Origin of the sequence: Mycobacterium sp. 050272, assembly GCF_039023525.1 — a bacterium.
Classification (GTDB): domain Bacteria; phylum Actinomycetota; class Actinomycetes; order Mycobacteriales; family Mycobacteriaceae; genus Mycobacterium.
On record NZ_JBCHKV010000002.1, the window covers coordinates 227,286 to 342,628 of the forward strand.

The following is a 115,343-nucleotide window of genomic DNA, read 5'->3' on the forward strand; positions in this document are numbered from 1 at the left end:
CAAGGCGGCCCTCCCCAAGGCGGCCCACCGCCGGGCGGCCCTCCCCCGTACCCGCCTGGCGGCCCTTACTCGGGGCCGCAGAGCGGTGCGTATCCCTACCCGCCGACCGGTCCGTTCACCAATCCCCAAGGCGGGATGGATCCTTCGTATCCGGGTCAGCCCTACGGTCAGCCCGGGGCACAGCAGTATCCCCCCGGCTGGCCGCCCGGCTCCTACCCACCGGGACCGCCGCCGAACGGGCCTCGGTCGAACATGCCGTGGCTGATCGTCGCCGGCATCGCGGTGCTGGGCGTCATCGCGCTGGTGGTGATCCTCGTCGTCAGCCTGAACAACGAGCCCAAAGGACCCAAAACCAATCCGTCGACGACGACCGCCGCGCCGACGTCGCAGCAGCCGGGTGGTTCCGGTCAGACCGCGAGCGATTGCACGCCCAATGTGTCCGGTGGCGATAAGCCCGCGGGCGGCGCGCCGATCAAGGCGGGTAAGTTGTCGTTTCCGGCCACCGCGGCACCCGGATGGATGCCGTTCTCGGATGACCAGACCCCGAATCTCATTGGCGCAGTGGGGCTAGCGCAGGAGGTGCCCGGCGCCAGCCAGTGGGTGATGCAGGCCGAGGTCGCGATCACCAACTTCGTTCCCAGCATGGACGTCAGCACGCAGGCCGCGAAGTTGATGAATTGCGTGGCCGAAGGCCCCGGCTATTCGAACGCCTCACCGACGCTGGGTCCGATCAAGAAGTCGTCGATCACGGTTGAGGGGATCAAGGCAGCCCGGGTGGACGCCGATGTCACGATCGCCGACCCCGCCCGCAAGGTGAAGGGCGACTCCGTGGTCATCATCGCGGTCGACACCAAGCCGGTCACCATCTTCCTGGGCGCAACGCCGATCGGTGATTCCGCCTCGGCCGGGCTGCTCAGCCAGGTGATCGGATCGCTGAAGGTCTCCAAGTAAGGCGGTTTCAGGCGGGCGCCGACACATGGGTGGCTTCGGAGCGGCCGCGCAGCACGGTGGAATAGCACTGGACCCAGTGACCCCGTTCGGCCTCGACGGCCCGGTCGATGGCCGCCGCCGAGCACAGGATGCGCCGATCCGAAGTCTTGGCCAGATCAGCCAGGCGTGCGGCTTCGTTGACCGCATCTCCGATTACCGTGTATTCATACCGGTTCTCGGCGCCGATGTTGCCAGCGAAGACCCGGCCCGCCGACACCCCGATACCGAAATCCACGGGGAGGCGCCGCAGTTGGGTCCCCAGCGTGCGCGCCGTGGCCAGTGCCGCCGATGACGGCTCGCCGGTGTGCAGCGGTACCCCGAAGATCGCCAGCGCGGCGTCGCCCGCGAATTTGTTGATCAGGCCGCCGTGCTCGTCGACGGCGTCGACCACGATGCGGAAAAAGTCGTTGAGCACGTCGGCAACCTCTTGGGGCGGACGGCTTTCCGCGAGCTGAGTCGAACCCACCAGATCGATGAACAGCACCGCCGCCTCGGCCACATCGCCCGACAGCGACGCACCCTCCTCGATCGCGCGCTGGGCGACGTCGGCCCCCACGTGACGACCGAACAGGTCGCGTAGCCGGTCACGCTCGGCGAGACCGGCCACCATGCGGTTGAATCCCGTTTGTAGGCGTCCGATTTGGGATCGCTCGTACGCACCGACGGTGGTGTCGATGTTGCCGCGCTCGACCTGAGCCATCGCGTCGACGACTTCGCCGATCGGGTCCGAAATCGATCGCGACGTCAGGATCATCGTGGGCAGCCCGAGCAGCAGCGCGGCCAGTGACACCACCAGGATCGGCACCTCCAGCGATGCGGATTTTTGAATCAGCCAACCGTAGGTGCGCAGCACCACCAGCGTTGCGATGACGCCGACCGGAAGTGCGCTCACCAGAAACCAGAGCATGACCAGTCGTGCGAACACGCCGGGCACCGCCAACCGGGGCTCGAGCCCCCGGGTCGCCGCGCCCATGATGGGGCGCAGGGTCCGTTGCGCGAGCAGCATCCCGGTGCCCGCGGCGGCGGGCGCGCCGAGCGCCACCCCGAGCGCCATTGGAAGCAACAGGGCGGGGCCGCCGCCGAGGTTGAGTAACACGAAGATGCCCCCGGCTGCACCCCAGGCCGCCACCAGGATGGCCGTCTGCCGTCCGGCCAGCCGCATCGCGACTTCCCGTTGCGCGGTGGTGGGTTCCTGGCCGGCGGCATACCAGCGCGCTGTGGGAAGGAGGCTGAACACCGCGGCCACCGCGACGCCGACGATGCCCAGGACCACTAGCGTCACCACGATCGCGGTGTCTTTCTGCGCAAAGACGACGCTGGTGGCCGCGGACGTGTGTCCCCGCAGTGGAATCAGGATGGCGGCGACGTCGATGACGGCGATGAGGTAGGACAGGGAAAGGTCGACCGCGTACTCGATCAACAGTCTGCGGGCCGACTTGCGCTGCGGCGCCTCGGATATCGCCGCGGGCTCGCGCGATTCTCGCGCCTGCCGCCCGTCCGCTGTGCTCACCCTCTAAAGGTAGCCGCGCGGAGCTCACGCACCGTTGTTCGGCCCACCCGAGTTCTGGCCCGGGATGTCGGTGATCGGGAAGTTCGGCATCGGCTTGGGTGACGGGGTGTTGGGCAGCGTCGGAATGTCGGCGGGCGGGATGTCGTGCAGCTCGTTGACCGGCGGCCCGTTCTCCCGGCTGCCGTAGCTGCTGCCGGGCGCCCGCGGCCCTAACAGTTCGCTGACCGTGACCAGGTGATAGCCGTTGGCTTTGAGCACCGGGATGAACTGGTACACCAGGTCAACGGTGCTCGAGTAGGTGTCGTGGAACAGCACCACCGAGCCGGGCTTGATGTAGGTCATCAGCATGTACCGAGTCGCGGCGGTGTTCGAATCGTTTGCCCAATCGAAAGGGATGACATCCCAAAGGATTTCGGCTAGCCCATAGCGGGCGGCGGTCTGGCGCACGTCGGGGGTGGACAGCCCGCCGGCCGGACGATACAGCGTCGGGGTTCGCCCGGTCGCGGCGTTGATCGCGTCGTTGGCCTTGGCGAACTGGGCGGCGACGTCTTCGGGCGGGATGGTCGTCATGTTGGGGTGTTCCCAGGTGTGGTTGCCGATTTCCATGCCCGCGTCGGCGACGCGCTTGGCACCGGCCGGATTGGCGGCCACCTTGTTGCCGATCTCGAAGAAGGTGGCCTTGGCGTCGGCGTCCTTCAGGACTTGCAGCAGGCGCTCGTCGAACGGGCTCGGCCCGTCGTCGAACGTGAGCGCGACACACTTGACCACCGTGCAGCTCAGATTGTCGGCGCGCGTCACGTGGCCGGTCAGGCCGCCGATCACCAGCACCGCACCGGCGGCCACGACTCCGAACACGGTCCGCCAGTAGCGCCAGGCCTGGTTGTCGGGTCGTTTGCGCACTGTAAAAGCTTACTCACCCTCGACTGTGCAACCTGGGCGTCGAGTGTGCATCCAGGGCGCCCTGGATGCACACTCGAGTCGGAAAAGTCCGCGTCAGTGCGGCCCGGCGATCTCCTCGAGCATCTCGGTGACCAGCGCGGCGATCGGCGACCGCTCGCTGCGCAGCAAGGTGATGTGCGCGAACAGCGGGTGCCCCTTGAGCTTCTCGATCACGGCCGCGACACCGTCATGGCGGCCCACCCGCAGGTTGTCGCGCTGGGCGATGTCGTGGGTGAGCACCACGCGTGACCCGGTGCCCAGCCTGGACAGCACGGTCAGCAAGACGTTGCGTTCCAGCGACTGCGCCTCGTCGACGATCACGAACGAGTCGTGCAGCGAGCGTCCGCGAATGTGGGTCAGCGGCAGCACCTCGAGCATGCCGCGCGACAGCACCTCCTCGAGGACGGCCGGACTGGCCAGGCCTTCCAGGGTGTCGAAGACCGCCTGCGCCCAGGGGCCCATCTTCTCGCTCTCGCTGCCGGGCAGGTAGCCCAGCTCCTGGCCGCCCACGGCGTACAGCGGACGGAAGACCACGACTTTGCGCTGGGTCCGCCGTTCCAGCACCGCCTCGAGGCCGGCACACAGGGCCAACGCCGACTTGCCGGTTCCGGCCTTGCCGCCCAGCGACACGATGCCCACCGACTCGTCGAGCAGCAGGTCGAGCGCGACGCGCTGCTCGGCGGAGCGCCCGCGCAGCCCGAACACCTCGCGGTCACCGCGAACCAGCTGCACGCGTTTGGCCGCCGTCACCCGCCCCAGCGCGTGCGAGCTGCCGCCCAGCAGTCGAATTCCGGTGTGGCACGGGAGGTCTCGCGCTTCGACCAGATCGATCTCGCCGTCGGCGAAGAGCGCGTCGATGTCCTCGGCCGCGGTCTCGATCTCCTGCATCCCCGACCAGCCGGAGGCCACCACGTCTTGTGCGTGGTACTCGTCGGCGGCCAGGCCCACCGCGGCGGCCTTGACGCGCAGTGGAATGTCCTTGCTGACCAGCGTCACCCGCTTGCCTTCGGCGGCGAGGTTGGCCGCGCAGCTCAGGATTCGGGAGTCGTTACTCTCGGTCCGGAAACCGGCCGGCAGCACGCTCGGATCGGTGTGGTTGAGCTCGACGTGCAGCGTACCGCCTTGTGTCCCAACTGGAATGGGCTGATCCAGCCGCCCGTGCTCCAGGCGCAGATCGTCGAACAGTCGTAGCGACTGTCGAGCAAACCATCCCAACTCATGGTGGTGGCGTTTAGCCTCCAGTTCGCTGATCACCACCAGCGGAACCACCACCTCGTGTTCGGCGAACCGACTACATGCCCACGGGTCGGACAGCAGCACGGAAGTGTCGATCACGTAGGTCCGGATTTCGGTCACGTAACGCTCCTCGAGCGGGATAAGCCCGCGCGGACCCGCACAGGCATGTCGGCGGGAACTGCGACACCAGGACCGGGGCCGGTCCTTCCCGTTGTGGTGACGGAGGTGCCGCCCTGGCAGCTGAGCAAGACGCTGACCATCGAGAATGACGCTACTCTCGTCGCCGCTTCGCAGCAGCGCAGGCGCGCCGACGCCGAGATGTGATGAGGACCGCGAGCCGTGTGGACCCTCGTGACGGCCGGCTTAGCCGGCGACGAACTGCCGCAGTCTGGGCTCGTCAGCGACGCCCCAGTCGGTGATGCGGTCGGCGATCGCCTGGCGCAGATCGGCGGGCCCGAAAATTCCGGCCGCCTCGACGTTGCGCACCTTGTCCTGGTAGGCGCGGATGTCGGCACCCACGACCTGCAGTTCGGCCGCGCGCTTGGCGATCGCGTCGATCGTCTCGTCGCGGGTGTACGTCAGGCAGTGCGCGACGAGGTTGGAGAAGAACAGCTCGTGGCGCACCTCGTCGCGGTAGATCCGGTCGACGAGCCCGGCCAGAATCGGCTCCTCGAGCTTGGCGGCCAGATTGCGGCAGTAGACGGCGTGGGTGCGCTCGGTCAACGCCATGTACACCAGGGTCTCCACCTGGGTGTAGTGGTCGGCACGATAACCCTGCATCAGGTACTCGACGCGGGCCTCTTCGTTGGCGGTGGGATCGACCTCACGGGTCACCACCAGGTATTCGCGCAGCGCGATGGCGTGCAGATGCTCCTCGGCGGTCCAACGGCCCAGCCAGCGGCCCCACCAGTCCTCGAGAATGAAGTGCTCGACGAGCTCACGGTGGTGAGCGGCCAGGTCATCCTTGAGCAGCAGCAGGATCTCGCAGGCGTCGGTGAATTCCCGGGGCAGCGTCATGCTGGACGGGTCCCAGTCGCGTCCGCCGAGGAAGGCGAAGTTCTCGCCCCGGTCGAACGGTACGTAGTCGTGGGCGAACCAGATGTCGTCGGTGGACAGGTGACGGTCCATTTCGGCCTCGACGACCGGCTCGAGTTCCTGGGTCAGCGCATTAGCGACAGGTTTCTGTGCCATGCGGTTACTGTAACCGATCGACACAGGTTAAATAAAGCGGCCGCGCCGTGTCGCGGCCCACGAGCGGAATCTAGACCGTAAGACCCGGGTACAGCGGATTGGCGGCCAGCAATTCGGCGGCGGCAGCGTTGACCCGTTCGGCAGTGCCATCGGCCACCGAGTATTTGGCCTTGGAGCTGCCTTGCGGCGCCGTATTGGCCAGCACCTCGATCATCAGCTCGGCCACCCGGTCGAATTCGTCCGGACCGAAGCCGCGGGTGGTCAGCGCCGGGCTGCCGAGCCGGATCCCGCTGGTGTACCAGGCGCCGTTCGGGTCGGCCGGAATGGCGTTGCGGTTAGTCACCACGCCGGCGTCGAGCAGGGCCGACTCGGCCTGGCGCCCGGTCAGGCCGAACGAGGTGACGTCGAGCAGCACGACGTGGTTGTCGGTGCCCCCGGTGACCAGCCGGGCATCGCGCTTGAGGAAGCCGTCGGCCAGCGCCTGGGCGTTGTCGGCGACCCGCTGCGCGTAGGCCTGGAACGCGGGCTGCCGCGCCTCGGCCAGCGCGACGGCCTTGGCCGCCATCACATGCGACAGCGGCCCGCCCAGCACCATCGGGCAGCCCTTGTCGACGGCGTCGGCGTATTCGGGCTGGCAGAGGATGAGGCCGCCGCGGGGACCGCGCAATGACTTGTGGGTCGTCGTCGTGGTGACATGGGCGTGCGGCACCGGATCCTCGTCGCCGGTGAACACCTTGCCCGCGACCAGACCGGCGAAATGCGCCATGTCCACCATCAGGGTGGCGCCGACCTCGTCGGCGATCTCACGCATCGTCGCGAAATTGATCCGGCGCGGGTAGGCCGAGTAGCCCGCCACCAGGATCAGCGGCTTGAACTCCCGCGCGGCGGCCGCGACGGCGCCGTAGTCGATGAACCCGGTGTCGGGGTCGGTGCCGTAACTGCGCTGGTGAAACATCTTGCCGGAGATGTTGGGCCGGAAGCCGTGCGTGAGATGCCCGCCCGCATCCAGCGACATGCCCAGCAGCCGCTGGTTGCCCAACTTGGCGCGCAGCTTCTCCCAGTCCGCCTCCGACAAGTCGTTGACGTGCTTGACGCCGGCGTCGGCCAGACCCGGCGCCTCGACCCGGGTAGCCAGGATCGCCCAGTACGCAACGAGGTTGGCGTCGATGCCCGAGTGTGGCTGCACGTAGGCATGTGGCGCACCGAACAGCTCACGGGCGTGCTCGGCGGCGACGCTTTCCACGGTGTCGACGTTCTGACAACCCGCGTAGAACCGGTGCCCGATGGTGCCCTCGGCGTACTTGTCCGACAGCCAGGTCCCCATGGTCAGCAGCACCGCGGGCGACGCGTAGTTCTCGCTGGCGATCAGCTTCAGCGAATCACGTTGGTCAGCGAGCTCTTTGCGCGTCGCCGCGGCGATGCGAGGCTCGACGGACTCGACCACCTGCAGTGCGGCTCGGTAGGCGGCGGTCGCGGTGTCGGCGTATTCGGCGCCCGGTGACGTGGTGGAGATGGCGGTGTGGGTCGAGTCGGCTGACATGCGAACGAGACTAGTCGGCCGGTAACCCCTGCGTGGCCGGCGGTTGGCCCAGTACCCGTACGATCGGCGATCCACGCCGTTTACCAGCCCAGCCGTCTGGCGCGGGATCGTCCCTGCCACACTGGCACTATGCCCCGGCTGAGCGAGCCGAGCCCATATGTGGAGTTCGACCGAAAGCAGTGGCGTGCGTTGCGTATGTCGACGCCGCTGGCCCTCACTGAAGAGGAGCTTGTCGGTCTGCGTGGTCTCGGCGAGCAGATCGACCTCCTCGAGGTCGAAGAGGTGTATCTGCCGCTGGCCCGGCTCATCCACCTTCAGGTCGCGGCGCGGCAGCGATTGTTCGCTGCCACTGCGGAATTCCTCGGTGAGCCGCAGCAGAACCCGGACCGGCCGGTGCCGTTTATCATCGGCGTGGCCGGCAGCGTGGCGGTCGGGAAGTCGACGACCGCGCGTGTGCTGCAGGCGCTGCTGGCGCGCTGGGATCACCACCCGCGCGTCGACCTGGTGACCACCGACGGCTTCCTCTACCCAAATGCCGAGCTGGACCGGCGAAACCTGATGCACCGCAAGGGCTTTCCAGAAAGCTACAACCGCAGGGCGCTGATGCGGTTCGTCACCTCGGTCAAATCAGGCTCCGACTACGCGTGTGCGCCGGTGTACTCACACCTGCGCTACGACATCATCGCGGGGGCCAAACACGTGGTCCGCCATCCCGACATCCTGATCCTGGAGGGCCTCAACGTCTTGCAAACAGGTCCGACCCTGATGGTGTCGGACCTGTTCGACTTCTCGCTCTACGTGGACGCCCGGATCGAAGACATCGAACAGTGGTACGTCTCCCGGTTCTTGGCGATGCGCAGCACCGCCTTCGCCGATCCGGCATCGCACTTCCACCACTACTCGGCCCTCAACGACACCAAGGCGGTCGCCGCCGCCCGCGAGATCTGGCGCTCGATCAACCGGCCCAATCTGGTCGAGAACATTCTGCCTACCCGTCCCCGCGCAACCCTGGTGCTGCGCAAGGACGCCGACCATTCCATCAACCGGTTACGGCTGCGCAAGCTCTGACGCCTCCGAGAGTCCGCAAAGGAGCCGAAGCGGGGCGCTCGCCGGGGCCCTAGAAAAGCCCCGGGGCGCCCCGCATCGGCGGGACGGGGGTGCCTACGCGGGCAATCGACGCACCCCCAGGTATTGCAGCCAGGCAAAGGCCGCGGCGTAGACGCCGATGGCCAGCGTCGCGGCGACCCCGGTCGCGGTCATCGGCACCGCTTCGACGGCCACGACGCAGCCGAGAGCGACCACGATGTTCGCGACGACGACGCCGACGCCAGCTCCACGCAGGTCGGCCAGGCCGGTCAGGCCATACACCACCAGGGCGTACAGCACGAACAGGGCGCCGATGCCGTATTCCAGGTGGGAGCTCAGGTCTGCGATGAAGGCGATTGCCAGACCGCACAGTCCCGTCAAAGTGGCATCCGCACGCATCGCGAAACGCAATAACGAGTCGGTCGCGTCGTACAGGGGTCTGGTCGGCATACCGGTGATAGCGGACATTGACTTACTCCTCGCGGTGACGGTTGTGTCGAACTGGTTTGAGCGTCCCGCCGGAGCACTGCCATATCGACGCGTGGCACTGCCAACTCCTGCCACGGAAGAAATGACCAGGGATTACCGCCAGGTATTCCCGTGTTCGGCGGCGAATGTGGGGTCACACGGCGACCGCCTCGACGATGCTCAGCGGCGAGGCTGTCGCGACCACCCGCGTCAGCCGAAAGCCGACGCGGCTCAGCAGCCGACCGTATTGGGCGGCCGTGCGCTCGCGAGCGCCCGCCGCGATGTGCATCTCCAGATCCAGCCAGTTGCCCGGGAATTCACGGCCGTGCCGCGGAATCACGAATTCGAGGATCAAGACTTGCTTCCCAACCCCGGCGGCTTTGCGGATGTTGCTGAGAATCTGCACAGCCTCGTCATCGGGCCAGTCGTGGATGATGTGCTTGAGCAGGTAAGCGTCGCCACCGTCGGCAACGGCTTCGAAGAAGGAGCCTTCGACCAGCTTGACCCGGTCCGCGACACCGTGCGCCTCGAGTAAGGCCGGGGCGCCCGAAACCACGTGCGGCTGGTCGAACAGGATGCCCCGGGCTTGTGGTGTGGCGTTCAGGATCGCGGCGAGCAGCCGGCCATGTCCGCCGGCGACATCGACGATCGTCCCGAAACGACTGAAGTCGTAGCCCGCGACCACGGGCGGGATTTCAAGCTCGGAGAGATCGGTCATGGCGTCGTTGAAGATCGCGTCGAGTTCGGGCTCCCCCACGATGAATTCGAAGGCGGGCTTGCCGCGCAGTTCCGGGATGACTGCCCGGCCGGTGCGAATCGAGTCCGTGATGTGGCTCCAATGTTCGCGTTGCTGGGGCGATCCCACGAAGCGCGCGAATGCGCGCAGCGACCCGTCACTGTCGGTGCGCAGTGTGGCCGCAAGCGGGGTGAGGTCGTAGCGTCCATCACGGCGACGACGGAAAATGCCGCGTGAGATCAACGCCCGCAGCAGACGACTGACGGTGTCGGCATCCGCATTGACTGCTTCGGCCAACTCGTCGACGTTCAACGGCCGCTTGGCCAGCGCGTCGGCGATACCGAGCTCGGCCGCGGCGGTAATCGCTTGCGCGGCGCGGCCCAGGCATTCGTGATCATTTCCATCATCGCGGCCTGCGGCGGGACCATGCGCTGGTAGAGCTGACCGACATGATGCCGGACGAATTCAAGACCCCGCGCGAATTGCACGGGCGGAAGGGTTGGCGAAAGCATAAGTCCCCCTGGCAGACTCGGGATAAACGTGCGTGCCGGTCGGTCGCACACACCTCATTCGTTGCCAGTCCATCTGAAGATGGGGCACGTCGCCATTACAATCGGCGTTGTCATCCAGGAAACGCCGGCGGCTGTACAGATAGAGCGTCGAGCTAATCGCTGGGGACGGCGACCCGCCCGCGCAGATCAGCGGCGATGAGCCGGGCCGCGGCGTTTTGCCAATTGTGCAGCGAACGCTGCGGGACCTCGGTGACGAACCACTGCCAGGCCTGTCGCGCGGTCGGATCCAGGCCCGAGGCGGTGGCGTTCTGCGCGTAGGCGCGCACCCCGACGACGTACGGGAAATACAGCGAGTTGTAGTACCGCCACTCTTCGGTGGTCCCGAAATCGCCGCCGTCGCGCGGCTTCAACCGCGAAATGCCATCGGCCAGCACGGCCTTGAGCTCGTTGGCGCGCTCGACCGGATGATCGGGTGCGCCGCGGGCGGCCAGCCGCTCATCGATCACCGGCAGCGCCGTCAGCGGGCTCGCGACCAGCTTGCTCAAATCGCCGTAGTGCCCCAGGGCGCGGCGGGTGAGCCTGACGAACGTGACGTCGTCGACGTCTGCGAGCGGATGCTCCTGGCGCAGCGGCAGCGCCGCTCCGGTATGCCGCAGCGCGGCCCGATCTGCCCGCAGCGCAGGCGATTTCGAGAACGCCAGCCGGTCGAGCACCCCGGCCAGCGGGTCGGCGAGCACTTGCACGGTGATCGCCACCGCCACGCTGGTGAACAGCAGCACCGTCAGGGCGGTCTGCGCGGCGGGGTCGTCGCGGGTCACCGCCAGCCCGATCAGCGCCTGGCCGCCGAACAGCGCCGCCACCGCCACCGAACCGGCGAACGAGCGGAGCATGTCGGCACGCAATGCCTGGCCCTCGTCGAACGCGTCCCACAGGGCGACGGCGATCCCGAGCCCAAGGACGTCGCAGCTCGTCGACGCCAGCGCAACCCAGCTGGGCACCAGGCCCAGCGGAATGATCAGAATGGCGTTGCCCAGCGCGAAGAACAGCGTCGCGGTGATGGCGAGCCCGACGGCCGGCCGCGGCCGTCGGGGCCGGCGCAGCGCGACAACCATCGCGCCCAGGGTCGACACCGAGATCACCGCGAACATCAGCCAGTGCCCCGGCCGCAGCGGCCCGTCGACGCTGCCGGCCAGCATCGCCCCGCACAGGGTCAGCGCGGCGACCCCGGCCACCAGCAGCAGCTCGCGGGTGCGAGCCCGCCAGCCGTCGCTGGGCCGGGACAGCTCGACGAGCACCGCGAACCACGCCACGCCGGGCACGGTCGCCAGGTAGATCTCGACGCGGCTGAGCAGCTGTGCGTACGCGGGGCTGGCGGTCCGCACCGCGTCCAGCGCCACGACGAGCGCGAACCCGCAAAGCCCGATCGCTGCCAATGCCAGGACGGGTTTGCGCGGATCACGGGCCGCCAGATACAGGCCCAGCCAGGCGCTCAGCGTGAACACCACCGCCGACAGCGCAGCCATCTCCCCAGTGTGGCATGCCGGCGACCTGCGGCTTAAGACCTACTTGCCGTACCGGCGATTGCGCAGACTGTAATCGCGCAGCGCACGCAGGAAGTCGACCCGACGAAACGCCGGCCAGTGCGTTTCGCAGAACCACATCTCCGAATAGGCGCTCTGCCATAGCAGAAATCCGGACAGCCGTTGCTCGCCCGAGGTGCGGATCACCAGATCGGGGTCGGGCTGCCCGGAGGTGTAGAGGTTTTCGGAGATGGCGTCGACCGTCACCGCCTCGACGAGCTCCTCGGCCGTGGCGCCATTGGCGAGTTTCTTGCTCAACAACGCGCGCACCGCGCCGACGATCTCCTGCCGACCGCCGTAGCCGACGGCCACATTGACGTGGAACGGCGCGACGCTGGGCGTCGACTCGACCGCGTCGCGCAACCGGCGGGCCGGCTCGTCGCCAAGCAGTTCCAGGTCGCCGACCGTGCGCACGCTCCACCGGTTGGCCGGCGCGCAGATCTCCTCGACGACGTCGGTGATGACTTCGATCAGCCCGGCCAGCTCATCGGGATCGCGTTGCAGGTTTTCGGTGGACAGCAGATAGACCGTGGTCATCTCGACGCCGGCTTCCTGGCACCATCGCAGCATCTCGGCGATCTTGGCCGCGCCCATCCGGTAGCCGTAGCTGACGTCGTCGTATCCCGCGTCGCGCGCCCATCGGCGGTTGCCGTCGCACAGCACGGCGATGTGCCGCGGTAGCTCGGATTTCGAGCCGGCCAGTTCCTGCTTCAGCCGCAGCTCGTACACCCGATACAACGGCTCTTTGAGCCGCGGCGGAATGATCTCCACGAGGATCCACCCTACTGTGAGCGGCAACCGATTCCGGAGCGGAATTTCCGGCGATCTCGGCGCAAGTCACAGATCGCCTTCCCGCCGCGAACGCTAACGTTGACCGGTATGAGGACCGAGACCAGCACGGCCACCCAGCCGGAGCCCGAATCGCAGGGACTCGCGGCCAACGCCGCGCAGCAGCTCGTCGACGGCGTCACCCGAGCACTGACCAAGCCACGGTTCCGCGGCTGGATCCACGTCTATTCCGCGGGCACCGCCGTCTTCGCGGGCGCATCGCTGGTCGCGGTGTCCTGGGCGGTGGGCTCCACCCGGGCCGGCCTGGCGACCCTGCTCTATACCTTCGCCACCATCATCATGTTCACCGTCAGCGCGACCTATCACCGCGTGCACTGGAAGTCGGCCACCGCCACGAAGTGGATGAAACGGGCCGACCATTCGATGATCTTCGTGTTCATCGCCGGTAGCTATACGCCGTTCGCGTTGCTGGCGCTCTCGCCGCACGACGGGCACGTGGTGCTCTGGATCGTGTGGGGCGGCGCGGCCGCCGGGATCCTGCTGAAGATGCTGTGGCCGTCGGCGCCCCGCTGGGTCGGGGTGCCGCTCTACATCCTGCTCGGCTGGGTGGCGGTCTGGTACACCGGCGAGATCCTGCATAACGCCGGGGTGGCCGCGATGGTGCTGCTGTTCGTCGGCGGCGCCTTGTACAGCATCGGCGGCATTCTCTACGCGCTGCGCTGGCCCGACCCGTGGCCGTCGACGTTCGGATACCACGAGTTCTTCCACGCCTGCACCGCGGTAGCGGCGATCTGCCACTACATCGCGATGTGGTTCGTGGTGTTCTGAGCCATCCAGCGAGACTGCAACTAGCGACGGCCATCCAGGGCGGCGGCCAGGTCGGCCGACCGGGTCACCGGCAGATCGCAGAGCCGGCCGCGGCACACGTAGGCGGCGTCGGCGCCGCGCACCCGGTCCCGGCCGACCAACAGCGCCGACGAGTCCATCTTTCCGCCCATCACGATCGCCCCGCCGGGTGCGAGCCGGCGGGCGTCGGTCAGCAGGGGTGACCGCGGCGAGTGGCACGCGATCGCGATCTGCAGCGGGCCCCGGACCGCGGCTTCGGCCACCGAAATCCAATGCCCGGCCGACCGCGGGGCCTTGGCCAGCAGTACCGAGTGCGCGGCCAGCGCCTCGGTCGCCGCTCGCAGGTAGCGCGGCGCGTCGACACTGCCGACCAGATGTGCCGCGGTCAGCAGCGCCTCGGTGATCGCCGAGGCGCCCGACGGGGTTGCTCCGTCCAGCGGGTCGGCCGGGCGCAGCATCAGCTGCTCGGCGTCGTCGGCGGTGTCATACCAGCGGCCGGGGCGCTGCGGATCGGCGAAATGCGCCAGCGCCGTGTCGAGCAACTCGCACGCCGCCGTCAGCCAGACGTCCTCGACGGTCAGCTGATACAGCGCCAGCAGCCCGGTGGCCAGCATCGCGTGGTCCTCCAAGATGGCCGCGCTCTCGCCGACGGCCCCGCCGAGGCTGGCCCGTCGCAGCCGGCCGCCGACCACATGCAGATCCAGCAACGCCGTCGCGCACCGCCGCGCCGCCCGGACCAACTCGGGTTCGCCCAGGGCCACGCTGGCCTCGGCCAGCGCGGTGATCGCCAGGCCGTTCCACGACGTGACGACCTTATCGTCGCGACCGGGCTGGGGTCGGGTGCGCCGGGCGGCCAGCAGCGCGGCCCGCACACGTTCGGCGCGCTGTGGATCGTCGGGATCACCGGGCAACTGCAGCACCGACGTGCCGTGTTCGAAAGTCCCGGACTCGGTGACCGCGAAAACCTCAGCGGCCCAAGGGCCGTCGTCGGGACCGAGCACCTCGATCAACTGCTGCGGCGTCCAGACGTAGGTGGACCCCTCGCGGCCGTCGGCGTCGGCGTCCAGCGAGGAGGTGAACATGTCGCCGTCGGCCAATTCGTCGAGCATGAATCGCGCGGTCTGCGCGGTGACCCTGCGGGCCAACGGATCGCCGGTGCGCCGGGCCCAGTGCGCGTAGGCGCGCAACAACAGCGCATTGTCGTACAGCATCTTCTCGAAATGCGGTACCACCCAAGCGTTGTCGACGCTGTAGCGGGCAAATCCCCCGGCCAATTGGTCGTAGATGCCGCCGCGCGCCATCGCATTGCCGGTGCGTTCGACGGCTTCGGCCGCCGACGACGATCCGGTGCGCTCGTAATTGCGCAGCAGCGCTTCCAGAACCGCCGACGGCGGGAACTTCGGCGCGCCGCCGAACCCGCCGTGCGCCGTGTCCTGCTCGCCCAGCACCGCCGCGACCGCGCGATCACACAGTGCCGGGTCGACGTCCGGGCCTTCAGAGGGCAACCCGGACGACATTCTGCGTAACTCACCGGCGATGTGGTCGGATGCCTCCTCGACCTCGCCGCGGCGTTGCCGCCAGGTCTCGGTGACGGCCGAAAGAAGTTGAAGAAAACCGTCTTTCGGGTAGTAGGTGCCGCAGAAGAAGGGCCGTCCGTCCGGGGTCAGGAAACACGTCATCGGCCAGCCGCCGTGCCCGGTGAGCGCGACGGTCGCGTTCATGTAGACCGCATCGATGTCCGGCCGTTCCTCGCGGTCGACCTTGACGCACACGAAGTCCGCGTTCATCGCCGCCGCCACCTGGTCGTCCTCGAACGATTCGTGGGCCATCACATGACACCAGTGACACGCGGCGTAGCCGATCGACAGCAGGATCGGCACATCGCGTTGCGCGGCGTTTTCCATCGCCTCGGCAGTCCACTGCTGCCAGTGCACCGGGTTGTCGGCGTGTTGACGCAAATACGGGCTGGTAGCCAGCCCGAGAGTATTGGTGGACGACGGTTCAGCCGGGCTCATCGCCGGGTCCTGACACCGACCCGTTCGCCGGCCCGGTGGCCTCGTCACGGGGTGGCTCGACCGTGTCGGTGCCCTCGTCGGCCGCCTGATCGGGCTCGGGATGCCTGGGGTCGAACGACTCGGGCACCTTCTTGAGTTGCTTGTTCATCGAACGCAACAGAAACAAGGTGGCGATCAACAGCAGCACGACGACCAGCAACCCGATCGGGCTGGCCTTGCCGAAGTCGGGCCCGGTGTGCTGGGGTGTCCCGTCAGCGATCACCGTGAGCAAAAGGTGTCTCACGAGTGATGCTCGATTCCGCTGAACAGATCGTCCTCAGGCAAACGGATGGGCACCCGCGAGCGCGCCAACTCGAATTCCTCCGTCGGCCACAGGCGCTGCTGCCAGGCGATCGGGGCGGCGAAGAAGTCTGCCTTCGGGTCGATCTGGGTGGCATGCGCGCGCAGCGCGTCGTCGCGCTGGCTGAAATATTCCGAGCATTGCACCCGTGTGGTCACCCGGGACTCGAACGGATCGTGCTCGGGTTTCCAGTGCTCGAGCCACTTCTGGAACGGGGGTTCGTGACCGTGCTTGATCGCCTCGTCGTGCAGCAGCTGCATCCGCTGTCGCACGAAGCCGTGGACGTAGTAGAGCTTGGACACCGCCCAGGGCTCACCGGCGTCCGGGAACCGGGCATGATCGCCGGCCGCTTCGTAGGCGCCGACCGAAACCTGATGGCAGGCAATGTGATCCGGATGCGGGTAGCCGCCGTTTTCGTCGTACGTGGTGATTACGTGTGGACGGAACTCGCGGACGACGCGCACCAGCGCCTCGACGGACTCCTCCAACGGCACCAGCGCGAAGCAGCCGTCGGGCAGCGGCGGCGGCGGATCACCCTTGGGCAGACCGGAGTCGACGAAGCCGAGCCAGGTGTGCTCGACGCCGAGGATCTCGGCGGCCTTGGCCATCTCGTCGCGGCGAATCTCGGCGATGTGCTCCTGCACGTCGGGCAGGTCCATCGCCGGGTTGAGGATCTCGCCGCGCTCGCCACCGGTCAACGTCACAACCAGCACGCGATGACCCTGGTCGGCATACCGGGCGAGTGTGGCCGCACCCTTGCTGGATTCGTCGTCGGGGTGTGCGTGCACCGCCATCAACCGCAGTTCGCTCACGTGTCCCCTTGTCGGTCCGCTGGTCTCCCCTCGAGCCTATAAGGACCCTATGATTCCAGTTTCCCGATGTTGCATGCTGTCGGCCGTCCTCCGGCAGCACATAAGCCCACCCATGAAACAGCCATGACCCAGACTTCCATTCCGCGCCCCGAGGCCCGCTACGGGCGCGCGCGCCTGTCTGCGGTCTCGCGGCGCCGGGTGGCGATCGCGCTGGGTGTGCTGGTTCTCGCGGCCGGCATCGGCATCGCGGTCGTCGGCTACCAACGGCTTGCAACCAGCGATGTCTCGGGTTCGCTGGCCGGTTACCAGGTGGTCGACCACGAAACGGCGTCGGTCACGATCAGCGTGACGCGATCTGATCCGTCGCGGCCAGTGGACTGCATCGTGCGGGTCCGTGCGAAAGACGGCAGCGAGACGGGCCGGCGCGAGGTACTGGTCGGGCCATCCGCGCAGACCACCGTGCAAGTCACGACGACGGTGAAATCCTCACAACCACCAGCGATGGCGGACATTTACGGATGCGGCACCGACGTGCCGGGCTACCTGCGCGCAGCCTGACCGGACACAAAGGCGAAGCTCAAATGACGTCATCGGCTGTTTCCACGGTGGTAACATGGATGAATGCACGGTTCCTCCCGGGACCGTGTATTGCTGCATTAGCGGCCGTGAGCACAACGGCACGGCAGCACGGGGCGGGAAACAGACACTCCGTTTACCGGAGTTCAGAAGCTCACGCGGTTACGCGGAGAAATACGACGAGGAGCACGACACGATGACGGACACTCAGGTGACCTGGCTGACCCAGGAATCACATGACCGGCTGAAGGCTGAGCTCGATCAGCTGATCGCGAATCGTCCCGTCATCGCCGCGGAAATCAACGACCGCCGCGAGGAAGGCGATCTGCGGGAGAACGGCGGCTACCACGCTGCCCGCGAAGAGCAGGGTCAGCAGGAGGCGCGCATTCGCCAGCTCCAGGACCTGCTCAACAACGCCAAGGTCGGCGAGGCGCCCAAGCAGTCCGGTATCGCGCTGCCGGGTTCGGTGGTCAAGGTCTACTACGACGGCGACAAGTCCGACACCGAGACCTTCCTGATCGCCACCCGCCAGGAGGGCGTCAAGGACGGCAAGCTCGAGGTGTACTCACCCAAGTCGCCCTTGGGTGAGGCCCTGATCGATGCCAAGGTCGGCGAGACGCGCAGCTACACCGTGCCCAACGGCAACACCGTCAAGGTCACGCTGGTGAGCGCCGAGCCGTACCACGACTGATTCCGCTGCGAACTAGCCGAGGGCTTGTTCGAGGTCGGCCAGCAGGTCGCTGACATCTTCGATTCCCACCGACAGCCGAACCAGGTCATCGGGAACTTCCAATTGCGAGCCGGCCGTCGAGGCGTGCGTCATCGCGCTCGGGTGCTCGATCAGCGACTCGACCCCACCCAATGACTCGGCCAGGATGAACACTTCGGTGGCGGCACAGAGCTTTTCGGCCGCCGCCCGGCCGCCGCGCATGCGCACCGACACCATGCCGCCGAAACATGACATCTGCCGCGCGGCGACGTCGTGCCCGGGATGGGTGGGCAGGCCCGGATAGAGCACCGCGCTCACCGACGGCTGCCCGGCGAGGAATTCCGCTACGGCCAAAGCGTTTTCGCTATGCCGCTGCATCCGCAGCACCAACGTCTTGAGGCCGCGCATCGTCAGGTAGGCGTCGAACGGGCCCGGCACCGCGCCGGCCCCGTTCTGCAGAAAGCCGAAGGCGTCGTCGAGCGTTTTATCGTTGGTGACCAATGCGCCACCCACCACATCGGAGTGGCCCCCGATGTACTTGGTCGTCGAGTGCAGCACAACATCGGCGCCCAGCGCCAACGCCTGCTGCAACGCCGGCGATGCAAAAGTGCTGTCCACCAACACTTTTGCCGAATTCTGCTTGCCGATGTCGACAATGGCCGCGATGTCAGCGATGGACAGCAGCGGATTCGTCGGTGTCTCCACCCAGATCAGCCGGGTCTGCGGCGTGATCGCGGCCGCCACGGCGTCGAGGTCGGACAGCGCCGCCGGCGTGTACCCGACGTTCCACTGCGTGAAGACCTTGTCGATCAAGCGGAATGTGCCGCCGTAGGCGTCATTTGGGATGACCAGATGATCGCCGGGCCGTAGCATGGCGCGCAGGGCACAGTCAGTGGCGGCCATGCCGGAGCTGAACGCCCGTCCGAAGGCGCCGCCTTCGACGGCCGCCAGCGAGGCTTCCAGCGCGGCCCGGGTCGGGTTGCCGGTGCGCGCGTATTCGAACCCGCCGCGCAGCCCGCCGACGCCGTCCTGGGCGAACGTGCTGCTGGCGTAGATCGGAGCGTTCACTGCCCCGGTCGCGGGATCCGGGCGGTAGCCGGCGTGGATGGCCTTGGTGGCCAGTCCCTTGATTGCGTGGTGTCCGTTCGGGTTTTCGCTCATCGCCGTTCAGCCTAATGAGCGCCACGGGTTGCGCCGAGTGCGGTGATGCGAATCTGGTGCCGGGTAGTCGGCGTTCATTGCACTGCGCCAACCGCTCGGAGAGTAACCGCCGACGGTCGACACCTGGCAGCTGGTGATCAACACCGTCACGACGATCATCACGCTCCTGCTGGTGGCGTTGCTGCAGAACACCCAGTCACGCAGCGATCGCGCGTTGCAGCACCAGCTCAACGCGATGGCCGACGCGCTGTGGGATCTGATGGGCGAATTGGGCGAAGAGCATCCCCGCCTGCGGCGTCACCGCGACGAGTTGGCCGATGCGGTCGGCCTGGAACCGCGGATGGGCTCGGCCTGAACCGTCAGATTGGCAGCACCACGGTCGTCAGGATCTTGTCGGCGATGGTCTGCCGCTTGGCGTCCCAGAGCGGAAACAGGAATCCGATGAAGCAGATGACAGCGTCGACGAAGTGGGCGAGGTCACGCACGACGGACATCCCGAAGCCGATCGGCGCTCCGGTCGTCTCGCTGACCACTTTGATCTTCATCACGGTCTTGCCCAGACTCGAGCCGGTGGTGCCCTGGCGGTAGCCGCGGTTCCAGAGCCAGTACGCCAGGCCCGCCAGCGTCGCCAACCATTGCGCCAGCTGGCCGATCGTCGAGGGCTGGCTTACGCAGTACTGGCTGACGTCGTACTGGGTGATGTCGGTGACGCAGGACGACTGCTGGGTGGCGTACATGATCCCGGTGCCGATGCCCTGCACGATCGCGTACGGCAGGTAGTCGATCAGCAGCGCCAGCACCCGGGTGATCCACGGTGTGTACGAGTCCGTCGGCAACGCCCGGATCGCCGGTCCGGGCGGCGGCGGGGCGTATCCACCGCCAGACGGCGCAGGGGGTGGCGGGTAACCGCCGCCGGGCGGCGGTGGCGGTGGCGGAAAGGAACCACCCTGAGCGGAAGGAGCGGGCTCGTACCCGCCAGAGGCCGGTTCATAGCCACCGGGTGGTTCAGGCGGCGAAGAGGGCGGCGGCTGATCGGTCATGGTGCAACCTTCCACTGCGGGTTAGCTGAACTAGCCGCATTACAGTACCTGAGAAGCCACCTGTCGCGGAGGCTGCGGACACGTGCCGTTAACGCCGCCCTGCCGGTACCCGGGGTCCGTCCGACAGAAAGCCCAACAGGTCGTATCGGGTGATGACTCCGACGGGTTTGCCCTCCTCGACGACCATCAGCGCATCCCAGTCGCGCAGCGCCTTTCCGGCGGCGCTGACCAGCTCGCCGGCACCGATGATCGGCAACGGCGGGCTCATGTGCTGGGAGACGGCGTCGGCCAATTTGGCGCGGCCCTCGAAGACGGCCGAAAGCAGCTCGCGCTCCGAGACACTGCCGGCGACCTCACCGGCCATCACCGGGGGCTCGGCGCCGACCACGGGCATCTGGGACACCCCGTACTCGCGCAGAATGCCGATGGCGTCACGCACCGTCTCGGTCGGGTGGGTGTGGACCAGGTCCGGCAGCGCACCCGACTTTCCGCGCAGCACGTCGCCGACGGTTGGCTGTTCCGTCGAGCCGTCGAGGCGGGTGCGCAGGAAGCCGTACGACGACATCCACGCGTCGTTGAAGATCTTCGACATGTAGCCTCGGCCGCCGTCCGGAAGCAACACGACGACGAGTGCATCGGGCCCGGCTTCCTCGGCCACCTTCGCCGCGGCCACCACGGCCATCCCGCACGAGCCGCCGACCAGCATCGCTTCTTCCCGGGCCAGCCGCCTGGTCATGTCGAACGAGTCGGAGTCGGATACGGCGATGATCTGGTCGGGCACCGTCGGGTCATACGCGGCGGGCCAGAAATCCTCTCCGACGCCTTCCACCAGATAGGGCCGGCCGGTGCCGCCCGAATACACCGATCCTTCGGGGTCCGCGCCGATGATGCGCACCGCGCCGCCCGACACCTCCTTGAGGTAGCGGCCCGCGCCGGTGATCGTCCCGCCGGTGCCGATGCCGGCGACGAAGTGGGTGACCTTTCCGTCGGTGTCGGCCCACACCTCGGGACCGGTGGTCGCGTAGTGGCTGGCGGGGCCCTGCGGGTTGGCGTATTGGTCGGGCTTCCAGGCGCCGTCGATCTCGCGGACCAGCCGGTCGGAGACGCTGTAGTAGCTGTCCGGGTGCTCCGGCGGCACCGCCGTCGGGCACACCACGACCTCCGCGCCATACGCGATCAGCACGTTGCGCTTGTCCTCGCTGACCTTGTCGGGGCAGACGAACACGCACTTGTAGCCGCGGTGCTGGGCCACCAGCGCCAGCCCGACACCGGTGTTGCCCGAGGTGGGTTCGACGATTGTGCCGCCCGGCTTGAGCAGACCGGCGGACTCGGCGGCGTCGATCATCTTCACCGCGATGCGGTCCTTGGAGCTACCGCCGGGGTTGAGGTACTCGACCTTTGCCGCAACCGTGCCAGCACCGGCGGGGATGACGGAGTTCAGGCGAACCAGTGGCGTACCGCCGATGATGTCACTGATGTGCTGCGCAATTCGCATGCGCTTATCGTCTCAGGCGATTTCTGGCCGCGCACACCCGCTCTCGGTGCGATAGGTGTCCGGGCCGGCCGTGCGGATCCGAACGGCTAGCCGGTGGCTTCGCGGATGTACTCCCCGATTTGGCGCAGCGAACGAACGGCCTCGGGCACCAGCGGGGCCGCCAGCTGGAAATCGTGAACCTGGCCGGGCCAGACCCGTACCTCGGCCGGTACCCCGGCGGCCGCAAGCCGGCTCGCCGCTAACCGCGCGTCGTGCAGCAGCACCTCGGACCCCGACACGTGGATCAGCGTGCGCGGAAGGCCGGGCTTGATGTGGTCGAGGGGTTCGTAGATCGCCTCGGCCTTGCCGTCGACGATGTTCTTCCTCGCCGCGCTAGCAACCAATTCGACGAGCGCGTCGAATGCCTTGGCGCCGAACATCGCATCGGTCTTGATATTGGGATGCGTTTGCTTGTATTCCTTTGCCAATTGCAGCAGTGGCGAGATCGCTACCAGCGCCGCCGGCTCCTCGCCTTCCTCCTGCAGCCGTTGCGCCAGCGTCAGCGCGAGGTAGCCGCCAGCGGAGTCGCCAGCGAGAACGATCTGATCGGGCTGGAAGCCGCGCCGCCGCAACCAGCGGTAGCCATCGTGACAGTCCCGCACCGCCATACCGATCGAATGCTTGGGCAACAGGCGGTAGTTGACCACCAGAACGGGCGAGTCAGCAAACTTCGAGATCGCTTCGACCACCCGACCATGAGAGTTTGCTCCACAGGTCAAGAACGCGCCACCGTGGAAGTAGAGCACCACCCGCCGGGTGCCGTCCGCGGGCAGCACTCCTGGAGCGCGGACCAATTGTGCCGACGCATTTGGCAACTTCACGGTGTTTCGCACGGTGGCCGACACCGGCAGCAACGCCCGGGCCGCAAGGTCGATCAGACCCCAGGGCCAAGGCAGGGTGGGAGCGTAGCTGCCGGCCGCCAGGATCGGCCGAATCGTCACGCGTGAGGCCAGCGTGGCTACCCGGCCCTGGACGCTGGGGCCGGATTCCAGAACTTCTACCGGTGCGCCGTCGCTGATAGCGAATTTGCGCGCCTCGGCCCGGCGCGACTTCAGCAGGTCACGAAGATGGGCGGCGTTCCGGGGTGCACCGGAAACCTTGCTGGGTGCGGTCATGCTCGACACTCCTACGCCGTTGTAGTGCGATACAGCATGTGACGAGCAAGCCGAGCGCCCGGTTCAAATCGTGCGCTGGGTCGTTCAGCCAACCCGTTAAACTTAGCTTCGCAGGCATTTCTTAAAGGAACGTTTGAAGAGTCTGATTTGATACCACATCTGATTCACAACGTGACCGCTTTGTTTGTCGGCCGTCCGCGCAAACACGACAGCCGATCTAAAATGATCCCGTGACCGTGAGGGTGCCACGTCTTTCGACAATCGCCCTGGCCACGGCGGGCGCAGTCGCCTCGACAGGTACGGCCTATCTGGGCGCGCGAAACCTGCTGGTCGGCCAGGCGACGCACGCGCGCACGGTGATCCCCCGGGCCTGGGACATCCCACCGCGCGCCGACGGCGTGTACAGCCCGGGCGGCGGGCCGGTGGAACGGTGGCAGCGTGGCATGTCAGCGGACATGCACCTGATGATCTTCGGCGACTCGACCGCCACCGGATACGGTTGCGCGAGCGCCGAAGAAGTGCCGGGTGTGCTGATCGCACGCGGCCTCGCCGAGCAGACCGGTAAGCGTATTCGGTTGAGCACCAAGGCCATTGTCGGTGCGACCTCGAAGGGCGTCAGCGGGCAGGTCGACGCGATGTTCGTCGCCGGGTCACCGCCGGACGCGGCCGTGATGATGATCGGCGCCAACGACGTCACCGCCCTGAACGGGATCAGCCAGTCCGCGCGACGGCTGGGCCGGACCGTGCGCAAGCTGAGTTCGCGTGGCGCGGTGGTGGTAGTCGGCACCTGCCCGGATCTTGGCGTGATCTCCGCGATCCCCCAGCCGCTGCGATCGCTGGCGCACGCGCGAACCCGACAGCTCGCCCGCGCACAGACCGCGTCGGTGCGATCCGCCGGCGGGGTGCCGGTGCCGCTGGCTCACCTGCTGGCTCCCCAATTCCGGGCTACTCCCGAACTGATGTTCTCCGCCGACGGCTTCCACCCCTCGCCGACCGCGTACGCCCTGGCCGCCGCGCAGTTGCTGGTCGCGCTCTGCGATGCGCTGGGCCAGGAGATCGAGGGCCCGGTGCTCAACTTGGCGGCACGCGCCGAGACACCCATGGTCAGCGGCGGCCACACTCCGCTGAGCGCGATGTCGCGGCTGTGGCGGCGCCCGTCGCCCAGCGAGGCCGCCCCGTCGTCGAACTGACGAATCGGCACCGACTAGATTTGCCTTAGCCCGTCGGGTTGGGTGTGCCAACCGTTTTCACGCGAGCGAAGCATCTTGGAGGGAACTGTCATGCCCGAAGCCGTCATCGTCTCCGCCGTTCGCTCGCCGATCGGGCGGGCCATGAAGGGATCGCTGGTCAACATGCGGCCCGACGACCTGGCCGCCCAGATGGTGCGTGCCGCCCTCGACAAGGTCCCCGCGCTCAACCCGCATCAGATCGACGACCTGATCCTGGGCTGCGGCCAGCCCGGCGGTGAGTCCGGATTCAACCTGGCGCGCGTGGTTGCCGTCGAACTGGGCTACGACTTCCTGCCCGGCACCACCGTCAACCGGTATTGCTCGTCGTCCTTGCAGACCAGCCGGATGGCGTTCCACGCGATCAAGGCCGGCGAGGGCGACGTGTTCATCTCCGCGGGCGTGGAGACAGTGTCCCGCTTCGCCAAGGGCAGCGCCGACTCGTGGCCGGACACCAAGAACGCGCTGTTCAGCGAGGCGCAAGAGCGTTCCGCGGCCGCCGCCAACGGCGCCGACGAGTGGCACGACCCACGCGCCGATGACAACCTGCCCGACGTCTACATCGCGATGGGGCAGACGGCGGAAAACGTCGCACTGCTGACCGGCGTGAGCCGCGAGGACCAGGACCACTGGGGCGTGCGCAGCCAGAACCGCGCCGAGGAGGCGATCAAGAGCGGGTTCTTCGAGCGGGAGATCTCGCCGGTGACTCTGCCCGACGGCACCACGGTGAGCACCGACGATGGTCCGCGGCCGGGCACCACCTACGAGAAGATCAGCGAGCTCAAGCCGGTGTTCCGGCCCAACGGCACGGTGACGGCGGGCAACGCTTGTCCGCTGAACGACGGCGCGGCGGCGCTGGTGATCATGAGCGACACCAAAGCCAAGGAGCTGGGCCTGACCCCGCTGGCCCGCATCGTGTCGACCGGCGTCAGCGGTCTGTCGCCGGAAATCATGGGGCTGGGCCCCATCGAGGCGTCCAAGAAGGCGCTGGCTCGGGCCGGCATGTCGATCAACGACATCGACCTCTACGAGATCAACGAGGCCTTCGCGGTGCAGGTGCTGGGCTCGGCCCGGGAGCTGGGTATGGACGAGGACAAACTGAATGTCTCCGGCGGCGCGATCGCGCTCGGCCATCCTTTCGGCATGACCGGCGCCCGGATCGCCGCCACGCTGATCAACAACCTGCAGACCTACGACAAGACGTTCGGCCTGGAGACCATGTGCGTTGGCGGTGGCCAGGGCATGGCGATGATCATCGAGCGGCTCAGCTAGCTCGTTGCCGACTGTCGAGTGTGCGTCCTGGGCGTTGAGTGTGCGCCCAGGGCGGCGAGTGTGCGTCCTGGGGCGGCGACACGCCGGGCAAGCCGCCGCCAGCGCACACTCAACGCCATAGCCGCACATTGAGGGCGGCGAGCAGTGGGCCCGAGCGCGGCGAGCAGTGGGTCCAGCGCAGCAAAAAGCCGGCCCGCCCGAAGGCAAGCCGGCTTTCTGCGCGCGAGAAGCTAATCGTTCTGCAGATAACTGAGCAGGCGCAGGATCTCCAGGTACAGCCAGACCAGCGTCACGGTCAGGCCGAGCGCGATGCCCCACGCCGCCTTCTCGGGAGCTCCGGCGCGGATCATCTGGTCGGCCGCGTCGAAGTCGATCAGGAAGCTGAACGCGGCGATGCCGATCACGACCAGCGAGAACAGGATCGCTAGCGGTCCACCGCTGCGCAGACCCAGACCCGCTCCGCCACCAACACCGAACATGCCGAGCACCAGGTTGCCGATCATCAGGGCCAGCGCACCGAACATCGCGCCGACCACCCAGCGGGTGAATTTCGGAGTCACCCGGATGGCGCCGGTCTTGTAAACGACGAGCATGCCGAAGAACACCCCGAAGGTGCCCAGGACCGCCTCACCGATCAGCGCGCCCGCGTTGACGTGCGACACCTGGAAATTGGCGAAGACGAACGAGACAGCACCGAGGAACAGGCCCTCGAGGACGGCGTAGCTGAGCACGATCCCCGGGTTGTCCTGCTTGCGGCCGAACGTCGCGATCATCACGAGCACGAAACCGCCCAGCGCGCCGATCAAGGTCAGCGGCATCGCCAGGGCGAGGTTGTTGGCCACCAGGAAGTAGGAGACGATCGCCGAGACGGTCAGCACGCCGAGCGTGATGCCGGTCTTGGTGACGACGTCGTCGATGGTCACCGGCCGGGTGGCCTTGGCCTCCTGGTACGGGGCCGTGTAGGGGTCGGCTTGGTAGTACCCCTGCTGCATCTGGGCCGCGCCAGTGCCGAATTGCGCATATCCGCCGCTCTGCTTGGGCAGCGAACGAAATACCGGGTTGCTGGTCTCCCGCACCGTCGGATCCTCTCTTAAGACTGTGGCTTCGCGTCGTGCGAACACTTGCTCAACGATCAGTCGCCGTCCCAGGTTCCCAGCGGAACTGGTGTTTTTAGGGTATATCCGGGCTCGGTGCCTGTCGCCAAGCTCAAACATAATCCTTACCCGCGGGCATCGCGTCGCTTGTCACGATCTAGATTGCTGGTCAAGGCCCGGTAGTCATCGCGGCGACACCCTGGGCACAGATTGCGACCCGGAAACGTAACTGAGAGGCTGCCCAGTGACCGAAGGCGCGACCGAGCAATCCGACGAGATTCTGGCCCGCGTCGACAATGGCGTCGGCCTGATCACGCTCAACCGCCCCAAGGCAATCAACTCGCTCAATCAGACGATGGTCGACGTGTTGAGCCCCCTGCTGACGCGCTGGGAAAACGACGATGCGGTGCGCGCGGTGGTCCTGTCCGGTGCCGGCGAACGCGGGCTGTGCGCCGGCGGCGACGTCGTCGCGGTCTACCACAGCGCCCGCAAGGACGGCGTCGAGGTGCGGAAATTCTGGCGCGACGAGTATCTGCTGAACGGTCAGATCGGCCGGTTCGCCAAGCCATACGTGTCGTTGATGGACGGCATCGTGATGGGCGGCGGGGTCGGCGTCAGCGCCCACGGCAGCGTTCGCGTGGTCACCGAAACCTCAAAGGTGGCAATGCCGGAGGTAGGCATCGGGTTCATCCCCGACGTCGGCGGGGCGTTTCTGCTGTCCCGGGCGCCCGGGGCCCTCGGCCTGTACGCCGCGCTGACCGGCGCCCCGTTTTCCGGAGCCGACGCGATCGCACTGGGCTTCGCCGATCACTACGTCCCGCACGACCAACTCGAGGCGTTTCGCCAGGCGATCGTCGACGACAGCATCGAGAGTGCACTGGCCGCTCACGCCATCGAGCCGCCACCGAGTGAGCTTGTCGCGCAACGTCATTGGATCGACGAATGTTTTGCCGGCGATACCGTGGCGGACATCCTCGCGGCGCTGCGCCGTCATGACGGCGAGCCGGCGCAAGACGCCGCGAAGCTGATCGGCACCCGGTCCCCCATCGCGGTGTCGGTGACACTGGAGGCGGTGCGCCGGGCGGCGAAAATGGAAACGCTGGAAGATGTTCTGATCCAGGACTATCGAGTGTCGTCGGCCTCGGCACACTCACACGATCTGGTGGAAGGCATTCGGGCGCAGATCATCGACAAGGATCGCAATCCGAAGTGGTCGCCGCCGGACTTCGCCGCGGTCTGCGCGGCCGACATCGAAGCGTATTTCGCGCCGGTCGATGACGACTTGACTTTCTAGAAAGGCGATTTGGATGAGCGAGACAACGTACGAATCCATCATGGTCGAGCGTGACGAGCGGGTCGGGACCATCACGCTGAACCGGCCGAAGGCGCTCAACGCGCTCAACAGCCAGGTGATGAACGAAGTCACCAGCGCGGCAACAGCATTCGACAACGATCCGGGCATCGGCGCGATCATCATCACCGGCGCGGGCGGCAAGGCCTTCGCGGCGGGTGCCGACATCAAGGAAATGGCGGGACTGAGCTTCGCCGACGCGTTCGGCTCGGACTTCTTCGCCACCTGGGGCAAGCTGTCTGCCGTGCGCACGCCGACGATCGCCGCGGTGGCCGGATACGCGCTCGGCGGCGGCTGCGAGCTGGCGATGATGTGCGATCTGCTGATCGCGGCCGATAACGCGAAATTCGGTCAGCCCGAGATCAAACTGGGTGTGCTGCCGGGCATGGGTGGTTCGCAGCGTCTCACCCGCGCGATCGGCAAGGCCAAGGCGATGGACCTGATCCTGACCGGTCGCACCATCGGCGCCGAAGAAGCCGAACGCGGCGGTCTGGTGTCGCGGGTGGTGCCGGCCGACGACCTGATGAACGAGGCCAAGGCCGTCGCCACCACGATTTCGCAGATGTCGCTGTCGGCGTCACGGATGGCCAAGGAAGCCGTCAACCGTGCCTTCGAGTCCACCCTGGCGGAGGGACTTCTCTACGAACGCAGGCTGTTCCACTCCACCTTCGCGACCCACGACCAGTCCGAGGGCATGGCGGCATTCGTCGAGAAGCGGGATCCCAACTTCACGCATCGCTAAGATGCTCTCGTGAGCGAGTCAGGTTCTGCGACCGCAGCCGACGACGGATCGACGGCCGGCGCAGACAAACTGGCGGTCCCGCGAGACGCCGCGGCGACGAGCGTCGCCACCGAACCCGAACCCGAACCCGAACCCGAACCCGCAGCCGAGCCGGAAAGCACCGACGAGCTGGCGGACATCGCGACCAAGCCGTTTTGGGTGCGCCACTACACCTTTACCGGCACCGCGGTCGGTCTTATCTTCATCTGGTTCTCGCTGACACCGTCGCTGCTGCCCCGCGGCGCTATTTTTCAGGCGTTGGTCAGCGGCTTCTCCGGCGCCATCGGTTATGGACTGGGCGTCTTTTCGGTCTGGCTGGTGCGCTACATGCGCACCAAGAACTACAGCCCGCCGGCACCGCGCTGGGCATGGAAGGTGTTGATCCCGGTCGCGGTGGTGGGCCAGGTGCTGATGGCGATCCGGTTCCACGTATGGCAGGACGACGTGCGCGATCTGATGGGTGTTGCGCACCTGCATTGGTACGACTACCCGGTCGCCGCGGTCCTGTCCATCATCGTGCTGTTCACCGTCGTCGAAATCGGCCAGGCCATCCGCGTGCTGGTCAGTTTCCTTGTGGGACAACTGGACCGGATCGCACCGTTTCGCCTCTCGGTGACCATTGTGGTGGCCTTGCTCGTGACGTTGACGATCACCCTGCTCAACGGCGTCGTGCTCAAGTCCGCGATGCGCACCATGAACAACACGTTCGCCACGACCAACAATGAGATGAGTCCCGAGACCGCGGCGCCGAAAAGTCCGCTGCGATCGGGCGGGCCGCAATCGCTGGTGTCGTGGGAGTCGTTGGGCCGCGAGGGCCGCATCTTCGTCGAGGGCGGTCCCAAACTCGACGAACTGACCAGCTTCAACGGCGCCCCGGCCACCGAACCGATCCGCGCCTACGCCGGTCTGAATTCCGCCGATGGCATCACCGCGACCGCTGAGCTGGCGGCACGTGAACTGCAACGTGAAGGCGGCTTACAGCGCGAGATCGTCGCGGTCGCAACGACTACCGGCACCGGCTGGATCAACGAAGCCGAAGCCTCGGCACTGGAGTACATGTACAACGGCAACTCCGCGATCGTCAGCATGCAGTACTCGTTCTTGCCGAGCTGGCTGTCGTTTCTGGTGGACAAGGAGAATGCCCGGCACGCCGGCCAGGCATTGTTCGAGGCCGTAGACAGACTGATCCGGCAGCTGCCCGAGGGACACCGCCCCAAGCTCGTGGTCTTCGGTGAAAGCCTGGGCTCGTTCGGCGGTGAGGCGCCGTTCATGAGCCTCAACAACGTCCTGGCCCGCACCGACGGCGCGCTGTTCAGCGGCCCGACGTTCAACAACACCATCTGGACAGACCTGACCGCCACCCGTGACGCCGGCTCGCCGCAGTGGCTGCCCATTTACAACGACGGCCACAACGTCCGATTCGTCGCTCGCCCAGGCAATCTGGACCGTCCCAAGGATCCGTGGGACGCACCGCGGGTGGTGTATTTGCAGCATGCGTCCGACCCGATCGCGTGGTGGACTCCGGATCTGTTGTTCAGCGAACCGGATTGGCTACGCGAAGGGCGCGGCTATGACGTGCTGCCGCAGACACGGTGGATCCCGGTGGTGACTTTCCTGCAAGTGTCGGCGGATATGGCCGTCGCCGTGGACGTGCCCGACGGCCACGGCCACCGCTACGTCGCCGACGTCGCCAACGGCTGGGCAGCGGTGTTGTCACCGCCCGGGTGGACGCCGGAGAAGACCGAGCGGCTGCGACCGCTGTTGCACGCCAACGATTAGAGCCAGCGGCGAGCGGGCGCCCCGGCGTTCGCCAGCACTTCGGGACTGACCGGATCGCCGGCCAATTCGGCGAGCACACCGGCGCCGGCCAGCGCGTGATAGCCACCGACGACGTCGGTGGCCCGGTGCAGGCCGATGTCGAGCAGCGCGGCCACCGCCAGGCTGGAGGTGTAGCCCTCCGAACACAGGATCACCCACTCGACGTCGTCGCCGACGGCCTCGGGCAGGCGGGCGTCACTGGTCGGGTCGCAACGCCATTCCAGGACATTGCGTTCGATCACCAGCGCGCCGGGAACCTCACCCTCGCGGAATCGCTGCGCCTGCGGCCGGATGTCGACGAGCACCGCCCCGCGCCGCAGTGCATCGGGCACCTCGGCGGCCCCCAGCCGCCGAAAACGGCGTCGGGCGGATCTCAAGACCACGTCGATACGGCTCATTGCGTCCCCTCCGGTTGGTCGGTCAGTTCGGTGCGCTGGCGGCGCAACCTGCTGTTCTTGGTGACCTCGTAGTACGACATCGCGCTCAGCGGCGGCGAGTACGCGTGCACGCTCAGCGTCGGTGCCACCGGTCGCTGGATTCCGGTGCCGGCCGCCGACAGCGGGCGCGCGACCGGCCTGGGCGCCCACACCACGTCGTGCACCCAGCCCAGTGGAAAGCCGGCCTGATCACCGGCATCGAGCCGGCGTCGCCGTAAATTCGTTCCGTCCCAACGGAATTCGTTGAGCGACCCGGACACGACAGTCAGCGCTCCCAGTGACCCACCGTGATCGTGCAGTTCGGTGGGGTGGCCGGGAACCCAGCTGATCAGCCAGACGTCGAGTTCGTCGTCGCCGTGGATGCGGGTGAACCAGCGCCGCGAGTCCGGTACGCCGCCGTCGGGCAGCAGGTGATCGCAACGGCCGCTGAGCACATCGTCGGCGGCTCGATCGGTGGCATGCAGCAGGTCGGGAACCCGCAACCGCGTCGGCCCGGCGGAGGGCGACGCGACGGCCGGTGGGCGCAACGCAACAGAACTGGCGACAGACACAGACATTGGAGAACTCCACAAGGGATCGGATTGGGCAAGGGCGGCGCGTTAAGGCCGACAACACTCGCAAAATCCGAAGCGCTCCATCACGGCCGCCAGTGTTGCATAGATTGGGGCGGTGTGGTCGTGCAGTCACCGCCCCCGGCGATGGGGCGCACTCGTCGTCGCGACCGGTTTGATCGGCGTGCTTTCGGTCACCGGGTGCTCGTCGGGCGGTGCCCCCGCGGGCAGGGTCACGTCGTCGGCTCCGCCGTCGTCGGCCGGCCCACCGGGCCCGACTTCGGCGCCACCGGGGGTGGTCGGCCTGTCCCCCGCCGGGGTGACCACCAAGGTCGATGTCCCCGCGGAGTCGACCGAAGAGGAGTACTACCAGGCCTGTCATGCCGCAAAAGTGTGGATGGACGCGCGGCCCAAGACCGGGGAATCTCAGTTCGAGCCCTATCTGGCGATGCTTCAGAGCGCCCCGGCAGCCACCGCGGGCAGCTGGAACACCAGGTGGGTGGACTTGACGCCGGCCCGGCAGGCCGCGGTGATCACCGCCGCGCGGGCGGCTGCCGCCGACGAATGCGGCTAGCGGCCCGGCGCGCCGGCTCGAACTCCTGCGCAATTGCGATCACGGATGAAAAAAGTGCCGCCCCGACCCGGCGAGGGTCGGTTCCGGCACGCAAAATGTAGGGGTGTCTGGCGAAGCCGTTGCGCGTCGATCCTCACGTACCCGGGTCGCCGTGGCACTCGGGAGCGGTGGTGCCCGGGGTTATGCCCACATTGGGGTGATCGAGGCGCTGCACGACCGCGGCTTCGAGATCGTGGGGATCACCGGCTCGTCGATGGGTGCGATGATCGGCGGTCTGCAGGCCGCCGGGCGACTCGACGATTTCGCCGACTGGGCGAAGTCGCTGACGCAACGCACCATCTTGCGACTGCTTGACCCGTCGATCAGCGCGGCGGGAGTGATGCGGGCGGAGAAGATCCTGGAGGCGGTTCGCGACATCCTGGGCCCGGTCGGGATCGAGGAACTGCCGATCCCCTACACAGCGGTGGCGACCGACCTGCTGGCCGGCAAGTCGGTGTGGTTTCAGCACGGTCCGCTCGACGAGGCGATCCGGGCATCCATCGCGATTCCGGGTGTGATCCCTCCGCACGAAGTCGGCGGCCGCCTGCTCGCCGACGGCGGCATCTTGGATCCGCTGCCGATGGCGCCGCTCGCGGTGGTCAATGCCGACCTGACGATCGCCGTGAGTGTCAGCGGCAGCGAGGCGATCGCGAAACGAGAACCCGAGCCCGGTGCCACCGTCGAGTTACTGAATCGCATGGTGCGCAGCACGACTGCGCTGCTCGACACCTCGGCGGTGCGCTCGCTGCTCGACCGGCCCACCGCGCGAGCAGTGCTGAGCCGGTTCGGTGCGGACACCTGGACGGAGGACGCCGGCGAGGACGACGCCGCCGAAATCGTGGGAGTGCCCGGGGTTCCGAAGCTGGGCAGCTTCGAGGTGATGTACCGGGCCTTCGACATCGCCCAGTCCGCGCTCACCCGGCACATGCTGTCGGCCTACCCGCCCGATCTGTTGATCGAGGTGCCGCGTTCGACGTGCCGCAGCCTGGATTTCCACCGGGCCGCCGAAGTAATCGATGTCGGGCGGCTGCTGGCTGACCAGGCGCTGGACTCACTCGAACGCGCTTCCGAGGATCCCATCGAGGACTGATCGTCTCGAGAGCCGTTCAGACACCGAGGAATTCGGCGACGGCTTGGGCTTCGCGGCGGCCTTGTTCACGTCCGGCCACCGCCGAGCTGATGCGACAGCGCGGGTCTAAGAGGTTGGGCCCGAACGCTTTCAGCGATTCGGCGTCGGCGAATACTCCGAATGCGTTGCCGCCGAACGCCGCGACCTCGGTGGCCGGTCCGCCGCCGAACGGCGATGGCGCATCGGCCGCGGCGGGCACCAGCACCACGGCCGTGTCGCAGTCGTGGGCGACGTCGAGGTTCACCGAGCTGGCCACCCCGCCGTCCATGTATCGCCGGCCGTCGACCGTCACCGGCGGCCACGCCCCCGGTACGGCACAACTGGCCGCGACCGCATCGACGAGCTCCACGTGAGATTCGGAGTCGAAGACCACCAATTCGCCGGTGGCGGTGTCGATGGCGGTAATGCGCAGCGCACGGTCCGGCCAGTCGTGCGACGGCAGCCGTTGCGCAATCACCTGGCGGCGCACCGACTCCGGCACGGTCTTGGTGCTCAGGGCCACTGCGCCGATCCGCTGCATCTGCTGACGCGTCCTGCCCAGCGAGTCGTCATACGGCTCACCAAGGGCGGCCAGGAAAAGCCCGGTGATGGTCTCGACGTCGACGCCGGAATCGATTTCGCCTGACGTCTCGGCGACTTGCCGTTCGTACAGTCTCTCCAGCGGGCTGCCGCTGGCGATCTGGGCGGCGACCGTCGAACCCGCCGACGTTCCCACCAGCACATCCGAATCCAGCAGCAGCCGCGCCGCAGCCGGTGATTCGTCGGCAATGCCGCGTAAAATCCCTGTCTCCCAAGCAATTCCGGCTATTCCCCCGCCGGCCAACACCAGCGCGCGTCTGGTCGTCACGTCACAACTTGCGGGTGTTGGGCAGCGCGTGCTGCGCAACTTCGACCGGCACGCTCAGATCCTCCCGGCGCAGCAGATGCTTCGGCGGATCCGGCAGGATCATCGTGCGGTGGATCTGCAGGGAGCCGTCGACGTGCAGCAGCTCTCCGGGCTGCAGCAGACGCCAGCGGGGGTCGCTGTCCATCGGTTCGGTGGCCAGTACGACCGACGGCCGCGTGCACAGCAGGTCGGACTGCGCGTGAATTCGCATGGTACGCAAGTCGAATTGCGAGTCGGCGGTAGCGGCGAACTCGTGGCGCCGGTCCAGCAGACAGAGCTGGTGAGTTGCCGGGTAGCGCATTGCCCACATGTCGGTGGCCGTGCACAGCAGCACGTTGACCGCATAGATCGGCACGTTGTCCGCAAGCCAGGTCATCGCCTCGGCGATGCCGGCGCAGACATCGCCGCCCGCCGCGCGGATCGATGCGGTTATCAACGCGAACACCCGCTCCGAGTCGGTTTGCCCCAGCACAAAGTCTTGCGCACCGACCTCGCGCAGCCGCTCGTCGAGGATCTCCAATCCCTCGAGCACGCCGTTGTGCGCGAAGATCCGGCCGTCCTGCAAAAAGGGGTGGGTGTTGCGGACATCGAGCGATCCGGTCGTCGCGTAACGCACGTGGGCGATGAACGTCGTACCGGTCAAGCTGTGAGCCTCGGTGGCGAAGTCGCGGTCCTGCCACGCCGCTATCGGCTCCTTGTACAGCCGCGGTTCGCCGTTGGATTCGAAGACACCCAGGCCGGTCCCGTCCGGATTCCGCCTGCTCTGCTCGGACAGACTGTCCGGCGCGTCGAGCAGCCAGAAGGTTGCGGTGCAAGCATGCGTCCCGGCGTGCAGGCCAAAGAGTCGACACATGGCTCGACCGTACCGAATACGGTTGCGGGGTCAGCGCGTCAGCATCCCCGACAGGTCGCGCAGGGCTTGTCGCGCATAGCCCTGCCACATCCTGCCGAACACCGGCAGCGCCAACGCGGCCAGCGTTGAGCGCGGGTGAATGTCCCAGCGCCAGGTGACTTCGGTACCGCCGGTGGTCGGGGTGAAGGTCCACTCGCCCAGCACATGGTCGACCAGCAGCGCCATCGGGCCGGTGACGTCGCCGAGCCGATAAGCGAATGCTCGCGGCGGGTCGACGCTGGTGAGCTCCTCGCGCGTGCTGCCCCCACCCGCCATCACCACGGTGCGAGTCTGGCCCGCGGCATCCCACCCACCGGTCTGGTCGCGGACCTCTTTGATCGGCGGGAAGAGCCCGTGCCGGCGGCTGAAGATCTCGGTGAGCGGGACCGGCAGCGTGCGGTGAAAGGCCTGCTCGACCGGGACCGGTATGACCAGCGATTCGGAGAAGACACGCGAATGTGCCATGGAATCAACCTCTTTCAGCTATCGCTCGCGAGCACGGCGCCGGAGTTCAGTCGTGCGCCTCGGTGACCTCGTATCCACTGTCGGCGTGCCGGGCCCGGATGGCCTTCTTGTCGTATTTGCCCACGCTGGTGCGCGGGATCTCGTCGGTGAACGCCCACCGCTCGGGTAGCCACCAACGAACGACCTTGTCCGAGAGGAACGTTCGCAATTCGGCGGCGCTGACCGATGCGCCCGCATTGCGGACGACGACGGCAAGCGGTCGTTCCTGCCAGCGTTCGTCGGGAACTCCGACGACGGCGGCCTCGTGTACGTCGGGGTGACCGATCAGGCAGTTCTCCAACTCGACCGAGGAGATCCACTCCCCGCCGGACTTGATCACGTCCTTGGCGCGGTCGGTGAGGGTGACGAAGCCTTCCTCGTCGATGCGGCCGACGTCGCCGGTGCGCAACCAGCCGGAGTCGAATTTGGACGCGTCGCGCTCAAGGTAGTAGGAGCCGGTGATCCACGGGCCACGGACCTCGACCTCACCCACGGCCTGGCCGTCGTTGGGCAGCACCGCGCCGTCGTCGGAAACGATGCGCATCTCCACGCCGCAGATCGGTCGGCCCTGGGTCGCGCGGATGGCCCAGTGCCGTTCCTGCGGCGTGTCGACCGGCGGCCAGGCCAGGGTGGCCAGCGGCGACGTTTCGGTCATGCCCCACAACTGCCGGATCTGGACGTTGTACTTGTCTTCGAAAGTGCGCATCATCGACACCGGAACGGCCGAGCCGCCGCAGGCCACCAGCCGCAGCGAGGAGATGTCGTGGTCGGGGTCCTTCTCGAGGTGATGCATCACGTCGTTCCAGATGGTCGGCACCGCCCCGGCCAGGGTGGGCCGCAGCTTCTCGATCATGTCGATCACCGACGGGGCGTGCAGATGCCGATCGGGCATCACCAAGTCGGCCCCGGCCATCAGGGCCGCGTACGGCAGCCCCCACGCGTTGGCGTGGAACATCGGCACAATGGGCAGCACCCGGTCGCAGGCCCCCACCCCGATACCGTTGGTGCTACACGCGCCCATTGTGTGCAGAAAGCTCGAACGATGGCTGTACACAACACCTTTGGGGTTGCCGGTAGTGCCACTCGTGTAGCACATCGCGGCCGCCGACTTCTCGTCGATGTCCGGCCAGTCGAAGTCGGTCGGCTGGCCCTCGATCAACTCCGCATACCGCAGCACCGTCTTGCCCGACTCCTGCAGCTGCGCGATGTCGCCGTCGCCGACCGCGATCACGGTGTGCACGGTCTCGAGCTCGGGCAGTATCGGGGCGAGCAGTTTGACCAGTGACATGTCCACCAGCACGACCCGGTCTTCGGCCTCGTTGGCGACGTAGGAAATCTGCTCGGGGAACAGCCGGATGTTCAGGGTGTGCAGCACGGCGCCCATCGACGGGGCCGCGAGGTAGGCGGTGAGGTGCTCGGCGTTGTTCCACATAAACGTCGCGACGCGCTGGTCTCCGGTCACGCCCAGGCCGCGCAACCCGTGTGCCAGTTGGGCGGCCTGGCGACCCAGTTCGCGGTAGGTGGTGTGCCGGTAGCCGCCGTCACCCGTGGCCGTGGTGACCGTCCGGGACCCATGGACACCGCAGCCGTGCCGCATGATCGCGGTGATCGTCAGCGGAAAGTCCTGCATCGTGCTGTCCATCGAGCTACCGCCTTACCGTCTCGGCGCCGCACCGCCTCATGGTCGGTGGGCCGAATGGTATCGCCGCGCTACGCGACGGGAAACCGCATTCCCTGACAAAGCGTGTTGCACCGCGGCGGGACCGGGCAGAAACTCAGGCGAGCACGGGTTCGTGCGGTATGACGTCGGGCACCAGCCAACCGGTCGTCGACAGCTCGCCCATCGCCGCGGCACTCTCGAGGGCCATCGGCGTGGCCGACGCGATAGGCGTGACGCTCACCGCGCCGGAGTAGCCGGCGATGTAGAGACGCTTGCCGTCCGGGCTTTCGACCGCGCAGGACGGTTGCATCCCCGCTCCGAGTGTCGCGATCACGTCGTGGGTCAGCGTGCACAGCACGGTGACATTGTCGTCGCTGACCAGGTAGATGCGGTCGCCGTCGGCGGACAGCGTCATCCCGGTGAGAATGCCGCCGATATCGCCGACCTTGCGCGTGTTGGTGATCTTGTTGGTCCGCGTGTCGACGACGTCGACGACGACGCCCACCTCGGGCGCACAACTCGCCACGTAGGCGAGCGATCCATTGGGGCTCAGCGCGACGTCACGGACGGGCAGACCGATCTCGACGGCGCCGATCACCTGCAGCCGGGTCCGTTCGCCGGTGCTGCGCGTCTCGCGCCAGCTGGTGCGGGCCGCGGCCTGCTCGGGCTGCGCTTTGGTGCCGATCACGACGAGCCGGCCGCCGGCGGGTCCGTTGACGCCCACGTACGCCCGTGATCCGTCGGCGCTGACACGCACGCATTCCGTGGTGGCCGAATCCGCGACGGTGATCGACCGGATCTTGCCGGTCTCGGTGTCCAGAGCGGCCAGGTTGGCAACACCGTTGGCGTTGCGGCTGGCGTACACCTGGTGCCCGGCGGCATCGACGGCCAGATCGCTGACGCTCAGCGCCAGCGGATGCGTCGCGACCACCTCGTTGGTGGACACGTCAATGACGTGGATCGAGTCATAGGCCGTCGACACCGTGCTGACGTACGCCCGACCCGTTCCCGAGCCGCCCACCGCGATGGCAAACGGTTCGCCGACGCCGTCGATCATGTCCACGACACGAAAAGTCTCGGTGTCGATGACCGAGACGCTGTCGGATGCATAGTGGGTCGCCACCAACCGGCTGCCATCGCGGCTCATCGCGATGCCGCTGATCGGGCCGTTGCCGACGGCAATCTCGACGGCCACTGGGGCCATCGGCGTCGGGTCCATCTCGACGATCTCGCGGGCGGCCTCCCGGCCGTTGATCTCGCTCACGTTCGCACCGCCTTCGCTGTTGATATCGGCCATCTGCGCGCTCGCCCGGTATGAGCCGGGCGACACGCGTGGCCGCGAACTAAACCACATACAGCCGCAAAAATTGCGGGCCGTTCGAACAAATTTTACCGCCTGAATCTTGGCCGTTAAGCATGAATTCAGGACTGTTAGACACCTCACTTTGCAGCAAGCTAATTCTGCCTGAAGGGAAGTTGCCGAGTAGTCGCTCAGCAAACGCTTTCATAGCCTTTGAACCTGTAATACTCATTTTTAGCTAACTAATATGCGCGGGTCGCGAGCAGATAAAAAGTAAGAATTTCTTATCTTTTCCAGGCAAATAGAGGGAAATATCACAATATCCAAATTCCGCTTTGGTGGCGAATCATTCAAACCCTCCATTCGTTGACCAGCGGGTGCGCCGGTGCGTTGGCAGTCACGTTTGCCGGACACCTGTTCGATCGGTTACCGCGGTGCGTCCGGGGGCTACCAAGTGGTCGGTGAAATCGACGATGGTGTGTCCGTACAGGTCGGGGTGGGTGAAGCGGAACATGTGGCCGGTCGCCGGAAGAATCACCTCGCGAGCGTCGGGGATACCGGCAAGCAATTCCTTGGCAGCGCGAGTGCCGACCAGCTTGTCGTCCTCCGGCGTGATCAGCAGGGTCGGGACCTGCACGCGCGCCAGCCGGTCGCGGATGTCGAAGTCGATGACGGAGGTAACCCGCGCGGTATAGCTGCGCCGGGGGGTGTTATCGATGAACAGCTGCCGATAGTCGTCCTGGGTGTGCGGGACTTGTGCGGTGGCATCAAACTTCGAAGCCAACTGCAACGCATGGAACCGCAGGGTCCCTTGTCGGTAGAGAAAGCCCACGGCCAAGCGCGATGCGCGAGAGGCGATTCCTTTCCAGCGAGGCAGCGGGTTGGCGGCAAAGCCGCCCGACAGCACGAGACCGACGAGACCCGGGGGTTGGCGGGTTGCCAGCGTGAGTGCAATCACGGCACCGAAAGAATCACCGACCAGAACGTATGACTCGAGTCCCCGCACCTGCTCGGCGACGAAGTCGGCGTAGGACTCGACGTCGGTCAGGCCCTCGGGAAGCCGCATCGTGATGATGTCGCGCCCCGCGAACGGCGCCAACTGTCGACCCTCCCATGGCGCTCCGGAGAAGCACGGGATCAGCACGAGCGTGAGTGCGCTGGTCGACATCGTCGCTTTCCTGTCTAGGCGTGCCAATACGGCTGTCGGACGCGTCGGCGAACACGCCGGCCCTTGGTAATACTTGCCGCCGAGGCGGGGCGTCTGTAGGGCACAAATACCGCAGATCTGATGACCAACGTCGGTGCCCAACATGATTTGGCAAATGAGGATGGTCGGCCGCGAGCCAACAGCCATCGCCGCGAGCCACCAAGGCTAGCTGAAGTGCGTCTTCGGCCTATCCAAACTGACGCCGTCGACGGCGATGTCCAGCTTCTCGTTGTAGAACGCCACCAGCCCCGCGATCTGGCTGATCGCCGGCAGCGGGAAGTGATACGTCCAGGCGAGGTCAGCATGCACGGTGTCACCGACGCGCACCGACCAGTAGCCCGACGTCACGCCCTTGTACGGGCACTGCGTCTGCGTCGCGCTGGGTTCCAGATGCGCGAAGTCAACGTCGGTGGGGTCGATGTAATACCTTGTCGGCAAACCAGTTTCGAAGAGCAATACCGGCGATCGGGTGTCGGCCAGCACGATGCCGTCCAGCTCGACCCGGATGTGGCGGTGCGAGCGCAGCGCGTCGACCCGCGAGTACGGATTGCGCGGGTGGACGTAGATGGGTTCGTCTTCTTCGAACCAGCGCAACGCATCCCATTCGAAGCGCACGGTGCCCGCGACGGGACTGTCAGCCTCGGCGTCGAACACCCGCGCCGCCGACGGATGCGTCTGACCGGCCCCAACCACAGCGTGCAGCCGCGACGGCCCGAACTGCACCTTTTGCGCGTGGTTCTCGTCGCGCAGGAACCCGGCGCGCACATCGGCCAGTGGCACGTAATAGGCCGGGTAGTAAGGGATTTCCCACACATAGCGGGCCGCGGTCGTGTCGAAGACCAGCTCGTCGCCCAGGAAACCCCGGATCCGCCGCGGCACCGGCTCGATGCGTCCCCGGGCGGCGGCCGTCTGCGGGTAGTCAGGCTCGTTCGTCATGGGTCACCTACTGGTCCTTGGAAGCGAGACCGACCGGGGCATTCGAAATCGCTTTGCGGATGGCGTCGGCCAACGCCAGCGCACTTTCCTCGGTGAGTTCCAGCGCGACCCGTGCCGACGGGCCGAGCTGCGGGTTGATCACGTCGATGTTGACCGTGTGCGTGTAGGGCGCGTGCACGGCGTGATCGACATAGACCGTAGCGCGGTCAGCGCCGAACCACCCCTGCGCGCCTTTGCCACTGCCATCGATCTCGACATGTTCGGTCAGATGTGTGCACATAGCTTGGCGGACCTAGCCTTTCAGGTAAGTAGCGAAGAATTCGTCGATGTGACGCCAGCCGTCCACCGCCGCTTCCGGGCGGTAAGCGGGCCGGTCGACGGAGAAGAAGGCGTGGCCCGCGCCGTCATACGAGTGGAACTCGTGCGGCTTGTCCAGCTTGGTCAGCTCGGCGTCCAGCGTGGCCACCGCAGCGGGCGTCGGGAACACGTCGTCGGCCCCAAACAGGCCCAGCAACGGACAACTCAGGTTCGGCGCCAGGTGCAGGATCGGCGTCATGGCCTTGGGCATTCCCTCCCGGGCATCCTCGACGACGCGGCCGCCGTAGCAGTCGACGGCCGCGTCCAACTGCAGCGAGCAGGCCGCCAGGTAGGCGTGCCGCCCGCCCGAGCAGTGCCCGATCACGCCGAACTTCCCGTTCGCGCCGGGCAGCGACCGCAGGTGTTCGATAGCACCCGCGACATCGCCGACCAGCCGGTCGTCGGGGACCCCGCCGGCCGCGCGTACCGCTGCGGCCGCGTCGTCGGGAGCCGCACCCGGCGCCTCGCGGGAGTACAGGTTCGGCGCCACCGTGTGGTAGCCGCTGACGGCCAGCCGGCGAACGAATTCCTTGGTTTCCCGGTCGTATCCGGGCATGTGATGGATCCAGACGACGCCGCCGCGCGATCCTTCGGCGAGCGGCATCGCGCGATAAGCCTCGATCTGATCGCCACCGTGGCCGGTAATGGTGATCGTCTCCGCGCGAATGGCATCTGGGCTGACCGAGTTCATCGAGATGCTCCTTGCTGGGCCGCCATCGATTGCGGAGCGCGTGCGGCTCGTCCGGGTGCTGGTGGTGCGCCCGCCGGAAACCAACGTATCCGAACTTCAGCGAGAAGGGCTCAGCCCACCTTGATGGGCACCGTCTCCGCCTCCATCGTGGGCGGCAATTTCCTCATGTCGACGGTCAGAATCTCGCCGCTGTCCTGCGCGCCGTTGGGCAAGATCTTGGGCTTGAGCGCAAACGGCGGGTTAGTGGAAATCACGCCGTCCAACCCGAAATCGCTGTCGTTGGCCACCATTAACGTCTTTCCGCCGTCGGGGGTGATGATGCCTTCGATCTTGGCGTGTCCGAAGAAGTTTCCGGCGGCCGACAACGAGCGCAGCAGATCCGTGAGATCGAGCTTGAGCTTCTTGCCTGCCACCGAGATTCCAGCGGCGGCGAGTTTGTCGGTGGCCGCCTCGACCCCGCCGATCCCGACAAAGGTCTCGATCGCAACGTTGTTGATCAACAACCCGCCACGGTCGGCCTGATAGGTCGCACCGGGCACCGTCTCCCGGGGGCCGACATCGGTGGCTCCGGAGATGTCGGCCAGATAGATCTTCTTGTTGCCGTTGGGCTGTGGCTCGCCGTCGAGCTCGTCGACGAGGAACGTGGTGTTGCTGACCGCGGTGATTTCCGAGACCGCCACCTTGGTCTGCTGCGGGTTGGCCAACGGGTAGAGATACTCGTGCACGTCGCTGTGGTTGGCGAGTTTGACCGTCACGATGCGCGTCATCGGGACCGACGCCGCCGGGCCGACCAGTCCCGGGGTCTGCAGGCCCGACTGCATGATGCCGACCAGCGTCGTGCCGTCGGGGGTCAGCGTCAGGCCCTCTAGGCCCTGGTTCGGGCTGCGCAGCGACAGCTCCTTGGGCAGCGTTGCGTCGATCGGCGAAAGACGTTCCAGCTCTTTACCATTGGCGTCGAAATGGACGATGAACGGGCCGTATTCGTCGGAAACCCAGAACGTGCCGTCGGACAATGCGACCAAGCCTTCGCCGTCCAGACCGTGATCCGAGGGCGGCAACGGCGCGCCATTGAGGTCGACCACCGACTCGCCGGCGGCGGTGGCCTGCGGGTAGGGCAGCCCCACCAGGGGCGCCCCGTCCTTGCCTGAGAGCGTGATGATCTTCTCGACCGATGCCACACCGTCGGCGAGCTTGAGCTTGGCGATCTGCGGGTGGAAATCAGGTATGGGAAACACGATTTCGTTCGGCGTACGCCCGGGAACATTGGGGCCGCGGTCGGTCAGGCCGTAGATCTCGTTGGAGCTACCCGGCACCGGGGCGATTGCCGAACCATGCGCATTGGCCTGGACGGCGACGCCGCCGATGGTGGCCAGCGGCGGCAGATTCTCGGCATAGAGCTTGACGCTGGGCGTGGAGGTGAGGTGGAGCTGGTCGGTGCCGGTGAACCCGGCGTCCGGGGTGTAGATCATCGCGCCGTTGGGGCCGTAGGTGATGGTGCCGTGTTCGGGCTTGGCATACGCGACCGGCGTATCCCCCTCCGTCGCGGCCAGCATCTGCTCCGGGGTGATGGTCAGCGCCTTACCGGCGGGCGTGCTCAAGTCCGGCTTAGCGCCCGACCCGGAATGGCCTGACGAGCAGGCCGCCGCCGTAAGGAGCACGGTGACGGCAGCGACGGGCCAGATCCTCTTGGATGCCATGCAATCGACCTAACAAGTGGAAGTTGTCTCGCTGATGAATGTCGCGCGAGCAGACGTTGCGCGCCCTACCCCTTCTTATCGCGCACCTTGTAAGACGACGGCCACGACTTGCGTGACTCGTCGCCGGTCAGCGGAGTTCCCATCCCCCCGACCTTCACGTTGTACGCCTCCTTGCCCGGGCCCACCTCGCGATTCGCGTGTTCCTGGGCAAGGTAATACAGCTCATCGATCGTCGCTTCGTCGTACGCGACGAACGACGTTTCCCGGGCGAGGTCGTCGACCCCGACCAGCATCCGCTCCGGGACATACCGTGACGCGAGCGCCGCCGCCCCCAGCAACGAATACGGAATCACCCAGTAGCAGATGAACAGCAGTGGGGTCTTCGTGTCCAGGATCGTGGCCGCTTGCCCCCCGAACTGCTCGAGCACCGGCGGAATCGCGGATGACACCGTCATACCGGCGAACGCGGCGATCCAGATCCAGGACAAGACATCGGTGATGCGGCCGAACAGCTCGGTCTTGACCACGTCAGGGGGCTGCTCGGCGGCGGCGAACTCGCGCACGAACGACCTGCCGACCAGCTGCCCGATCAGGGCCACCAGGAAGATCCCGCCGCTACTGAGCGGCTGAATCCATCGATGCATGAACGTCTCGCTGAGCGTGAAGGTCAGAACCGTCAGCACGGCGAACGTGGCTACCGCCCCGATCTCCAGGATCCCGCTCGACTTCCCGAGGGCGCGCCCGATCGCAAATGCGGCGATCGCAATCACCAGCGCGACCACCACCGCGGTCTTGAACGGGACGTTGCCGACCAACACCCAGTAGATAAGCCACGGCGCAAATCCGAAGAGCATGCCCACGGTGGGCCAGTGTATGAGTTAGCCCCTCCTGCACCGGCGGGCACCGCCGCATCGGCGCCGCCGGGCATCCTGCGGCGACCGGGCAAACCCATTACATTGCGTCTGTAGTGAACGACGATCCGCGCAACGACGTGGTCTCCCGGCAATACGATCGGTGGCAGTACCCGCCACCCATTGACGACCTCGAGGCCTACTCGAAGAACAATTGGGAGTGGTTCGACCCGATGCGGGCGCACCGGGTGTTGTGGCCGGACCGCGGCTATCGACCCGACCTCGACATTCTGATCGCGGGGTGCGGAGCTAACCAGGCGTCGGTTTTCGCCTTCACCAACCGTGCGGCCAAGGTGGTGGCGATCGACGTCAGCCAGTCGGCGCTGGACCATCAGCGCTACCTCAAGGACAAGCACGGCCTGGACAACCTGGAATTGCACCTGCTGCCGATCGAAGAGGTGTCGGCGCTGGGCCGCGACTTCGACCTGATCGTGTCCACCGGCGTTCTGCATCACCTGGCCGATCCGCTGGCCGGCATGGCGGCGCTGGGGGGTTGCCTGCGACGCGAGGGCGCGATGGGGATCATGCTCTACGCCAAATACGGACGGATCGGGGTCGAACTGCTCGAGTCGGTCTTTAGCGACATGGGCCTTTCCCAGGACGACGCGTCGGTTCAGGCGGTCAAGGACGCCATCGCGACGCTGCCCGCGGGCCACCCCGTCCGCAGTTACCTGGCGGTGGCGCGCGATCTGGTAACCGACGGCGCGCTTGTCGATACGTTCCTGCACGGTCGCCAGCGCAGCTACACCGTCGACGAGTGTCGCGAACTGGTCGCCGCGGCCGGGCTCACCTTTCAGGGGTGGTTCCACAAGTCGCCGTATTACCCACACGAAATGTTCACTCCGGCAAGCAAATTCGTGGATCACCTGGCCAAATTGCCGGAGACCGAACTGTGGTCGGTGATGGAGCGGCTGCAGACGGCCAACGCGACACATTTCTTCATGGCCTGTCGCCCGGACCGTCCCGAAGAGCAGTACACGATCGATTTCACGGCGGATGCGGCGCTGGATTACGTCCCGATGTCGCGTACCGCGTGCGTGCTGTCGGAAGCCGACCTGCTGGGACCCGGCTATCGGCTGCGCCTCGGCCCGGCTCAACTGCCCTTCGCGCAACTCGTCGACGGCCACCGCAGCATCCGGGCGATCGCCGCCGGGGTTGCGCAGCGCGGTGGCGGCGGCATCGGCGAAGCGGAGCACTTCGCGCGCAAGCTTTTTCAGGAGCTCTGGCGGCTGGACTTCCTGTCGATGGCCATCGGCGCGGGTGAGCACGACGCGTAATAAGTTGTGCGCGGCAGTATCTCGCGCCCAGGGCTGGCGCGCACAGCCGCGAGATCCGTTGTCGAGACATAATGTCAAGACGAAGTTAGGATTCTGGTCCTGCATGGTTCACGTCAAGGGGGTCGACATATATGAAGAACACGGCATGGTTGGCGGGCCCGATCGCCGCCGTCGCGACCGGCCTTGTCGCCATCGCCGCTGCCCCGATCGCGAGTGCCGACGGGGCGGATGACACCTTCCTGCACACGCTGCAGCAGCGTGGCCTCTCCTGGCCCGGCGGCCAGGACCAGATGATGATCAACGCCGGTCACGCGGTGTGTCAGGACTTCGACGCCGGGGACACGATGGCCCAGACCGTCGACGATGTGAAGAAGGCGCTGGGAGTGAGCAACATGGGTGCCGGCAGCATCGTCGGCGCGGCGGTTGCGGCCTACTGCCCGCAGAACCGCAGCAAAATGTAGAGCTGACCTCGGGCTCCGGAGGCAATTTCGCTTCCCGCGGATGGCCGCGAGCTAAGGTTGATCGGTGCTTGCCCTGGACACGATGGTCCGCGAAAACCTCTTCATCTGTCCGCGCTGCGCCGCCACGGTACGCTCCGACGCCGGTTCGTTGCGATGCAGCAATACTTCTTGCAGATACGCCGAAGTGCCGTTCCCGACCGTCTCCGGGGTACCGGCCCTCGTCGACTTCGAGCACAGCGTGGTCGACGCCGATCGTTTGCAGGCTTCCCAGGGCGCCTCCGATATCGCCCGATCCGGGCTCAACCGCACACTGCGTGCGCTGGTACACCCCGCCAACACCGTTGCCGCGGCCAGCGTGGACCGGATGCTCGAGTTACTCCGGGCCGACGCTGTCGCGACCGGGCGGCGACCGCGGGTTCTCGTGATCGGGGGTGGCTCCCAGGGCGACGGCTTGGCCAAGCTCTACGCCGACCCGGATATCGATCTGATCTCCTTCGATATCTACGCCAGCCCGATAGTCCAATTCGTCGCCGACGGTCACGCGATCCCGCTGTCCGACGCCTCCGTCGATGGCGTGGTCGTCCAGGCGGTGCTTCAGTATGTGCTCGAGCCGACGGTAGTCGCGAAGGAGATCCACCGGGTGCTGCATAGCCGGGGAATCGTGTACGCCGACTCGCCGTTCATCCAGCAGGTCTCCGAGGGGCCTTACGATTTGACCCGCTTTACCGATAGCGGGCACCGCTATTTGTTCCGCAGATTCGAACGCATTGACTCCGGATGTGTGGCCGGCCCCGGCACCGCTTTGCGTTGGTCGATCGACTATTTCGTCCGGGCTCTCACCCGCTCCCGCCGGCTCGGCAGGCTCGCAGTGCTCTGCTTTTTCTGGCTCAGCTGGATCGACCGCATCCTCGACCCGAGACACGCGATCGACGGGGCCAGCAGCGTATTCTTCCTCGGCCGCAAAAGCGACGTCTCGATCAGCGAGGCCGACATCATCGATTACTACCAGGGTGCGATGTCTGAGATCGCCATCCGCGGTTGAACCTGACGAACGAAACGGTCAGGCCCCAAGTTGGGTCATTGGTCCCTCGCGAGTCGCACCAGAGGGCCCCACACTTACCCTGTGATGGTACGACGCGTGGCCGTGGCGGCGGCCGCCGGAACAGCAGCAGTCATCTACGGAGCATTTGTGCGGCCCCGGCTTATGCATTGGGGCGCAACGGATGTGGAGATAACTGGACCTTTCCCCGGGGCTGGGCTGGTACCCGACGGCAAGCGTGGGGCGACGATGGCCGTCACGATTAAGGCTGCGCCGCAACGGGTTTGGCCGTGGCTGGTCCAGCTGGGTGGCGATCGTGGGGGTTGGTACTCCTGGGACCGCCTCGACAACGGTGGCCGCCCGAGTGCTCGCAAAGTTCATCCGGAATGGCAAGATCTCGCCGTCGGAGATTACGTCAAGTATTGGACTCGCCGCGGCGCAGTGAATGCATGGCGGGTTGAACGGCTAGAACCGAATCGTTTCTTAGGTCTGCACGGGCTCAGCGATCTGCGGGGCCATCAGCTGGACCTCAATCGCCCGCGGCCGTGCGCATACGCCGAAGGGTTGTGGGGCTTCCAATTGAAGGAGCTACCTGGCGGCCACACACGCCTCGTCATCAGCGGTTACGAAGCCTTCCGCCCGCGATGGTTTGAACGTCTCGTGGTTCCCTGTTTCTTTCCCCTTACCGTCTGGATCATGCAGGCACGCATGTTGGCGGTACTCAAACGAAACGTCGAACACCAAGTCGGCAGGTAGCGGGCTTCGCACGGCACGATTTCGTTCACCCGAGTCGACTGTGCCGCGCAGCGATCAGCGGCCTACTGCCACGGAGCACCCAGAACCACGCTCTAATTCCGTGCCCCCAGTCGGACTCGAACCGACACTGGGCGGATTTTAAGTCCGCTGCCTCTGCCAATTGGGCTATGGGGGCCCCGGCGGCGAATCTAGCGCGCGCGACCCGATCGCGGGACACCGCGCCCCCCGAATGTGGCCGAATTCAGGACGTGCGCGTGGGTCACGGTTCGCGTAAGATCCGCGCGCCGCGCGACGTCCAGCTACCCAACGCTTCGTAACAGATGTCACCGCCATGTCGGCCGACAGGACCCTGTTAAAACTGCCGGCACCAGCGTTAAAACGCCGTAAACGCCCGTCACCCGCGCCCTTTCGATCGGGAAGTTGGTGACTGGGGGAAATAGCCTTACGCCAGTACACAGGGGCTTGTACACCACCACTCAGGGTTGACCCAGTTCTTTGGGTCGACATGGTTCGAACATTAGAGGAGCAATGGATGTCATTCCTGACAACAGTGACTGAAGAGTTGCTTGCCGCGCAGGGGCAGCTGGAAGCGATCAATGCCAATCTGGCGGCGCAGAATGCCGGCGCCGCGGCAGCGACGACGGTTGTCGCTCCGGCCGGCGCCGATGCGGTGTCGCTGCAGCAGGCGGCGCTTTTCTCCGCGTTCGGCACCACCTACCAGACGACCGCCGGGGAAGCTCAGACCCAGCTGGAAACGTATACGACCAACCTGGGCACCAGCTCCAACAGCTACAGCGACACCGAGGCCAACAACGCGGCGTCGGCCCTGCTTCAGTCGGCCGACCCCTCGCAGATGAGCCTCCTGTCGGATCCGGTCTCGCAAGTCCAGGCGGCCGGGCCCGGCACCACCGGCCTCGACTGGCTGCAATACCTGCTCGGCGGCACCGGCAACTACACCAACTCTGCGATGCTCGGCGGCATGTTCGGTCTGTCCAGTAACAGTGCCAACATCCTCAACATCGGTGCGGGCAACTGGGCTTCGGCCGCATCGAACCTCGTCGGTATGGCCGGTGGTGGTCTGCTTCCCGCCGGTAGCGACACGATCGGCGACGCCGCCGCGGCAGCGGGCGCCGCGGACCTGGCCGCCTCGACCACCCCGATGCCGGCGGGCATGGGCGGTGCCGTGACGCCGGTGGTCGCCGGCATCGGCCAGGGCACCCTGGTCGGCAATCTGGCGGTGCCGCCGAGTTGGGTTGGCGGTCAAGTCACTCCGGTGGTCGGCACCACCGCCACCCCGCTGCACACCGTGGGCTGGACCGGCGCGGCGCCACAGGCCAGCGCTGGTGCGCCGATGGCCGGCATGCCCGGCATGGTCACGGGCGCGGGACGCACCTCCAGCGGCTTCGGCGCGCCGCGCTATGGCGTCAAGCCGATCGTCATGCCGAAACTGACTGCCGTCTAACAACTTTCACGGTTAACCACCAAGCGAATTCTTCGAACAGGAGCGGATACCCAAAATGGTTATGGACTTTGCAGCACTACCCCCGGAGATCACCTCGACGCTGGTGTGGAGCGGGCCGGGCTCGGCGCCGCTGATGGCTGCCGCAACCGCGTACGCCAACCTGGCCGCCGAGGTGAGCACCACGGCGACCTCGTGGGAGTCGATCATCTCGTTGCTGACCACCGAGGCGTGGACAGGCGGCGGGTCGGCAGCGGCCGCGACCGCGGCGCAGCCGATCTTGACCTACTTGACCGACACGGCAACCGCACTCGAGCAGGCGGGCTCCGCTGCGGCATCGTCGGCGGCGGCTTTTGAGGCCGCTCACGCTGGGGTGGTCAACCCGGCGCTGGTCTTCACCAACCGCGCGGAATTCACCGCCGCACTCGCCGGGCTCCCCTTCACCCTCCCGCAGGTGACGGAATTGGAGATGGAGTACTCGGAGATGTGGGTGCAAGACGCCACCGCGATGAGCGCGTATCAGGCGGCCAGTGACGCGGCCGCCGGGATGCTGCAGCCGGTGACACCACTGACCTCAACCGTGGACCCCGCCGTTCAAGCCGCCGACGCCCCGGTCCAGGCGGCGGACCTCGCGCCCCAGGCGTTGCAAGCACTCGACTTGAATTCGCTGCTCGACTCGCTAGGGATCACCAACCCTGTCGCGAGCAACAACATTCTGCAGTCGATCGACGGCTTCCTCGGTACGCCTTCGGTGCTGAACGCCATCAACGGTGCGGTCAACACCGCGGCCTGGTTCAGCATGATCACCATCCCGACCGCGGTTTCACTGGGCCACGTGCTGGCCGGCGCCGCGGTGCCGGCGGCCGCGGTCAGCGACGTGGTGCCGGCCGGTGCGGGCGGCATCATCGAGGGCTCCGTGGTCAGCTCGGTGACACCGGCGGGCGGCTTGGGCAGCGCAGCAACGGCGAGCATGGGCGGGGCGCAGACCGTGAGCCGTCTGTCGGTGCCGGCCAGCTGGGCGGCCAACGCTGCACCCCAGACGGAGTTGGCGGCAGCGACCGCTCCGATCGAGGGTTCGGGCTGGACCGCGGCCACCGAGGAAGCCTCGGTCATGGGCGCGCCCGGCATGCCCGGCATGGTGGCCGGAGCCAAGGGCGCCGGCGCCTTCGGCTCGGGTCCGCGGTATGGCTTCAAGCCGATCGTCATGCCCAAGCAGGTTGTGGTGTGACCGCCGAAATCAAGGGTCACATGTCACTCGCTCGAGGCCGGCAGTTAACCGCTAGGCCGTAATCTATCCGCTGCGCGGCTACCACCGCGCCAAGACTTCCACCTATCGAAGGCATCACCCGAAAAAAGGAGAAAGGCAACATGGCAACACGTTTTATGACCGACCCGCACGCGATGCGTGCGATGGCGGGCCGTTTTGAGATGCACGCGCAGACGGTGTCGGATGAGGCTCGCAAGATGTGGGCGTCGTCGATGAACATCGCCGGTGCGGGCTGGAGCGGTCAGGCCCAGGCCACGTCGTACGACACGATGGGTCAGATGAACCAGGCGTTCAACAACATTGTCAACATGCTCCACGGCGTGCGTGACGGACTGATCCGTGACGCCAACAACTACGAGACGCAAGAGCAGGCCTCGCAGCAGGCCCTCGGCCACTAGCCGCGAAAACCACTGGATCCCAGAACTTTTCACTCAGGAGGATAGACAATGTCGATCAATTACCAGTTCGGAGATGTGGACGCGCACGGTGCGTTGATCCGCGCGCAGGCCGCTTCGTTGGAGGCCGAGCACCAGGCCATCGTTCGCGATGTGCTGGCTGCCGGTGACTTCTGGGGTGGCGCCGGTTCGGTGGCGTGCCAGGAGTTCATCACCCAGTTGGGTCGCAACTTCCAGGTGATCTACGAGCAGGCCAACCAGCACGGGCAGAAGGTGCAGACCGCGGGCAACAACATGGCCAGCACCGACAGCGCCGTCGGGTCCAGCTGGGCCTGACACCCTTCGCTTCAACCGGGGCCGCACACCAATCGGTGTGCGGCCCCGTTCATGTGCGCCGGCGCCGTATTGCCCGGCCCGGGTGCACACGTCAGTGAAATTCGTTGGCCCACAACGTCGTTTGCGACGATATTCACGCCGCACGCGATCCGGCACTTCTCAAGATTTGAGAAGTCTATGAACTCCGTGACAAGCGCTTATGTGCTTTGCGAGAATTCAAGGACATGACCGCCGTAACGTCCGGATACGCGGGTAGCCAGCGCCCACGTCAAGCCATCCTGGGACAGCTGCCAAGGATCTATCGTGCCGACGGTTCACCCATCCGGGTTTTGCTGGTGGACGACGAGCCGGCTCTCACCAACCTCGTCAAAATGGCCCTGCACTACGAGGGCTGGGTGGTGGAGATCGCCCACAACGGACGCGAAGCACTCGCCAAGTTTGACCGGGTCACGCCGGATGTCCTCGTTCTCGACATCATGCTTCCGGACATGGATGGACTGCGTATTCTGCAGCGGATCCGCGAATCCGACGTCTACACCCCCACGCTGTTCTTGACCGCACGCGATTCGGTCATGGACCGGGTCACCGGCCTCACCGCGGGCGCCGATGACTACATGACCAAGCCGTTCAGCCTCGAGGAACTGGTCGCACGTCTGCGCGGGTTGCTGCGCCGGTCCAGCCAGCTGTCCCCGCCGGCCGCCGAAGCGCTCAAGGTCGGCGATCTTCGGCTGGACACCGCCAGCCGCGAAGTCACCCGCGACGGCACACCGATATCGCTGTCGTCTACCGAGTTCGAATTGCTGCGTTTCCTGATGCGCAACCCGCGCCGCGCGCTGAGCCGTACCGAAATCCTGGACCGCGTCTGGAACTATGACTTCGCCGGGCGCACCAGCATCGTCGACCTCTACATCTCCTATCTGCGAAAGAAAATCGACTCTGGCCGTGAGCCGATGATCCACACCGTGCGAGGTGTCGGATACATGCTGCGACCCCTGGAATGACGCGCCAGCGCAATACCCCTTTCTGGTTGCCCCGGTCGCTGCGCCGCCAATTACTGATAGGCGTATTAGCCGTTGTCACAGTGGTTTTGGTGTCTGTCGGGGTGGTCTCGGTGCTCAGCCTGCGCGGCTACGTCACCGCGATCAGCGACGCCGATGTCGCCGAGTCGCTCGATGCGCTGAGCAACTCCTACACCCGATACCGAAACGGCGAGCACACCTCGGCGCACCGCCGCACTCCGCCGGTGGACCAGGCGATGCTGGAATTCACCGGCCAAACACCGGGCAACCTGATCGCCGTGGTGCACAACGGCACCGTGATCGGCTCCGCGGTGTTTTCCGAGGACGAACCAAAACCCGCCCCGCCCGACGTGATTCACGCGATCGAGTCGCTGTCCTGGGCCGACGCACCACCCAGGACCGTACGGCTGGGCAGCCTGGGCGCCTACCGCGTCGACAGCCGGCGCGAGGGATCCGATCTACTGATCGTCGGGATGTCGGTGAAGCTGGCCGACCAGATCATGGCCCGCAAATACATCACCACCAGCCTGCTGATCGCGGCCGCCCTGGTGATCACCGCCGGGCTCACCGTCTGGGTGGTCGGCTACACACTTCGCCCGCTGCGCCGGGTCGCGGCGACCGCCGCGGAAGTCGCCGCCATGCCGCTTACCGGCGACGACCACCGAATCAGCGTCCGGGTCCGGCAGGAAGACACCGATCCGGACAACGAGGTCGGCATCGTCGGACACACACTGAACCGGTTGCTGGACAACGTGGATAGCGCGCTGGCGCATCGCGTCGACTCCGACATGCGCATGCGGCAGTTCCTCACCGACGCCAGCCACGAGCTGAGAACACCGCTGGCGGCGATTCAGGGCTACGCGGAGCTGACCCGCCAGGACAGTTCGGCGCTGCCACCGACCACCGAGTACGCGCTGGCGCGCATCGAGTCCGAGGCACAGCGGATGTCTTTGCTCGTCGAGGAGCTGCTGCTGCTCTCCCGCCTGGGCGAGGGTGAGGACCTGCAGAACGAAGACGTGGACCTGGCCGAACTGGTCATCAACGCGGTGAACGACGCCGCGGCCGCGGCGCCGACACACATTTGGCTCAAGGACCTGCCCGAAGGCCCGGTCTGGGTGCGTGGCGACCATGCCCGGCTGCATCAAGCCGTCAGCAATCTGCACAGCAACGCCCGCCTGCACACGCCGCCCGGCGTCACAGTCACCACCGCAATCACCTGCCAGCGCGCTGATTCCGGCGCTGCGCACGCCGAGCTGAGTGTTGCCGATAACGGTCCCGGCATCGACGCGGATCTGCTGCCCCGGCTGTTCGAGCGATTCGTCCGCGCGAACACCTCCCGATCCGACGGGTCGGGCATCGGACTGGGCCTGGCCATCGTCAGTTCGATCGTCAAGGCCCATCACGGCTCGGTCAGTGCCGAATCCGCCCACGGCCGAACGGTCTTCAAGGTGCGGCTGCCGATGATCGACGCCCCGGGCGGGTAACCCGCAGGCTCGGTGAGACGCGCGCCGGCGGACCCGGAAATCCGCTACAGCACATCAGATTTGAATCGCGCCGAGACGCTCGTAGGCTTCCTGCCAAATCGCCTCATGCTCGTCCGATGAGATCGCACCCGCCCGAAGCAATCGGTCGGCGCGGGTCAGCATGGCGACCAAGCTGAGACCTTCGACGTACCTGTTAATTTCGCAAGCGTCGACGTGGGGCATCAGGGCGATCGACACAGACCTAACCTTCACGCGACTGGGTCCGGCCGTCAGGAAAAGCAGCGCGCCGATGGCTATGTAGCAGCCGACGGCGAAAGCCAGCACTGTGTCAGGCGAGGCGGCCACCTCGCCGAGCAGCACCATCGCAATCAACCCGAGCGCAGCGCCACTTATCGGCCATCCCCGCCATAGCCGCGCCAGTTGCCGATCGACGAGGCTGCTGCCGGGCGGATAGATGACCAGCTGAAATTGCTGAACTCCGTATCGCCCGACCGTGGCATCAAACGATCCCCACGGATGGGCGCCGTCGAGCAGCCGCGACCACCGTCCCCATGCTGAAGGTTCCGCGTGTGTCGTCCGGGCCATGTCGGGTCGGGCAACTCGCTCGCGCGTGTCGTGCATGAAGCCAGATGTACGCCGCTCGCCGGACGCGCGCCCTGGTCCAAACAGCATCCATACGGGCGTTGCGCCAACATTTACGGAACTTTTTCATCCGATGCACCCGAGCTGGCGTTTGCCGGCCGGAGCTTGCGCTAGTCGGGGCTGCTCAGTTAGATATCGGCCGTGGTAGTGAACGCTACGGTGTGTGTTCGCCGGCAGCCGCGCTGATCTGATGCTTAGCCCGCGTCTGGTGTGGCCGGAGTGGCGGCGAGAAGAACTGCGCACCAATTTGTGGTTGGTTCCGGCGATGGTGATACTCGCGGCGCTCGGCCTTTTCGCCTTGACGTTGTGCTTGGACCGGGCGGCGTACCAGGGTGAGCTCCAGCCTCCGGGGTGGGTGATCAGCGGCACCGCCGATGCCGCCCGCCAGATTCTGACCTCTATTGCGGCTTCGGTGATCACCGTCGTCGGCATCGTCTTTTCCATCACGATCGTGACCCTGACGCTCGCGTCGACGCAGTTCGGTCCGCGGATGCTGCGAAACTTCATCCGCGACCGCGGTACTCAGCTCACGCTGGGAGCGTTCGTGGCGACGTTCGTGTATTGCATTGTGACGCTGGTGTCGATCGGCCCCGGAAATCGCGGCGACTTCGTGCCCCACATTTCGATCACGACCGCTTTCGGCCTGGTTCTCATCGATGTCATGGTCCTGATCTACTTCATTCACCACATCGCCACCCAAATCCAGCTACCCCAGGTGATTGCCGGCATTGCCAAAGATCTGGGCCGTGCCGTGGCGATACAGAGCGAGGACCAACCGAAATTCGCGACGCGCAAACCTGCGCAAGGTCCGTCGCTCGACGAGCTGCTCGCCAGGATTGAAACCGCGGGCAGCGTCATACCCACGCCCAAAAGCGGTTACCTGCAATTCATCCGGCATCAGGCGCTGGTCCGCGTCGCCGCTCAAGCCGACGCGGTGATCCGGCTGCCGTACCGCCCGGGACACTTCCTGGTTGAAGGCCGTGAACTGGCCAGCGTGTGGCCTTCCACCGCTGCCGAGCGGGTGGCCGACTACCTGGCGCGGGCTCAGGCAACGGGACCCCATCGCACTCTGACCCAGGATGTCGCTTTCGGTGTCGATCAGCTCGTCGAAATCGCTATCCGGGCACTCTCCCCCGCCGTCAACGACACCTTTACCGCGCTGACATGCATCGATTGGCTCGGCGACTGCCTGTGCAAGATTGCGCCGATATGGGCGCCGACTCAAGTTCACCGCGACCGTCGCGGGATCATCCGGGTCATCTCTGATCAAGTCAGCTATGAGCGGCTGGTACAGCGAGCGTTTGAAAAAATCCGCCAAGCCGGCCGGGGGATGCCGGCGGTAATGATCCGTCAGCTCGACGCGTTGACGACGATCATGGAACAAACGACCGATCCGCGGCGCGCACAAGTCCTGATGGAGCAGGCGGCCATGATTCAGCGCGCGAATGTGGAGTCGGTTTCCGAGCACTCTGACCGCGCCGACGTCGAGCGCCGTTACGTCGCTTTAGCCGACCTCCACGAAAAGCTCTGTCGCGACTCGTAATTGGCCACGACGAACCGCGCGCCTGGGTCCGTCGTGACGGCGGCCGAGCAGGAACAGCCGCAGGGCTCGCCGGCGAGGTGAACGCACGCCTGAACAGCGCCATCGGGTTCGAACATAGTGGCGTAAAGAAACCGCAAAGGTGCACTGCGGCGCCGTTAGGAAAGTATCAACCAACGGCCCTATCGGACTGGCCCCGATTAATTTCAAGCTGACCTTGCCTCCGAGGACTGCGGTGTGGCTGACTCGATGAGGTCCTTTCGTATGCACGCGTTCGGCGCGGAACGGAGACAAGATGGGCGTGTTGGTATTCGTCGTGCTCACAGTGGCGGTGTTCGCCGTGCTGGGCCTGGTGCAGAAGTTGGTCGAGCGGCTGTGAGCTACGAAAACATCGTCGGATTGGCGCTATCCGTCGTTCTCGCACTGTTTCTCGGGTGCGCCCTGCTGTTCCCGGAGAGGTTCTAGTGAGCACAACATCGGCGGGAATCGTCTTCCTGATCGTGCTCGTCGTGGCGCTCGCCGCGGTGCATATTCCGTTGGGCGACTACATGTATCGGGTGTACACATCGGAGAAGGACTCCCCTGTCGAGCGGGTGATCTACCGGCTGATCGGTGTCGATTCGCGATCCGAGCAAACGTGGGGCGCCTATGCCCGAAGCGTGTTGGCATTCTCGTCGATCAGCATCCTCTTTTTGTTCGTATTCCAGCTCGTGCAAGGCAAATTGCCGTTGCATCTGCATGATCCGGCCACGAAGATGACGCCGGCGCTGGCCTGGAACACCGCCGTCAGCTTCGTCACCAACACCAACTGGCAGGCCTACTCCGGTGAATCGACGCAGGGCCACCTGGTGCAGATGGCCGGGCTGGCGGTGCAGAACTTCGTCTCGGCCGCCGTGGGCATGGCAGTGGCGGTTGCGCTGGTGCGCGGGTTCGCCCGCCGGCGCACCGGCGATCTGGGGAACTTCTGGGTCGACCTGGTGCGCGGCACATTGCGCATCCTGCTGCCGATCGCGGTCATCGGGGCGATCGTGTTGATCGCGGGTGGGGCGATTCAGAACTTCCACCTCAACGACCAGGTGGTCAACACGCTTGCCGGTACCCAACAGACCATCACCGGCGGCCCGGTGGCCAGCCAGGAAGCCATCAAAGAGCTTGGCACCAACGGCGGCGGCTTCTACAACGCCAACTCCGCACACCCCTTCGAGAACCCGAACCCGTGGACGAACTGGCTGGAGATTTTCCTGCTGCTGGTGATCAGCTTTTCGCTGCCCCGCACCTTCGGGCGCATGGTGGGCAGCACCAAGCAGGGCTACGCCATTGCCTCGGTCATGGCGTCGCTGTATCTCGTCAGCGTGTCGCTCATGCTGTGGTTCCAGTTGCAGCATCACGGCACGGTGCCGACCGCGATTGGTGCTGCTACGGAAGGCGTCGAACAGCGCTTCGGCGTGGCAGATTCGGCGGTGTTCGCCGACTCCACAACGCTGACCTCCACCGGTGCCGTCGACTCGTTCCACGACTCCTACACCAGCCTCGGCGGAATGATCACGATGTTCAACATGCAGCTCGGTGAGGTCGCCCCCGGTGGCACCGGCTCGGGCCTCTACGGCATGCTGATCCTGGCGGTGATCACCGTTTTCATCGCAGGCCTGATGGTTGGCCGCACCCCGGAATACCTCGGCAAGAAGATCAACCCGCGCGAAATCAAGTTGGCGGCAAGCTATTTCCTTGTCACACCCCTGATCGTGCTGACCGGAACCGCGATAGCGATGGCGCTGCCGGGCGAACGCGCCGGCATGCTGAATACCGGCCCGCATGGACTCTCGGAAGTGTTGTACGCGTTCACCTCCGCCGCCAACAACAATGGATCGGCATTCGCTGGAATCAGCGTCAATACCGACTGGTACAACACCGCCCTCGGACTGGCGATGGTCTTCGGCAGATTCCTGCCTATCGTGCTGGTGCTGGCCTTGGCCGGATCGCTGGCCAAGCAGGGTGCCACGCCCGAATCGGCGGGAACCCTGCCCACCCATAGGCCGCAATTCGTCGGAATGGTCGCCGGCGTCACGCTGATTCTCGTTGCCCTTACTTTCCTGCCCATGCTCGCGCTTGGGCCTCTCGCTGAAGGAATTCACTGATGACCGCGACCGTCGATTCGGCTGCGCAGTCGCAGTCCGCGACCCCCGACACCACGAAACGGGTACAGGGCGGTCTGCTCGACCCGAAGATGCTGTGGAAGTCGACGCCGGATGCGCTGCGCAAACTCGATCCCCGCACGCTGTGGCGCAACCCGGTCATGTTCATCGTCGAGATCGGCGCCGCATGGAGCACCGTGTTGGCGATCATCAACCCGACCTGGTTCGCGTGGCTGACCGTGGTCTGGCTCTGGCTGACCGTAGTGTTCGCCAATGTCGCCGAGGCGGTGGCCGAGGGCCGCGGCAAGGCCCAGGCCGAAACCCTGCGCAAAGCGAAAACCTCCACCATGGCGCGGCGCCTCAAGGGCTGGGCGCCCGGCGCCTCCGGCGTGGAAGAGGAAGTCGCCGCGCCGCTGCTGCAACAAGGCGATGTCGTCGTGGTCGAAGCCGGGCAGGTGATACCGGGTGACGGCGACGTCGTGGAAGGCATTGCGTCAGTGGACGAATCGGCGATCACCGGGGAGTCGGCACCAGTGATCCGGGAATCCGGCGGCGACCGCTCGGCGGTCACCGGCGGTACCACCGTGCTCAGCGACCGCATCGTCGTGCAGATCACCCAAAAACCCGGGGAAAGCTTCATCGACCGGATGATCGCACTGGTCGAGGGCGCCAACCGGCAGAAAACCCCGAACGAGATCGCGCTGAACATCCTGCTGGCCGCGCTGACGATCATCTTCGTCTTCGCTGTCGCCACCCTGCAGCCGCTCGCGATCTACTCCAAGATGAACAACCCGGGTGTCCCAAACAGCGAGGCGCTCAACGCAAGCGGGGTCACCGGGATCGTGATGGTGGCGCTGCTGGTCTGCCTGATCCCTACGACCATCGGTGCGCTGCTGTCCGCGATCGGCATCGCCGGCATGGACCGGCTGGTGCAACGCAACGTGCTGGCGATGTCGGGGCGGGCGGTGGAAGCCGCCGGCGACGTCAACACGCTGCTGCTGGACAAGACCGGGACCATCACCCTGGGTAACCGGCAGGCCGCCGCTTTCATCCCCCTCGACGGCGTCACCGATGAGCAACTGGCCGACGCCGCGCAGCTGTCCAGCCTGGCCGACGAAACGCCGGAAGGCCGCTCGGTCGTCGTGTTCGCCAAACAACACTTCGGGTTGCGGGCACGCACACCGGGCGAGCTCGCACACGCCCAGTGGGTCGAATTCTCGGCTACCACAAGGATGTCCGGCGTCGACCTGGACGGCCATCTGCTCCGCAAGGGGGCGGCCAGCTCGGTCGCCGAATGGGTAAGCGGCCAGGGCGGCGACGTACCGCATCAGCTTGGCGAGATCGTCGACGGCATCTCCGCTGGCGGTGGCACCCCCCTGGTCGTCGGTGAGACCCGCGACGGCGAGGCGGCGGTGCTCGGAGTCATCCATCTCAAAGACGTTGTCAAGCAAGGCATGCGGGATCGTTTCGACGAGATGCGGAAGATGGGCATTCGCACGGTGATGATCACCGGCGATAACCCGTTGACCGCCAAGGCGATCGCCGATGAGGCCGGTGTTGACGACTTCCTCGCCGAAGCCACGCCGGAAGACAAGCTCGCGCTGATCAAACGCGAGCAAGAGGGCGGCAAACTGGTCGCGATGACCGGTGACGGCACCAATGATGCTCCGGCTCTTGCTCAGGCCGACGTGGGGGTGGCCATGAACACCGGCACCTCGGCCGCAAAAGAGGCCGGCAACATGGTCGATCTGGACTCCGACCCGACCAAACTCATCGAGATCGTGGAAATCGGCAAGCAGCTGCTGATTACCCGTGGAGCGCTGACCACCTTCTCGATCGCCAACGACATCGCGAAGTATTTCGCGATCATCCCGGCCATGTTCGTCGCACTGTTTCCCGGGCTGGATCTGATCAACATCATGCGGCTGCACAGCCCGCAGTCGGCAATTCTGTCCGCGGTGATTTTCAACGCGGTCGTCATTGTGGCGCTGATTCCGCTGTCGCTGCGGGGTGTCCGCTACACGCCGAGCAGCGCGTCAAAACTGTTGAGCCGCAACCTCTATATTTACGGGCTCGGCGGAATCATCGCCCCGTTCATCGGGATCAAGCTCATCGACCTGATTATCCAATTCGTCCCAGGGATGTCCTGACATGAAGTTTTCGAATTTCGTCCGCGTGCACTGGGCGGCCTTCCGCGCACTGCTGGTGCTGACCGTCATCACTGGCCTGGCGTACCCCGTGTTCGTCTGGCTCGTGGCGCAGATCCCGGGACTGCACGACAAGGCCGAAGGATCGATCCTGACGGTGAACGGCAAGCCGATCGGCAGCCGGCTAATCGGCCAGCTGTTCACCGATAAGGACGGCAACGCACTGCCCCAGTACTTCCAGAGCCGGCCCTCGGCGGCAGGCACCGGTTACGACCCGACGTCCTCGAGCGCGAGCAACCTCGGGCCGGAAAACATCGTCGACACACCGGCCGATCCGGCGCAATTAGCCGCCGGCAAGTCCGCTTCCGACGCCGGCTTCAAGCCGAGCCTGCTGACCCAGGTATGCACGCGCAGCGCCACCGTGGGCCAGCTGGAGGGTGTCGACGGTTCGCGTCCGTTCTGCACCGGTGGCGGGGTGGGCGCGGTGCTCTCGGTGATCGGCCCGCGCGACACCCGCGGAAACGTCGTGCACCCCTCCCGGGTGGTCAGCGTCAACGAGCCATGCCAGACGACGCGGACGCCGTTTCTGACCCTTTACGAGGGAGTGCGCGTCGAGTGCGCGAAATACGGCGACGACTACTCGATGGGCCAGATCGTGCCCGTTCGCGGCAGCGCACCCGCCAGCCCGGCGGTTCCCGCCGATGCCGTCACCGCCAGCGGCAGCGGCCTGGACCCGGATATCTCACCGGCCTACGCCAATATTCAGATCGTGCGGGTGGCCAAGGCTCGCCATGTTAGCCCGGATCAGGTTCGCGCGGTCGTCACGGAGTACCGCAGCGGTCGGGACCTCGGATTCTTCGGTGAGCCGACCGTCAACGTGCTGCAACTCAACATGCAACTCGACCGCAAATATCCGGTATCGAGCTGACGGCACAGGGGGATGATGGATGACGTGAGCGACGTCTCCCTCAAAGACCACCGTCTGAAACGAGGCGAGCTACGCATCTACCTCGGGGCGGCACCGGGCGTCGGCAAGACCTTTGCGATGCTCGGCGAGGCGCACCGCCGGTTGGAACGCGGCACCGACCTGGTGGCGGCCGTCGTCGAGACGCATGGCCGCCGAAAAACCGCGGAGATGCTCGAAGGCATCGAGGTCATTGCGCCGCGCTATATCGAATATCGAGAAGGCCGCTTTCCCGAACTCGACGTGCCGGCGGTGCTGGCACGTCATCCACAGGTGGTTCTCGTCGACGAACTTGCCCACACCAATACGCCGGGCAGCAAGAATCACAAACGCTGGCAGGATGTCGAGGAGCTCCTCGACGCGGGTATCGCGGTGATCTCCACGGTTAACATCCAGCACCTGGAAAGCCTCAACGACGTCGTCGCACAGATCACCGGCATCGAGCAGCAGGAGACCATCCCCGACTCCATCGTTCGACAAGCCTCGCAAGTGGAACTCATTGACATCACCCCGGAAGCACTGCAGCGCCGGCTATCTCACGGGAATGTCTATGCGCCCGAGAAGATCGACGCGGCGCTGTCGAACTACTTCCGCCGTGGAAACCTCACTGCGCTAAGAGAATTGGCGTTGTTGTGGCTGGCCGACCAGGTCGATACCGCACTGGCCAAGTACCGCGCGGAGAACAAAATCACGGACATATGGGAGGCGCGGGAGCGGGTTGTCGTGGCAGTCACCGGCGGTCCGGAATCCGAAACGTTGGTACGCCGGGCATCCCGGATCGCATCGAAGTCCAGCGCCGAGCTGATGGTGGTGCACGTCATCCGGGGTGACGGGCTGGCCGGCATTTCGGAGTCCCGAATGGGTAAGGTCCGGGAACTGGCGAGCAGCCTGGACGCCTCGGTACATACCGTCGTGGGTGACGATGTGCCCACGGCGCTACTGGATTTCGCCCGTGAGATCAACGCCACGCAGCTGGTAATCGGAACGTCGCGCCGGTCTCGGTGGGCCCGGGTGTTCGACGAGGGCATCGGCACAACCGTCGTCCAGCAGTCGGGCAAGATCGACGTGCACATCGTCACGCACGAGGAATCCAAACGGGGTTTCCACCTCACCTCATTGGCGCCCCGCGAGCGGCGCGTCACGTCGTGGCTTGCGGCCGTCTTCATTCCATCGATCATCTGCGCGGTCACGGTGACAATGCTGGACCCCTATCTGGACACCGGCGGGGAAAGCGCGCTGTTCTTCGTCGGGGTTTTGCTGGTGGGTTTGCTGGGAGGCGTTGCCCCGGCGGCTCTTTCGGCGGTGCTGTCCGGGCTGCTGCTGAACTACTTCCTGATTGCTCCCCGGCACAGCTTCACGATCGCCGAACCCAACAGTGCCATCACTGAATTGGTGCTGTTGCTGATCGCTGTCGCGGTCGCGGTGCTGGTCGACTTCGCCAACAAACGCACCCGCGAAGCCCGGCTGGCGGCTCAGGAGGCCGAGCTGCTGACACTGTTCGCGGGTTCGGTGCTGCGCGGTGCGGACCTCGAGACGCTACTGGAGCGGGTACGCGAGACCTACTCCCAGCGCGCGGTGAGCATGCTGCGCGAGCCCAGCGAGGAAGCCCGCGCCGCCGGCAAGAAGAGCTACATCGTCGCCTGCGTGGGCAAAGATCCTTGTGTGACCGTCGATTCCGCGGATACCGCGATCGAGGTCGGTGACGACGAGTTCTGGATGCTGATGGCGGGACGCAAGCTGTCCGCCCGCGACCGCCGGGTGCTGACCGCGGTGGCCAAGCAGGCCGCCGGGCTGATCCGGCAGAGCGAGCTGGCCGAGGAGGCGAGCCGAACCGAGGCCATTGTGCGGGCCGACGAGCTGCGGCGCTCGCTGCTCTCGGCGGTCAGCCATGACTTGCGCACCCCGCTGGCGGCGGCCAAGGTCGCGGTGTCGAGTCTGCGCGCCGAAGATGTCGCCTTCTCCGCCGAGGACACCGCCGAATTGCTGGCCACCATCGAGGAATCCATCGACCAGCTGACCGCCTTGGTCGGAAACCTGCTTGATTCTTCGCGTCTGGCAGCGGGCGTGGTCCGCCCGGACCTGCGCATGGTCTATCTCGAGGAAACCGTGCAGCGCGCGCTGGTCAGTATCGGCAAGGGCGCCACCGGCTTCTACCGATCCGCGATTGACCGCGTCAAGGTCGACGTGGGCGACGCGGTGGCGATGGCCGATCCCGGACTACTGGAACGGGTGCTCGCCAACCTGATCGACAACGCGCTACGCTACGCGCCCAACTGCGTGGTCCGGGTCAATGCCGGTCGGGTCGGAGACCGGGTGCTGATCAATGTGATCGACGAGGGCCCCGGCATCCCGCACGGAACCGAGGAGCAGATCTTCGAGGCGTTCCAGCGGCTGGGCGATCACGACAACACCACCGGTGTGGGACTGGGGATGTCGGTGGCGCGCGGCTTCGTGGAAGCCATGGGAGGCAGCATCGCGGCCGGCGACACTCCTGGGGGTGGACTCACCGTCGTCGTAGAACTGGCTGCACCGCCGCAACCGATTGGTGTCCGATGACGCGGGTCCTGGTGATCGACGACGAGCCGCACATTCTGCGTGCGCTGCGGATCAACTTGTCGGTGCGTGGCTACGAGGTCGTCACCGCGGCGACCGGTGCCGGCGCCCTGCGCGCCGCGGCCGAACACAAACCCGATGTGGTAATCCTCGATCTCGGCCTGCCCGACGTCTCGGGTATCGAGGTGCTCGCGGGTCTGCGCGGGTGGCTGACGGCGCCGGTGATCGTGTTGTCCGCGCGCACCGATTCTTCCGACAAAGTCGAGGCGCTGGATGCCGGGGCTGACGACTATGTCACGAAACCCTTTGGGATGGACGAATTTCTGGCGCGGCTGCGGGCCGCGGTGCGCCGCAACGCCGCGGCCTCCGAGTTAGACGAGCCGGTGGTCGAAACCGACGCGTTCACCGTGGACCTGGCCGCTAAGAAGGTCACCAAGAACGGCGCCGAGGTGCACCTCACCCCGACCGAATGGGGCATGCTGGAGGTGCTGGTGCGCAATCGCGGGAAGCTGGTCGGCCGCGAGGAATTACTCAAAGAGGTATGGGGCCCGGCATACGCCACCGAAACTCATTACCTGCGTGTGTATCTCGCTCAATTGCGGCGCAAACTCGAAGACGACCCATCGCATCCCAAGCACCTGCTGACCGAATCGGGCATGGGCTACCGCTTCGAGGCCTGAGTCGCATCTGGGTTTCGAGTGTGCCCGCACGGCGGGGGTTGTGCGTTGACGGCGCCCTGGACGCACACTCAAAGCGGTCGACGCACCGCTACTGCGCGACCGAGAGCACGATGCCGTCGAGGATGTCGTGCTCGCTGACCGTCAACTCGTCGATGCCGGCCCGGGCGCGCAGTTCACCGGCCAGCTCCTGCACCACGATCGCGCCGCCGCCGATCACATCGGCGCGGCCCTCGTGCATCGGCGCGAGTGCGACCCGCTGTGCTCGTGTCATGCCGATCAGCTTCTCGCACACCGACACCAAGTCATCGCCGGTGACCCGCGAAAGATGAATGGCCGCAGCGTCATAGGTCGCCATGTTGTGCGCCAGCGCCGACAGCGTGGTCATCGTGCCGGCCAGTCCGACCCAGGTCCGGGCTCCCTCGACCGGCACGGACCGCAGCGCGGGCTCGAGCCGCTCGCGCACGAACGCACGCGCGGCGTCCACTTCCGCAGGCGTCGGCGGGTCGGAGTGCAGGCAGCGTTCGGTCAGCCGAACGCAGCCGATGTCGGCCGAGTAGCTCGCGATCACCTGGTCGGTGCCCAGCACAATTTCTGTCGAGCCACCGCCCAGATCGACGACAACGAACGGCCCACGGGCGCTGTCTAATTCACCGACCGCGCCCCGGAAGGACAGCTCGGCCTCTTCGGCTCCAGTGATCACCTCGGCGAGGGTGCCGGGCAGCACCGTGCCCAGCACCTCGGCGGTCATCGCGAAGAAGTCGTCGCGGTTGCTGACGTCGCGAGCGGCCGAGGTGGCAACCATCCGAACCCGTTGGACACCATGGGCTTTCATCAGCTCCGCATAGTCGACGAGCGCGACTCTGGCTCGCTCGATCGCCTCCGGAGCGAACTGGCCAGTGGCGTCGACACCCTGACCCAGGCGCACGATCCGCGTCTCGCGGTGTACGTCGGTCAGCCGCCCGTCGGAGACGTCGGCGATCAGCAACCGGATCGAGTTGGTGCCGCAGTCGACACCGGCGGCTCTTAGCGCCACAGCTCACCGTCCAGGATTGTGGCCATAGCCGGCTCGGCGGCCAGCAACGCCACCGCCTCGTCACCCAGCGGATTGACCCCGGGTCCCTTGGCCAGCGCATGCGCGATCAGCACGTGCAGGCATTTGACCCGGTCCGGCATCCCGCCGCCGGAGAACGTCGTCCCGAGCGGTTCGATCGCGTCCCGCTCGGCCAGATATGACTCGTGCGCCCGCCGATACGCGGCGGCCAGTTCGGGGTTCGCCCGCAGCCGCTCGGTCATATCCCGCATCAGTCCCGTCGTCTCCAGCCTGCTCGCGGCCGCGGTGAGCGCGGGATGCGTCAGGTAATACAACGTCGGAAACGGTGTTCCGTCAGGAAGTTTCGGCGCGGTCTTCACCACGCCGGGCTCGCCGTTGGGGCATCGGTAGGCGATCTCCAGCACACCGCGCGGCTCGCGACCGAGTTGGCGTGCCACCGCTTCGGAGTCAGCACGATCAACCACCGGGGGTCGTCAGCTTCGGTGGTTCCGGCGGCGGCGCGGGCTGCCCGGGGTTGGCCGGCGACCCCGGAGCGCTGGCCGGTGGCAGGTGCGGCGCGTCGGCGATGGTGTGCCACAGCGAGGAGTACCACGGCGCACTGCTCGACGGCTTCGCCGTCTCGGCGCCCGGCTGGGGGGACACCGCCGCGCCGGCCGGAAGCTGGACCTGGAACGGCGTGTCCCCCGGCATCACGAAACCCAGGCGCTCGCGGGCCTGCGCCGCGATATAGGCCGGATCGCCGAGCTTGACCTTCTTTTGCTCGAGGTCGGCGATCTGACGGCGCAGCGCCGCCTCACTGGCGTTCAGCTGAGCCATCTCGGTGCGCTGCGCGAAATAGGTGCGCACCGGTCCCGCGATCGTCAACGTCAGCACGCACACCACGGCGGCCAGCACCGCCGCGCGCCGGGCGGTGAAACCGAGCCGCTGCTCGGATCGTTGCTCGACGGACTCGGCGATCTGCCGCTTGATGGGTTCGACGATGTGCTCGGCCGTCGTGCGGGCAGCGGCGGCGTTCTGCGTGAGTTTCGACGTGCGCGAGGACGGCTTGGACGACGGCTTGGCGGCCCGACCCCGCCGGACCGAATCGCCGGCCTTGCCCGGGCGCGATGCCGGGGAGCGGCGCTTCGGATCTGGCCGTTTCGCGTCGGGCATGGACGCCTAGCCGTGTTTTCCGTTGACTGTCAAGCTATTTCACATCCAGTGCGTAGCGCGGGAAGGCCAGATCGCCGGCGTAGCGGGCGGCGTCACCGAGGGCTTCCTCGATGCGCAACAGCTGGTTGTATTTGGCGACCCGCTCGCTGCGGGCCGGCGCGCCGGTCTTGATCTGCCCGCTGCCGACGGCGACCGCCAGATCGGCGATCGTGGTGTCCTCGGTCTCGCCGCTGCGGTGGCTCATCATCGTTCGGTACCCGCTGTGGTGAGCCAGCGCGACGGCGTCGAGTGTCTCGGTCAGCGTGCCGATTTGGTTCACCTTGACCAGCAGCGCGTTGCCGGCGCCGCGTTCGATGCCTTCTTCGAGGCGCTCCGGGTTGGTGACGAACAGGTCGTCTCCGACGATCTGGACGCGGTCACCGATGGCCGTCGTCAACGCCACCCATCCGTCCCAGTCGTCCTCGGACAGCGGATCCTCGAGGGAGACCAGCGGGTAGGTGTCGAGCAGGCTCGCGTAGAACTCGGACATCTGCTCGGCGCTGCGGGTCTGTTTCTCGAAGCTGTAACCCTCACCGTCGGTGAAGAATTCGGTGGCCGCCACATCGAGCGCCAGGGCCACGTCGGATCCCGTCTTGAAGCCGGTCGCTTCGATCGCCGACAGGATCAGGTCAAGCGCCGCCTTGGTACCCGCGACGTCGGGCGCGAAACCGCCCTCGTCACCCAGCCCGGTGCTCAGGCCCTGCTTCTTCAACACCGACTTCAGCGAGTGGTACACCTCGGCGCCCCAGCGCAGCGCTTCCTTGAAGCTCGGCGCGCCGATCGGCGCGACCATGAACTCCTGGACGTCGACCCCGGTGTCGGCGTGCGCGCCGCCGTTAAGGATGTTCATCATCGGCACCGGCAGGATGTGGGCGTTCGGCCCGCCGAGGTAGCGGAACAGCGGCAGCTCGGCGGAATCGGCGGCGGCCTTGGCGACAGCCAGCGACACACCCAGGATCGAGTTGGCGCCGAGCCGGGACTTGTCCGGGGTGCCGTCCAGATCCACCAGCGCCTGGTCGACCAGCCGCTGGTCGTCAGCATTGAGTCCGATCACGGCCGGGCCGATCTCGTCAAGCACGGCCTGCACGGCCTTGTCCACGCCCTTGCCGCCGTAGCGCTCGCCGCCGTCGCGTAGCTCGACGGCCTCGTGCTCGCCCGTCGACGCGCCGGACGGCACCGCCGCACGGGCGAAGGTTCCGTCGATCAGGGCTATCTCGACCTCGACAGTCGGGTTACCTCGGGAATCGAGGATCTCGCGGGCCCCGACCTGCTCGATAATCGGCACTAGGATCTCCTTGCTCGTAGCTGATGCCTGCCCCGGGACGGCCTTCAGCCTAAAGCCTGGGACCGTGCTTCATCCTTCTACAGCGGGTGACCCGCCGCATAGGCGGTCGCCCAGTCACGTACCGCACGCGCGTAGACCCCGGAGTTGTTGTAGGCGCGCAGCGCGGTGACCCATCCACGGGCCGTCGCGAGATCCTTTCCGCGCCAACACAAGTACCCTGCCGCCGCCAGAGCGGCGTCGTCAATGTTGTCCGGGCTGAGACGACCGTCGTTGTGGGCGTCGACCCCGTACAGTCGCCAGGTCTCCGGAATGAACTGCATGGGCCCCATCGCGCGGGCCATCGCGGGCTGGCTCTCGGTGCTGTCTTGCGCGGCGTCGACAATGCGCAGGTTGCCGCCGCTGCCGTCCAGCTGGACACCCCGGATGGGTGGATTCACATCCCCGTTGGGCGACAGCGTGGCGCCGCGATAGGTGCCGTGGTGGCTCTCGACCTGCCCGATGCCGGCCAGTGTGGTCCACGCGATGTGGCACTTCGGGTTTTCCACCTCGGCGACACGGGCCGCGTACGCGTAGGCCTCCAAGGCGATCAGCGGGATTTCCAGGGCCGCGGCGCGGGGCCGCGCCCAGTCCCGCAACTGATCTGCGGGCCGGCCGCTGGCGTGAGTGTTCACCGCGGGCACCGGATCCCCGAATGGCGGCGGCACGCCGGCGGGGATGAACAGGCTGAGTTGCCAGGTGCAGCTGGAGGCCATCAGCATCGCGGTCGCGCCTATCACGGCGGCCGCCCGCAACCAACGCCTCGGCGACACCACTTTCCCCTTAACTTCCCCTATACCAACGTCACCCAATGATTATCGTCCCATGACCTTTCGGAGGAACCGGTCGTGTTGAGCCGGAGAATGCGGTTTCGGCCGATTCGTCGCTTAGCTGCCGCTTGCCGTGGCTAGCAAAGCGCGAACATTGCCGACCACTGGGATTCACCAACTCACAAGCCACATTACCCGTCGTGACCACGGAAAACGGCAAACATCGCGGCGATCGCTGATCGGCAAAGATGCGAACGCGATTCAAACCGGCATCAGCCTCGATCTCGGGTCCGCTTGGCGCTTTTGCCGGACTTCTTGGATCCTTTGCCGGTCTGGCCGTCCGTCTCCGCGTCCTCGCTCCCGTCGTCGTCCTCCGACTCGTCGTCGTCCTCGTCGGCTTCCGAATTCGCGTCGTCGTCCTGGTCCTCGAAGTCCTCCTCGTCCGCTGCCGCGGGCTCGAGTTCGGCGGCCTGCTCGGATGGCCAGTGCTCGCGCCACTCCTGCTCGGTGACCTCGCCCAGCGGGGCCACGTCGAACTCTTCGGGCACGGTGTCCCCGCGGCGCGTGGCGGCGATCGAGCGCTCGACCGCGCGGACCATGTCCACGAATTCCAAAACGTTGGTCCGCAGCACACTTTCCGCGTCGATATCCGTCGACACCGAGATGGAGGTGATCTCGGCGGGAATCAGATCGGCGGGCAAGCCGGCCGCATGCGCGCGCGCAATCACCTTCTGCGCCAGCGCTAACGCCGGCTGGCCGGTGTGCACGTCATCCATCACCGAATTGCGGGGTTTCTCAGCGGCTTTGCGCTCTTCCCATTGGGCCAGTTGTTCTTCGAGCGAAATCGATTGGCCTGCAAGCACTCCCGGCACACGGTTGCCCAGCTTTCGCATCAGCGTGGCGGCGACGTCGTCGATGTCGAACGGGAACTGCCGTGCCTCTTCGGCGATGCGGGCGTGAAAGAGCACCTGCAGCAACACATCACCGAGCTCCTCGCGCAGCGCCTCGGCGTTGCCGCTGCGGACCGCGTCCAACAGCTCGTAGGTCTCTTCCAGCAGGAACCGGCGCAGCGAGTCGTGGGTTTGCTCGCTTTCCCACGGCCCGGCGGTCCGCAGTTTGTCCATCATCGCGACGGCGTCGACGAGACGCTCGCCGCGCGGCGTGTCGGGCGCCGAGATCAGCCGCGCGCCGGCGGCCAGCCGCGCGGTCACGGCGGGGTGCTCGGGGTCCGACGACAGCAACACCGGCGCTGGATCGTCGGGGCCTCCGGTGTCCACCGGACGGGCGGAGGACAACGACCAGGGCACCGCGACGGGCATCTCCTCGGTGTACTGGATCTCACCGGTCAGGTGCTCGATCGCTTCGACGGGTACCAGAGATGGCCGACGAGGATCGAACAACACGACGATCACGCTTGTCGCTCCTCCCTGGTCATCGGCGCAGGTGACGAACTCGTTATACCAATTTCTTGCTGCGGTTTCCCCTGTAAAGCCGTCACCAAGTTGGCCACCATCTGCACTAACTCGACATCGCGAAGCCGCGGCGCGCCCACGCCGCCGGCTCGCGGAATCGGAACCTGCACCGTGGACGTCGTGGCGCGGTAGTTGGCGGCCGGATACATCCGCTTGAGCCGCACCTGGGCAGAATCTAGCAGCGTGATCGGCGACAGCCGCACCGTCGCCGCAGATGGGGCCGACACCTCGGTGATGCCCGAGGCGCGGCACAGTAGCCGCAACCGCGCCACCGCCACCAGCCGCAGGGCTGGTTCGGGCAGCGCGCCATAGCGGTCGGCCAGCTCCTCGACGACGGCGTCGACCGCCGCGTCGTCGGGCGCGGCGGCCAGGCGCCGGTAGCCCTCCAGCCGCAGCCGGTCACTGGCGATGTAGTCCGGCGGCAGGTGCGCGTCCACCGGCAGGTCGATGCGCACATCCTTGGGCTCCTCGACGGTGCTGACGGTCTCCCCGTCGGCGGCCGCCTTGTACGCCTCGACGGCCTCGCCCACCAACCGCACATACAGGTCGAAGCCGACCCCCGCGACGTGCCCGGACTGCTCGACACCGAGCACGTTGCCGGCGCCGCGGATCTCGAGGTCCTTCAGCGCGACGGCCATCCCGGCGCCCAGCTCGTTGTTCTGCGCGATGGTCGCCAACCGGTCGTAGGCCGTCTCGGTCAGCGGCACGTGCGGCGGATACAGGAAGTAGGCGTAGCCACGTTCCCGGCTGCGGCCGACCCGGCCCCGCAGCTGGTGCAGCTGGGACAGCCCGAAGGTGTCGGAGCGCTCGACGATCAGCGTGTTCGCGTTGGAGATGTCCAGGCCGGTCTCGATGATCGTGGTGCACACCAGGATGTCGTAGTCGCGGTTCCAGAACCCCTGCACGGTGCGTTCCAGCAGCTCCTCGGGCATCTGGCCGTGCGCGACCACGACACGCGCCTCCGGCACCATGTCGCGCAGCCGGGCCGCGGCCGAGTCGATCGAACTGACCCGGTTGTGCACGTAGAAGGCCTGGCCGTCGCGGAGCAATTCGCGCCGCAGAGCCGCCGCCACCTGCTTGTCGTCGTGCGGGCCCACATAGGTCAGCACCGGGTAGCGCTCTTCGGGCGGTGTCAGGATCGTCGACATCTCGCGGATCCCGGCCAGGCTCATCTCCAGGGTGCGCGGGATCGGGGTGGCGCTCATCGTCAGCACGTCGACGTGGGTGCGCAGGCTCTTGATGTGTTCCTTGTGCTCGACGCCGAAGCGCTGCTCCTCGTCGACGACGACCAGGCCCAGGTCCTTCCAGCGCACCCCGGTCTGCAGCAGCCGATGCGTGCCGATCACGACGTCGACCGACCCGTCGGCCAGGCCGTCGATCACGGCGCGGGACTCGCCCGCGTCGGTGAAGCGGGACAACCCCTTGACGGTCACCGGGAAGCCGGCCATCCGATCGCTGAACGTCTGCAGATGCTGGTCGGCGAGCAGCGTGGTGGGCACCAGCACCGCGACCTGCTTGCCGTCCTGGACGGCCTTGAATGCCGCCCGCACCGCGATCTCGGTCTTGCCGTAGCCGACGTCACCGCAGATCACCCGGTCCATCGGGATAGGCTTCTCCATGTCGGACTTGACCTCGGTGATCGCGGTCAGCTGGTCGACGGTCTCGGTGAACCCGAACGCGTCCTCCATCTCGGCCTGCCACGGGGTGTCCGGAGCGAACGCGTGGCCGGGGCTGGCCTGCCGCTTGGCGTACAGCGACACCAGCTCGCCGGCGATCTCGCGCACCGCGCGACGGGCCTTGGTCTTGGTGTTGGTCCAGTCGCTGCCGCCGAGCTTGCTCAGCGCCGGCGCCTGCCCGCCGACATATCTGGAGAGCTGGTCCAGCGAGTCCATCGGGACATACAGCTTGTCGGAACCGCCGCCCCTTTTGCTCGAGGCATATTCCAGCACCAGATATTCGCGGCGGGCTCCGCCCACGGTCCGTTCGGTCATCTCGACGAACCGCCCGATGCCGTGCTGGTCGTGGACCACCAGGTCGCCGGCGGTCAGCGCCAGCGGGTCGACGGTGTTGCGCCGCTTGGCCGCCAGCCGCTTGCCTTCCGGCGATGTCGCCCGGTTGCCGGTCAGGTCGGTCTCGGTGATGACGACGAGGTTGGCGCCGGGAATCACGACGCCGTCGTGCAGCGGCCCCTTGAGCACCCCGACCACGCCGGCCCTGGGCGCCGCGCCGGAGTCGAGCATCGCGGCCGGGGTGTCGGATTCGGCCAGCCGCTCCACCACGCGATGGGCGGTACCGGTTCCGGGGGCGACAATCACGGCGTAGCCGCCGGTGGACACGTGTGCGCGCAGCATCGCGAAGATGCTTTCGATGTCGTGCTGGTGGCCGCGGGCCGACGGCGCCGCCCGCACCTCCAGCTCGACCGCCGACTCGTCGGACAGCTGACTCAGCGTCCACCACGGGTGACCGGCCTGGGCCGCGGCGGCCGCCACGTCGTCCAGCTCGGCGAAGCCCGACCCGCCGAGCTGCTCGACGTCGACCGGCGCGTCGGTGCCCATGGCCGCGACCGACCAGGACGCCTCGAGGAATTCGCGGCCGGTCTTGATCAGGTCGGCCGCGCGGCTGCGCACCTTCTCCGGGTCGCACAGCAACACCGGGGTGCCGTCGGCCAGCTGATCGGTCAGCAGCGCGTGATCGTCGGGCCGAAGGACCGGAAGCAGCGCCTCCATCCCGTCGACCGGGATGCCTTCGGAGAGCTTGGCGAGCATGTCGGAGACGCTGCCGGTGATCGCGCCCTCGGCCGCCGGATGGCGGGACAGCAGCTCGGCGGCCCGCGCCTTCACGTCGTCGGTCAGCAGCAATTCACGGCAGGCGACCGCGACGAAGGTGTCGACCTCGATCTCCGGGATGGACCGCTGATCGGCGACGGCGAACATCCGCATCTCGCTGACCTCGTCGCCCCAGAACTCAATGCGCACCGGGTGTTCGGCCGTGGGCGCGAAGACGTCGAGAATGCCACCGCGAACGGCGAATTCGCCGCGCCGGCCGACCATGTCGACCCGGGTGTAGGCCAGTTCGACCAGCCGGGTGATCACGCTCTCGAATTCGACTTCCGTGCCGACGCGCAATGTGAGCGGTTCCACATGGCCCAGCCGCGGCGTCATCGGCTGTAACAGCGAACGCGCGGCGGTCACCACCACCTGCAGGGGCGGACCCAGGGTGGTGTCGTCGGGATGCGCCAGCCGGCGCAGCACCATCAAGCGGGTGCCGACGGTGTCCACGCCCGGCGAAAGGCGTTCGTGCGGCAGCGTTTCCCAGGACGGGAACACCGCCACCGCGTCGCCGAACACGCCGCGCAGCTCGGCACTCAGATCGTCGGCTTCCCGCCCGGTGGCGGTGACCACGAGCAGCGGCCCACGTCGCGCCAGGGCGCTGGCCACGAACAGGCGCGCGCTGGCCGGGCCGACCAGGTTCAGTTCGTCCGGCGCGGCGGCCGCATCCGCGGCCAGCTGCTGGAAAGTGGGCGCCGTCAGCGCTAATTCAACGAGCCCCGCGATCGGGGTTTCTGGGCGAGCAGGCCCCGGTGCGGTCATGATGCACCCATTCTAGGTGCGGCGAAAAGTGCACCGAACAACGTCAATATTGAGCCGGGGGCCGTCAAGGGATCGTAAGGATTCCGCCATGCGGACCCGGCCGGGCGCACTTTGAAGTCATGACATTGCTTGACATGCTGCCCTCTATCGGTCGGGCGGCGCCCCGACGGCTGGATCCCGCGATCTGGCCTGTCACTGCGCATTCCGACGAGGAAGGCCGGCTCTGCATCGGCGACGTCGCGTTGTCAGATATCGCCGACGAGTTCCACACCCCTACCTACGTGATAGACGAAACCGACTTCCGCTACCGCGCCCGTCGCTACCGCAAGGCGTTACGCGGCTGGCAAGGTTTTGAGATCGTCTACGCCGGAAAGTCTCTGCTGACCACGGGGGTGGCGCGCTGGGCCCGCGAAGAAGGCCTGGGCGTCGACGTCTGCTCGGCCGGCGAGCTGGCGGTCGCGCTGGCCGGTGGGGTGGATCCGGCCCGGATCATCATGCACGGCAACGCGAAATCGCCCGAGGAGTTGCAGCAGGCGGTGCGCGCCGGGGTAGGGCGCGTCGTGCTGGATTCCTGCATTGAGATCGCGTACTTGGCGGGATGCGCCCGCAAGAGCCAGCCGGTGCTGATCCGGGTGACCCCGGACATCGACATTCATGGGCACCGCGCGGTCACCACCGGTATCAGCGACCAGAAATTCGGCTTCACGCTCGCCGGGGATCATGCCGCCGACGCGGTGAAGCGGGTGCTGGCGCACCCGATCCTCGACCTGGTCGGGCTGCACTGCCATATCGGCTCACAGGTCACCGACCCCGCGCTGTACGGGGAGGCCATCCACCGGATGATCGCCGCGATGGCCGACATCCGGGCCCGGCACGGAATCATCCTGACCGAGCTGAACATCGGCGGCGGCCACGCGATCCCGTACCTGCCGGGCGATCGTGAACTCGACCTCGACGACCTGGCCGTCGTCCTCGAAGACGCGCTCGACGAGGCCTGCGCCGCCGAGCATTTCCCGCGGCCGACGCTCGTGGTGGAACCCGGTCGCGCGATCAGCGGCCGGGCCGGCGTGACGCTGTATCGCGTGTGCTCGATCAAGACGCAGCCGGGTGGGCGCACCTTCGTCGCGGTCGACGGCGGCATGAGCGACAACCCCCGGGTGTCGTTGTACGGCGCCCAGTACACGGTCGCGTTGGCCAACCGCCATTCGGTGGGGCTCAAGCAGCGGGTCACGGTCGCCGGCCGGCACTGCGAGGCCGGCGACGAGATCGCCCGCGACGTCGAGTTGCCGGTGGATCTGCATCCCGGCGACCTGCTGGCCGTCGCGTGCACCGGGTCGTATCACCACAGCATGGCGTCGAACTACAACATGGTGTGCCGGCCGCCGCTGGTGGCCGTCAAGGACGGCCGGGCCCGACAACTCGTTCGCCGCGAGACGGTCGCCGACCTGCTCGCACGCGACTGCGGTTGAATCGGGCCGGGGCCGTCGGATGCTGACCGATGACCCCGGCGCAAAGGCCTTCCGCCCCTGCCACCGGCGCGTTCGCCGGCTTAGCTTCGGCGTATGGCACTAACACAGCCCACCGGCTTGTTCATCAATGTGCACAAGGCGCTGGTCATCCCGGTGACGGTGGCGGCCATGCTGACCTTCGGCAACTTCTCCACCGCGATGTGGGTGTACCTGGGAATGCACGGCACCTACTCGATGCTGTGGCTCATCAAGGGCCGCACCTACCCGGACCGTCGTTTCGCCGAGCAGGTGCCGATCTGGATCGGCATCGTGTTCGTGTTCTTGCCGCTCGCCGGGTACTACGCCGCGCCGATCCTGCTGGCCTGGCTGCACCCCAACGTGCCGGCCTGGGCGGTCGGCCTCGGCGTCTCGATTTTCACCTTCGGGATCTTTCTGCACTACGTCTCCGACGCGCAGAAGTACTACACCCTGCAGGTGCGCTCCGGTCTGATCGACACCGGCCTGTTCGCCCGCACCCGCAACCCGAACTATCTCGGCGAGATCCTGACCTATATGGGTTTTGCCATCATCTCCTGGCACTGGATCCCGTTCATCGTCAACTCCGCGTGGATCTTCGGGTTCTTCATCCGCAACATGGTCAAGAAGGACCGCTCCATGTCGCGACTTCCCGGCTTCGCCGCCTATAAGGCCCGCACCGGCATGCTATTGCCACGCCTGCTCCGGCCCGCAGCTCGACCGGTTGCCGTCGACTAGGCCCTCGCGGATGCCAGATCGTCCAGCAGGCCTACTCGTCTTGGAGCCGGGGGTCGGATTCGAGGTGGGTCAGGCCGTTCCACATCAGGTTGACCAGATGCGCGGCCACGACTTCCTTCTTGGGCTCCCGGGTGTCCAGCCACCACTGCGCGGTCATCGACACCGAGCCCACCAACGCCTGCGCGTAGAGCGGCGCCAGATCCGGATCCAGGCCGCGGCGGGCGAAGTCGCCGGCCAGGATCGAGGACACCTGCCCGACGGCGTCGTTGAGCAGGCTGGAGTAGGTGCCGGTGCTGATCGCGGCGGGTGAGTCGCGAATCAGGATGCGGAAGCCGTCGGTGCGTTCCTCGACGTAGGTGAGCAGCGCCAGCGCGACGCGCTCGACCCGCACCCGGGATCGGTTGTTGGTCAGCGACGAGGTGATCCCGTCCAGCAGCGCCGACATCTCCCGGTCGACGACGACGGCATACAGGCCCTCCTTGCCGCCGAAGTGCTCGTAGACGACGGGCTTGGACACGTTGGCGCGCTGCGCGATCTCCTCGATCGAGGTGCCGTCGTAGCCACGTTCGGCAAAAAGTGAGCGCGCGATGCCGATCAACTGGTGTCGTCGCTCGCTGCCGGTCATCCGGGCGCGTGGCGCGCGCACTTCTTTGTCCGGGGCTGCCACGTTATTCAGGGTATCGGTTTGGCCTGGTGAAATTGCCCGGGTTCGACGGCGGGCCGCCAATGGCTTGCACACCGTCTAAAGTCTTGGTGGCGCGGTTGGCGGTTAGCCGCCGTCGGCCGTGATCTGCAGTCCGTCGTGGTGTAATCGGCAGCACCTCTGATTTTGGTTCAGATAGTTCAGGTTCGAGTCCTGGCGACGGAGCTTCGGTTGCTGGTCCTGCCGGGGGCACGGGATGAGATTTTTGCCACCAGTGCAGGTGAATGACAGTCTTGACGGCGTGGCGGCGCCTGCGCGTACCGCCCGGCGTGGGACACAGCACGAGGAGAGTCGATGTCGTTTCGCGGTGACACTGCGGTCGTCGTTCTAGCGGCCGGGCCCGGCACCCGGATGCGCTCGGATACCCCCAAGGTGCTGCACACCATCGGCGGGCGCAGCATGTTGTCGCACTCCCTGCACGCGATCGCCAAGGTGGCGCCGCAGCGGCTGGTCGTGGTGCTGGGCCATGAACACCAGCGCATCTCGCCCATTGTGGCCGACCTGGCCCAGACCCTGGGCCGTCCGATCGACGTCGCCCTGCAGGACCGCCCCCGCGGCACCGGCCACGCCGCGCTCTGCGGCCTGTCCGCACTGCCGCAGGACTACGCCGGCATCGTCGTGATCACCTCGGGCGATACCCCGCTGCTGGACGCCGACACCCTGGCCGATCTGATCGCGACCCACCACGCGGTGTCGGCGGCCGCGACGGTGCTGACCACCACACTGCGCGATCCGTTCGGCTATGGCCGCATTCTGCGCACCGGGGACGACGAAGTGATGGCGATCGTGGAGGAAGCCGACGCGACGGACTCACAGCGCACGATCGGCGAGGTCAACGCAGGTGTCTACGCCTTCGACGCCGCGGCGCTGCGGTCGGCGCTCGGCCGGCTGAGCTCCGACAACGCCCAGCAGGAGTTGTACCTGACCGACGTCATCGCGATCCTGCGCGGCGACGGCCGGCCGGTGCACGCCCGCCACGTCGACGACAGTGCGCTGGTCGCCGGGGTGAACAACCGCGTCCAGCTCGCCGCGCTGGGCGCCGAGCTCAACCGCCGCATCGTCGCCGCGCATCAGATGGCCGGCGTGACCGTGATCGACCCGGCCACCACCTGGATCGACGTCGACGTGGCGATCGGGCGCGACACCGTCGTGCACCCCGGCACCCAGCTGCTGGGCCGCACCCAGCTCGGGGGCGGCTGCGTCGTCGGGCCCGACACCACGCTGACCGACGTCACCGTCGGCGACGGCGCCTCGGTGGTCCGCACCCATGGCGACTCGGCGTCGATCGGCAGCGGCGCGACGGTCGGCCCGTACACCTACCTGCGCCCCGGCACCGTACTGGGAGCCGACGGTAAGCTCGGCGCCTTCGTCGAGGTCAAGAACTCCAGCATCGGGACCGGCACCAAGGTGCCGCACTTGACCTACGTCGGCGACGCCGACATCGGCGAGCACAGCAACATCGGGGCGTCCAGCGTGTTCGTCAACTACGACGGGCAGACCAAGCGGCGCACCACCGTCGGCTCACACGTGCGCACCGGCTCGGACACCATGTTCGTCGCACCGGTGACCGTCGGCGACGGCGCCTACACCGGGGCGGGCACCGTATTGCGCGACGACGTGCCGCCGGGGGCATTGGCGGTTTCCGCCGGCCCGCAACGCAACATCGAGAACTGGGTGCAACGGAAACGTCCAGGCAGTGCCGCCGCGGAGGCAGCGGACAAGGCCGCCCAGCAAGCTACGACGGCTGCCGAGCCGTCCGAACCCGAATAGACACCATGAATTTGGTGCCTGGCAACCCGGCCGCCCTTCCGTACCATTCGCTACGTACGATGGGCATTTCCAATTTTCGATCCCGAACGGCGAGGGCAGCACGGTGAGCCACGACTGGACCGATAACCGCAAAAATCTGATGCTGTTCTCCGGCCGGGCGCACCCCGAGCTGGCCGAGCAGGTCGCCAAGGAACTCGACGTGCACGTCACCGCGCAGACGGCGCGCGAGTTCGCCAACGGCGAGATCTTCGTGCGCTTCCACGAGTCGGTGCGCGGGTGCGACGCCTTCGTCCTGCAGTCGAATCCGGCGCCGGTGAACAACTGGCTGATGGAACAGCTGATCATGATCGACGCGCTCAAGCGAGGCAGCGCCAAGCGGATCACCGCCGTCATGCCGTTCTATCCCTACGCCCGCCAGGACAAGAAGCATCGCGGCCGCGAGCCGATCTCGGCCCGGCTGGTCGCCGACCTGCTCAAGACCGCCGGTGCCGACCGGATCGTCACCGTCGACCTGCACACCGACCAGATCCAGGGTTTCTTCGACGGGCCCGTCGACCACATGCGCGGCCAGACCTTGCTGACGACCTACATCAAGGACAACTACCCCGAAGGCAACATGGTCGTGGTCTCCCCCGACTCGGGCCGGGTGCGCATCGCCGAGAAGTGGGCCGACTCGTTGGGTGGCGTCCCGCTGGCCTTCATTCACAAGACCCGCGACCCGCGGGTGCCCAACCAGGTCGTCTCCAACCGCGTCGTCGGTGAGGTCGAGGGCCGCACCTGCGTGCTGATCGACGACATGATCGACACCGGCGGCACGATCGCCGGCGCGGTGAACCTGCTGCGCTCCGACGGCGCCAGCGACGTGATCGTCGCGGCCACTCACGGTGTGCTCTCGGAGCCGGCCGCCGAGCGGCTGGCCTCCTGCGGCGCCCGCGAGGTCATCGTCACCAACACGCTGCCGATCGGCGAGGAGAAGCGCTTTCCTCAGCTGACGGTATTGTCGATCGCGCCATTGCTGGCCAGCACCATTCGTGCGGTCTTCGAAAATGGTTCTGTCACAGGACTATTCGACGGAGACGCCTAGATGGCCGCCCAGGCTGTCATCTACCACAATCCCAAGTGCAGCACCTCACGCAAGACGCTGGAGTTGTTGCGGGACAACGGTTTAGAGCCCACGATTATCCAGTACCTGAAGACTCCGCCGTCGCGCGCCGAGTTGGCCAAGATGATCCGCGACGCGGGTATCGACGTACGCGCCGCGGTACGTAAGCGTGAGGCGCTGTACGCCGAGCTCGGGCTGGCCGACGCGTCCGATGACGAGTTGCTCGACGCGATGGCCAAGCACCCGATCCTGATCGAGCGCCCGTTCGTCGCGACGGACAAGGGCACCCGGCTGGCCCGTCCGATCGACGCGGTCCACGAGATTCTGTGAGACGGCTCGCGGCCGCTGCCACCATGACCGCGCTGACCGCGGTTGCGGTCGCTTGTGGGCCGAAAGCTCCTGACTACTCGACGGTTTGGACGACGAGTTCGACGGCGACCACCACCACGGTCGAAAAACCGGTTCCCTTGTCGCAGTACCTGAATAGCATCGGCGTGACGGGCAAGCAGGTAGCGCCGAGCGCCCTGACCGATCTGTTGGTATCGATACCGACACCGCCGGGCTGGTCGCCGTTCACGGATCCGCATATCACGCCCGAGACGGTGATCTTGGCCAAGGACAAGAAGTATCCGACCGCACGTCTGGTGGTGTTCGCCCTCAACGGTGACTTCGACCCGGCGCAGGTCATCAAGCACGGCAACGACGATGCCCAATTGTTCGAGAATTTCAAGCAATTGGATTCCTCGATGGAGCCCTACAACGGCTTTCCCTCGGCGATGATCCAGGGCAGCTACAACGGCGACAACGGCATCCGGCTGCACAGTTGGAACCGGATCGTGCTGCCGACCGGGGCGCCGCCGGCCAAGCAGCGCTACTTCGTTCAGCTCACGATCACCGGCCTGGCCGACCAGGCCGCCGCGCAGTCGACCGACATCGACACGATCATCCACGGGTTCGTCGTCGCGGCGAAATAGCTCGTGCGTTTCCGGGATTCCGACGGGGTTCCGTGTGCACTGATCCACGTGCCGGAGGATGATCTCGAAGTCATTCGGCGGCCGCAGTAGTACAGCCGCCCGGCCGCGAGACTGCCGACTCACCGCGAGGCCTCGAACACTAGGGTTATCAGGCATGACTGACTGGACCGCCGCCGATCTGCCGTCATTCGCCGGGCGCACCGTGATTGTCACCGGCGCCAACAGTGGGCTGGGTGCGATCACGGCGCGCGAGCTGGCCCGAGTCGGCGCGACGGTCATCATGGCGGTACGCGACCCACGCAAGGGTGAGAAGGCCGCTCGTGACATGCGCGGCCAAGTCGAGGTGCGCCAACTCGATCTGGCCGCTCTGACGTCGATCCACCTGTTCGCCGAGGGGGTCGACACGGTCGACGTGCTGATCAACAACGCGGGCATCATGGCGGCCCCGTTCGCCCTGACCGCTGACGGCTTCGAGAGCCAGATGGGCACCAACCACTTCGGTCACTTCGCGCTGACCAACCTGCTGCTGCCCAAGCTGACCGACCGGGTCGTGACGCTGACATCGATGGCGCACTGGGCCGGCCGGATCGACTTCGACGACATCAACTGGAAGAACCGGCGCTATTCGCCCTGGCTGGCCTACTGCCAGTCGAAGCTGGCCAACCTGCTGTTCACCAACGAGCTGCAGCGCCGGCTCAAGCTGGCCGGTTCACCGCTGCGCTCCCTGGCGGCCCATCCCGGTTACTCGCACACGAATCTGCAGGGCGCCACGGGCCGCAAGCTGGGCGACGCAATGATGTCGGCAGTGACCCGGGTGGTTGCTACCAGCCCCGAGTTCGGCGCGCAGCAAACGCTGTACGCCGCGTCGCAGGACCTGCCGGGCGACACGTTCATCGGTCCCAAGTTCGGCTGGATCGGCCGAACCCAACCCGTCAGCCGCAGCCGGCACGCCCAGGATCCGACCGCCGCGACCGCGCTCTGGGACCTATCCGAGCAGCTCACCGGCACCAAATTTCCGCTCTGAGGCGCCGATGCGCTACCCTGGCCGGGCGTCACGGCGAGGGTGGCAGGCGTCTAGCCGGCACCGTTATCGACGGAGACCGACACATGTCGCGATCCTGGCCGTGCCTGGAAACCTAGGTACAGAGCACACAGGAGCGACACGATGGCGAAGTCCGCAGTCAACCAACTCACGGCCACGGTCCGAACGGAGACGGGCAAGGGCGCGTCGCGGCGGGCCCGCCGCGACGGCAAGATTCCCGCCGTCCTCTACGGCCACGGCGCCGATCCCCAGCACCTGGAACTGCCCGGGCGTGACTTCGCGGCCGTGCTGCGGCACTCCGGCACCAACGCGGTGCTGACTCTCAACATCGCCGGCAAGGAACAGTTTGCGCTGACCAAAGTGCTCGACATCCACCCGATCCGCCGCACCATCCAGCACGCCGACCTGCTGGTCGTGCGCCGCGGCGAGAAGGTCAACGTCGAGGTCAATGTCGTGATCGAGGGCGAGGCCGGACCGGACACCCTGGTCACCCAGGAGACCAACACCATCGAGATCGAAGCCGAGGCCCTGTCGATTCCCGAGCAGTTGACCGTGTCGGTCCAAGACGCCCCGCCCGGCACGCAGTTCACCGCCGGTCAGATCCCGCTGCCGTCGGGCGTCAACCTGATCTCCGACCCGGACATGCTGGTGGTCAACGTGGTGAACGCGCCGACCGCTGCCGACCTCGAGGAAGAGGGCGCGGGCACGACCGGCGAGGGCGCCGAAGCCGCCGAGGAGGGGGCCGGCGAAGCCGAGGCCTCCGAAGAAGAGTCCGAGTAGGCAGCCGACGACGTGGCCGATCCTCTTCTGGTGGTCGGCCTGGGCAATCCCGGAGACAACTACGCCCGAACCCGGCACAACCTCGGGTTCATGGTTGCCGACCTGCTCGCCGCGCGACTGGGCTCAAAGTTCAAGGTGCACAAGCGTTCCGGCGCCGAAGTGGTCAACGGCCGGCTCGCCGGGCACTCGGTGCTGGTGGCCAAGCCGCGCTGCTACATGAACGAGTCCGGCCGCCAGGTCGGCCCGCTGGCCAAGTTCTACTCCGTGGCGCCGGCCGACATCATCGTCGTTCACGACGAGCTTGACCTCGACTTCGGTCGCATCCGGCTCAAGCTCGGCGGCGGCGAAGGCGGCCACAACGGGCTGCGCTCGGTGGCCTCGGCGCTGGGCACCAAGGATTTTCAGCGGGTGCGCATCGGCATCGGGCGTCCGCCCGGACGCAAGGATCCGGCGGCCTTCGTGCTGGAGAACTTCACCGCGGGCGAGCGGCCCGAAGTCCCGACGATCTGCGAGCAGGCCGCAGACGCCACCGAGCTGCTGATCGAACTGGGGCTAGAGCCGGCGCAGAACCGCGTCCACGCCTGGTAATTCACGTTCGGTGCGCGTGAGGGGCGACGCCGACCGCCGCGGCTGACCGCGCGAAAGCCGCTACCTGGTGACAAGCGTGACGGAGTTGGACCGGCGCAGCTTGCCCGACGGCGTCTTCGGGATAGTGCCCGGACCGAGCACCACGACGTTGCGGGGCCGCATGTCGACCTCTTTGAGAACCTCGCGGGCGACTTCGTGTTCCATCCGGCGCACCTCGGCCGGGTCGCCGAACGCGTTGGACTCGACCGCGACCGCGAACGTCTCGCGTGAGTGGCCGGCGTCGAGGCGGACGGCCACGGCGCAACCGGGGCGGACCCCGTCGACGCGGCCGGCGGCCCGCTCGATGTCGGTCGGGTAGATGTTGCGCCCGGCCATGATGATGACGTCCTTGACGCGGCCGCACACCACGACGTGGCCCTCTTCGGTCATGTAGCCGAGGTCGCCGGTGTCGTACCAGCCGTGCTCGTCCTGGGCGGAGATGAACCCGCCCATGGTCAGGTAGCCGGGTGTCAGCGACTCGCCGCGCAGCTCGATGACCCCGACGCCGCGCGGCGGCATCACGTTGCCCTGCTCGTCGATGATGCGTGCCTCGAGGTCCTTGAGCAGCGGGCCGAGCGTGGCCAGCCGGCGGGTGTTGCCCTTGGTCGCGGGTACGGCCCGGCGCAGGGCGGCCAGCAGGTCGGCGTCCACCTCGTCGACGACGAGACCGGCGTTGCACTCCGAGAACGACACGGCCAGCGTCGTCTCGGCCATGCCGTAGGCCGGCAGGATCGCCGAGGACCTCAGGCCGAACGGCTTACCCGCGTCCAGCAGGTCCTCGACGTCGGCGGGCTCGACGGGCTCGGCGCCCGACAGTGCGAACCGCAGGGTGGACAGGTCGAAGTCGCCGGGCTTGGCGTTGCGGCGCAGCCGCTTGGCCAGCAGCGCGTAGGCGAAGTTGGGCGCCGCGGTCATGGTGCCCTGGTACTTGTCGATCAGCTTGGCCCACAGCAGCGCGTCGCGCAGGAAGTCCATCGGCGTGACCTTGACCAGCTCCGCGCCGAAGTACATCGGAATGGTGAGGAAGCCAACCATGCCCATGTCGTGGAAGCAGGGCAGCCAGCTGACCATCACATCGTTGTCGATGTCGTACTGCGCGCCGATGAACATCGCCTCGGCGTTGGAGTAGATGTTGCGGTGGGTGATCTGGACGGCCTTCGGCGAGCCGGTCGAACCCGACGTCAGCTGCATCAGCGCCAGGTCGTCCTCGCCCACCTCGATGGGGTCGATCGGCTGCGACGCCAGCAGGTCGGTGACGGTGAGAACCTTGATGCCCTTCTCCTCCAGCACCGGAATCGCGACCAGGAAGGGCTCGGAGACGATCACGACCTGCGCCTCGATCATGCCGATGACGTTCATCGTGTCCTCGGCCCACACGGCCAGATCCGTGCGTGGGGTGGGCTGGTGGAGCATCGTCAGGCTGGCGCCGCGCATCCACAGGCCCTGCGCGGTAGGGGCGATCTCCACCGGGTAGCCGGCGAGCACGCCGACGGCGTCACCGAGGCCGATGCCCGCGGCGGCCAGGCCGCCCGCGATACAGCGCGCGCGCTCGTGGACCTCGCCCCAGGTGTGGCGAACGGGCTCGTGGGGTTCACCGGTGACCATGCCCTTCTTCGAGACCCGGGCATTGTGGAACATCTTCTCGGTAAACCTGCTCACGCAAACCTCCTCGGTTCCGGCGCTATCCCCAAGACCCGAAATTTCATGTTCCGCTCGCCAGGCAACACTTTGCAGCAGGCGCGCGAGCACAGTTGGGAAGCGGTTAGATCTCGAAATAGTGGTTGGTCAGCAACCCCGTGTCCGGTTGCCCGATCAGCGCGACGACCCCGACCCGCCAAGTCCGCCCGGCATCGATCAAGCGGCCGTCCACCGCGACTCCCGGTGGACGGCCAGACCGAATGCTCGAGCTGCTCGAAAGTGGTCACCGCGAGTTATCTTAAACTCCTCTTAAGTAGCAACCCACCATTTCGGCGATTTGAGTCGGATTTCACAGCACGTTCAGTCGTCGGTCATCGGCGTCGGGACCACGCGGGCGCCCGGCACCGGACCGGTGGCGACGCGAACCGTGCGGCATACGCCGGCGCCGGACAGGTGGGTACCGATGTCAACCGCCGAGGACGCTGAACTGCACAGAAACGCGCAGGTCGGGCCCGAGCCGGACACGATGCCGGTCAGCGCCCCCGCCTCTTCCCCTGCGCGCAGCGTGCGCCGCAGCGTGGGACTCAGGCTGACCGCGGCCGCCTGCAATTCGTTGCCCAGCAGCGGTGCCAACTGTTCGGGATCGCCGGCGGCCAACGCTGCCAGCACCGGTCCGGGCTCGGCGAGCCGCGGCGTGTGCGCGTCTTCCCGCAGCCGGTCGAGCTCACCGAACACCTTCGGCGTGAGCAACTCACCGTGGGCGAAGGCCAGCACCCAGTGGAAGGTGTTCCGGGAAAGCACCGTGGCCAGCTCCTCGCCGCGCCCGGTGCCCAACGCGGTGCCGCCGTGCAGCGCAAACGGCACGTCGCTGCCCAACCGCGCGGCCAGCATGCGCAGATCGCGGCGCGGCACGTTGAGCTCCCACAGCGAGTTCATCGCGACCAGCACCGCCGCGGCGTCCGCGCTGCCGCCCGCCATGCCGCCGGCCACCGGGATGGATTTGTCGATCATGATCGAGACGTCGGGCGCGCGGCCGACGTGTTCGGCCATCAGCTCCGCGGCCTGCCAGGCCAGGTTGCGTTCGTCGGTGGGTAGCTTGTCGGCACCCTCGCCGACCAGCTCAAGCGACAAGACGTCGGCGTTGCGCACGGTCAGCTCGTCGAGCAGCGAGACGGCCTGGAACACGGTCGTCAGCTCGTGGTAGCCGTCGTCGCGCCGGTCGCCGACCGCGAGGTACAGGTTGACCTTTCCGGGCACGCGGACGGTGACGGAACCGGTGGGCACCCACTGCGCGGCGGTGCTGCCGTCAGACATGTGCAGTCTCCCAGCCAACCACCGCCACGGCAGCAGACTATCGCTGTGGCACGCGAACCACACGCAACGGCACCGGGGCTCAGCCGCCGGATGCCTGCGGCTGCGCGGGGTCGCCGGACCGGCGCAGCAGCCGTACGAAGTCGTCGATGGACAGCGTCTCGCCGCGGCGGGCGGGATCGATGCTGGCCGCCAGCAAGCGATTTGCCGATTCGTTGCCCGAGCCTGCCCACTCCGAGAACGCGTTGCGAGACGTCTTGCGCCGTTGCGCGAACGCGATGTCAACCAATTCGAACACCTGGCGCCGGAAGGCGTCGTCCGTGCGCCAGGGCGCGCGGTCGTACCGGTCGATGCGAACCAGCCCGGAGTAGACGCGGGGCACCGGCCAGAACACGGTCGGCGACACCATGCCGCACCGGCGAACCCGCCCGAAGAAGCGCACCTTGACGCTGGGCACGCCGTACTCCTTGCCGCCCGGCTCGGCGGCCAGCCGCTCGGCGACCTCGGCCTGCACCATCACGGTGACGGTCGCCAGGGTCGGGAATTCGGCGAGCAGATGCAGCAACGCCGGGACCGCGACGTTGTAGGGCAGATTCGCGACGACAGCGGTCGGCTGGGTGGCCAGCTCGTCGCGCCGCAGGTTCAGCACGTCGCGGTTGAGCACCGTCAGCCGTTGGATCTCGCTGTGGGAGTGCTCGCCGACGGTCTGCGGCAGCCGCTCGGCGAGCACCGGGTCGATTTCGATGGCGGTGACCGTGGCACCGCGGTCGAGCAGCGCCAAGGTGAGCGAGCCGAGACCCGGGCCGACCTCCAGGACGTGGTCGGCGCGGCCGATTCCGGAGGTCGAAACTATCCGCCGGACGGTATTCGCGTCGTGGACGAAGTTCTGGCCCAACGATTTCCGTGGCCGAAACTCAAGTTCTTTGGCCAGCCGCCTGATATCGGTTCGTCCGAGCAGCTGGATCGTCAGCGCGCACCGGCTCTTCCGCTGCACACCGGCCACGCGCCCCAACCCTGGCGCTCCCTGGTCACCTCGGCGACCGTGATCTGCTCGTCGCGGCTGGCGAGGTCGGCCCGCGGGGCAAACCGCAACCCGCCGTTGCGCTCCCAGGTACTTTGATCGAACTGCACGCCGCCGTAATAGCCGTTGCCGGTGTTGATCGCCCAGTTTCCGCCGGCCTCGCAGCCGGCGATGGCATCCCAGATGGATCCATCGGTCACCGGCGGCACCTCGGTGCCGGGCTTGGTGCCCACCCGCACCACCGAGTCGCGGGCCGGCGCGATCACGATGTTGGCGATCGGCAGCCGGCCGGTCTCCACGCCGTTGACCGTGGCCACCGCGTAGGTCACGTCTTGGGTGCCCGGGCTGCCCGGATCCTCGACAACCTGGCGGCTCATGTTCATGTCGGGGTCTTCGACCTTGCGCGCGTTGGGCGGCAGCGGGACCCGCTCGGTGACCTTCTCGATGCGGTTACGCGTCACCTGAATCTGCATGCCGTCGACGATCGGCGTGGTCGCGGCGGGCACCACCTGATCGCTGTCTTGCAGCGGCACGCCTGCCGCACTCAGCAATCCCGCGACGTTGGGCGCCGGCAGGTGCACCATGCGGATGTTGCCGCCGTCGTTGATCTGGACGCTCTTAGCGCTGACGACCGGCAGGGCCATGCCGGCCAGCGGAACCCGGCTGGCGCGCGAGGCGGCCGCCGGGGCGGTGTCGGTCATCGCGAGCTGGGCCAGCGCCTCGTCGACGGTGGAGGCGGTCGTCCACACCTGCTTGGTGTCGCTGCCGTCCAGCGAGATCTGCAGCGGCCGGCTGCGCCGCAGCGTGATCTTGTCCGCGTCGTGGATCTGCACGTCGGCGGCGGGGTACAGGTCGTCGCGTTGATCGACCACGTAGCCGTTCTCTTCGACGATGTCGATCACCTTGGACTTCATCGTCGTCACCCGCATCGCGATGCCGTCGACGGTCAGGGTCACCGTCTTGGATACCGAGACCGCGAAACCGCCGGCGAACGCGAGCACCAGAAGCAGCCCTGCTACGACGAGCCGCAACATCGGCGACGGGGTCTGATGAAGCCTTCTCAGTACGGTCAAACGCGCGTCCACTCCGACCTCAGCAACCAACTTAACGACCTACCCAGCAGCATTCGACAACAGTGCAATAAACCAACAATTCGATCACAAGACGGTAACGAACCGGTCAAGCTGGAGCAACTCCGGCGCGAATGTGTTGTGGAAATCACCCGCCCGATTCGACGAGTCCGTAGACCCGCCCGGCATTGCTCGTGGTGATTCGGGCTAGTTCCTCCGCCGGGCGATCGAGCAGTTCCGCGATCGCACGAACAGTATAAGGAAGGCAATACGGCTCGTTGGGTGCGCCGCGGTAAGGATGTGGTGTCAAAAACGGCGCATCGGTTTCCACCAGCAGCTGTTCGGCCGGTACCAGCGGCACGGCCTCGCGCAGCGCGCGCGCGTTTCGGAAGCTCACCGTTCCGGACAGGCTGACAAACCACCCGGCGTCGGCGCAGCGACGGGCCATCGCGCTGTCGGACGAAAAGCAGTGGAAGATCACGGCTTCGGGAGCGCCTTCGGCGTCCAGCACGTCGAGCACCGCGGCGTCGGCGTCCCGGTTGTGAATCATCAGCGGCTTGCCGCACCGCTTGGCCAGGTCGATATGCCACGCGAAGGCCTCCCGCTGCACGTCGGGTGCGGCGCAGCCGTCCAGCCGACCCGGCCAGTACAGATCCATCCCGGTCTCCCCCACGGCCACCACGCGAGGATCGGCCACCAACCGCTCGATCTCGGCGCGCGCCGCGTCGTCGAGGGCGTTCGCGCGCGTCGGGTGCAACGCCACCGCGGCGTACACGCGCGGGTCCCAGCCGGCCGCCCGGGCCGCCCAGCGCGCCGAGTCCAGATCGTCGGCGATCGTCACGACGGCCCCCACCCCCACCGCGGCGGCACGGTCCACGATGGCCACCACGCCGGCGGCATCGTGGGCGCCGCAGGCGTCGAGGTGAGTGTGCGCATCGATCAGGGGCGCCAGCGGCGCCGGGGCGGGTGGCGCTTCTCGTTTACCAGGTCGGCTGGAGCTCACGCGCACACAATAGGGTGAATCTCGATGAGGCCCTATTACGTCACTACTGCGATCGCGTATCCAAACGGCGCGCCGCACGTGGGTCATGCCTACGAATACATCGCGACCGACGCGATCGCCCGCTTCAAGCGGCTCGACGGTTTCGACGTGCGGTTCCTGACCGGGACCGACGAGCACGGCCAGAAAGTCGCCGAGACCGCGGCCGCCGCGGGGGTCCCGACCGCCGAGCTGGCCCGGCGCAATTCCGATGTGTTCCAACGTATGCAGGAAGCGCTGAACATTTCGTTCGACCGCTTCATCCGCACCACCGACGCCGACCACCACGAGGCGTCCCAGGAGATCTGGCGGCGCATGCAAGCGGCCGGAGACATCTATCTGGCGACCTACTCCGGGTGGTACTCGGTGCGCGACGAGCGCTACTTTTCCGACTCGGAAACCGAGGTGGTCGACGGGACCCGCATCGCCACCGAGACCGGCGCACCGGTGACCTGGAGCGAGAAGGAGCAGACGTTCTTCTTCCGGCTCTCGGCCTACGCCGACAAGCTGCTGGCCCACTACGAGGCCAATCCCGACTTCATCGGACCCGAGGTGCGGCGCAACGAGGTCGTCAGCTTCGTCTCGGGCGGGCTGACCGATTTCTCGATCTCGCGAACCACCTTCGACTGGGGCGTGCAGGTGCCCGAGCACCCCGACCACGTCATGTACGTCTGGGTCGACGCACTGACCAACTACCTGACCGGCGCCGGATTCCCCGCCACCGGCTCGGAGTTGTTCCGCCGCTACTGGCCCGCCGATTTGCACATGATCGGCAAGGACATCATCCGGTTCCACGCGGTCTACTGGCCGGCGTTTCTGATGTCGGCCGGAATCGAGCTGCCGAGAAGGGTTTTCGCGCACGGGTTCTTGCACCACCGCGGCGAGAAGATGAGCAAATCGGTGGGCAACACCATCGACCCGGTGGCGCTGGCGGATGCGTTCGGCGTGGACCAGCTGCGCTACTTCCTGCTGCGCGAGGTGCCGTTCGGCCAGGACGGCAGCTACAGCGAAGAGGCCATCATCAACCGGATCAACACCGATCTGGCCAACGAATTGGGGAACTTGGCGCAACGGTCGTTGTCGATGATCGCCAAGAACCTCGACGGCGTGATGCCCGAACCCGGCGAGTTCACCGCCGCCGACTCCGGCCTGCTCGCGACGGCCGACGCGTTACTGGAGCGGGTGCGCGCGAACTTCGACGAGCAGGCCATGCACGTGGCACTCGAGGCGATCTGGCTGATGCTGGGCGAGGCCAACAGGTACTTCTCGGCCGAGCAGCCGTGGGTGCTGCGCAAAAGCGAATCCGAGGCGGACCAGGTGCGCTTTCGGACCGTGCTCTACGTGACCTGCGAAGCGGTTCGCATCGCGGCACTGCTGGTCGCGCCGGTGATGCCGGAATCGGCCGGCAAGTTGCTGGATCTACTCGGGCAGCCCGACGGCCAGCGGACGTTTGCCGCGATCGGTGCGCGGCTAACCCCTGGCTCGGTATTGCCGGCGCCTACCGGGGTATTCCCCCGGTACCAGCCAGCCTCCGAAGACGGGTAAAAATGGCGGCAAAGCCCCGTCAGGGCACGCGACAGGAAATGTGTGCAACATGACCTCTGGCATAGACCATAATCGCTCTGTGGAGCGACGACAGAATCGGCACCAGCACAATCAATCGCCGATGACCACCTTGAAGCAGCTTCCTGCCCTGGTGGTGCTGGAGCGGATTCCGGTCCCCGTGCTGGCGGTCGGCGACGACGGGGCGATCCTGTTCACCAACACCGCATTTGCGGAAATGGTGGGCTACGAACCCGACGAGGTGCTGGCGCTGCGCTTCGGCGAGGTTTTCCACCGGGCTCCGGACTCGGAATCCTCGCTACTGTCTGTGGTCCATGCCTTAGCGAATGAGGTCGTCGAGTTGGCACACAAGGACGGCTCGGTCGTGCGTGCGCTGATGAGCAAATCAGTGGGAATGCGCGCCGACGACCGGTTCGCCCTGGCGACCTTCCAGGATCTGACCGAGCAACTGTGGGACGACGAGCACTGAGTCGCGTGCGCTGAGCTAGCTGGTTTGGTCCGGCACCGCGGTTGTTGCGGCCCGGGCATGACGCATTTTCTCGCGAGCAAGCAATTGCCGGAAGTAAGGCTGCGACGCATCCGAGACGATCCCCGGCAGGAGCAGTTCCCAAATCTGCGCCAGGCGCTCGATGCCGTCGCCCCCCGCACTCTTTTCGCTGCCATGCCCAAATACCGCGTTGGACAGCAACCGCATTCCCAAGACAGCGCCGATGATCGACTCACCGATCACTTTAGCGTCGGCGTCTTTGCGCAAATCTCCTTCAGCGATTGCCCGCCGCGCCTCGGTAGCCATCAGCTCGATCATGTCCGTACAGAAAGACCCGGCAGCGGTGTTGAAGCCACTCAGGGCGCGGATCAAATCCTCAGCAGCACTGGCGATTTCGTCGACACTCAGCACTTTGACGATCGTGAACGTGCCGTGCAGCAAGTTCTCGAGACCCGGCGATGACGACCCGCAAACATCCCGGAAAGCGCTGAGCAGCTTGGCGGAGCCTTCCTCAATAATGGCTGACGCCAACGCTTCTTTGGAATCGAAATGGTGGTAGAGCGCACCCTTGGTCATTCCCGTGCGCTCGATGATCGCGCTCCACCCGGCGGCCGCATACCCGACCTCGCCGAACACTTCGATTGCGGCCGCGAGGATCCTTCGCCGAGTCGCTTCAGACCGAACCTGGCGCGCCATTGCCGCTATGCCTCCGGACCCTCATCGGTGCGCAGATTCTGTTGACCTCGTCTCACATTGCCTCGCAAGCAGATTAACAGCCGCAACTGCCCTGTCGACTAACCCCCGCGCCGTCGCTATTGCGGCGACTCTTCGTCAGCAGAACTGGAGTTGATTGCGAGCATCGCACGCCGCCTAAGGAATTGACCGAAGTATTCGAACCGGTCCGGCTGCAGAACGCCTGTCAGAATGAAAGTCCAACACTTCTCCAGGTCGAGTAGGAACCGTTCGGGTTCATCCAGCGAGCTGGTTTGTCGCAGTCCCATGTGCAGGGACACCAACAGGCGCCCCACATCCTCGGGATCGCACCGCTGATCGACGTCGCCTTCGGCGATCGCTTGCGCAACGACGGTGGCCAAGGATTTGACCCAGTCGTCCACCAACCTCTCCTGCAGACCTTGCGTCCGCCCCACCGACTCGATGAGGTTGAGACCCGCACGCACGGCATCGGTCTTGATGTCCCCAACGGCGATCAGATACGAGAAGTCGATCAGGGTCTCGAGGCCAGACAGCCCCCGCTTCAACACTTCTTGCACGGCGCTGGCACCCGCGGCGGTCTGCTTTTCGATGATCGCGACCGCCAAGGCGTGCTTCGACTTGAAGTGGAAGTACATGGCGCCCTTGGTCAGTTCAGCCTCGGCGAGGATGTCGTCAAGCCCGACTTCGTGGTAGGCGCGACGCGCGAACTGATGAGAGGCAGCTCTCAAAATCTGTCTCCGGGTCGCATCCGCGCGGCCATCATGGGATTGGGAGGTCATCGGATCGGCGAACTCACGTTTGCGATGCCACCCGATCGCTTGTCGACGAGGCCAGCGTCAGCACCACGGTCTTCCGCCTCCCCGAAGTCGATGCCGTCAGGCACCTCGCGTCTACAGCCGTCGAGAGCAAACACTCGCCGAGCGTCTCAAGCGGCAGTTGGGCACTACTGAGGTTAGCAGTCCCGGCAGCCGCAGCTTCGGATCGACGATTCGCAACGCTAGATACCCATAGTCGAGATCACACCACATTTGTGGACTAAAAGTATGCTTTATGGGCTACAATGAAGTTATCAGTTTGGTAGTCCACCTAGGGGGAAATCACATGTCGCTGGTCACGGTGCAGCCAGCTCGCTTGGCCGCGTTGGCCCGCACACCAGGGATTTCCGACACGGTGACGATCGGCGGAATGCCGGCCGCGACAGCTTTCTCCGACGGTCTCGTCTCCTGTTCCGGCCCCGCCCATCCCGTTGCGGCAGACCCACGCGGGGATTGAACGTGATCGATTTTGGCGCGCTGCCGCCGGAGATCAACTCCACCAGGATGTATGCCGGGCCCGGCCCGTTGTCTTTGTCGGCCGCCGCGGTGGCCTGGGACAACCTCGCCGCGGAGCTGCATTTCGTCGCGAGCTCGTACCGGACGGTGATTGCCGGCCTGACCACCGGACGGTGGATGGGGCCGTCGTCGCTGTCGATGGCATCCGCCTTCGGTCCGTATGTGGCATGGACGACGGGGGCGGCCGCGCGGGCCGCTGAGGCGGCGGGCCAAGCCAGGCTTGGCGTCGAAGCTTACGAGGCGGCGTTCGCGATGACCGTCCCACCGCCGGTGGTGTTCGGTAACCGCGCACAACTCGCCACGCTGACCGCCACCAACTTCTTCGGCCAGAACTCGCCGGCGATCGCGGCAAATGAAGCCCAGTACGGCGAGATGTGGGCGCAGGACGCCGCGGCGATGTACCAATACGCCGCGAACTCCGCGATCGCGACCGACGTAACACCGTTCACCGACGCACCACAAGTGACGGATACGAATGGGTTGGCCTCCCAAGAGGTCGCGGTCGCCAAGGCCACTGGCCTCTCGGCAGGCGACCAGGCGGCGATGCAGAGCCTGGTACAGGCGGTGCCCTCGACGCTGGACGCGATGTCGACGCCGGTCAGCCTCGCGTCCACGAGTCTGGTCGGGGACACGGCCTCGGGATTGTTCGGCTTGGGGCTCGACCCGACAACCGTTTCCACGCTCAGCAACCTCGCGGCCATCTGGATCATGGCTGTGCCCACCCCGCTGTACGCGCTGTCCAGCCTTTTTGGCATCGCCCAGAGCAGCCAGGCCATGGGGATCGCCGCTGTCCCCATCGGCGCCGATGCCGCCGCGGCAGGCGTCGGCGCCGCCGAAGCGGCCACTGCCGGCGCGGCCGGGCTGGGCAACGCGGGCGTGCTCGGCACCATGGGCTCGGCAACCTCTTTGGGGCCGCTCTCGATTCCGCAGGGTTGGACGAGCGTGATTCCGCCGGCGCCGGTCGGCGGTGCCGTGACGGCCCTGCCCGGCGCCGCGGGCGGTGCATCTTCGATGCCAAGCATGTTGGGCGGAGTGCCATTGCGGGCTCCGGGCAGCGGCGCAGGCCCCACCCCCGGGCCACGCTACGGCTTGGTCCCCACCGTCATGGCACAGCCACCGTCCGCCGGATACGGATAACCCCGCGAGTCTGCGGTGGCCACGCAAGCGCGCAGCGGCGACTACCCGACCCCTAAGAGCGACTGTCCCGAAAGGAAACGTAAGTGAAGTATTCGCCTACGCGCATCGCGGGGGTCACGATCGTCGACATCGAGCCCACCAGCGATCATCGCGGGTTCGTCTCGCAGTCCTTTTCCGCCCAGGAATTCGCCGAAATCGGGCTGATGGGCGATGTGGTGCAGACGGAAATTTTGTTCAACCACACCCGGGGCACCGTGCGCGGCCTGCACCGTCAGCCACCACCGTCCACGGAGGCCAGACTCATCCGCTGCACTCGCGGTGCGATCGCCGAAGTCGTGGTGGACGTACGTCCTGAGTCGCCCACCTACGGCGATCACATCATCGTGGAGTTGAGCGCCGATAATCACCGGGCGCTGTTCGTCCCGCCTCATTTCGCGCACGGATTCCAGACCCTGCGGGACAAGACTGAAGTCAGCATGCAGATCAGCGGTGCCCAGGCGCCCTCCGGCGAAGAGGGCTTTCGGTTCAGCGAGCCGAAGTTCGGGATCAAATGGCCGCTGCCGGTCACGGTGATCTCCGAAGCGGACGCCAGCTGGCCGAAATTGGCGCCCGCCGAAAAAGACGTCGTCGTCAAGGTGGATGTCGACCGGCTGTTGGTCGAACGGTCGACGTGCGATCCACCCGCCATCATGGCGCGCCCCGCGCGCTGGCCCGTCCACCTCAGCGAATACGCCTCGCCATCCAGAACGCGGTTCGCTATGGACGACCTTCGACATCACCACGAAACCGGGTCGGCGTAGCCATTTTTCAGCACCAGCCGACCGGCAGCGTGTCTGAAGCCACGCTTACCGTGCCAACTACCGGTGGCCGCAACCTCCGTCGCTGGCAAAAGAAGTATGCGATCCGCGTGCGGGTCACCGACGCGTTGATCGTCACCGGTTCGGTGATGCTGGCGCAGTTGATCCGGTTCGGGGGTTCGCCATCGGCCTCCGGTTACGACGGCGATGTGATGACGCTGTTCTCGGTTGTCTTCGCACTGCTCTGGCTCTCGTCGCTCGAAATCTTTCAAACCCGCTCGACGCGCGTCATCGGAGGTGGCCTCGACGAATACCGCCGCGTGGCCCACGCGTCATTCCAGACGTTCGGGATCATCGCGATCATCACGCTGCTGGCCAAGATTGAACTGGCCCGCGGGTACCTCGCCGTCGCGCTTCCGGTCGGCACGCTGGGATTGCTGGTCAGCCGCAACATGTGGCGCCGGTATGTCGGCCGCAAGCGCGCGCAGGGCGCTTACCAGACCAGGGTCCTGGCGATCGGGGACCGATCCGGTGTCGAGCACCTCGCCCGGGAACTGCTGCGCAACCCGAAAGACGGCTACGCCATGGTCGGCGTCTGCATTCCGGGATACGGACTGCCGCACGGCGAGACCCTCGAGGTCAGCGGCCAAGAGATCCCCATCCTCGGCGACGACACTCATGCCGCGGCCGGGATCTCGGCTTGCGCAGCGGACACCGTGGCGGTGGCCCGCACGGAGCAATTCGGGGAACAGCGCATCCGGGAACTGATGTGGCAGCTGGAAACCATGGATATCGACCTCGTGGTGTCGCCGGGGGTCATGGATGTCGCCAATGCGCGATTGGCGCTGCGACCTTACGCGGGTTTTCCGCTGCTGCACGTGGAGAAGCCCCAATATGAAGAGACCAACCGATTTCAGAAACGAGCCTTCGATTTCTGTTTCGCGCTGGCCGCCATCGTCGTCACATTTCCGGTCATGATCGTGTGTGCCATTGCCATCAGGCTGACGAGCAAGGGGCCGGTCTTCTACCGAGCCGAGCGCATCGGCATCGATGGCAAGCCCTTCACGATGCTCAAATTCCGCACCATGGTGGACGGCGCCGACCAACAGGTCGCGGATCTGCTGGCGCACAACGACAGCGCCGGGGGCGTGTTGTTCAAGATGCGCGAGGATCCCCGCATCACGCGTGTCGGCAAGGTGCTGCGCAAGCTCAGCATCGATGAGTTGCCGCAATTCATCAACGTGCTCAAGCAGGACATGAGCGTCGTCGGCCCACGGCCACCGCTGCGGCGCGAGGTGGACAGCTATGACTTCGAAGCGCGGCGTCGGTTGCTGGTGAAGCCGGGCGTCACCGGATTGTGGCAAGTCAGCGGCCGTTCAGACCTTTCCTGGGAAGATTCGGTCCGGTTGGATCTGTCCTATGTCGATAACTGGTCGATGGCCGGCGATCTGATGATCGTCGCTAAGACCGTCAAGGTCGTCCTGGTAGGCGACGGAGCCTACTGATGAAACAGCGATGACGGAACCGGTCGTCGACCCAGCGGTCACGCCGTCCGTGCCGCTGTCGAAAATTGCGCACGCCTACGCGATCCAGCTGATCTGCCGGGCACTGGGGATGCTGGCCTCGGTCGTCTCGGTCGCGATGACCGCCCGCTACCTTGGTCCCGGACCCTACGGTCAGCTCACGATCGCGGTCGTATTCATCGGGATGTGGTCCAGCCTGGCTGATCTCGGCATCGGGACCGTCATCGTCCGCCGGGTGGCGTCCGGCCGGGGCGAGCTCGAGCGGCTCGTTCGGGTCAACAGCGGCCTGTCGGTGTTGTACTGCCTTCCACTCGCGGCGATGGCGACGCTCACCGGATTGCTGATCTACCACGACCGTGACGTGCGCGTGATGCTGGTGGTGCTGTCCGGGCAGTTGCTGTTGATGACGATGACCACTCGGTTCGAGCCGGTATTCATGGCTACGGTCAAGTTCTCCGCGATGGCCATCTCCGACGTGGCCAGCCGGCTCGGGGTGCTGGCGGCGGTCTGCTGCCTGGTGGCCGGCCACGCCGACGTGATCTGGTTCGCGGTGATCCAGCTCATCCCGCCGGTCCTGCAGTTGCTGATCCAAGGAACCGCCGCGGCGCGACACATTTCGCTGCGTCCCATCTTCGCGCCGCGGGAGACGGTGGAGTTGTTGCGGGAGAGCCTGCCGCTGATGGGCGTCATGGTGGTCGCGCTCGTGTACTGGCGCGCCGACGGCGTCCTGCTGTCGGTACTGAGCACCCATTCCGAGGTCGGCGTCTACGGGCTGGCCTACACGCTTGCGTTCAACACCGAGGTGCTGGCGATCTTCTTCCTCAAGTCGTCGCTGTCTACAGCCACCGAGCTCTTCTCCCGCGATGTCCCCGCGTTCGCCCAGTTCCTCGGCCGCAGCGTCGAATTGATGTACTTCATGATGGTGCCGGTCGCCGTGGTCGGCGCACTACTGGCCGGCCCGTTGATCGGCCTACTCGGCGACCAGGCCTTCGTGGCGCGCGGTACCCCGACCCTGGCACTGCTGTTGGTTGCGGCCGGATTACGTTGCATCGCAAGCACTCTCGGACAGGGCTTGTTCGCCTCGCATCAACAGCAGTTCTTGTTCCGGGCCTGGATTATCACCCTGGCACTCAACGTGGTGCTGAATCTTGTTCTGGCCCCACGGTTCGGCGCTGTCGGTGCCGGTATCACGTTGGTGTGCACGGAGCTGTTCAGCGTGGCGGCCGCCAGCTGGCAACTGCGCCGCAAGTCCGGCTACCGCGAGCCGCTGGCATTCGTGCTGCGGCTGCTCGTGCCGACCGCGGCCAGTGTCGCGGTGGTGCTCTTACTCCCCCACCTGCACGTGGTGGTGGTGCTGCTGCTCGCGGCCGCCGTCTACCTGATCGCCAATCTGGCAATCGGGCCCGTCAAATGGTCAATGCTGGCCTCGCTCACCGGAAAAAAGATACCGGCATGACCCGGGTAAGGGATCGGGCATATCTGAGACGCCCGGCCGGTGATGCGGTCGCGCTGCCTTCCGCGAGGTCGCTCGCTGTGCTGATCGTGACCGATCAGAACGATGGCTCGTTCGAGAAATGTCTTGCCGGCGTCGCCGAGCACCTGCCCGAGCTGCCCGTCTATGTGTACGAGAACAGCGGTGACGTATCTCCCGATCGCGAGGAGCTCCTCGCCCGGCACCCCGCGGTCCATTGGACGTTGGGGTCGGCACGGCTTGGCGTCGGTGCGGCGTTCAACGCGCTGGCGCAGAACGCACCGTGTGACGCGGACCTGCTGCTGTTGAGTCCCGCAACCCAGCTGCGGGGACCGTTGACGCGCACCCGAGAGCTGCTTCGTCAGCCGCATGTGGCGGCGGTCTCGCCGATGGCGCACACCAGCGCCACAACCGATCAGGTCCCGTGGGACCACGCGATGCGCCGCCCCACGCTGCTGCGTGCCCTGGTCGGGGTCGCCGGATACTCGAATAGGCTACGCCGAACGCCGGTTTCGCCTCGATACCCGCACCAGCCCACCGAGTCGCACGGCGTCGACGGCTATATCGGCGGCGGCTGCCTGGCGATCAGCCGCGCGGCGTGGAACACGATCGGCGGCTTCGACGAGGAGTTCTTCGGCTACGGCGCCGACGTCGACTGGCAGACCCGCGCCCACGCGGCAGGCTGGCAGATCCTGCTCGCCGATGAGATCGGCTTCGACACCGCCGATCCGGTGGCGGCCTTCGGCGCGCTCGAGGCAGACGCGATGCCCGACCTTTCCGTCGACCGCGGCCGCCGCGACCGCGACTTGACGCGGGCCAACACCGCGCTGGTCCTTGAGCACCGGACCAGCGTCCACCATGCGGACGTATACCTGCTCGGGACAACGCTTCTGGATCGGATACAGGCCCCGAAGCGAGCGGCCCGCCGGGCAGCGCGGCGCAACCGACGCAACGGTCTGCCGACAATCGTGATCGCCACCAATCGTCTGGTATTCGGTGGCGCCGAGCGGCAAAAGGCATTGCTGGCAGCCGAATTGGTTCGTCGCGGCTACACGGTGACCATCGTGTGCGTACAACGGTTCGGCCCGATGATCGAGGAAATTCCACCCAGCGTGCGGGTGGTACGCCAGCCGTGGTGGGCTCCGGTCGTCGACCTGCCCGAAGGTCCGGCGGTGTTGATCAGTGGCGACACCAACACCGAGACGGGCTTCGGCACGCTATGGCGGGCCTCCGGGCGGCAGCGGCGCTGGCTGGTCGCCCCACATACCCCTCCCGAGGAGCACGAGCCGATCTACTCGCGGCCACTAGCGGCCGCGATGTCGCGCTCGGACGGCTTTATCGTTCTGGCACAACGACACTGGGATATGATCGCCGCGCACCACCGGTTGACCGGGCGACGCTTCGTGGCGCCCAACGGCGTCCCCTTCGAGGGAAAGCCGACCCAGCGGGTTCGCCCCGCGGATGCCCCGGTGCATTTGGTGATGCTTTCGCGGATCGTCGAGCACAAGAAGCCCCACCTCCTGGTCGAGGCCCTCGCCGGGCTCACGGAATTGCCTTGGGAGTTATCGATATTCGGCGATGGCCCCGATCGAGCGGAACTCGAAGCCCGCACACCCGCGGCGCTACGCGACCGGGTGCATTGGCGCGGCTGGTCACCCGGTCCCGAACATGCGCTGGCCGATGCCGATGTGATGTGCCTGCCCAGCCGCCTGGAAGCGTTTCCGTTGGTGATCCTCGAGGCCATGGGGCGAGCCATACCGGTTGTGTCATCGGCGGTCTGCGCGGTTCCGGAAATGCTGGATTTCGGAAAGGCGGGCTTTCTCGTCGATCCCATCACGGTGCAGGGCTGGCGAGAATGCTTGGCCAAGATACTGGCAGACCCTGCCGCGTTGCCCTCGGTCGGAATGCGTGGCTACGAGCGCATGCGCACGCACTACACCGTGGAAGCGATGACCGATGCCTACCTCGACGCGATAGATGCGGTCCTGTGAACGAATGTGAAGCTCATAGGGTCCACCGGCCGCGTAACCCGTATGCACCGCTGCACCTTTGCGCAATGAAGAACGAAGTAAAGACGGTTTCGCCTCGCGCCGACCGCGTACCGGAAGGGAATTAAGATCAGCGACAAGCGGATTCGCGACCCGGAATCGGGCCGCGATGCTCATCGACGAACACAAGCCCTTGCGTCCCCGCGCCTCGACAGCATCGGGCCGAATCGGCCTAGCTCGACTGCCTACAATGCAGCGATGATAAGGAGTCTGCCGCGCCGGCTTCTAGCACTCGCCGGGGTTATCGCGATGCTCATCCTGGTGGCACCGCCCGCAGCGGCAGACCCGCCCAGCGTCGGCGGTGCCGTCATTGACGCTCCCACCCTGCCGCTGAGTAATTTGGGCGCGCAGAGCACGATCGAGTTTTACCCGCACCGCGAACTCTCCGTCACCGGTCTGACGTTTTCGGTGCCCGCGGGACTGACTCCGGTGTCGTTGAACGCGACGCTGGAGATCCCGGTCAATCTCCGGTTCGGCAATCTGACGATCACTCAGGACGACCGCACGATCAGCCGGATGGAGTTGCCGACCAAGGACCAGACGCCGATGGTCATCCCCCTGGCCGGAACGAAGGTCACCGGCAATTCGGTGAGCCTCACCCTGACAGCGACGTTGCTGCCGCTCGAGAACTACTGCTGGGATCCCCTGACCCCGATTCGGCTGGTCAACGGCTCGATCACGTTCACCGGCGGGGAGGTCGCACCGAAGACGATCGCCGACTTTCTCCCCCCGGTCGTCCGCAAACTGACGATCTTCGTGCCGCCGAAGCCGACGCAGCAGGAGTCCGACGCGGCGGTACAACTGGCGGCAGCCCTGGAAGACCGCTACGGCGGGCAGAACCCGCAGGTGTCGGTCGAAGCCCTCTACGACCGTGGCAGCACCCTGGTCGATCCGTCGCTGCCCCTCGAGCGGCAGATCATCATCAAGGAGGGCCCGGACAAAGGCCTTGCGCTGCAAGGCAGCACGGGCGTTCCCTCCCTGGTCATCTCGGGAGCCGGCGACGAGCTCACCAACCAGACGCGCCTGCTGACGGATCCCTCGTTGACATTCGCACAGGGACCTACCGCAGTCGCCGGGCCGCTGCCGAACAAACAAAAGCTGGCCGGCGATACCACCACGCTGGAAAAGATGAATCAGACCGGGCTCAGTGCCGAGGATCTATGGCCCGACGTAAGCATCAGCCTGGACCAAACGCGATGGGGCCATTCGCTCGAACACGTCCGGGTACACGTGCTCGGTTCGCACACACCACTTCCCAGCAATTTCGGCGGTGAGGTGATCGCCTCGGTCGGAGGGCAGACGGTCAACCGATGGCCGGCCGAGGCCAACGGCACGATCGATCACTGGGTGGACATTCCGGATCGGTTGCTGACTCGTGCCACCAGCCTCTCGATCAAGGTGCACACCACCGGGGACGCCGGACACTGCGGCGAGTACCTCCCGATCACCCTGAAAATCGACCCGAAAACCGAGATTCAGACCAGTCGTGCCGATCCGCCTATGCCAAAAGGCTTTCCGTCCATCCCGCAATCTTTGATGACCCCACGCGTTCAAGTCGGCATCACTGACGACGCGTTCAACGACACCGTGCGCGCGGTCCAAATCGTCGTCGGCCTGCAACAGCTGTCGGTGGTGCCGCTGACGACCAAGGTGACCAGCCTCAAGCAGGCGATCGACAGCCACGACCCGGCGGTGCTGATCTCGGCCGGTGCGTGGCCGGTGCAGACGATCCCGTTGCCGTTCAACGCCGAGAACGGCAACATCACGGTCGAGGGTTTGGATTCCGGGGGCGAGTCCGTCTCGCTGACCCTCGATCCATCGATCCACTTCGGCTCGTTGCAGACCACCTACGACGGTCACCGCTCGATTCTGATCGCGACGTCCAACGCTGCCCCTCAGCAGCTCGATGAGTTGCTGCGGTGGCTGGCCGCCGAGCCGGGCCGGTGGTTCGGGCTCGACGGCCGAGAGATTATCGACGTGCCGGGCAAGGAACCGATCACGATTGCGAATCCGCCCAGCGACATCGCGGTACAACAGCCTAAACACGAGGACAACTACACGTGGCTGTGGTGGATTGGCGGCGCCTGGGTGCTGGCAGTCGCGATCGGCGGCGGCGTGCTCGTGTACCGGGCCCGACGAAGCTCAGTCTGAATCGGCGCGCTTTTCGCTAGAGAGTGCCCGGAGAGGGCATAGAGAGGTATTACCCGATGGATTTCCGCACCTTCGCCCGGACGTTGACCGTCCACTGGAAGCTGTTAGCCGGTGCCATGCTGGCCTGTCTGGCGGGCGCCGCTGCGGTCACGGCGTTTCAGACGAGACTTTACGAGTCGTCGGCCACCGTGCTCATTTCGTTTCCCGGGCAGACCGACCCGACCCAGCTGTACTACGGGACGCAGGCTGTGCAGGACCGGCTCTCGTCGTACGCGACGATCGCCGGCGGACGCTCGGTGGCGGACCGCGCGGTAGCGCATTACGACCTGCCGATCAGTCCCGACGCCCTGGCAGCCAAGACGCACGTCCAGTACGTCCCGAAGTCACTGCTGTTCACGATCACCGTGACCGACACCGATGCGAATCGCACCGCCCAGCTGGCCAAGGCGATGGCCGACGAGTTCGTCAGCGTCGTCGGAACCCTGGGCGCCAGTCCTAAGGGAGCACCGCCGCAGCCGCAGAATGGCGAACCACCGCCGCAGAACCCGCAACCGGAGACGGTCATGGCCCGGGCGACGGTGGTCGAGCCCGCCACCGTGCCGAAGTACCCGACCAGTCCGGTGCCGACGCGCAACATGGGTTTGGGGCTGGTGGCGGGGGTCCTCCTCGGCGTCGGAGTGGCGTTGACCCGTGAAGCCACCGACCACAGCGTGCGCGATCGCGAAAAGCTTGAGCGGCTCTCCAATCTGCCGACCCTGGCCGAGTTGCCGGGGCGGCGGGGCACCGCGCCGCGCTTCGGCACCGACGTCACTTTCGACGACGCGGTCCGCGGTCTGCGCGCGCGGATGCTGCGTGCGGCCGGCCCCGGAGCGAGCCGGGTGGTGGTTACGGCGCCGTTCGGCGGCGAGGGCACCACGACCACGGCCCTGAACCTAGCCAAGGCATCCGCCGAAGCCGGCGAGGACGTGCTGCTGGTCGAGGGCGACACCCGTCGACCCGTGATCGCCGGTCTGCTGAAGGTCGAATCGGGAGAAGGCCTGGCCAGCGCGCTGGCCAACCCTGAAATCGCGGTCGAGGTGGTCAAGGCGACCCCGATCCCGAAGCTGTTCCTGCTGGCGCCGCGCGCCGCCCGCCGTGACACTCTGCCCTGCAGCTCCTACCAGCCAGAGGTGCTGGACAACGTGATGCAGGAATTGTCCGCGACCTTTTCCCGGACGATCATCGACGGCCCGCCGGTGCTGGCCACGGCCGACTCCGGCCTGCTGGCAGGCGCCGTACAGGCCACCGTGCTGGTGGTCCGGGCGCGGCGCACCACCGAGGAGGAACTCGCCGACGCCCTGACCGCACTGAACGCCGCAGGTGCCCGGGTGATCGGCACCGTCTTGACCGATGCCCGGGTCGCTCGGCACAACAGGGCTGCCACCAAGGCTTACCGGGCAAAACTCGGCGGATAGGCATGATCAGGTACCTGCAGACTCGCCATCGCCTGGTAATGGCCGCGATGGCCCTGGGGGTGTTCCTGTTGTTCTGTTTCGCCTTCGGCGTGGCGTCGGTTCGCGACCCTTATCAGGGGATCGTGCTCGTCGGCGCGATGTTCGGCTTGGTCGTGTACTGGGCCAGACCGGAGGCGATGGTATGGATCGCGCTGTTCTATACCTTCGGGGCGCTGCCCATCGGACTGTACGTCGGAAAGGTTGTCGGCCCGACCACGATCTATGTCTGGCACGTCGTGACGTTGTTGGCGATCTTCTATCTGATTCTGCTGGTGCGGCCGCGGTTCTCCGATTACGTGCCACCGGGCATCTTCGTCCTGACCGTGCTTCTCTATACCGCCGCCGGGTTCGAGGACGGACATTCCGCCGAGGCGATCCTGCATGAAATGACGTGCCTCTTCGAAATGGTCGCCGGGTACATGCTGGCCCTGTTGATCGTCCACGGCGACTACATCAAGGGAGCGACGCAGACGCTCGTCGCGACGCTGTGGTTTTCGGCGGTCATGGCGATCGTGAGCTCGTCGCTGGGTCTACGCCTGACCGGCCGCTTCGAAACCATCGGCGAATCGACCACCGGCGGCTCGGTCACCCGGCTGATCATCCCAACCACCGCGCCGGCCGTCGCCGTGCTGGCCGCGCTGGTCGCTGCCCAGGTCCTCGGTCGGGTCCGGCCCGCGACGTTCTGGGCGGTGGGCGTGCCCTCATTGATCATCTCGCTCCTGGCGTTTTCCCGCGGCACGCTGATCGCGATCGCCGTGGCCGGTGTCGTCGCGTTCTTGGCCAACCCCGGTTGGCAGGCGCTGCGGCGCTCCGCCGCCTTCGCCGTCAGCAGCGTGGCGATCATGGCGGCCATGGTGCCGGGCGCACTCTTTCTATTGCAGCGTTCGAAGGCCGGAGCATGGCTGGGCCATCAGTTCGCCGGCTTCAGTCACCGTGTCCTGAGCGGCGTCACGGCAAGTTCGCTCGCCGTGGACGACTCGACGAAATATCGGCTGATCGAAAACGCCGACCTCACCCGCGCGATCGCCAAGGCGCCGATCTTCGGCCACGGCATGGGCTACGCCTACCGACTGGCCTTCGGCGAGGACTCGGGCAACGACCAGTTCAGCTTCGACAGCTTCACCGTGCTGCTAGGTACCACCTACGCCCACAACTTTTATCTGTGGTGGCTCGTCAAAGCCGGGGCGATCGGCATGACGATCTTCGCCTGGTTTGCACTGCGGCCGGTGATCCGGGCGCTGCGCAGCACGTCGCAGCCGGCCAAAATCGCCGGCGCGGTCAGCGTGGGCCTGCTCGCCTTGAACGTTGTCGGACCAAATATTGAGGACACCCCGGATTCCGTGGTGTTCGGTATGGTGCTCGGCGCCGCGATGGGGCTCGCCAATATGGCCCGCAAACGGCCGGAAGAAACCTCCGACGCGAGGCCCGACGACGGCTCAACCGTCGCCGATGCGACGACAGAACCGATCCCGGTGCTGGTAGGAGGCCTGGAAGAGCCGGCACGGTCGGCTAAACACGCACCGCGATTCGCTGAGAACAGCGATACCCAGGGTTGAGGCTGGGCGCCTCAGTGATCCCTCACTGCCTTTGCCTGTCGTTATTACCCAACTCACAGTTTGTTGATGTTGTCGTTACATACCTCTGGCATGTATTATTCCTTACATGCAAGCTTTCAGTTCGTCGCCGATCGGCATCCTCGACGTCATCCGCGTCGAAGACGCTGGCGTGCGACCCGAGGGCGGCGTGGGCGTTACCCTCCCGCTGCGGGCGGCCCGGACTGACGCAGACGAGCGCAACATCGCGAGCGACATCATCAACAGCATCACCGTGGTTAACACCGATGAGGCCGCCGACGCGTTGATCGACAAGTGCCTCGCTTCTCGGACCGCTCGCGTTATCTCGTTTGTCAACGCGCACGCATTCAACATGTGCAAGCGCGACGGTGCCTTCGCCGACGGCCTGCTGCAGTCGGATGTGATCCTCCGCGATGGCATCGGCATGCAGCTGCTCTTCCAGAAGCTGAACCTCGACGCCGGCCTGAACATGAACGGCACCGATCTGATCCCGCGGCTGCTGGACCGCGCCAAGGGTCAGACCGTCGGCCTCCTTGGCACCGCGGACCCCTACCTGTCGAACGCTGTCGACCAGCTCACGCAGGCGGGCCACAACGTGATCGTCGCCCAGGACGGATTCCAGGACAGGGCGACCTACCTGGCGCTGGTCGAGCAGTACCGGCCGAAGGTCATCGTCCTCGGAATGGGCATGCCCAAGCAGGAACTGATCGCCGCGTACCTGAAGGAAAACGTTACCTACAACCCGTTGATCATCAACGCGGGTGCGCTGATCGACTTCATCGGCGGCAAGACCAAGCGGGCACCGCGCTGGGTGCGCGAGATCCACATGGAGTGGGTGTTCCGTCTGCTGAGCGAGCCGAAGAGGCTATTCAGCCGCTACGTCCTCGGCAACGCCATCTTCTTGAGCCGGTTCAGCAGCATCGGCGCAAGCTACGTCCCGGCACTCAACGTGCCGACCGACCTCGAACTGGAAGACCTCGCCGTCTAAGCGTTGCGTCGTCCATCGCGGTTGACCGACGGGCTCAGCGCCGGCTGTCCACCACCTCGGTGAGCACTGTCAACAAGCGATCCGCCAGGCAATCGACGCTGAACCGCTGCGCGTAGTGCCGGGCCGCCGCGGCTCCGCGGCGCGCTGCAACCGCGGGATCGGCCAGTTCGTCGAAGGCGGCGACCACCCCAGCCACGTCGTCGACATCAATCGCCGGGCAGCCCGGCGGTTGGTATTCGGGCAAGGCGCCGGCCGTGGAAACGATCGGCATGACACCCAGCTGCATCGACAGCACCTGCACCCCGCTCTGCGAAGCGCGCCGATAGTGCGCGATCGAACCCTTGGCGGCCGTCAGCGTCTCGACGATCTCGGAGTAGCGGTAGCTCCCGCCGCGCCGGCGCACGTGTTCGGGCAGCGGGCCCACATTGACTGAACCGTCGCCGATGAGCACCAGATCGTCGCCGCGCCAGCCCCCGCCGGCCACGTGTTGACGCCAGGCGTCAAGGACCAAATCGATGTTCTTGTACGGGTGCAGACGGCCGATCATGATGAAGTCGCGGCGCTCATCGGGGCCCGCCAGCGGCGGCACCAACGCCGGATCGAGGTCGCTGGTCAGCGGCAAGACGTGGATGCGGGTGCCGCGCACATCGCGACGGTTGGCAATGGCCGCCGCGACATAGTCACTGTAGGCAACCGTGGCCGCCGAGCGCGCCCCCCACCGGTCGAATAGGGCGTACTCGTACATCGGCAGTTCTTCGACCGCGTCGTGGGGACGGTCGTCGTGCACCAGCTGCACCCGGGGAGCGCGTCCGGCCAGCGCGATCCATCGAGGATCGCGCACCAACTCGGCGACGACGACTTGCGGCCGATACTGGCGGATGCGCCGCCACGCCGCGATGGCGGGCGGCCAGGTCGCGGCCGTGCGAAACCGCGGGTCGAGCACCACCTCGTAGTCCCGGGCCGCGTCGGATTCCGGATGCAGATCGCAGGTCACCAGCAAGACATCGGTGCCACGCTGTCGCAACGCTTCCACCTGAACGCGTGCCAGCGGCCGCAACCACGGCGAGAGCCACAGCACCCGAAGGCCAGCTCGCGTGGGATCCGACACGTTATTTGCCGACGGCGGAGATCAGGGTGTCGCGCGAAATATCAAGTGTCGCAATTGGATACAACCCCGAGTTGTCGCGTCCGTCGCGCGCCAACCGCATGGGCGGATAGTTCACCACGTGCGTCGCATCCGGCTTGTGCTGTTGCCAGTCCACCGAGGCGCGCAGCGTGTAGTGCCCAGGTGCCAGGCCCCCGACGTCGACGTGCACCGTCTCGGTCGCTGACGCCGGTACCGGCTGCTCGCGTGACTGGCTGGTGTCGTCGGAGACCAGCGATTTGAGGTTGACCGTTGCCGGAATCGTCCGCACCACCGTTCCCGAGAAGTCCACCAACTTATAGCTTGGTGACCAATTCTCGGTGGCGGCGGCGGCTCCGTGATTAGTCCACACCGCCACAATCGTTGCCGCTTTGCCCTGTATCGATTGCGATCCCTGCCGAGCCTCGACCGAATACCGGTAACCGGCAGCCACGTTGGCCTGAGCCCACAGCACATAGAGCTTCGGGTCCATCGCCGCATTCGATTCCCGGTCAGGGAAATTGAAGCTCGACGTCATCGACACGTGGTACCTGATCACGTCGCGCAGCCCTTTTTCGTAGTAAGTCCGGGGGTTGGTCCCATCGGGCAGCTGGCACCATTCGGTGATCAGCAGCGCGGTGGACAACCGCTGCTTGATCGCGTTCACCACCGCATCGTTGGACTTTACGTATTGAGAGTCTTTCGAGTCGGCCCAGGTAGGCAGGGGTGCATACACCCCGAGGCAGTCTGCGCGGATCCCCACGGGCGCGGACAGTTTTTTCGTGGTGTCGTCGGCGAGCAATTGGCGCACGATCTCCGGATTGTCCGGCGCGGTGACCAGCTGGGTATGGGGAAACGCGTTCACGTTCGCCGCAACCAGTCGCCGAATGGATGCCACCGTAATGCTCTGGTCGCGAAACTGGCTGTAATAGCCCAGCTTTGCGACGCTGTCGTCGGGCTCCGGGCCCGGTGCGCCCAGCGAATCACGCAAATACGAGATGTGGTTTTCGCTGAAATCCCCATAGCCGGAGAATTCGAAGACGCTGAGCCGCTCATCGCGATCATAGCGGCGGCCGAGCGCGGCGAGGAGCTGCTCGAATGCACCCAGATAGCTAGGGTCGTTCCAGTTCGGCACCACCTGGGTCACGCCCGGCGCGGGCCCGGTCGTCGGATTTGCATAGTTGGTGGTGGCCCCGGGGGTGGCGCGAACCCACTCGGGGACACCAATGTTCATGTTGTTCGGGTACGAGTCGTCGCAGCAGGAGCTGTAGGCCATAACCCGCAGCGTCATCCGCATGCCGCGGTCGGCAAGCTTGGCCAGTGCGTTGTCGATCACGCTGAAATCGTATTTGCGATCGTCAGGGGCATCGGGAGGCAAGGTACGTGGGTCGGTGGGCTGTATCTGCCGCCACGGGATTCGCAGGCTGGCATCGGACGACGCCGGCCAAGCCGGATACCGTTGTTGCGCCGGATTCCCTTGCGGGAAAAGCGGTTCCAGGAGATCCTCGTACTGGCCACGCAACGGGTTAGGGATCTCCTGCGCGTTCGACGGGATCGCCGGACTTACCATCGCACTCAACGGACCGGTTTGCTTCTGACCACCACACCCATTGAGCAACAGCATTGCGAACACGGCAAGGGCCAGCGCCTTTTTGCTAATTATTCGTACCATTCTCTTCTGAAATTAGATTGCGCCCTGCGACAAGGCCTCACGGTCGGCCAGGAACGGCATCGGCATCCAGCGCGCCGAGAACAATGCCTCCATCGCATCGCCGGGGACGGGTCTGGACAACAGGAACCCTTGCGCGCGGTGACACCCGTGCTGCATCAAAGTCAGTGCGGCAGCGGGTGTCTCGACTCCCTCGGCGACTACTTGCAAACCGAACGCCTCGGCGAGCCCGATGATGGCGCGAACGATGGCCAGGTCGCCGGCGTTGGTCCCCAGGTCGCGCACGAACCCGGCATCGATCTTGAGCATGTCGACCGGCAGCTGCTTGAGGTGTGACAGCACCGCATAGCCGGTACCGAAGTCGTCGATCGCCAACTGCACCCCGACCTCTTTGAGCTCCGCGAGGGTATCGAAGGTCGCTTCGATGTCGTGCACGACGGCGCGCTCGGTGATCTCCAGGCACAACGATCCGGCGTCGATGCCAAACTCGTCGATCGTTTCGGCGACGCTGCGCACGAAGCCGCGGGTGATCAGCTGCATGGGCGAGACATTGATCCGCAGGGTGGCACCCAGCCCCACACCGTTGGCGCGCCACCGGCCGAATTCCGCGCACGCGGATCGCATCACCCAGCGGCCCAGCTCGCCGGCCAGGTTGGTCGATTCGGCGACGCCGATGAACGAGTCCGGCAGCAGCATCCCCCAGATCGGGTGCCGCCAGCGGACCAGCGCCTCGGCGGCCACCACCGCGCCGGTCCACAAGTCGACCTCGGGCAGGTAGTGCAGCAGTAGCGCTTCGCTGCCGATGTCGCCCTGCAGATGCAGCTCGATGTCGTTACGGAAGGCGCTTTTGAGCGACATGTCGTCGGTGAACACCGCGATCTGGTTGCCGCCGGCGCGCTTGGCGGTCAGCACGGCCTCGTCGGCACGGCGCAGCAGGGCGGTGCAGTTGTCACGCTCCGGCATGCCGACGGCCAGCCCGATGCTGACGGTGCGGCTGATCATGTGACCGCCGATGGCCAGCCGCTCGCAGAGCATCTTCGACAGCCGGCGGGCGAACGACTCCGCGGTCTCCGGTGACATCGACTGCTCAGGCACGACGACGAACTCGTCACCACCGAGCCGGGCGATCATGGCCTGGCTGCCGGCACACACCTGGATGCGTTGCGCGAACACTCTGATGAACCAGTCACCGGCGGTGTGGCCCAGATAGTCGTTGATCGGCTTGAGCCGATCGAGGTCGAGATACAGCACCGCGACGGGCCCCGGCTTTCCAGCGGCAAGCCGTTCGGACAAGTGCGCGACCAGCGCCCTTCGGTTGTACAGGCCGGTCAGGTCGTCGTGCTCGGCCAGATAGCGAAGCTTCTCCTCGGCGGCAAGGCGCGCTTGCAGCTGGGCGAACAAGGCGGCGACCGCCTCGAGCGTGTTGATCTCGGTTTGCTTCCACTTGCGGTCGCCGGACCTGACGAACCCGAGCACGCCGGTTGTCACCTCGCCCGACACCAGCGGCGCGGCCGCCACCGAGGGCGCGCTGGGTTGTTCGGGCCGCGTCAGCCAGCGCCACCGCGAACGCCGACCGCCCGATATCAGCACCGGCTTCCTGCCCTGCTCACACTCGGCGAGCAGGGGCTCGGCGTCGCTGTAGGAGACGACGGCCGTCGCGCCCGGATCCGCGACCTCGGCGCGCAGCGGGGACTCCGCGACCAGCACCGAGGCGCGTGACAACTCGTCGCGGTGCCGCAGGAAACTGGCGTCCAGGCTGAATTGCTCGACCAGCCGCGCGAGGACTTTTTGGCTCACCTCGGTCGCCGTGGCCGCCGTGGCCTCCATCAGCGCGGTGGCGACCGAGGCTACGACCAGGTCCAGGCTGCGCGGCATGGAGACCTCCGATATGGGGCGCATGTCCCGGCCGAGCGGCCAGATTTGAGCAGGTCACGGAACGGATTAGTTAGACAACCGTATCATGCACGACGCATTTGCTCCGGGCTTACGCACTGCGTCGCGGGCGGTGTCAACCGTTGGTCGCGCTGGTGTTGTCGCGCGGGATGTCAAGGGTCGCAATCGGGTACAACCCGGAGCCGTCGCGTCCGTCGCGAGCCAGCGCCATCGGCACGTAGTTGACCACGTGCGAGGCGCCCGGTTTGTGTTGTTGCCAGTCCACCGCGGCACGCAGCGTGTAGTGCCCGGGCGCCAACCCGGACAGGTCGACGTGCACGGTCTCGGTGAACGACGCCGGCACCGCCTCCTCGCGGGACGAGCTGGAATCGTCGTGCACCAATGTCTTCAGGTTGACCGTGGCGGGCAGGGTGCGAACCACCGCACCGGTGTAATCGACCAGCTTGTAGTTGGGCGCCCACTGCTCGGTCGCGGCCGCCGCGCCGTAGTTCGTCCACTCCACCGAGATGGCCGCGACCCTGCCTTGAATCGATTGCGATCCCGGCTTTGCCTCGACGGAATACCGGTATCCGGCAGCGGCATTGGCCTGCGCCCACAACGCATACAGCTTGGGCTCCATCGCCGATGTCGAATCCCGGTCCGGGAAGTTCGCGCTCGACGTCATCGACACGTGGTATTTGACGACGTCGTGCAGACCCTTCTCGTAGTAGCCCTTCGAGTCGGCCCCACCGGGCAGGGAACACCATTCGGTGATCACCGGCGCCGAGCGCAGCCGCTGCTTGATCGCGTTGACGACCGCATCGTTGTTTCGGACGTACTGTGAGTCGCCGGACTCGGCCCAGGCGGGCAACGGGGATGCGACACCGAGGCAATCCGAGCGGATGCCGACCGGGGCGGACAGCTTCTTGGTGACGTCGTCGGAGAGCAGTTCGCGCACGATCTCCGCGTTCTGCGGCGCCACCACTAATTGCGTGTGACCGAAGGCGTTGACATTCGCCGTGACCAGCCGGCGGATCGACGCGCCGCCGATGCCCTGGTCCCGAAACTGGTTGTATCCGGAGAATTCGAAGACGGCCAGCCGCTCGTCGCCGTCATAGCGGCGGCCCAGCGCGGCCACCAGCTGTCCGAATGCGTCGAGATAGTGCGGGTTGTCCCAGTTCGGCACCACTTGCGGCACCCCGGGGCTGTTCGGCGGCGGCGGGTAGCTGGTGGTCAGTGGCCGCGCCCATTCGGGAACGGCGATGCCAGTGCCGTTCGGATCGGGACTGTAGGCGTAGACGCGCAGGGCGAGCCGCATGTTGCGGCTGGCCAGCTTGTTCAGCGCGTCGTCGATCGCGCTGAAGTCGAATCTGCGGTCATCGGGTGCGTCGGGCGGCAGCGTGGCCGGATCGCTGGGCTGCAATTGCCGCCACGAGATCTGCATGCTGGCGTCGTAGGACGCCGGCCACGCCGGGTAGCGCTGCTGGGCGGGATTGCCTTGCGGGAAAAGCGGATTCATCAAGTCTTCGTACTGGCCGCGCAGCGGGTTCGGGATATCAGCAACGCTGGGCGGGATGGCCGGGCTGACCATGGCCGACAGCGGCCCGGGGCTGTTGTGACCGCCGCAGCCGCTCAACACCAGTACCGCGCAGACGCCCACAGCCGCCGCGCATCGCCTCAGTGTCCGGACCATCGTTGCGATGCTAGAGGGACGCGCGCCCCGGCGTGAGCGGCGGCTCCGCCCATCATCGCCAGAGCGGGCGCTAAGCACGCCGGCGTTCGACTAGGCTGTCGGCTGCTGACAACTTGCTGGCGATCGTCAGAAACACCGTGGCTGGAGACTCAAGGAATGCCCGTCGCACGCACGGCCAAACGTTGGCTCGTCCCGGTCGCGAAGGCTGTCACCCCACACCTGTTCTGGCGGCGAAAGTACCGCATCCTGCAGCATTTGGGCGAGGCGCGCGCTGACGTGCAGCTCGTCGCGTCGCTGTGCGACCCCAACCGCGTCTCGTTGGACATCGGGGCCGATGTGGGCGAGTTCACGATAGCGATGCTCGCCACCTCGCGGTCGGTGATCGCCTTCGAACCACGTCCGGCGCAGGCCCACGATCTGGCAGCGATGTTTGACGCGGTCGGCGCCCCGGTCGAGGTGAAAGCCGTGGCGCTGTCGGACAAACCGGGTGTGACGACCATGCGCGTGGTCGAGTCCGAACCAGGCCGCAGCACAATCGATACCGACAACGCCCTGAACGACGTGGACGGCCGTGCCGTCCAGAGCATCGACGTGCCCGTCAAGCGCCTCGACGATCTGCACTTGGACGGCATTGGCCTGATCAAGATTGACGTCGAGGGCCACGAACTGGCCGTACTGCGCGGCGCTATGGACACCCTCGCGCGCAACCAACCAGTGATTGTGGTGGAGGCCGAAGAACGCCATCACCTCAATGCCGTCGCCGAGATCACCGAATTGCTGGCTGGACTCGGCTACTCGGGTTACTTCGACCTCGGTGGCGCGCAACGGCCGATAACTGAATTCGACCCGACCCACCACCAGAACCCGGCGAGCCTCGGCGGCAGCGAGGACGGCCGGGCCACACGTGGTGTTTACGTGAACAACTTCACCTTCCTTCCCGAAGGACACTGAGCCACCGCCCGGTCCCCCCGCCCTCTTCGGTGATACAGCTCACAATCGACGGCCGAATTGTCACGTCCCGCGGCTCTGCGGTGTCTCCAGGGCACAACTCCGAACGAGAATTAGGGAGACAGCAATGACCAACCTCACTCGTGTCGTCATCGTCGGCGGTGGATACGCCGGCACCCTGGCCGCCAATCGCCTGCGCCAGCGGCCGGACCTCGAGATCACGCTGGTGAATCCCCGCCCGGTCTTCGTCGAGCGAATTCGCTTGCATCAGCTGGTCGCCGACACCGGCACCGCGACAGCCGACTACGGGTCGCTGCTGGGCGACGGAATCCAGTTGGTCGTCGACGCCGTGGAGCGGATCGACACTGTTGCCCGTCGCCTGGAGCTGACGTCTGGCACCGCGCTGGATTACGACTACCTGATCTATGCCGTCGGCAGCACGGGCGCGGTGCCCGCGACGCCCGGTGCCGCCGAGTTCGCCCACTCGATCTGCGACCTGGAAAGCGCACAGCGGCTGCGCTACGCGCTGGCCGACCTGCCGCGCAATGCTGCGGTCACCGTGGTCGGCGGCGGGTTGACCGGCATCGAGACGGCTTCCGAGCTGGCCGAGCAGGGCCGCCCGGTGACCCTGATCTGCGGTGGCACGCTGGGGGCGTCGCTGAGCAAGCGGGGCCGGCGCTCGGTGGCCAAGCAGCTGGGCCAGCTCGAGGTCACCATCTGCGAATCCGTCGCCGTGAGCGAGGTTCGCTGGGACGGCGTGGTGCTCAGCGACGGCGCGGTGCTGCCCAGCGCGGCGACGGTGTGGACGGCCGGGTTCGCCGTGCCGGATCTGGCCGCCCGCAGCGGCCTGCGCACCGACGAGCTGGGGCGGCTGCTCACCGACGAGACGTTGACCAGCGTCGACGACGCCCGCATCGTTGCCGCCGGCGACGCCGCCGCGCCCTCGGGCCGGCCGCTGCGGATGAGCTGCCAGGCCGCCGAGCCGTTGGGCGCCCAGGCCGCCGAGACGGTGCTGGCCCGGATCGCCGGCGACACCCCCACGGCGCTCAACCAGGCGTTCGTCGGCCAGTGCATCAGCATCGGCCGCTCGCGCGGCACGCTGCAGTTCGCACGCACCGACGACACCCCGGTGAACCTGGCCCTGGGCGGCCGAACCACCGCCGCGATCAAGGAACGAATCTGTCAGAGCACGCTGTGGGCCATCCGGCGCGAGGCCGCCAAACCGGGTGCGTACTTCTGGCTCAAGGGCGGTAATCGGCCTTCCCACGCGCCCGGGCAATCGGCCGACGAGCAGGTCGCGATCAAATGATCGCGACCGGCGAGCACGCGGAACGGTTCACGCTGCTGCGCCCGCTGCTGTTCACCATCGCCTACGAAATCCTCGGCTCGGCCACCGAGTCCGACGACGTACTGCAGGACAGTTATCTGCGGTGGGCGGACGTCGACTTGTCAACCGTGCACGACACCAGGTCGTATCTGGCTGCGCTGGTGACTCGCCAGGCGCTCAACACGTTGCGGGCCGGCGCCCGCCGCCGCGAGGAGTACGTCGGGCCGTGGCTGCCCGAGCCGTTGCTGCTCGACGACCAGGACCCGTCGACCGATGTCGTTCTGGCGGAATCGGTTTCGATGGCCATGTTGGTGCTGCTGGAGACGCTGAGCCCGGACGAGCGGGCGGTGTTCGTGCTGCGCGAGGTGTTCGGGTTCGACTACGGCGAGATCGCCGAAGCGGTGGGCAAACCGGCGCCGACGGTCCGCCAGGTGGCGCACCGGGCCCGCGAGCACGTGCGGGCACGGCGCAAGCGCTTCGACGCTGACCCGCAACGCAACGCCGAGATCACCGCGCAGTTCCTGGCCACCGCGGCCAGTGGCGACGTGGAC

Annotated in this window: 103 protein-coding genes, 2 tRNA genes and 1 pseudogene (2 of these 106 cut by a window edge); 55 read left to right on the forward strand and 51 right to left on the reverse strand. The window is 66.4% G+C overall.

The features are described 5' to 3' along the window. Positions 1 to 951, forward strand: partial view of a hypothetical protein gene (locus AAHS21_RS05840; protein WP_342926758.1) — the 3' portion only. The gene continues 87 nt to the left of window position 1, outside the view; 951 of the gene's 1,038 nt are visible here — the last part of the coding sequence; the start codon falls outside the window, past its left edge; its stop codon occupies positions 949 to 951. Between the two features lie 7 nt (positions 952 to 958). Here the strand turns inward: AAHS21_RS05840 and AAHS21_RS05845 are convergent, their stop codons facing one another. The 3 genes from AAHS21_RS05845 to AAHS21_RS05855 all read right to left on the reverse strand — a co-directional run bounded on the left by AAHS21_RS05845 (position 959) and on the right by AAHS21_RS05855 (position 4,795). Beyond that, on the reverse strand, positions 959 to 2,410 hold the full coding sequence (locus AAHS21_RS05845) for an adenylate/guanylate cyclase domain-containing protein (RefSeq protein WP_342927096.1): 1,452 nt from the start codon (positions 2,408 to 2,410) through the stop codon (positions 959 to 961). A 114-nt stretch (positions 2,411 to 2,524) separates the two neighbouring features. Continuing rightward, complete coding sequence (locus AAHS21_RS05850; RefSeq protein ID WP_342926759.1) at positions 2,525 to 3,400, reverse strand: polysaccharide deacetylase family protein; 876 nt, start codon at positions 3,398 to 3,400, stop codon at positions 2,525 to 2,527. 93 nt (positions 3,401 to 3,493) lie between these two features. Beyond that, complete coding sequence (locus AAHS21_RS05855) at positions 3,494 to 4,795, reverse strand: PhoH family protein (RefSeq protein WP_096289783.1); 1,302 nt, start codon at positions 4,793 to 4,795, stop codon at positions 3,494 to 3,496. Positions 4,796 to 4,840: 45 nt separating this feature from the next. Between AAHS21_RS05855 and AAHS21_RS05860 the strand changes: the two genes are divergently transcribed. Then, the gene (locus AAHS21_RS05860; RefSeq protein ID WP_342926760.1) at positions 4,841 to 4,999 is read left to right on the forward strand and encodes a hypothetical protein; all 159 of its coding nucleotides are present in this window, start codon (positions 4,841 to 4,843) and stop codon (positions 4,997 to 4,999) included. 39 nt (positions 5,000 to 5,038) lie between these two features. Here the strand turns inward: AAHS21_RS05860 and AAHS21_RS05865 are convergent, their stop codons facing one another. Both AAHS21_RS05865 and AAHS21_RS05870 read right to left on the reverse strand, forming a co-directional pair. Beyond that, positions 5,039 to 5,866: an acyl-ACP desaturase gene (locus tag AAHS21_RS05865; protein WP_342926761.1), complete on the reverse strand. Its 828-nt coding sequence runs from the start codon at positions 5,864 to 5,866 to the stop codon at positions 5,039 to 5,041. A 70-nt stretch (positions 5,867 to 5,936) separates the two neighbouring features. Continuing rightward, a complete protein-coding gene (locus tag AAHS21_RS05870) occupies positions 5,937 to 7,406 on the reverse strand; it encodes a glycine hydroxymethyltransferase (RefSeq protein ID WP_342926762.1) in 1,470 nt (489 codons plus the stop codon). 129 nt (positions 7,407 to 7,535) lie between these two features. Between AAHS21_RS05870 and coaA the strand changes: the two genes are divergently transcribed. Beyond that, on the forward strand, positions 7,536 to 8,474 hold the full coding sequence (coaA, locus tag AAHS21_RS05875; RefSeq protein WP_036471193.1) for a type I pantothenate kinase: 939 nt from the start codon (positions 7,536 to 7,538) through the stop codon (positions 8,472 to 8,474). Between the two features lie 93 nt (positions 8,475 to 8,567). On the opposite strand, the gene AAHS21_RS05880 is transcribed toward coaA, so the two are convergent. The 4 genes from AAHS21_RS05880 to AAHS21_RS05895 form a co-directional block, all read right to left on the reverse strand. After that, a complete protein-coding gene (locus AAHS21_RS05880; RefSeq protein ID WP_342926763.1) occupies positions 8,568 to 8,960 on the reverse strand; it encodes a hypothetical protein in 393 nt (130 codons plus the stop codon). Positions 8,961 to 9,114: 154 nt separating this feature from the next. Continuing rightward, positions 9,115 to 10,161 (reverse strand): methyltransferase, encoded by a 1,047-nt coding sequence (locus AAHS21_RS05885; protein WP_342927097.1) that lies wholly within the window; start codon positions 10,159 to 10,161, stop codon positions 9,115 to 9,117. A gap of 199 nt (positions 10,162 to 10,360) precedes the next feature. Next, the gene (locus tag AAHS21_RS05890; RefSeq protein WP_342926764.1) at positions 10,361 to 11,731 is read right to left on the reverse strand and encodes a hypothetical protein; all 1,371 of its coding nucleotides are present in this window, start codon (positions 11,729 to 11,731) and stop codon (positions 10,361 to 10,363) included. 39 nt (positions 11,732 to 11,770) lie between these two features. Continuing rightward, positions 11,771 to 12,559, reverse strand: a complete 789-nt coding sequence (locus tag AAHS21_RS05895) for an isoprenyl transferase (protein WP_342926765.1) — start codon at positions 12,557 to 12,559, stop codon at positions 11,771 to 11,773. A gap of 108 nt (positions 12,560 to 12,667) precedes the next feature. Between AAHS21_RS05895 and AAHS21_RS05900 the strand changes: the two genes are divergently transcribed. Continuing rightward, positions 12,668 to 13,405 carry a hemolysin III family protein gene (locus AAHS21_RS05900; protein WP_342926766.1) on the forward strand — a complete coding sequence of 246 codons (738 nt, stop codon included), beginning with the start codon at positions 12,668 to 12,670 and terminating at the stop codon, positions 13,403 to 13,405. A gap of 20 nt (positions 13,406 to 13,425) precedes the next feature. On the opposite strand, the gene AAHS21_RS05905 is transcribed toward AAHS21_RS05900, so the two are convergent. The 3 genes from AAHS21_RS05905 to mca are packed head-to-tail and all read right to left on the reverse strand — an operon-like array spanning position 13,426 to position 16,590. After that, positions 13,426 to 15,438 carry a thioredoxin domain-containing protein gene (locus AAHS21_RS05905; protein WP_342926767.1) on the reverse strand — a complete coding sequence of 671 codons (2,013 nt, stop codon included), beginning with the start codon at positions 15,436 to 15,438 and terminating at the stop codon, positions 13,426 to 13,428. Then, entirely contained in the window at positions 15,425 to 15,721 is a 297-nt protein-coding gene (locus AAHS21_RS05910) for a hypothetical protein (protein WP_342926768.1), read from the reverse strand. The genes AAHS21_RS05905 and AAHS21_RS05910 overlap by 14 nt, the downstream gene beginning before the upstream one ends. After that, entirely contained in the window at positions 15,718 to 16,590 is an 873-nt protein-coding gene (gene mca, locus AAHS21_RS05915) for a mycothiol conjugate amidase Mca (protein WP_342926769.1), read from the reverse strand. Before mca ends, AAHS21_RS05910 begins: the two co-directional genes overlap by 4 nt. Positions 16,591 to 16,713: 123 nt before the next feature. Here mca and AAHS21_RS05920 point away from each other — a divergent pair, with 123 nt between their 5' ends. Next, positions 16,714 to 17,148 (forward strand): DUF4307 domain-containing protein, encoded by a 435-nt coding sequence (locus tag AAHS21_RS05920; RefSeq protein ID WP_342926770.1) that lies wholly within the window; start codon positions 16,714 to 16,716, stop codon positions 17,146 to 17,148. A gap of 214 nt (positions 17,149 to 17,362) precedes the next feature. Then, complete coding sequence (greA, locus tag AAHS21_RS05925) at positions 17,363 to 17,857, forward strand: transcription elongation factor GreA (RefSeq protein ID WP_096289794.1); 495 nt, start codon at positions 17,363 to 17,365, stop codon at positions 17,855 to 17,857. Positions 17,858 to 17,869: 12 nt separating this feature from the next. Here greA and AAHS21_RS05930 read toward each other — a convergent pair whose 3' ends face one another. Then, on the reverse strand, positions 17,870 to 19,036 hold the full coding sequence (locus AAHS21_RS05930; protein WP_342926771.1) for a cystathionine gamma-synthase: 1,167 nt from the start codon (positions 19,034 to 19,036) through the stop codon (positions 17,870 to 17,872). Positions 19,037 to 19,151: 115 nt separating this feature from the next. On the opposite strand from AAHS21_RS05930, the pseudogene AAHS21_RS05935 reads away from it, so the two are divergent. Beyond that, positions 19,152 to 19,391: pseudogene (locus AAHS21_RS05935) on the forward strand (low affinity iron permease family protein); the annotation flags it as partial. A 4-nt stretch (positions 19,392 to 19,395) separates the two neighbouring features. Here AAHS21_RS05935 and AAHS21_RS05940 read toward each other — a convergent pair. From AAHS21_RS05940 to AAHS21_RS05950, 3 genes are all read right to left on the reverse strand, one after another. Continuing rightward, a complete protein-coding gene (locus AAHS21_RS05940; protein WP_342926772.1) occupies positions 19,396 to 20,076 on the reverse strand; it encodes an RDD family protein in 681 nt (226 codons plus the stop codon). Between the two features lie 88 nt (positions 20,077 to 20,164). Continuing rightward, the gene (locus AAHS21_RS05945) at positions 20,165 to 21,571 is read right to left on the reverse strand and encodes a cystathionine beta-synthase (protein ID WP_342926773.1); all 1,407 of its coding nucleotides are present in this window, start codon (positions 21,569 to 21,571) and stop codon (positions 20,165 to 20,167) included. A gap of 86 nt (positions 21,572 to 21,657) precedes the next feature. After that, entirely contained in the window at positions 21,658 to 22,725 is a 1,068-nt protein-coding gene (locus AAHS21_RS05950) for an alpha/beta hydrolase (protein WP_342926774.1), read from the reverse strand. A gap of 242 nt (positions 22,726 to 22,967) precedes the next feature. Between AAHS21_RS05950 and AAHS21_RS05955 the strand changes: the two genes are divergently transcribed. Beyond that, the gene (locus tag AAHS21_RS05955) at positions 22,968 to 23,915 is read left to right on the forward strand and encodes an SGNH/GDSL hydrolase family protein (RefSeq protein WP_342927098.1); all 948 of its coding nucleotides are present in this window, start codon (positions 22,968 to 22,970) and stop codon (positions 23,913 to 23,915) included. A 90-nt stretch (positions 23,916 to 24,005) separates the two neighbouring features. Beyond that, positions 24,006 to 25,223, forward strand: coding sequence for an acetyl-CoA C-acetyltransferase (locus AAHS21_RS05960; protein WP_342926775.1), 1,218 nt, complete (start codon positions 24,006 to 24,008; stop codon positions 25,221 to 25,223). A 230-nt stretch (positions 25,224 to 25,453) separates the two neighbouring features. Here AAHS21_RS05960 and AAHS21_RS05965 read toward each other — a convergent pair whose 3' ends face one another. Then, positions 25,454 to 26,299 (reverse strand): Bax inhibitor-1/YccA family protein, encoded by an 846-nt coding sequence (locus AAHS21_RS05965; RefSeq protein WP_342926776.1) that lies wholly within the window; start codon positions 26,297 to 26,299, stop codon positions 25,454 to 25,456. 262 nt (positions 26,300 to 26,561) lie between these two features. Here AAHS21_RS05965 and AAHS21_RS05970 point away from each other — a divergent pair, with 262 nt between their 5' ends. The 3 genes from AAHS21_RS05970 to AAHS21_RS05980 all read left to right on the forward strand — a co-directional run bounded on the left by AAHS21_RS05970 (position 26,562) and on the right by AAHS21_RS05980 (position 30,228). Continuing rightward, positions 26,562 to 27,611 (forward strand): enoyl-CoA hydratase/isomerase family protein, encoded by a 1,050-nt coding sequence (locus AAHS21_RS05970; RefSeq protein WP_342926777.1) that lies wholly within the window; start codon positions 26,562 to 26,564, stop codon positions 27,609 to 27,611. 13 nt (positions 27,612 to 27,624) lie between these two features. Further along, a complete protein-coding gene (locus AAHS21_RS05975; protein WP_342926778.1) occupies positions 27,625 to 28,410 on the forward strand; it encodes an enoyl-CoA hydratase in 786 nt (261 codons plus the stop codon). A gap of 168 nt (positions 28,411 to 28,578) precedes the next feature. Then, complete coding sequence (locus tag AAHS21_RS05980; RefSeq protein ID WP_342927099.1) at positions 28,579 to 30,228, forward strand: alpha/beta-hydrolase family protein; 1,650 nt, start codon at positions 28,579 to 28,581, stop codon at positions 30,226 to 30,228. Here AAHS21_RS05980 and AAHS21_RS05985 read toward each other — a convergent pair. Continuing rightward, entirely contained in the window at positions 30,225 to 30,665 is a 441-nt protein-coding gene (locus tag AAHS21_RS05985; protein ID WP_342926779.1) for a rhodanese-like domain-containing protein, read from the reverse strand. The two genes, AAHS21_RS05980 and AAHS21_RS05985, sit on opposite strands and share 4 nt — an antisense overlap. Beyond that, the gene (locus AAHS21_RS05990; RefSeq protein WP_096289804.1) at positions 30,662 to 31,261 is read right to left on the reverse strand and encodes a cysteine dioxygenase family protein; all 600 of its coding nucleotides are present in this window, start codon (positions 31,259 to 31,261) and stop codon (positions 30,662 to 30,664) included. The genes AAHS21_RS05985 and AAHS21_RS05990 overlap by 4 nt, the downstream gene beginning before the upstream one ends. A gap of 169 nt (positions 31,262 to 31,430) precedes the next feature. Here AAHS21_RS05990 and AAHS21_RS05995 point away from each other — a divergent pair, with 169 nt between their 5' ends. Continuing rightward, a complete protein-coding gene (locus AAHS21_RS05995; RefSeq protein ID WP_342927100.1) occupies positions 31,431 to 31,829 on the forward strand; it encodes a lipoprotein LpqV in 399 nt (132 codons plus the stop codon). Between the two features lie 103 nt (positions 31,830 to 31,932). Continuing rightward, positions 31,933 to 32,958: a patatin-like phospholipase family protein gene (locus tag AAHS21_RS06000; RefSeq protein WP_342926780.1), complete on the forward strand. Its 1,026-nt coding sequence runs from the start codon at positions 31,933 to 31,935 to the stop codon at positions 32,956 to 32,958. A 16-nt stretch (positions 32,959 to 32,974) separates the two neighbouring features. On the opposite strand, the gene AAHS21_RS06005 is transcribed toward AAHS21_RS06000, so the two are convergent. From AAHS21_RS06005 to AAHS21_RS06055, 11 genes are all read right to left on the reverse strand, one after another. Next, a complete protein-coding gene (locus tag AAHS21_RS06005) occupies positions 32,975 to 33,844 on the reverse strand; it encodes a patatin-like phospholipase family protein (RefSeq protein ID WP_342926781.1) in 870 nt (289 codons plus the stop codon). A gap of 1 nt (position 33,845) precedes the next feature. Next, positions 33,846 to 34,736: a class II glutamine amidotransferase gene (locus AAHS21_RS06010; RefSeq protein ID WP_342926782.1), complete on the reverse strand. Its 891-nt coding sequence runs from the start codon at positions 34,734 to 34,736 to the stop codon at positions 33,846 to 33,848. A 30-nt stretch (positions 34,737 to 34,766) separates the two neighbouring features. Then, a complete protein-coding gene (locus AAHS21_RS06015) occupies positions 34,767 to 35,240 on the reverse strand; it encodes an SRPBCC family protein (RefSeq protein ID WP_342926783.1) in 474 nt (157 codons plus the stop codon). A 46-nt stretch (positions 35,241 to 35,286) separates the two neighbouring features. Beyond that, the gene (locus AAHS21_RS06020; protein ID WP_342926784.1) at positions 35,287 to 36,921 is read right to left on the reverse strand and encodes a long-chain fatty acid--CoA ligase; all 1,635 of its coding nucleotides are present in this window, start codon (positions 36,919 to 36,921) and stop codon (positions 35,287 to 35,289) included. A 133-nt stretch (positions 36,922 to 37,054) separates the two neighbouring features. Continuing rightward, positions 37,055 to 38,203: a YncE family protein gene (locus tag AAHS21_RS06025; RefSeq protein WP_342926785.1), complete on the reverse strand. Its 1,149-nt coding sequence runs from the start codon at positions 38,201 to 38,203 to the stop codon at positions 37,055 to 37,057. Between the two features lie 433 nt (positions 38,204 to 38,636). Further along, the gene (locus tag AAHS21_RS06030; RefSeq protein WP_342926786.1) at positions 38,637 to 39,407 is read right to left on the reverse strand and encodes an alpha/beta hydrolase; all 771 of its coding nucleotides are present in this window, start codon (positions 39,405 to 39,407) and stop codon (positions 38,637 to 38,639) included. A gap of 204 nt (positions 39,408 to 39,611) precedes the next feature. Beyond that, entirely contained in the window at positions 39,612 to 40,382 is a 771-nt protein-coding gene (locus AAHS21_RS06035; protein WP_342926787.1) for a DUF427 domain-containing protein, read from the reverse strand. A gap of 7 nt (positions 40,383 to 40,389) precedes the next feature. Continuing rightward, on the reverse strand, positions 40,390 to 40,662 hold the full coding sequence (locus AAHS21_RS06040) for a DUF6295 family protein (protein WP_342926788.1): 273 nt from the start codon (positions 40,660 to 40,662) through the stop codon (positions 40,390 to 40,392). A gap of 12 nt (positions 40,663 to 40,674) precedes the next feature. After that, a complete protein-coding gene (locus AAHS21_RS06045) occupies positions 40,675 to 41,430 on the reverse strand; it encodes a dienelactone hydrolase family protein (protein ID WP_342926789.1) in 756 nt (251 codons plus the stop codon). Between the two features lie 110 nt (positions 41,431 to 41,540). After that, a complete protein-coding gene (locus AAHS21_RS06050) occupies positions 41,541 to 43,127 on the reverse strand; it encodes an esterase-like activity of phytase family protein (protein WP_342926790.1) in 1,587 nt (528 codons plus the stop codon). Positions 43,128 to 43,192: 65 nt separating this feature from the next. Continuing rightward, entirely contained in the window at positions 43,193 to 43,987 is a 795-nt protein-coding gene (locus AAHS21_RS06055; RefSeq protein ID WP_342926791.1) for a hypothetical protein, read from the reverse strand. 107 nt (positions 43,988 to 44,094) lie between these two features. Between AAHS21_RS06055 and AAHS21_RS06060 the strand changes: the two genes are divergently transcribed. The 4 genes from AAHS21_RS06060 to AAHS21_RS06075 all read left to right on the forward strand — a co-directional run bounded on the left by AAHS21_RS06060 (position 44,095) and on the right by AAHS21_RS06075 (position 47,571). Next, positions 44,095 to 45,315, forward strand: a complete 1,221-nt coding sequence (locus AAHS21_RS06060) for a class I SAM-dependent methyltransferase (RefSeq protein WP_342926792.1) — start codon at positions 44,095 to 44,097, stop codon at positions 45,313 to 45,315. A gap of 131 nt (positions 45,316 to 45,446) precedes the next feature. Beyond that, complete coding sequence (locus AAHS21_RS06065; protein WP_342926793.1) at positions 45,447 to 45,776, forward strand: DUF732 domain-containing protein; 330 nt, start codon at positions 45,447 to 45,449, stop codon at positions 45,774 to 45,776. 64 nt (positions 45,777 to 45,840) lie between these two features. Then, on the forward strand, positions 45,841 to 46,818 hold the full coding sequence (locus tag AAHS21_RS06070) for a methyltransferase domain-containing protein (RefSeq protein ID WP_342926794.1): 978 nt from the start codon (positions 45,841 to 45,843) through the stop codon (positions 46,816 to 46,818). Between the two features lie 96 nt (positions 46,819 to 46,914). Continuing rightward, positions 46,915 to 47,571 carry a hypothetical protein gene (locus AAHS21_RS06075; RefSeq protein ID WP_342926795.1) on the forward strand — a complete coding sequence of 219 codons (657 nt, stop codon included), beginning with the start codon at positions 46,915 to 46,917 and terminating at the stop codon, positions 47,569 to 47,571. Between the two features lie 101 nt (positions 47,572 to 47,672). Here the strand turns inward: AAHS21_RS06075 and AAHS21_RS06080 are convergent. Next, positions 47,673 to 47,746 (reverse strand) — tRNA-Leu (locus AAHS21_RS06080). 357 nt (positions 47,747 to 48,103) lie between these two features. Between AAHS21_RS06080 and AAHS21_RS06085 the strand changes: the two genes are divergently transcribed. From AAHS21_RS06085 to AAHS21_RS06110, 6 genes are all read left to right on the forward strand, one after another. Then, positions 48,104 to 49,033: a PE domain-containing protein gene (locus AAHS21_RS06085; RefSeq protein WP_342926796.1), complete on the forward strand. Its 930-nt coding sequence runs from the start codon at positions 48,104 to 48,106 to the stop codon at positions 49,031 to 49,033. A gap of 61 nt (positions 49,034 to 49,094) precedes the next feature. Further along, positions 49,095 to 50,258 (forward strand): PPE domain-containing protein, encoded by a 1,164-nt coding sequence (locus AAHS21_RS06090; protein ID WP_342926797.1) that lies wholly within the window; start codon positions 49,095 to 49,097, stop codon positions 50,256 to 50,258. Positions 50,259 to 50,398: 140 nt separating this feature from the next. After that, a complete protein-coding gene (locus tag AAHS21_RS06095) occupies positions 50,399 to 50,695 on the forward strand; it encodes a WXG100 family type VII secretion target (RefSeq protein WP_090602180.1) in 297 nt (98 codons plus the stop codon). A 48-nt stretch (positions 50,696 to 50,743) separates the two neighbouring features. Beyond that, positions 50,744 to 51,028 (forward strand): WXG100 family type VII secretion target, encoded by a 285-nt coding sequence (locus AAHS21_RS06100; protein ID WP_036469090.1) that lies wholly within the window; start codon positions 50,744 to 50,746, stop codon positions 51,026 to 51,028. Between the two features lie 224 nt (positions 51,029 to 51,252). Beyond that, entirely contained in the window at positions 51,253 to 52,029 is a 777-nt protein-coding gene (locus AAHS21_RS06105; protein WP_090605832.1) for a response regulator transcription factor, read from the forward strand. Further along, positions 52,026 to 53,531: an ATP-binding protein gene (locus tag AAHS21_RS06110; protein ID WP_342926798.1), complete on the forward strand. Its 1,506-nt coding sequence runs from the start codon at positions 52,026 to 52,028 to the stop codon at positions 53,529 to 53,531. The genes AAHS21_RS06105 and AAHS21_RS06110 overlap by 4 nt, the downstream gene beginning before the upstream one ends. Positions 53,532 to 53,585: 54 nt before the next feature. On the opposite strand, the gene AAHS21_RS06115 is transcribed toward AAHS21_RS06110, so the two are convergent. Then, positions 53,586 to 54,203, reverse strand: a complete 618-nt coding sequence (locus AAHS21_RS06115) for a DUF6611 family protein (RefSeq protein ID WP_342926799.1) — start codon at positions 54,201 to 54,203, stop codon at positions 53,586 to 53,588. 160 nt (positions 54,204 to 54,363) lie between these two features. Between AAHS21_RS06115 and AAHS21_RS06120 the strand changes: the two genes are divergently transcribed. From AAHS21_RS06120 to AAHS21_RS06150, 7 genes are all read left to right on the forward strand, one after another. After that, positions 54,364 to 55,716, forward strand: a complete 1,353-nt coding sequence (locus AAHS21_RS06120; RefSeq protein WP_342926800.1) for a DUF2254 domain-containing protein — start codon at positions 54,364 to 54,366, stop codon at positions 55,714 to 55,716. Positions 55,717 to 55,977: 261 nt separating this feature from the next. Continuing rightward, the gene (locus AAHS21_RS06125; protein WP_342927101.1) at positions 55,978 to 56,178 is read left to right on the forward strand and encodes a potassium-transporting ATPase subunit F; all 201 of its coding nucleotides are present in this window, start codon (positions 55,978 to 55,980) and stop codon (positions 56,176 to 56,178) included. Continuing rightward, a complete protein-coding gene (kdpA, locus tag AAHS21_RS06130) occupies positions 56,178 to 57,848 on the forward strand; it encodes a potassium-transporting ATPase subunit KdpA (protein WP_342926801.1) in 1,671 nt (556 codons plus the stop codon). The genes AAHS21_RS06125 and kdpA overlap by 1 nt, the downstream gene beginning before the upstream one ends. Next, complete coding sequence (kdpB, locus tag AAHS21_RS06135; protein ID WP_342926802.1) at positions 57,848 to 59,995, forward strand: potassium-transporting ATPase subunit KdpB; 2,148 nt, start codon at positions 57,848 to 57,850, stop codon at positions 59,993 to 59,995. The genes kdpA and kdpB overlap by 1 nt, the downstream gene beginning before the upstream one ends. A gap of 1 nt (position 59,996) precedes the next feature. Further along, positions 59,997 to 60,920: a potassium-transporting ATPase subunit C gene (locus AAHS21_RS06140; RefSeq protein ID WP_342926803.1), complete on the forward strand. Its 924-nt coding sequence runs from the start codon at positions 59,997 to 59,999 to the stop codon at positions 60,918 to 60,920. A gap of 12 nt (positions 60,921 to 60,932) precedes the next feature. Beyond that, complete coding sequence (locus AAHS21_RS06145; protein ID WP_342926804.1) at positions 60,933 to 63,512, forward strand: sensor histidine kinase KdpD; 2,580 nt, start codon at positions 60,933 to 60,935, stop codon at positions 63,510 to 63,512. Then, entirely contained in the window at positions 63,509 to 64,189 is a 681-nt protein-coding gene (locus tag AAHS21_RS06150; RefSeq protein WP_342926805.1) for a response regulator, read from the forward strand. The genes AAHS21_RS06145 and AAHS21_RS06150 overlap by 4 nt, the downstream gene beginning before the upstream one ends. An 88-nt stretch (positions 64,190 to 64,277) precedes the next feature. Here AAHS21_RS06150 and AAHS21_RS06155 read toward each other — a convergent pair whose 3' ends face one another. From AAHS21_RS06155 to mfd, 7 genes are all read right to left on the reverse strand, one after another. Continuing rightward, positions 64,278 to 65,222, reverse strand: coding sequence for a Ppx/GppA phosphatase family protein (locus AAHS21_RS06155; protein WP_342926806.1), 945 nt, complete (start codon positions 65,220 to 65,222; stop codon positions 64,278 to 64,280). After that, on the reverse strand, positions 65,213 to 65,704 hold the full coding sequence (locus AAHS21_RS06160; RefSeq protein ID WP_342926807.1) for a DUF501 domain-containing protein: 492 nt from the start codon (positions 65,702 to 65,704) through the stop codon (positions 65,213 to 65,215). The genes AAHS21_RS06155 and AAHS21_RS06160 overlap by 10 nt, the downstream gene beginning before the upstream one ends. Then, complete coding sequence (locus tag AAHS21_RS06165) at positions 65,697 to 66,392, reverse strand: septum formation initiator family protein (protein ID WP_342926808.1); 696 nt, start codon at positions 66,390 to 66,392, stop codon at positions 65,697 to 65,699. Before AAHS21_RS06165 ends, AAHS21_RS06160 begins: the two co-directional genes overlap by 8 nt. A 34-nt stretch (positions 66,393 to 66,426) precedes the next feature. After that, complete coding sequence (eno, locus tag AAHS21_RS06170; RefSeq protein ID WP_342926809.1) at positions 66,427 to 67,716, reverse strand: phosphopyruvate hydratase; 1,290 nt, start codon at positions 67,714 to 67,716, stop codon at positions 66,427 to 66,429. A 77-nt stretch (positions 67,717 to 67,793) separates the two neighbouring features. Beyond that, on the reverse strand, positions 67,794 to 68,525 hold the full coding sequence (locus AAHS21_RS06175; RefSeq protein ID WP_342926810.1) for a lytic murein transglycosylase: 732 nt from the start codon (positions 68,523 to 68,525) through the stop codon (positions 67,794 to 67,796). A 269-nt stretch (positions 68,526 to 68,794) separates the two neighbouring features. After that, positions 68,795 to 69,934: a nucleoside triphosphate pyrophosphohydrolase gene (locus tag AAHS21_RS06180; protein WP_342926811.1), complete on the reverse strand. Its 1,140-nt coding sequence runs from the start codon at positions 69,932 to 69,934 to the stop codon at positions 68,795 to 68,797. Further along, on the reverse strand, positions 69,931 to 73,584 hold the full coding sequence (gene mfd, locus AAHS21_RS06185; protein WP_342926812.1) for a transcription-repair coupling factor: 3,654 nt from the start codon (positions 73,582 to 73,584) through the stop codon (positions 69,931 to 69,933). The genes AAHS21_RS06180 and mfd overlap by 4 nt, the downstream gene beginning before the upstream one ends. A gap of 119 nt (positions 73,585 to 73,703) precedes the next feature. Here mfd and lysA point away from each other — a divergent pair, with 119 nt between their 5' ends. Then, entirely contained in the window at positions 73,704 to 75,053 is a 1,350-nt protein-coding gene (gene lysA, locus AAHS21_RS06190) for a diaminopimelate decarboxylase (protein ID WP_342926813.1), read from the forward strand. A 93-nt stretch (positions 75,054 to 75,146) separates the two neighbouring features. Next, the gene (locus AAHS21_RS06195; RefSeq protein WP_342926814.1) at positions 75,147 to 75,806 is read left to right on the forward strand and encodes a DUF1295 domain-containing protein; all 660 of its coding nucleotides are present in this window, start codon (positions 75,147 to 75,149) and stop codon (positions 75,804 to 75,806) included. 31 nt (positions 75,807 to 75,837) lie between these two features. Here AAHS21_RS06195 and AAHS21_RS06200 read toward each other — a convergent pair whose 3' ends face one another. Continuing rightward, entirely contained in the window at positions 75,838 to 76,431 is a 594-nt protein-coding gene (locus AAHS21_RS06200) for a TetR/AcrR family transcriptional regulator (RefSeq protein ID WP_036472997.1), read from the reverse strand. A gap of 171 nt (positions 76,432 to 76,602) precedes the next feature. Here AAHS21_RS06200 and AAHS21_RS06205 point away from each other — a divergent pair. The 8 genes from AAHS21_RS06205 (at position 76,603) to pth (ending at position 82,765) form a co-directional block, all read left to right on the forward strand. Further along, a tRNA-Gln gene (locus AAHS21_RS06205) sits at positions 76,603 to 76,674 on the forward strand. A gap of 129 nt (positions 76,675 to 76,803) precedes the next feature. Continuing rightward, positions 76,804 to 78,279: a bifunctional UDP-N-acetylglucosamine diphosphorylase/glucosamine-1-phosphate N-acetyltransferase GlmU gene (glmU, locus tag AAHS21_RS06210; protein WP_342926815.1), complete on the forward strand. Its 1,476-nt coding sequence runs from the start codon at positions 76,804 to 76,806 to the stop codon at positions 78,277 to 78,279. A 103-nt stretch (positions 78,280 to 78,382) separates the two neighbouring features. Next, positions 78,383 to 79,363 carry a ribose-phosphate diphosphokinase gene (locus tag AAHS21_RS06215; RefSeq protein WP_342926816.1) on the forward strand — a complete coding sequence of 327 codons (981 nt, stop codon included), beginning with the start codon at positions 78,383 to 78,385 and terminating at the stop codon, positions 79,361 to 79,363. Further along, on the forward strand, positions 79,364 to 79,711 hold the full coding sequence (gene arsC, locus AAHS21_RS06220) for an arsenate reductase (glutaredoxin) (protein WP_342926817.1): 348 nt from the start codon (positions 79,364 to 79,366) through the stop codon (positions 79,709 to 79,711). A gap of 23 nt (positions 79,712 to 79,734) precedes the next feature. Further along, entirely contained in the window at positions 79,735 to 80,355 is a 621-nt protein-coding gene (locus AAHS21_RS06225) for an LpqN/LpqT family lipoprotein (RefSeq protein ID WP_342927102.1), read from the forward strand. Between the two features lie 154 nt (positions 80,356 to 80,509). Further along, positions 80,510 to 81,379 (forward strand): oxidoreductase, encoded by an 870-nt coding sequence (locus tag AAHS21_RS06230; protein WP_342926818.1) that lies wholly within the window; start codon positions 80,510 to 80,512, stop codon positions 81,377 to 81,379. A 141-nt stretch (positions 81,380 to 81,520) separates the two neighbouring features. Then, the gene (locus AAHS21_RS06235) at positions 81,521 to 82,177 is read left to right on the forward strand and encodes a 50S ribosomal protein L25/general stress protein Ctc (RefSeq protein WP_342926819.1); all 657 of its coding nucleotides are present in this window, start codon (positions 81,521 to 81,523) and stop codon (positions 82,175 to 82,177) included. 12 nt (positions 82,178 to 82,189) lie between these two features. Beyond that, positions 82,190 to 82,765 (forward strand): aminoacyl-tRNA hydrolase, encoded by a 576-nt coding sequence (gene pth, locus AAHS21_RS06240; protein WP_342926820.1) that lies wholly within the window; start codon positions 82,190 to 82,192, stop codon positions 82,763 to 82,765. A 60-nt stretch (positions 82,766 to 82,825) separates the two neighbouring features. Here the strand turns inward: pth and AAHS21_RS06245 are convergent, their stop codons facing one another. The 5 genes from AAHS21_RS06245 to AAHS21_RS06265 form a co-directional block, all read right to left on the reverse strand. Next, positions 82,826 to 84,463, reverse strand: coding sequence for a fatty acyl-AMP ligase (locus tag AAHS21_RS06245; RefSeq protein WP_342926821.1), 1,638 nt, complete (start codon positions 84,461 to 84,463; stop codon positions 82,826 to 82,828). A 339-nt stretch (positions 84,464 to 84,802) separates the two neighbouring features. After that, complete coding sequence (locus AAHS21_RS06250) at positions 84,803 to 85,762, reverse strand: 4-(cytidine 5'-diphospho)-2-C-methyl-D-erythritol kinase (protein WP_342927103.1); 960 nt, start codon at positions 85,760 to 85,762, stop codon at positions 84,803 to 84,805. Positions 85,763 to 85,835: 73 nt separating this feature from the next. Next, complete coding sequence (gene rsmA / locus AAHS21_RS06255) at positions 85,836 to 86,756, reverse strand: 16S rRNA (adenine(1518)-N(6)/adenine(1519)-N(6))-dimethyltransferase RsmA (RefSeq protein WP_342926822.1); 921 nt, start codon at positions 86,754 to 86,756, stop codon at positions 85,836 to 85,838. After that, positions 86,720 to 87,847 (reverse strand): transglycosylase family protein, encoded by a 1,128-nt coding sequence (locus AAHS21_RS06260; protein ID WP_342926823.1) that lies wholly within the window; start codon positions 87,845 to 87,847, stop codon positions 86,720 to 86,722. Before AAHS21_RS06260 ends, rsmA begins: the two co-directional genes overlap by 37 nt. Before the next feature lie 145 nt (positions 87,848 to 87,992). Beyond that, a complete protein-coding gene (locus tag AAHS21_RS06265; protein WP_342926824.1) occupies positions 87,993 to 88,853 on the reverse strand; it encodes a TatD family hydrolase in 861 nt (286 codons plus the stop codon). A gap of 18 nt (positions 88,854 to 88,871) precedes the next feature. On the opposite strand from AAHS21_RS06265, the gene metG reads away from it, so the two are divergent. Together metG and AAHS21_RS06275 are read left to right on the forward strand one after the other, a co-directional pair. After that, on the forward strand, positions 88,872 to 90,428 hold the full coding sequence (gene metG / locus AAHS21_RS06270) for a methionine--tRNA ligase (RefSeq protein WP_342926825.1): 1,557 nt from the start codon (positions 88,872 to 88,874) through the stop codon (positions 90,426 to 90,428). 121 nt (positions 90,429 to 90,549) lie between these two features. Beyond that, positions 90,550 to 90,915 carry a PAS domain-containing protein gene (locus AAHS21_RS06275; protein ID WP_342926826.1) on the forward strand — a complete coding sequence of 122 codons (366 nt, stop codon included), beginning with the start codon at positions 90,550 to 90,552 and terminating at the stop codon, positions 90,913 to 90,915. 15 nt (positions 90,916 to 90,930) lie between these two features. Here AAHS21_RS06275 and AAHS21_RS06280 read toward each other — a convergent pair whose 3' ends face one another. Together AAHS21_RS06280 and AAHS21_RS06285 are read right to left on the reverse strand one after the other, a co-directional pair. Then, a complete protein-coding gene (locus tag AAHS21_RS06280; protein ID WP_342926827.1) occupies positions 90,931 to 91,629 on the reverse strand; it encodes a TetR/AcrR family transcriptional regulator in 699 nt (232 codons plus the stop codon). Between the two features lie 116 nt (positions 91,630 to 91,745). After that, positions 91,746 to 92,426, reverse strand: coding sequence for a TetR/AcrR family transcriptional regulator (locus tag AAHS21_RS06285; protein ID WP_342926828.1), 681 nt, complete (start codon positions 92,424 to 92,426; stop codon positions 91,746 to 91,748). A 495-nt stretch (positions 92,427 to 92,921) separates the two neighbouring features. Here AAHS21_RS06285 and AAHS21_RS06290 point away from each other — a divergent pair, with 495 nt between their 5' ends. The 9 genes from AAHS21_RS06290 to AAHS21_RS06330 all read left to right on the forward strand — a co-directional run bounded on the left by AAHS21_RS06290 (position 92,922) and on the right by AAHS21_RS06330 (position 106,160). After that, positions 92,922 to 94,115 carry a PPE domain-containing protein gene (locus AAHS21_RS06290; protein ID WP_342926829.1) on the forward strand — a complete coding sequence of 398 codons (1,194 nt, stop codon included), beginning with the start codon at positions 92,922 to 92,924 and terminating at the stop codon, positions 94,113 to 94,115. Between the two features lie 83 nt (positions 94,116 to 94,198). Continuing rightward, positions 94,199 to 94,915, forward strand: coding sequence for a dTDP-4-dehydrorhamnose 3,5-epimerase family protein (locus AAHS21_RS06295; RefSeq protein ID WP_342926830.1), 717 nt, complete (start codon positions 94,199 to 94,201; stop codon positions 94,913 to 94,915). Between the two features lie 50 nt (positions 94,916 to 94,965). Then, entirely contained in the window at positions 94,966 to 96,417 is a 1,452-nt protein-coding gene (locus tag AAHS21_RS06300) for a sugar transferase (RefSeq protein ID WP_342926831.1), read from the forward strand. Between the two features lie 10 nt (positions 96,418 to 96,427). Continuing rightward, positions 96,428 to 97,891, forward strand: a complete 1,464-nt coding sequence (locus AAHS21_RS06305; protein ID WP_342926832.1) for a flippase — start codon at positions 96,428 to 96,430, stop codon at positions 97,889 to 97,891. After that, positions 97,888 to 99,897 (forward strand): glycosyltransferase, encoded by a 2,010-nt coding sequence (locus AAHS21_RS06310; protein WP_342926833.1) that lies wholly within the window; start codon positions 97,888 to 97,890, stop codon positions 99,895 to 99,897. Before AAHS21_RS06305 ends, AAHS21_RS06310 begins: the two co-directional genes overlap by 4 nt. A 255-nt stretch (positions 99,898 to 100,152) precedes the next feature. Then, positions 100,153 to 102,105 carry a hypothetical protein gene (locus AAHS21_RS06315; RefSeq protein ID WP_342926834.1) on the forward strand — a complete coding sequence of 651 codons (1,953 nt, stop codon included), beginning with the start codon at positions 100,153 to 100,155 and terminating at the stop codon, positions 102,103 to 102,105. Between the two features lie 56 nt (positions 102,106 to 102,161). Next, positions 102,162 to 103,559, forward strand: a complete 1,398-nt coding sequence (locus tag AAHS21_RS06320; protein ID WP_342926835.1) for a Wzz/FepE/Etk N-terminal domain-containing protein — start codon at positions 102,162 to 102,164, stop codon at positions 103,557 to 103,559. 2 nt (positions 103,560 to 103,561) lie between these two features. After that, entirely contained in the window at positions 103,562 to 105,154 is a 1,593-nt protein-coding gene (locus AAHS21_RS06325; RefSeq protein ID WP_342926836.1) for an O-antigen ligase family protein, read from the forward strand. A 106-nt stretch (positions 105,155 to 105,260) separates the two neighbouring features. Beyond that, on the forward strand, positions 105,261 to 106,160 hold the full coding sequence (locus AAHS21_RS06330) for a WecB/TagA/CpsF family glycosyltransferase (RefSeq protein WP_342926837.1): 900 nt from the start codon (positions 105,261 to 105,263) through the stop codon (positions 106,158 to 106,160). Positions 106,161 to 106,194: 34 nt separating this feature from the next. Here AAHS21_RS06330 and AAHS21_RS06335 read toward each other — a convergent pair whose 3' ends face one another. The 4 genes from AAHS21_RS06335 to AAHS21_RS06350 all read right to left on the reverse strand — a co-directional run bounded on the left by AAHS21_RS06335 (position 106,195) and on the right by AAHS21_RS06350 (position 112,517). Then, a complete protein-coding gene (locus tag AAHS21_RS06335; RefSeq protein WP_342926838.1) occupies positions 106,195 to 107,238 on the reverse strand; it encodes a glycosyltransferase in 1,044 nt (347 codons plus the stop codon). A gap of 31 nt (positions 107,239 to 107,269) precedes the next feature. Beyond that, entirely contained in the window at positions 107,270 to 108,955 is a 1,686-nt protein-coding gene (locus tag AAHS21_RS06340) for a hypothetical protein (RefSeq protein WP_342926839.1), read from the reverse strand. A gap of 12 nt (positions 108,956 to 108,967) precedes the next feature. Then, positions 108,968 to 110,827: an EAL domain-containing protein gene (locus AAHS21_RS06345; RefSeq protein WP_342926840.1), complete on the reverse strand. Its 1,860-nt coding sequence runs from the start codon at positions 110,825 to 110,827 to the stop codon at positions 108,968 to 108,970. A gap of 133 nt (positions 110,828 to 110,960) precedes the next feature. After that, positions 110,961 to 112,517, reverse strand: a complete 1,557-nt coding sequence (locus tag AAHS21_RS06350; RefSeq protein WP_342926841.1) for a hypothetical protein — start codon at positions 112,515 to 112,517, stop codon at positions 110,961 to 110,963. Positions 112,518 to 112,673: 156 nt separating this feature from the next. Here AAHS21_RS06350 and AAHS21_RS06355 point away from each other — a divergent pair, with 156 nt between their 5' ends. The 3 genes from AAHS21_RS06355 to AAHS21_RS06365 form a co-directional block, all read left to right on the forward strand. Continuing rightward, the gene (locus AAHS21_RS06355; RefSeq protein ID WP_342926842.1) at positions 112,674 to 113,468 is read left to right on the forward strand and encodes an FkbM family methyltransferase; all 795 of its coding nucleotides are present in this window, start codon (positions 112,674 to 112,676) and stop codon (positions 113,466 to 113,468) included. Positions 113,469 to 113,592: 124 nt separating this feature from the next. After that, the gene (locus AAHS21_RS06360) at positions 113,593 to 114,774 is read left to right on the forward strand and encodes an FAD-dependent oxidoreductase (RefSeq protein WP_342926843.1); all 1,182 of its coding nucleotides are present in this window, start codon (positions 113,593 to 113,595) and stop codon (positions 114,772 to 114,774) included. Continuing rightward, positions 114,771 to 115,343, forward strand: partial view of an RNA polymerase sigma-70 factor gene (locus tag AAHS21_RS06365; RefSeq protein WP_342926844.1) — the 5' portion only. The gene runs 321 nt beyond the window's last position; the window shows 573 of its 894 coding nt (coding positions 1-573); its start codon is at positions 114,771 to 114,773; the stop codon falls past the right edge of the window. The genes AAHS21_RS06360 and AAHS21_RS06365 overlap by 4 nt, the downstream gene beginning before the upstream one ends.

What these genes read in the sequence shown, in the direction of transcription:
- AAHS21_RS05860 (WP_342926760.1), top strand. Translation starts at nt 4,841, where the DNA reads ATGTCGGCGGGAACTGCGACACCAGGACCGGGGCCGGTCCTTCCCGTT.
- AAHS21_RS05865 (WP_342926761.1), bottom strand. Translation starts at nt 5,866, where the DNA reads ATGGCACAGAAACCTGTCGCTAATGCGCTGACCCAGGAACTCGAGCCG.
- AAHS21_RS05870 (WP_342926762.1), bottom strand. Translation starts at nt 7,406, where the DNA reads ATGTCAGCCGACTCGACCCACACCGCCATCTCCACCACGTCACCGGGC.
- coaA (WP_036471193.1), top strand. Translation starts at nt 7,536, where the DNA reads ATGCCCCGGCTGAGCGAGCCGAGCCCATATGTGGAGTTCGACCGAAAG.
- AAHS21_RS05880 (WP_342926763.1), bottom strand. Translation starts at nt 8,960, where the DNA reads ATGTCCGCTATCACCGGTATGCCGACCAGACCCCTGTACGACGCGACC.
- AAHS21_RS05890 (WP_342926764.1), bottom strand. Translation starts at nt 11,731, where the DNA reads ATGGCTGCGCTGTCGGCGGTGGTGTTCACGCTGAGCGCCTGGCTGGGC.
- AAHS21_RS05900 (WP_342926766.1), top strand. Translation starts at nt 12,668, where the DNA reads ATGAGGACCGAGACCAGCACGGCCACCCAGCCGGAGCCCGAATCGCAG.
- AAHS21_RS05905 (WP_342926767.1), bottom strand. Translation starts at nt 15,438, where the DNA reads ATGAGCCCGGCTGAACCGTCGTCCACCAATACTCTCGGGCTGGCTACC.
- AAHS21_RS05920 (WP_342926770.1), top strand. Translation starts at nt 16,714, where the DNA reads ATGACCCAGACTTCCATTCCGCGCCCCGAGGCCCGCTACGGGCGCGCG.
- greA (WP_096289794.1), top strand. Translation starts at nt 17,363, where the DNA reads ATGACGGACACTCAGGTGACCTGGCTGACCCAGGAATCACATGACCGG.
- AAHS21_RS05930 (WP_342926771.1), bottom strand. Translation starts at nt 19,036, where the DNA reads ATGAGCGAAAACCCGAACGGACACCACGCAATCAAGGGACTGGCCACC.
- AAHS21_RS05940 (WP_342926772.1), bottom strand. Translation starts at nt 20,076, where the DNA reads ATGACCGATCAGCCGCCGCCCTCTTCGCCGCCTGAACCACCCGGTGGC.
- AAHS21_RS05945 (WP_342926773.1), bottom strand. Translation starts at nt 21,571, where the DNA reads ATGCGAATTGCGCAGCACATCAGTGACATCATCGGCGGTACGCCACTG.
- AAHS21_RS05950 (WP_342926774.1), bottom strand. Translation starts at nt 22,725, where the DNA reads ATGACCGCACCCAGCAAGGTTTCCGGTGCACCCCGGAACGCCGCCCAT.
- AAHS21_RS05960 (WP_342926775.1), top strand. Translation starts at nt 24,006, where the DNA reads ATGCCCGAAGCCGTCATCGTCTCCGCCGTTCGCTCGCCGATCGGGCGG.
- AAHS21_RS05975 (WP_342926778.1), top strand. Translation starts at nt 27,625, where the DNA reads ATGAGCGAGACAACGTACGAATCCATCATGGTCGAGCGTGACGAGCGG.
- AAHS21_RS05985 (WP_342926779.1), bottom strand. Translation starts at nt 30,665, where the DNA reads ATGAGCCGTATCGACGTGGTCTTGAGATCCGCCCGACGCCGTTTTCGG.
- AAHS21_RS05990 (WP_096289804.1), bottom strand. Translation starts at nt 31,261, where the DNA reads ATGTCTGTGTCTGTCGCCAGTTCTGTTGCGTTGCGCCCACCGGCCGTC.
- AAHS21_RS06010 (WP_342926782.1), bottom strand. Translation starts at nt 34,736, where the DNA reads ATGTGTCGACTCTTTGGCCTGCACGCCGGGACGCATGCTTGCACCGCA.
- AAHS21_RS06015 (WP_342926783.1), bottom strand. Translation starts at nt 35,240, where the DNA reads ATGGCACATTCGCGTGTCTTCTCCGAATCGCTGGTCATACCGGTCCCG.
- AAHS21_RS06020 (WP_342926784.1), bottom strand. Translation starts at nt 36,921, where the DNA reads ATGGACAGCACGATGCAGGACTTTCCGCTGACGATCACCGCGATCATG.
- AAHS21_RS06030 (WP_342926786.1), bottom strand. Translation starts at nt 39,407, where the DNA reads ATGTCGACCAGCGCACTCACGCTCGTGCTGATCCCGTGCTTCTCCGGA.
- AAHS21_RS06035 (WP_342926787.1), bottom strand. Translation starts at nt 40,382, where the DNA reads ATGACGAACGAGCCTGACTACCCGCAGACGGCCGCCGCCCGGGGACGC.
- AAHS21_RS06040 (WP_342926788.1), bottom strand. Translation starts at nt 40,662, where the DNA reads ATGTGCACACATCTGACCGAACATGTCGAGATCGATGGCAGTGGCAAA.
- AAHS21_RS06045 (WP_342926789.1), bottom strand. Translation starts at nt 41,430, where the DNA reads ATGAACTCGGTCAGCCCAGATGCCATTCGCGCGGAGACGATCACCATT.
- AAHS21_RS06050 (WP_342926790.1), bottom strand. Translation starts at nt 43,127, where the DNA reads ATGGCATCCAAGAGGATCTGGCCCGTCGCTGCCGTCACCGTGCTCCTT.
- AAHS21_RS06065 (WP_342926793.1), top strand. Translation starts at nt 45,447, where the DNA reads ATGAAGAACACGGCATGGTTGGCGGGCCCGATCGCCGCCGTCGCGACC.
- AAHS21_RS06085 (WP_342926796.1), top strand. Translation starts at nt 48,104, where the DNA reads ATGTCATTCCTGACAACAGTGACTGAAGAGTTGCTTGCCGCGCAGGGG.
- AAHS21_RS06090 (WP_342926797.1), top strand. Translation starts at nt 49,095, where the DNA reads ATGGACTTTGCAGCACTACCCCCGGAGATCACCTCGACGCTGGTGTGG.
- AAHS21_RS06095 (WP_090602180.1), top strand. Translation starts at nt 50,399, where the DNA reads ATGGCAACACGTTTTATGACCGACCCGCACGCGATGCGTGCGATGGCG.
- AAHS21_RS06100 (WP_036469090.1), top strand. Translation starts at nt 50,744, where the DNA reads ATGTCGATCAATTACCAGTTCGGAGATGTGGACGCGCACGGTGCGTTG.
- AAHS21_RS06105 (WP_090605832.1), top strand. Translation starts at nt 51,253, where the DNA reads ATGACCGCCGTAACGTCCGGATACGCGGGTAGCCAGCGCCCACGTCAA.
- AAHS21_RS06110 (WP_342926798.1), top strand. Translation starts at nt 52,026, where the DNA reads ATGACGCGCCAGCGCAATACCCCTTTCTGGTTGCCCCGGTCGCTGCGC.
- AAHS21_RS06115 (WP_342926799.1), bottom strand. Translation starts at nt 54,203, where the DNA reads ATGCTGTTTGGACCAGGGCGCGCGTCCGGCGAGCGGCGTACATCTGGC.
- AAHS21_RS06120 (WP_342926800.1), top strand. Translation starts at nt 54,364, where the DNA reads ATGCTTAGCCCGCGTCTGGTGTGGCCGGAGTGGCGGCGAGAAGAACTG.
- AAHS21_RS06125 (WP_342927101.1), top strand. Translation starts at nt 55,978, where the DNA reads ATGCACGCGTTCGGCGCGGAACGGAGACAAGATGGGCGTGTTGGTATT.
- kdpB (WP_342926802.1), top strand. Translation starts at nt 57,848, where the DNA reads ATGACCGCGACCGTCGATTCGGCTGCGCAGTCGCAGTCCGCGACCCCC.
- AAHS21_RS06140 (WP_342926803.1), top strand. Translation starts at nt 59,997, where the DNA reads ATGAAGTTTTCGAATTTCGTCCGCGTGCACTGGGCGGCCTTCCGCGCA.
- AAHS21_RS06145 (WP_342926804.1), top strand. Translation starts at nt 60,933, where the DNA reads ATGATGGATGACGTGAGCGACGTCTCCCTCAAAGACCACCGTCTGAAA.
- AAHS21_RS06150 (WP_342926805.1), top strand. Translation starts at nt 63,509, where the DNA reads ATGACGCGGGTCCTGGTGATCGACGACGAGCCGCACATTCTGCGTGCG.
- AAHS21_RS06165 (WP_342926808.1), bottom strand. Translation starts at nt 66,392, where the DNA reads ATGCCCGACGCGAAACGGCCAGATCCGAAGCGCCGCTCCCCGGCATCG.
- mfd (WP_342926812.1), bottom strand. Translation starts at nt 73,584, where the DNA reads ATGACCGCACCGGGGCCTGCTCGCCCAGAAACCCCGATCGCGGGGCTC.
- lysA (WP_342926813.1), top strand. Translation starts at nt 73,704, where the DNA reads ATGACATTGCTTGACATGCTGCCCTCTATCGGTCGGGCGGCGCCCCGA.
- AAHS21_RS06195 (WP_342926814.1), top strand. Translation starts at nt 75,147, where the DNA reads ATGGCACTAACACAGCCCACCGGCTTGTTCATCAATGTGCACAAGGCG.
- AAHS21_RS06200 (WP_036472997.1), bottom strand. Translation starts at nt 76,431, where the DNA reads ATGACCGGCAGCGAGCGACGACACCAGTTGATCGGCATCGCGCGCTCA.
- glmU (WP_342926815.1), top strand. Translation starts at nt 76,804, where the DNA reads ATGTCGTTTCGCGGTGACACTGCGGTCGTCGTTCTAGCGGCCGGGCCC.
- arsC (WP_342926817.1), top strand. Translation starts at nt 79,364, where the DNA reads ATGGCCGCCCAGGCTGTCATCTACCACAATCCCAAGTGCAGCACCTCA.
- AAHS21_RS06225 (WP_342927102.1), top strand. Translation starts at nt 79,735, where the DNA reads ATGACCGCGCTGACCGCGGTTGCGGTCGCTTGTGGGCCGAAAGCTCCT.
- AAHS21_RS06230 (WP_342926818.1), top strand. Translation starts at nt 80,510, where the DNA reads ATGACTGACTGGACCGCCGCCGATCTGCCGTCATTCGCCGGGCGCACC.
- AAHS21_RS06235 (WP_342926819.1), top strand. Translation starts at nt 81,521, where the DNA reads ATGGCGAAGTCCGCAGTCAACCAACTCACGGCCACGGTCCGAACGGAG.
- metG (WP_342926825.1), top strand. Translation starts at nt 88,872, where the DNA reads ATGAGGCCCTATTACGTCACTACTGCGATCGCGTATCCAAACGGCGCG.
- AAHS21_RS06275 (WP_342926826.1), top strand. Translation starts at nt 90,550, where the DNA reads ATGACCACCTTGAAGCAGCTTCCTGCCCTGGTGGTGCTGGAGCGGATT.
- AAHS21_RS06280 (WP_342926827.1), bottom strand. Translation starts at nt 91,629, where the DNA reads ATGGCGCGCCAGGTTCGGTCTGAAGCGACTCGGCGAAGGATCCTCGCG.
- AAHS21_RS06285 (WP_342926828.1), bottom strand. Translation starts at nt 92,426, where the DNA reads ATGACCTCCCAATCCCATGATGGCCGCGCGGATGCGACCCGGAGACAG.
- AAHS21_RS06305 (WP_342926832.1), top strand. Translation starts at nt 96,428, where the DNA reads ATGACGGAACCGGTCGTCGACCCAGCGGTCACGCCGTCCGTGCCGCTG.
- AAHS21_RS06310 (WP_342926833.1), top strand. Translation starts at nt 97,888, where the DNA reads ATGACCCGGGTAAGGGATCGGGCATATCTGAGACGCCCGGCCGGTGAT.
- AAHS21_RS06315 (WP_342926834.1), top strand. Translation starts at nt 100,153, where the DNA reads ATGATAAGGAGTCTGCCGCGCCGGCTTCTAGCACTCGCCGGGGTTATC.
- AAHS21_RS06320 (WP_342926835.1), top strand. Translation starts at nt 102,162, where the DNA reads ATGGATTTCCGCACCTTCGCCCGGACGTTGACCGTCCACTGGAAGCTG.
- AAHS21_RS06325 (WP_342926836.1), top strand. Translation starts at nt 103,562, where the DNA reads ATGATCAGGTACCTGCAGACTCGCCATCGCCTGGTAATGGCCGCGATG.
- AAHS21_RS06330 (WP_342926837.1), top strand. Translation starts at nt 105,261, where the DNA reads ATGCAAGCTTTCAGTTCGTCGCCGATCGGCATCCTCGACGTCATCCGC.
- AAHS21_RS06340 (WP_342926839.1), bottom strand. Translation starts at nt 108,955, where the DNA reads ATGGTACGAATAATTAGCAAAAAGGCGCTGGCCCTTGCCGTGTTCGCA.
- AAHS21_RS06345 (WP_342926840.1), bottom strand. Translation starts at nt 110,827, where the DNA reads ATGCCGCGCAGCCTGGACCTGGTCGTAGCCTCGGTCGCCACCGCGCTG.
- AAHS21_RS06350 (WP_342926841.1), bottom strand. Translation starts at nt 112,517, where the DNA reads ATGGTCCGGACACTGAGGCGATGCGCGGCGGCTGTGGGCGTCTGCGCG.
- AAHS21_RS06355 (WP_342926842.1), top strand. Translation starts at nt 112,674, where the DNA reads ATGCCCGTCGCACGCACGGCCAAACGTTGGCTCGTCCCGGTCGCGAAG.
- AAHS21_RS06360 (WP_342926843.1), top strand. Translation starts at nt 113,593, where the DNA reads ATGACCAACCTCACTCGTGTCGTCATCGTCGGCGGTGGATACGCCGGC.